Source organism: Flexivirga oryzae (assembly GCF_014190805.1).
GTDB lineage: Bacteria > Actinomycetota > Actinomycetes > Actinomycetales > Dermatophilaceae > Flexivirga > Flexivirga oryzae.
In genome coordinates this window covers 2,393,742-2,506,105 of record NZ_JACHVQ010000001.1, presented here as the reverse complement: position 1 = coordinate 2,506,105, position 112,364 = coordinate 2,393,742, and the positions used below count along the sequence as shown (strand labels likewise).

The following is a 112,364-nucleotide window of genomic DNA, read 5'->3' as shown; positions in this document are numbered from 1 at the left end:
TGCAAGGGCGCTACGCGACCTACCTGGTCTACTCGCTGATGGTCGCGACGTTCCTCGGCACGATGGGCCTGCCGCACGTGGTCGCCCGGTTCTACACCAACATCGACGGCCGTGCCGCGCGGCGCACCACCCTCGGGGTGCTCGGCCTGCTCAGCGTGTTCTACCTGCTGCCGACGATGTATGGCGTGCTCGGCCGCATCTACAGCTTCCGCCTGGTCGAGTCCGGGCGCACCGACGCGGTCGTGCTGGAGTTACCGACCGACGTGCTGCACGGATTCGGCGCCGACCTGCTCACGGGTCTGCTCGGCGCCGGGGCGTTCGCCGCGTTCCTGTCGACCTCCTCCGGCCTGGCGGTGTCGGTGGCCGGCGTGCTCAGTCAGGACGTGCTGCGCGGCCGTTCGGAGTCGGTCCGGGACTTCCGGCTCGCGACGGCACTGGTGGTGTCCCTCACGCTCGCGCTGCTGATGGCCTCCAGCGGGGTGCCGGTCGCGCGGGCCGTCGAGCTCGCCTTCGCGGTGGCGGCCTCGACGTTCTGCCCGCTGCTGCTGCTCGGCATCTGGTGGCGCGGGCTGACCGCACCCGGCGCCATCACCGGTCTGGTCGTCGGCGGCGTGACCTGCACCATCGCCGTGGTCGCGGCGCTCGCCGGCTATCACGCGCCAGGTGTCGCCGGTCCGTTGCTCGCCCAGCCGGCGGCGTGGACGACGCCGCTGGCGCTCGCCGTGATGATCGTGGTCTCCCTCGCCACCGCCGACCGGCGGCCGCCCGGTGTGATGCGCACGATGGTGCGACTGCACACCCCGGAGCACCTCGATCTGGACCGCGGGAGCTTCGACCCGGACCGCTCGTCCCGGCCGACCGTTCAGCCCGGCAGACCGACCGCTCACCGACGCGACGATCGACGCCCGGCGACCATGTGACCCCGCTCACATCATCACCGATCCAACCGCTGACGAAGACTCCGAGGTCCGCACTAGCGTGCGAAACGGCGGCGAACGCCGTCCACTTCCGACGACATCAGGAGTCCTTCCATGTCCGAGTTGACCAAAAGCCCGGCACCGGGCTCGCACCTCGCCGATCCCGCGGCGCTCGGCCTCGGTGGTTTCGCGCTGACCACGTTCGTGCTGAGCGTCGTGAACGCCGGCATCGTGCCCGACAAGGTGGAGCCGGTCGTCTTCGGCCTCGCCTTCGCCTACGGCGGCATCGCCCAGCTCGCTGCGGGTCTGTGGGAATTCGCCAAGGGCAACACCTTCGGTGCCACCGCGTTCTGTTCGTATGGCGCCTTCTGGATCTCCTTCTGGTGGCTGACCGGTCACACCGACCTGTCCGGTGCCGGCGCCGACGTCAACAAGGGCCTCGGCCTCTATCTGCTGGCCTGGGGCATCTTCACCCTCTACATGACGGTTGCGGCCGTCCGGACGAGTGGTGCGGTCCTGGTGGTGTTCATCCTGTTGACCATCACCTACTTCCTGCTGGCCTTCGGTGAGTTCGGCACGAGCAGCGGGCTGACCAAGACCGGCGGCTACGTGGGCATCGTGACGGCGATCGCCGCCTGGTACGCGTCGTTCGCCACGGTCGCGAACTTCACGTTCAAGCGGACGGTGCTGCCGACCTTCCCGCGCTGAGCCACCCGCACGACCGACACCGGGCGGGTTCGGCAACACCGGGCCCGCCCGGTCCGGCGGGTTCGCGAAGGTCGCGACTTCGGCAGCATTCCCGCCCGGTGAGTGATTGAGTGAGAGGTGTCGCCCACGCCCACTCGGTCCACTGACGACTGAACACAAGGAGACAAACGATGGCGCAAGCTAGCGAGAACCAGAACATCGACGCGCTCATGCAGGAGTCGCGCACCTACCCGCCGGACCCCGCCTTCACCGAGCAGGCGAACGCCAAGCCGGGGTTCTACGACCAGGATCCGGACGAGTTCTGGGAGCGTGAGGGCCGTGAGCGGCTGAGCTGGTTCACCGATTTCACCACGTTGAAGGAGTGGGACCGTCCCTACGCCAAGTGGTATCTCGGCGGGAAGTTGAACGCCTGCTACAACTGCGTGGACCGGCATGTGGAGAACGGCCTGGGCGACAAGGTCGCCTACTACTGGGAGGGCGAGCCGGTCGACGACCGGCTGACGATCACCTACGCCGACCTGCAGTCCCGGGTGGTCAAGGCCGCGAACGGCTTCAAGAGCCTGGGGATCGGCAAGGGCACCAAGGTCGCCGTCTACATGGGCATGATCCCCGAGGCCCCGGTGACGTTGCTGGCGCTGGCCCGGCTGGGTGCGCCGTTCACCTTCGTGTTCGGTGGGTTCTCCGCCAACGCGCTCGGCTCCCGGATGGTCGAGATGGGGTGTGAATACCTGATCACCCAGGACGCCGCCAACCGCCGCGGTGCGCCGAGCCCGCTGAAGCCGACCGCCGACGAGGCGATGGCCATGGCACCCACGGTGAAGACGAGCATCACCGTGCGCCGCACCGGCACCGAGGTCCCGATGACCGACGGCCGCGACAAGTGGTGGCACGACGTGGTCGACTCCCAGAGCGACGACCCGGCGTCCTGTCCGTGCGAGCCGATGGATTCGGAGGACCTGTTCTTCCTGATGTTCTCCTCGGGTACGACGGGCAAGCCCAAGGGCATCCTGCACACGACCGCCGGTTACCTGGCCGGCACGTCGACGACCCATCACTACGTGTTCGACATCAAGCCGGAGAGCGTCTACTGGTGTGCCGCCGACATCGGCTGGATCACCGGGCACAGCTACATCGTGTTCGGGCCGCTGGTCAACGCCAGCACGAGCGTGATGTACGAGGGCACACCGGACTTCCCGGACAAGTCACGCTGGTGGCAGATCATCGAGCGCTACAAGGTCACCGTCCTGTACACCGCGCCCACCACGATCCGCACCCACATGAAGTGGGGCACCGACCAGTTGCAGGGCCACGATCTGTCGTCGCTGAAGGTGCTCGGTTCGGTCGGTGAGCCGATCAACCCGGAGGCGTGGGTCTGGTACCGCGACAACGTCGGTGGCGGCAAGTGCCCGGTGGTCGACACCTGGTGGCAGACCGAGAACGGCATGATCCTGGTGACCCCGCTGCCCGGCCTGACCACGCTGAAGCCGGGGTCGGCCACCAAGCCGTTCATCGGTGTCAAGGCCGCGGTGTATGACGAGGAGGGTCACGAGATCGCGCCGGGTGACGGCGCCGGCTACATGGTGGTCAAGGAGCCGTGGCCGGCGATGTTCCGCGGGCTGCTGAACGACGACGACCGCTTCCGGGAGACCTACTGGAGCAAGTTCCCGGACGCCTACCTGGCCGGTGACGGCTCGCGGATCGACGCCGACGGCGACTTCTGGATGATGGGCCGCATCGACGACGTGATGAACGTCTCCGGTCACCGCCTGTCGACGATCGAGGTCGAGTCGGCGCTGGTGAGCCACCCGGACGTCGCCCAGGCGGCCGTGGTGAGCCGCTCGGATCCGACGACCGGGCAGGCGATCGTGGCCTACGTGACGTTGCGCGACGGGGCCGAGGGCAGCACCGAGAAGCTGGCCGAGTTGCGTGAGCACGTCGGCACCGAGATCGGTCCGATCGCCAAGCCCGCCAATGTCGTCTTCGCGGACTCGCTGCCGATGACCCGCTCGGGCAAGATCATGCGCCGCCTGCTCAAGGACGTCGCCGAGAACCGCGAGCTGGGCGACACCACGACGCTGGCGGACCCCTCGGTCGTCAACGAGATCGCGTCCCGCGCCGCATCGGAGAAGGAGCACGAGAAGGAGGGCTGACGCCCGCACCGATCACGAATCCGGCTGTCCCACCTCAGGTTCGGGGCAGCCGGATTCTTCGCGTGTCAGGGGAGTTGAATCCTGGCGGGTATGACGCTGCCGTCGGGCTGCCGGCCGGCAGCGACCCAGGCACGGTGGAATTCGCTTCCAGGAGCGACGGATCCGCGGCTGCGCGGGTGTCGCAGGATGTCGTCCGGTGCAGTCAGGACCGGCCGCGGCGCGGCGGCCGGCCTGGCCTCGCGGGCGCGGGCGATCGCGGCCCGCAGCGCGTCCGCGGCCGGTTTGGCGCGGTGGTCGACCGTGAAGAGGCCGAGGTCGTACTCCCGGTCGGGGAAGTCCAGCTGACGGCGGTCGACGTCGTGCGAGCACCACCAGGTGATGCCGACGAGCTGGGGGAGCGCGGTCACCGATGCCACGGTGCGGCGGACGAATTCGGCTGCGTGCTCGAGCGGCACGTCCGGCAGCGGTGCACCGACCTCCTGCAACCATACCGGCCGGTCCGGGCCGCCGCAGGCCACCGCGAGCTCGGCCAGGTACGCCGCGTGACTCGTCGTCGCGGGACCGAGCGGCCCGTCCACCGCCGACGTCCCGTTGAACACCCACGAGTGCACCGACGACACGTCACCGAGACGCACGACGTCCTGCGGCCCGAAGGGGTGATCGGGTGCGTAGAACGCGTCGTCGAACAGCGAGTGGATCACCTGTTGACCGGTGCGGGCGTGCTCCCGCACGACCTCGACCAGCTCCGCCGCCCAGCCGGTGGACGCATCGACCGACGTCGGGTTCGCCGGCCACAGGTTGTTGACCTCGTTGCCCAGGGTGAACGCGAAAACGCCCGGTTCACCGGCGAGTTCATCGACCATGGCGGTCACATAGGCCCGCAGGCCGTCGCGCACGCGGCGGTCCTCGAAGACGCTCGCCCGGTGCCAGGTCAGCGCCCAGGACGGCACGAAGTCGAAACTGGACAGATGGCCCTGGACCAGGTCGACGCACACGTCGAGGCCCAGCCTCGCCGCGATGCGGACCAGCTGCCGCACGTCGTCCACGGCCGACGAGCGCAGGTGCCCTCGGCCCGGCTGGATCCACGGCCAGACGGGGAAGATCCGCACGTGGTCCATCCCGAGCCCGGCCAGGTCGGTCAGGTCCGCCTCCGCGGCGCCCGGGTCGAAGTCGAGCAGCTGTAGAACCAGCCGTGCGAGGGGACGTAGTTCGCGCCGAAGCGCAGCGGGGGCCGCTCCGCGACGGAGCCCGGGTCGGTGGGGTCCATCAGTCCGTGGGTTCGACCTTGCTCAGGATGTCGGTGTCGTCACCGGCCCGGCTGCGCAGGACCTCGAGCAACCGCTCGTGGCCCGACAGGTACGTCGTGCCGGCGCGCACGCCCCACCAGTAGAGGAACAGGGCACCCACGGCGACGATGACGGAGTCCCACGGGGCGGGGATCGCGCGGGACCCGCCGTACGTGCCCAACGAGGCGACGCCGTAGGTGAAGATCAGGTAGACCACCAGCCAGATGCCGCCGTTGAGGTCGCCGGAGTCGCGCTGGCCGCGGATGAACGAGACGGCGAACCACACCAGCCCGATGCCGATCGGGATGAGCGTCTTGAGCAGGGTGTCCCAGTCGGTCCACAGGATCACCAGCGAGCTGACCATGAACGCGATCGGTGCGACGACCGGCATGCCGCGCAGCCGCTGCGACCGGCCGCCGAGGCCGACGTTGCGGAAGACCAGCAGCGACACCGACCCGATCGAGAACGTCATCGCCACCAGGGCGCTGAGCACCTCGACGATGTCGTGCCAGCTGGGCAGCAGGATCATCATCGCCGCGCCGAGCACGAAGTTGACCAGCATGGCGACGACCGGGACCCCGGTCTTGTCACTGACCTTCATCACCGCGCGCGGGAAGAAGCCGTTCTTGGCCAGCCCGAAGACGTTGCGGGCGTTGGCCGCGGTGTAGACGATGCCGCTGCCGGAGGGCGAGATCGAGGAGTCCGCGATCAGCAGCCAGGACAGCCAGGTGAACCCGAGCATCTTGGCCAGGTCGGCGAACGGGGAGTCCAGGTTGACGCCGTGCCAGCCGGTCGCGCCCGCCAGTTCGCTGCCCGGCAGCGAGCCCAGGTAACCCAACTGCAGGCCCAGGTAGAGCACGATCGTGAAGCCGATGGTGACGACCATCGCGCGGGGGATGTCACGGCGTGCGTTCGCCGCCTCCCCGGACAGCTCGATCACGTTGCGGAAGCCGGTGTAGGCGAACACCAGGCCGCCGGACGCGATCGCGCTGAACGCGGCGCTGATGCCGTAGGGCGCGAAGCCGTGCGCACTGATGTTGTGGCTGAGGCCGCCGGCCTTGTCGTTCGCGCCGAAACCGCTGGCGAGCAACAGGATCACGGTGATGATCGGGATACAGATCTTCACCGCCGTGACGATGTTGTTGGACCGGGCGAACGACTTGACGCCGAAGTAGTTGAGTATGACGAACAGGGCCATCAGGAGCACCGCCACCAGCGTCCCCAGCGCGGTCAGCTTGCCGGCGCCGGAGTCGTAGACGCCGTGCCACCACTTCGAGGCGTACTGCACCACGGCGGCCGCCTCGCTGGGCGGGTTCGCGACGTACGCCAGCCACATCGCCCAGCCGACGATGCTGGCGGCGAGCCGCCCGTTGGAGTAGAGCGGGTACCGCACCAGCCCGCCGGACTCGGGGCGCACCATGCCGAGCTCGGCGAACACCAGCGCGATCATCAGCATCAGCGCACCGGCGATGATCCACGCGATGATGGCGGCCGGACCTGCCGTCTGGGCGGCATACATCGAGGAGAACAGCCAGCCGGAGCCGATCACGCTGCCGACACCGGCCGCCATCAGGGACCAGAGCCCCAGCTCCTTGCGAAGCTTGCGGTCCTCGCTGTCCGCGTCCGCCTGCTTGCTGATGTCGCTCTGTGCCGTACCGGTGCTCCCCATCGGTTCAGTATGTAATGCCGACCCGGGCGCACGGTGGAAAAGCGGTCACCCGCCCGATCCGCGGCGCAGCACTCTGTGGCAGGATCAAACGACCGCTTTTCCGACCACCGGAGGCCGTGCCTATGACCGATCCTTCCGTCCAGCCAGAAACCCCGCAGCGGGTTCTGCTCAAGCTTTCCGGAGAGGTTTTCGGCGGCGGCAAGATCGGACTGGACCCCGATGTGGTGCGCGGCATCGCCGAGCAGATCGCGGTCGCGACCGGGGCCGGTGTCCAGATCGCCGTCGTGGTCGGCGGCGGCAACTTCTTCCGCGGCGCCGAGTTGCAGGAGCGCGGCATGGACCGCACCCGGGCCGACTACATGGGCATGCTGGGCACGGTCATGAACTGCCTGGCCCTGCAGGACTTCCTGGAGAAGGAGGGCATCGACACCCGGGTGCAGACCGCCATCACCATGGGGCAGGTCGCCGAGCCCTACATCCCGCGGCGCGCGATGCGTCACCTCGAGAAGGGCCGCGTGGTCATCTTCGGTGCCGGTGCCGGCATGCCGTTCTTCTCCACCGACACGGTCAGCGCCCAGCGCGCCCTGGAGATCAAGTGCGACATGGTCCTCTACGCCAAGAACGGCGTCGACGGGGTCTACACCGCGGACCCGAAGAAGGACCCCACGGCCACCAAACTCGACACGGTGACCTTCCAGGAGGCGCTGTCCCAGAACCTGCGGATCGTCGACGCCGCGGCGTTCAGCCTGTGCATGGACAACGAGCTGCCGATGCGGGTCTTCGGCATGGAAGGCGCGGGCAACATCGCGCAGGCGTTGCAGGGTGAGAAGATCGGGACACTGGTGAGCGCCTGACGCCGCTGCCGGTCCGCCCGGCCGGACGCGTTTAGACTCACGCGACATACCCCCACGCACCACGAGAAGAAGGTCACGACATCATGGACGGCAGCATCGACGAGAGCCTGTTCGAGGCCGAGGAGAAGATGGAGAAGGCGATCGAGGTCGCCAAGGAGGACTTCGCCTCGATCCGCACCGGCCGCGCCAACGCCGCGATGTTCAACAAGCTGCTGGTCGACTACTACGGTGCGCCGACTCCGCTGCAGCAGCTGGCGTCCTTCCAGACCCCCGAGGCCCGCACTGTGCTCATCCAGCCCTTCGACAAGAGCGCCATGGCCGGCATCGAGAAGACGCTGCGGGAGAGCGACCTGGGCGTCAACCCCAGCAACGACGGCAACGTCATCCGGGTCGTGCTGCCGGCGCTGACCGAGGAGCGTCGTCGTGACTACATCAAACTCGCCCGCACCAAGGGCGAGGACGCGAAGGTGTCCATCCGCAACATCCGCCGCAAGGCCAAGGAGGACATCGACCGCGCGGTGAAGGACGGCGACATCGGCGAGGACGAGGGCACCCGGCACGAGAAGGAGCTGGAGGCCACCACCAAGAAGCACGTCGACCAGGTCGACGAGCTGCTGAAGGGCAAGGAGGCCGAGCTCCTCGAGGTCTGAGGCCGCTCGCGAAGCCACCACGATGTCTGAGCCCAGGTCACGTCGGGCTGCCCGGGAAGCACGCAAGGCGACCACGGGCGGTGCGGCCGCCCACAATCCGACGCCCCGCGCCGGGCGCAACCTCTACGCCGCGATCGGTGTCGGGGTGCTGCTGGGTCTCATCGTCATCCTCAGCCTGTTCCTGAAGAAGGAGATCTTCGTCGGGGTCGCGATGGCGGCGGCGGTCATCGGCTGCGTCGAACTGCTGCGCGCGCTGACCCACGGCGAGCTGCACCCGCCCGCCGTACCGACGCTCGTGTCGGCTGCCGCGATCCCGCTGATCGCCTACGTGTGGGGGGCGTCGGCGCTGGCGTTCGCGGTCGTCGTGGCCGCGCTGCTGACCCTGGTATGGCGCTCGCTGGACCACCCCGACGGCATGCTGCGGGACATGGCCAGCGGATCCCTCATCGTGCTCTACGTGCCGGCACTCGTCGGCTTCGCAATGCTGCTGCTCGCGCAGGACGACGGCCCGCAGCGCATCGTCGTGTTCATCCTGGTCACCATCTGCAGCGACATCGGCGGCTACATCGTCGGGGTCGTCGCCGGCAAGCACCCGATGGCGCCGAGCGTCTCCCCGAAGAAGTCCTGGGAGGGTTTCGCCGGCTCGGTGACCGCGTGTGTCGTCGGCGGCGCGCTCGGGGTCTGGCTCATCCTGGACGGCCGCTGGTGGGTCGGTGCATTGCTGGGCGCTCTCGCGGTCGTGGCGGCCACCGTCGGCGACCTGTGCGAGTCGATGATCAAACGCGACCTCGGCATCAAGGACATGAGCAACCTCATCCCCGGCCACGGCGGCCTGATGGACCGGCTGGACTCGCTGCTGGTCGTCGTACCCGTCGCCTGGGCCGTGCTGACCCCCCTGGTGGCGGTGACCTGACCATGACAGACCTGCCCGATCCCACGACCCGTCGCCCGGTCCCCGGCCAGCTCACCTTCAAAGCGCCACGCCGCGGCAAGCCGCCCCAGCACCTCGCCGACCTCGACGAGGCGGGCCGCAAGGCCGCCGTCGAGGCACTGGGCCACAAGGGCTTTCGTGCCAAGCAGCTGTCGACCCACTACTTCGAGCACTTCGTCGACGAGTCGGCCGAGATGACCGACCTGCCGGCCGCCGGGCGCGCCGAGCTCGTCGAGGCGATGCTGCCCCAGCTGCTGACCCCGGTGCGGGCGCTGCACGCCGACGACGGCCGCACCATCAAACAGGTCTGGCGGCTGTTCGACGGTGCGCTGGTCGAGTCGGTGCTGATGCGCTATCCCGGCCGGGTCACGATGTGCATCTCCAGCCAGGCCGGCTGCGGGATGAACTGCCCGTTCTGTGCCACCGGGCAGGGGGGTCTGACCCGCAACCTGACGACCGCCGAGATCGTCGAGCAGGTGGTCGCCGGTGCGCGCATGCTGCGTGCCGGCGCGCTCGCGGGTGGCGACGACGAGTCGCGGGAGACGCCGCTGCGCGTCTCCAACGTGGTCTTCATGGGGATGGGGGAGGCGCTGGCCAACTACCGCCAGGCCATCAACGCCATCCACCGGCTGGTCGACCCGGCACCCGCGGGGCTGGGTATGTCGGCCCGGCACGTCACCATGTCGACCGTCGGGCTGGTGCCCGCCATCGACAAGCTTGCGGCAGAAGGGATCCCGGTCACGCTCGCGCTGTCGTTGCACGCCCCGGACGACGAACTGCGCAACGAGCTGGTGCCGATCAACACCCGCTGGAGTGTCGACGAGGCGCTGGACGCCGCCTACCGCTACTACGAAACCACCGGCCGGCGGGTCTCCATCGAGTACGCGCTGATCAAGGACATCAACGACCACGCCTGGCGGGCCGACCTGCTCGGGGAGAAACTGCGCGCTCGCGGCAAGGGCTGGGTGCACGTCAACCCCATCCCGCTCAACCCGACGCCCGGGTCGAAGTGGACCGCGTCCCGCAAGGGTGTCGAGCAGCAGTTCGTGGAGCGGTTGCGCGCCCACGGCATACCCACCACCATCCGGGACACCCGCGGCTCCGACATCGACGGAGCCTGCGGGCAGCTCGCCGCCTCGACCGCCTGAGCCACTACTACAGTATCCCGGCCTCCGACCGGGGCCGGGAGTGTGCGAAGGACGCCCTGAGCACCCAGAGCCCGGACGCCACCGCCCACAAGCCCAGCGGCGCGTCGCCGATGAACAGCAGCGAGTCGTGGGAGTTGGGCCACAGTGCCACCGCGGGCCCGGAGCAGCCGAAGACGATCCCGCCGACGACACCGAGGATCGCGATCCACGGGTTGCCCCACCGGCGGGTCGCGCCGCCGCGCAACGCCATCACCGCCACACCCCAACCGAACAGCGGGGTGTAGATCGCCTGCAGGACCACGTGGGTGTCGAACAACGGTGTCGGCCCACCCGTCAGCAGTGCGTGCGCCTCGGAGGTCATCGCGATGTGGAACGCCATCTCCGCCCACGAGATCACCATGCCGACCAGCGCCACGACCGTGGCGGTGTGCAGGATCCGGTCGGTGCGGATGTCCTGGTGCCGCAGCATCAGCACCAGGCCGGCCGTCATCACCACGATCGCCACTGCGAGCACAGCGTGCGTGGAGTCCCAGCGATCACTGTCGGACAGCAGGTTGCCCTCCAGGGTGTGCAAGTTCTCGTCGAGCGGGCCCTTGGGGTGGATCTGTCCACCGATGAAGACCAGCGCACCCGCGCAGGCCATCACGATCGGGGCAGTCTTGGATGCGGGCGGATGGGCGTTCATGCTGTCTCCTCGGTTCGATGCGGCATCGGTCACCCTCGAAACGCTAAGAGTCGCAACATATTCGGCGGAACCCAGCGCACGTCCGACTTCGGGTGCGGGCTGCCTCAGCCGCGCCTGAGGAAAACCTCCGGGCGGTCCGGTGGACTTTCCGATGGACCGGCGGCACGTCCGGGTGCACTCTGAAGAGGTGCGATGGTCCGCGGCGTTGCGGCGCCCATTGGTATGGCTGGCCGTTGCCGGGGCCGCCGGCCTGATCGTCGCTGCGGTCTGGGGCGTGCGGACACCCGGCCCGTTCGGGGTCAAACAGCCGCAGGTGTGGACGCTCGCCGGGCTGCTGCCCGGCTACCTCACCGGCGTGGCGCTCACCTGGCTGCGGGCGGGTGAGCGCATTCCGCGCCTGCTGCTCGCGATGAGCTGCTGCATGGCGGTCGCGACGGCCCTGGGCACCGCGTCCAGCACCTTCCTGGCGGGTCACGAGCCCTGGGCGTGGCTGGCCGTCGTCGCCGAATACGTCTGCGACATCGCCGGACCCGCCGCGATGGGTGCCATGTTCCTGCTGTTCCCGGATGGCGCGGTGCGCCGCGGACACGAGCGTGTGGTGCTGCGCGTGTTCGGCTGGTCCGTCGGTGTGCTGCCGGTGTTGTTGGTCCTGAGCAATGCGACGTTGCCGGCACCGGTGTATGCCGCGAGCCGCGCCGACACGGTGCCCGGTCTGTGGTCGTGGACGCCGCTCGCCTTCGCTGCGCCGGCGGTGATCGTCAGCTACCACGTGGCGACCCAGTTCGGCCTGGTCGGAGCCGCGCTGCTCGTGGTCCGATATCGGCGGTTGCCGCATCGTCAGCAGTTGCAGACGTACTGGTTGTTGCTCGCGGCACTGGCGGTTGGCGCGGACGTGGTGCTCGTGCAACTGCTCACGGCATACGGCCTGTTGCCCCACACGATCCAGGTCACCACCTTCTACGCCGTGTGGGTCCCCGCGTTGGCCTTCGTCCCGGTCGCGATCTGGATCGCGCTGCTGCGCCACCGGTTGCTGGACATCCGCCTGGCCGTGCGGCGTTCGGTGGTCTACGGAGCCGTGAGCGCCCTGATCGGGGTCGGCTGTCTGCTGGTCGCGACCGCGCTCGGGGTGACCGCGGGTCGCCGGCTGCCGTTGCTCGCGACCGTCGTGGTCACGATCGTCGTGGTGCTCGCGCTCGCACCGGTGCGCCGGAGGCTGGACCGGTGGGCCAGTGCCCGCGTCTACGGGCAGCGGCCGTCCGGTCCGCAGCTGCTGGGTGCCTTCGGCGAGGCGCTGGAGCACGCGGCCGACCTGCACGAGCTGGGCCCGCGTGCCGCCGCGATGATCGTCGACGGACTCAGCGTGACCTGGGCCAGGTTGCTGCTCGTCCTGCCCGGCAGCGCCGTGGCGGAGGAGATCGGTGCCGCCGGCGCGGTGGCGGACGGGGACGATGTGGTGGACCTGTCGATCGACCTGGTGGACCGGGACGACGTGGTGGGTCGGATCGAGTGCGGCCCACCGGTCCACGGTGGCTCGCTGAGCGAGGACGACCGCCACCTGTTGGTCACCGTCGCGCGGCAGACCGCCCTCGCCGTCCGCGCAGCGCACTTCGCCGCCGAGCTCGCCGCGCAGCTTGCCGAGACCAGGCGGCAGGCTGAGGAGCTGGTCGAGTCCCGCCGTCGGTTGGTGCACGCCCAGGACACCGAGCGGCGACGGCTGGAACGCGATCTGCACGACGGGATACAGCAAGAGGTCGTCGCGGTCACCGCGCAGTTGCGGCTCGGTCTGAACCAGTTGACCAGGGACGCCGCGGCCGCCCGCCGCACCTTCGAGGAGGCCCGGCTGGCGGCGACCGAGATCCTCACGGGGTTGCGGGAGCTGGTGCAGGGAATCAGGCCGCCCGTGCTCGCCGACCGCGGATTGCTCGCTGCGGTCGAAGCACGGGTGGCGAAACTGCCGATCGGCGTGGTGGTCGAGGCCGGCGAGCGAATGCGCACGACACGCCTGGAAGACCAGATCGAGTCGACGGCGTACTTCGTGGTGGCCGAAGCGCTGACGAACGTGCTCAAACATGCCGGCGCGCACGAGGTGCGCGTGGAACTGCACACCGACGGGGAGCGCCTTCGGCTGCGGGTCAGCGACGACGGGGCCGGCTTCCTGGCCGCGGACACCGTGGGGACCGGCCTTGCTGGGCTGGCGGATCGGGTCGGTGCTGTCGGCGGCGTCCTGCACGTGCAGTCCGCCCCCGGCCGGGGCACCCAGCTGGAGGCACTCCTTCCGATCGGCGCGGCAGCCGATGCCTGAGCCGCTGCGGGTCGTCGTCGCCGAGGACAACTACCTCGTCCGCGAAGGTGTGCGCCGGCTGTTGGAGGAGTCCGGGGAGGTGACGGTCGTGGCCACGGTCGGCGACAAGCTGCAACTCCTCGACGCCGCACGGACCCTGCGACCGGATGTGGTCGTCAGCGACATCCGGATGCCCCCGGACCACGGGATGGAGGGGGTTGACGCTGCGCACGACATCCGCCGCCAGGATCCGCGGACCGGGGTGGTGATCCTGTCGCAACACGCGGACGAGGCCTACGCGTTCGCGCTGTTCGAGTACGGCACCGCCGGGTTGGCCTACCTGCTCAAGGACCGCGTCGGCGAACTGGACGAGCTGATCGGCGCCGTCCGCGCGGTCGCCGCCGGCGGCTCGGTCGTCGACCCGCTCGTCGTGGAGTCGATGGTCGCCAGCCGGGTGCGGCGCAGCCGGTCGCCGCTGCGGCTGCTCACCGCCCGCGAGACCGACGTGCTCCGGCTGATGGCGCAAGGGCGCACCAACCGGGGAATCGCGAGCGACCTGTGCCTGTCGGAATCGGCGGTGGAGAAACACGTCAGCGCCATACTCACCAAACTCGACCTGTCCCGTGAAGCGAGCACCGACCGGCGGGTCAACGCCGTCCTCACCTATCTGCGTGAGCACGCCGACCTGCGTCCGCCGACCGAGCTGCCGTAGCCCGCGCGCTGCCGGGCCGGGCAGCGTTGGCGCGGTCGGCTAGCCTGACCCGGCGACCATGTTCTCCTCGATGCCCAACCTCATGCTGACCTGGCGCCAGGCCCTGGTGCTCGGCCTGGTCCTCGGCGTGCTCTGGCCGGTGCTGCGCAAGCGGTTGCCCGGGCTGGCCACGTTCTGCAGGGAGGCGTCGATCATCGCGTTGCTCTTCTCGTTCTGGCAGATCATTCAGATGGTCACCTCCAGTGACGGCGGGGACGCGATCGGTCGGGCGCACTGGATCGAGCGGGTGCAGTCGGCGATGTTCTTCCCGAACGAGCGCAGCGTGCAGGACCTCATCCTGGGGCACCCCGACGTCGTGAAACTCGCGAACCTCTTCTACGCGAGCATGCACTTCACGGTGATGGGGATCTTCCTGCTGTGGATGTATTTCCGGCACCGTGACCGTTACCCGGCGGTGCGCACCACGATCGCGCTCAGCACCCTGGGCTGTTTCCTCGTGCAGTTCCTCGCGGTTGCCCCGCCGCGGCTGCTGCCGGGGTATGTCGACACCGCCGAGGTCTACGGCCAGTCGGTCTACAACGCCGGCTTCTCCGTGGACAACTTCGGTGCGATGCCGTCCGTGCACGTGCTCTTCGCGGCCGTGGTCGGGTGGTACACGTGGCGGGTGAGCACGTCTCGGTGGCGTTTCGTCGGGCCGTTGCACTTCGTGCTCACGGTGTTCGTCGTGGTCGCCACGGCGAACCACTGGTGGCTGGACGGCGTCGTCGCGATCGCCATACTCATCGCCGCGGCATGGCTGCGGCACGGGGTGCTGGCGGCATGGCACCGCTGGCGGGACGGGCAGGGTGACGCGACGGTGCTGGCGCCGGAGCCGGTCACTGCTCCTTCGGGGACGCTGATGGGTGAATCGCACCGATGACGTACGCGATCGCCGATCGTTGCGCGATCCCCAGCTTGCGCAGGACGTTTCCGACGTGCACCTTGACGGTCTTCTCCGAGATGAACAGGCGTTCTGCCAGCTCGCGATTGGTCAGGCCGTCCACGGCGATCAGCGTGGCGATCTCCAGCTCCCGGGTCGTCAGCCCCGCCGTGTTGTCCTTCAGCGCCGGGTCGTCGGGGTGGGTCGTCGCCAGCGTGTCGGCGAGCCGCATGTGCAGCCGCTCGCCGCATGCCTTGGCGTCCTCGATCAACCGGGTGGCCTCGGCGAGCTTCGGGTCGTCCGGCAGGTCGATAGCGCGCAGCGCCAACCGCAGCCGCTCCAGCTCCCCGGTGAGTGTCCGGAGCATCTCGGTCTCGTCCCTCGGGCGGGTGCTGTCCAGCTCGGGGTAGAGCTCGTAGAGGCCGAGGTCGTCGGCGAAGCTGCGGTCCTGGGTCATCTCCCAGACCAGGGCCTTGGCCAGCCACTGCAGGGCCCGCACGATCTCGTCGTCGTAGGTGCCCGCGACGGTGCTCTCGACACACATCATCCCGAGCACCTCCTCGGTCTCGGAGTGCCGCAACGGCACCACGACGACGTCCATGACGGGGTTCTCCGTGGTTTTCCAGCCCATCCGCGCACGGCGTCCGCCGTCCTGCCCGAAGCGGTAGATCTGCCCGGTCGACCGGATGTACTCCGACAATCCATTGGGGCCGAACTGCTGCACGTCGGCGCTCAGGAACTGTTTGTTGTCAACGCAATAGGGGATCGACAGGGTCGTCTTGCCGATGTAGTGGCCGACGTAGAAGGTGTCCACCCGGGTCAGTGCGCACATCGCCGCGCGGCAGGCCGCGTAGCGGGTCATCATGTCGCCGCGGTCGGAGGAGCGCATCCGCCGGTCGGCGGCGCGCAGCACGGAGACCGCGAACGGCGAGAAGCTCAGGTCGGAGGGCGTCACGGGGTCGTCGGCCACCGGTCCTGGTCACCTCCTGACGGCTGATCGATCGAACGCTGTGTGTCACCTATGCGACCAATTGTGCGGCAAGCGCTGTCCACGTCGTCAACGAGGTGTATGGCGCCCGCCATGACGCGATCCGCTGCCAGGGCCTGCAGCGCGTCCCAGACCGGGACGTTGCGCTGCCAGTGCTCCCTGCCCACCAGCACCAGCGGTGGCAACGGTACCGCCCCGTCAGCGTAGTAGAGCGCCGTCGCGACCTGGAAGATCTCCTGCACCGTCCCGGCGGCGCCCGGCAGCACGATGATCCCGCCGTTGCAGACCTTCAGCAGGACGTCCTCGCGCAGGGCGTTGGAGAAGTACTTCGCCGTCCGGTTGCCGAACGCGTTGGGCGGTTCGTGGCCGTAGAACCAGGTCGGGATGCCCAGGCTGCGCGGGGCCCCGGTGTCCGAGGTGACCCGATCACGCACCTCGAAGGCCACCGTCGCCCACGCGGTGATGTCGGGGCGGAACGACGGCACGGTGGCCAGTTGGGCGAGTGCCGGCTCCAGGAGATCGGGATCGACGCACAGCGCGCCGAGGTTCGCGGCCTCCATCGCGCCCGGCCCGCCGCCGGTCGCCACCAGTGCCCCGGTCGACGCGAGGGAGTGACCGAGGTGCGCGGCCTCCGCGTAGTCGGCCGAGCCGCGCGCCACCGCGTGGCCGCCCATGACCCCGACCACCCTTCTGCCGCGGACGAATTCGGCGAGTGCGTCCCGGACACTGTCGTCGTGGATCGCCCGCAGCAGGGACGAGTAGACGTCCTGTTCGGAGTCAGGGTCGAGTGACCACTGGTAGGTGCGGGCGTCGGGTGTTGCGACATACCCGCCGTCGCGCAGTCCGGCATACAACTCACGGGGCCGGTAGAGGTGGGTGCGCCAGGCGTCGAAGGGCACGCCGGGGTCCGCCGGGAAGACCAGGGCGCCGTGCAACCGCAGGTGGCGGTGCAGCCGGTCGCTCATCCGTCCGCCGAGCACCACCACGCCGGTGAAGTCGTCGATGGCCATCAGTTGCGACTCGACCTCGGTCAGGTCCAGGTCCTGCAGCCGCAGGTCCTGCACGGAGCTGCCGTCGGCGAGCAATCGCCGCAGTTTCGCGAGGGATTCGACTTCGCTGGTGGACATCCGTCGATTCAATCGGATCCCCTCGGAGATCGAGGTCACGATCCGGTCACAGGTGCGAAATCGTGCCAACGGAGTGGGAGACTGAGGCGTCTTCCACACGTGTCGGGCGTGACCGCGCTCGACCGACTCGGGGTACGCGGCGGATGCCGCGGAAAGGAAGGAACGTCACATGAAGCGCACCACGGTCACCGTCACCATCGGAGCACTTCTCATCGCCGGCACCGCAGCGGTTGCGCCGGCCCAGGCGTCGGCGCTCGGGCGGCACGCACCGTCGGTAGTCGTGCCGGTGGCGCACGTTGCGACGACCGCACACCGGGCTGCCGCCACCGACGAGCAACGCATCACCACCGCGATCCTGCACAGCACGCTGCTCGGGGTCGTCAAGCCGAGCAACGTCGCGGTCAGCAAGATCCGTTTCGCCGGCGCCGACCGCAGCTGGGCCGGTGCTCTCGCCACCCCGAAGAACGGTCAGACCGACCCGGCGCAGGTGTTGCTGCAGAAGACCGCCGGCGGATGGGCGGTCCGTGACCTCGGCACCTTCAGCGTCGGCTGCGGCATCGCGCCGGCGTCGGTGCGCACCCAGCTCGGCCTGCACGGCCCCTGCTGAGTTCTTTGCTACGACTCCTCGCCGGCCGGACCCGGTGTGCCGCTCGCACGCTCGCGAACACCGGCTCCGGCCCGGTCGTCCTCGCGGCGCATCCCGTGCGCGCGGCGCATCCCGTGCACGCAGCGCTCTCCATGCCGAGAGGCTCAGTAAACGCTTGAGGGGGCACGAAAACCGGGTCTTCCGGGGCTGGGTTTCGTGTCCTCTGGGCGTTTACTGGGCCTCTCGGTGAGATGGTTGGCCGCGGATCGGGGCGTCGTTGTCACCGGGGGTCAGTAGTTTCGACGCATGATCAGTAGCTTGTCGTCATGATCACCACCCTGGCCGTGAGCGGTTACCGGTCACTGCGGGACGTTGTCGTCCCGCTCGCGCCGCTCACCGTCGTGACCGGGGGCAACGGCAGCGGCAAGTCCTCGCTCTACCGTGCGCTCCGGTTGCTGGCCCGGTGCGGGCAGGGTCAGCTGATCGGCTCCCTCGCGCGGGAGGGCGGCCTGCAGTCCGTGCTCTGGGCCGGGCCCGAGTCGCTGGCCGGTGCCCGTCGCGGCGCACCCGTCGAGGGCACCGTCCGGAAGGGTCCGATCAGTCTCCGAATGGGTTACGCCAGTGATGATTTCGGCTATCTGACCGATCTCGGGCTACCGCAACCGACGGGGCTGCCGACCGCGTTCCAACGCGACCCGGAGCTGAAGCGCGAGCTGGTGTTCGCCGGGCCGGTGATGCGGCCGGCGACGACGTCGGTCCGGCGGCGTCGTGGTCTGGTCGAGGTGCGTGACAGCCGCGGCTGGGTGGAGGTGCGCGACGGGCTCCCGTCATACCGCAGCGTGTTGCGGGAGTATGCCGACCCGCAGGTCGCGCCCGAAGTCTTCGCTGTGCGCGAGCAGATCGGTTCGTGGCGGTTCTACGACGGGTTCCGGGTCGATGCGGACGCTCCCGCCCGGCGGCCGCAGGTCGGCACGCGCACGCCGGTGCTCGCCGGGGACGGCTCGGATCTGGCGGCCGCGGTGCAGACGATCCTGGAGAGCGGCTTCGACGAGCTGGAGCGGACGATCGCCGACGCGTTCGACGGGGCCAGGCCGCAGGTGCTGATCGCGGACGGGCTCTTCGACGTCGCCATCGCCCAGCCGGGCATGCTGCGGCCGCTGCGTGCCGCGGAGCTCTCCGACGGCACGCTGCGTTACCTGCTGCTCGCGACGGCGCTGCTGGCCGTGGATCCGCCGACGCTGATGGTCCTCAACGAGCCGGAGACCTCGCTGCACCCGTCGCTCATCGCACCACTCGCGCGGCTGGTCGCGGCGGCCGCGCAACGTTGCCAACTCGTCGTGGTGACCCACTCGGAGCAGCTCATCGACGAGTTGCGGGCGACGGACGACCGCGTCGGTGAGGTCGTGCTCACCAAGAATCTCGGCGAGACCGTCGTCGAGGGACAGGGCCTGCTGACGAAACCGTCGTGGGAGTGGGGATCGCGCTGAACCATCTTCCGCGCTGAAGCGCTCCCGGTGATGCAGACTGGCTGTATGGCTGAGGAACAGAGCGGGGTGACGGTCGTCGGGGTCGGCGTCGTGCGGGTGCCGACGACCGAGGCCGCGGTGCGGCTGCTGGTCGAGCGCCGGGAGCCGCAACCCGGTGCCGCGATGCGGGAGGCCGCCGCGGTGGTGGCCGCGGCGTTGGAGGTGTTGCGCTCTGCCGGTGTGCCGGACAAGGACGTGCGCACCGCAGCCGTGAGCGTGTCGCCCAACAAGGTGTGGGCCGACGAACACGAGCAGATCCAGGGGTATGACGCCCAGCAGCGCCTGCACGTACGGGTGACCGACCTGGACGTCCTTGACCAGCTGCTAGGCGGGCTGGTGGACCGGTGCGGCACCGCGTTGCAGATCGACGATCTGTCGCTGAGTGGTGAACCGACCGCTGCGGCCAGGTCGCTCGCACGCCGACAGGCGATCGAGGATGCTCGCGAGAAGGCTTCGGACTACGCAGAATTCACCGGCCGCACGCTGGGGCGGGCCGAGTCCGTCGACGAGACACCGGACGCGCAGCGTCCGCTGCCACCCCCGCGCGGCCGGATGGCGATGGCCGCTGCGGCGTCCATGCCGATCGCGCAGGGTGAGGACACGACGACCGTGACGGTCCGGGTGCACTGGCAGTTCGAGTAATCCGCGGATCGAGGCAACCATCCCCGGGGGTCGGGCGTCCTGGAGGTGTGGGGGCATCACAGGGGAGCCCTCCGGACACAGGGGAGAAACACCATGTCATCACACGTGATTCGTCGCGCCTTCGTCACGACCGCGGTCGCCGCCGTCACCGTCACCGGGGTCATGACCGGGGCGAGCGCGCACGCCGAGACCACGGCGCGGGCGCCATACAAGATCCCGAGCGTGCAGCCGAAGACGATCGGCGGCGAGAAGGTGCAGTACGACGGCGGGCAGTACGCCGACATGCCCGCCATGCAGGGCGCGATGTCGTGCGATCCGGGCAACCCGAAGGGGATTCGTCCGGTGGCCGGTCGTGACTGGATGTATTACGACCCGGCCAACGACTTCTCCGGGAAGAGCGCCGATCTGGTGATCACCGGCTGGGAGAGCGGCGCCGCGGCGATGAAGGCGATCTCGAACGACGGCACCCAGTGCGTGCTGCTGGACGGCTGGCGGCAGGTCGCGGCGACGCCCGGCTACAAACTCTTCACGAACGGTGTTGCGTATGACGCGGTGATCCGGGTCGGAAACCTGCTGGTGTCGGTCGAGGCAGAGGCGCCCAGCGGAACCCCCGCGCAAGCCAAGCAGATCGCCATGTCGGGCGCGTCGCGTGCGGCGGTGGACCTCGCGTTCGACTACCCGGCCGGGGCCCGCTGAGCGGTCCGCGAACGCAGGGTGGTGTGTGGCTTACAAGGAAAGCCACACACCACCGTCTCGCCTGCGCAGGCGCCGCCCGCCGTGCCGGTAAGTTCGCGAATCGTGAGCGATGACGATCAGGGCCGTGGGCACGGCGTGGTGCTGGCGACCGATTCCCACGGCAACGAGCTATTGACAGTCGAGTTGGGGCCACCTGCTCATATCGCGGCAGAGGCGCCGCTCACAGGTGCGCTCGTTGTCGTTACGGGAGTTCATGGCGTTCTACTCGTGCACGACGTTTGGCGCGATCAGTGGGAGCTGACCGGCGGAGGGATCGAGGACGGGGAATCGTCGATGCAGGCAGCGCAACGCGAGGTATGGGAGGAATCCGGGCAGCGCGTCAGCAGGCTCGAGCAGGTCGGACGTGCAATGTTCAGGTTGTCAGCAGGGCGGCTCGAGCGCGCGGATCTGTTCACGGGTACGGTGCAGCGCATTCTGCCGTTCACCGGCAATGACGAAACGGACGCCATCCGCTGGTGGGATGGTAGGAGCGAGTTCGATGGCCTGGGACCGATCGACGCGGAACTGGTCCGCCAGGTGCGACGCGACCTGAAGGGAATTTCTCGCCGCCGACCTCAGTCGAACGGGTAGCGCGCCGCGAGCCGTGGGACCGCGCGTTCGGCGCGTCTCGACAACCGGGCGGCGAAGGGCGAGACCTCGACGAGCGGACCGTCCTTGCGGGTGCCGCGACGCCAGGTCGCGACGGCATGGCCGCCGTCGACGACCGTTGCCTTGAACATGCCGTTGCCGCCGGGGACCACCAGGTCCGCGTGCCCACGATCGAGCGTCGGTGTGCGGTCGGCATAGCCGAGCAGCAGCTCGTCGAACGCGGGCATGAGAACCGATCGCAAGGTGACGTCTCGCGAGTCCTCCCACGCCGCAAGGGTTTCCGGCGCCAGGAAGTATGACGTGCCGTCCACGACCAACTCGTCGAGCTCCGCCCGCACCGTGTCCCACACCGGTGCGAGGTCGCGCTGCAGCACTCCGCTCCACCAACGGAAGTCGGCGATCGTCGCCGGCCCGTGTGACCGGAAGTAGCGAAGCGCCCAATCGGCAACGTTCGCAGTGCGATCCACCGGCCGTGAAGTCTCTATCCAGTCGTCGAACAGGACGAAACGCTGCTGCCGGCCGACGACCGGACCCAGCACCAGGTGGGTCTGCAGGCACAGTGTCTGCACCAGGTGCGCGCCGCGTTGGGCGCCGGTCGCGATTCCGTGTTGCTCCCAGAGCGCGAACAACCCGGCGCGATCCAGCCCGCGGCCGCCCTGCAGCGCCGCCGTGGTCACCGACCGGGCTCGGTCGACGTCCCGCGGTGCGATGCCCAGCTGCTCGTGCCGGCGCCGGGCGGCCCGCTGGGTCGGTTCGGCGTTCAACGCCAGCATCCAGCGCAGGTCGGCAGGTTCGACGAGGTGCAACGTGCCGCGCATCGGCCACGAGCGGACGATCCGGCCCGCGTTGATCGCGACGTCCACCTCGGCGACGGTGCAGCCCGCGCGCAGTGCTACGGCGGACCGTGCCGAGCGAAAGTCCTGTGCCTGCAGGCAGGTCAGCCAGCGGACAACCTCAGTGGGAGGCGTCTGCGAGGCGGGCGCGAGCCGTTGCGCGACCAGACGCAGCCGGGAAAGCTGACGTCGCACAACGGGCTTCGCCGATCCGGTGCTGGTCATGACGACAAGCTATGCGCGGCTGCGGACCGAAGCTGTCCGGAAGTCAGACTCGTGACGCCTCGATGGTGAAACCTCGGTCCCGCAGCCGGTCGACCAGCACGGTGCCCAGTGCCGTCGCCGGTGTGAGCACCCCGCCGTTCAGCCCGGGGGGCAGCGGGCACTCGTCGCGCGACACTGCCAGGCACAGCGCGCTCTCGCCGAGCATGACAGCCGTTGCGGCATACCCCGGATCGCCCTGTGCCGCAACGACACTCTGGTATGCCGCACCCGTGCTCGTCGTCGTCCGAAGCGTCGCCCGGAAGTGCCCGGTGTCGCGGGCGTGCTCACTCGGGCCGTCGCCGGGGGAGGGCAGCACGCGCTTCACCACCGGGCGCAGAGGGCGCGCGGACATGGCACCGAACCCCAGGCCGAGCACCCCGGCCACGCCGTACGCCGTCACCCGGCCCTGCCAGCCGCCGCCGGTGCGCTGCACCTCGCGGTAGCGGAACGACGAGCCGTACGCATGCTGCAGCAGTGCGTTGCTGCGCCGCACGATGCGGGTGTTGTACATCGCCATGACGAAGGGCGCCGTCCACGATTTCACCTCGGGCGCGTAACGGACGGCTGCGCTGTCCCGCCACTCGCCACTCGGTTCGTTCGCCCGGTCCGGGCTGAGCGCGAACTTGTCGAGCGCGATCTTCCGCTTCGTGGCATCGGCGCGTACCTGGTCCACCTGTGTCATCGCCGAGGCGACCGTGCCTCCGCTGACGCCGCCCTTCATCGTCATGTAGAGCGTCGTGTCGCCCAGCTCCCCGGCACCCTCGTCGACCACCCGCTGGGAGAGCACAAGTGCCCCGAGATCCGAAGGGATGGAGTCGAATCCGCACGAGTGCACGATGCGGGCGCCGGTGCGAGCCGCTTCGTCCTGGAACCGGTCGATCGACTCGCGCACGAACAGCACCTCACCGGTCAGGTCGACGTAGTCGGTGCCGACGGCGGCGCAGGTGCCGACGAGTGGCAGGCCGTACCTCGCGTAGGGGCCGACGGTGCTGATGACGACCTTCGCGCTCTGCGCCAGGGCTCGCAGCGACTTCTCGTCGGAGGAGTCGGCGACCAGGACCGGCCAGTCCTGCGCCGCACCGGGCAACGTGTCGCGGACCGCCTCGACCTTGGCGCGGCTGCGGCCGGCCAGCGCCACGCGCACTCCCGCCGGGGTATGACGGGCCAGGTGCTCGGCGGTGAGTTTGCCGACGAACCCGGTCGCGCCGTACAGGACGATGTCGTGCTGCCGCTGCAGCACTGTGCCGACGGTCGATGTCATGTCCCGAACTCTAGATCCTCCGAAACCATCGCTCTCCCGCACTCAGGCGAGCGGCAGGTGCGCGTCGGCCGTCCTCGTGGCGCGGTCGTGCAGGTCGATGAGCTGCGCCTCGGCGGGAGCCGCGGGCGGGCCGAACGTGCCGGCCAGCCGACAGGTCGCGTACTGCTCTGTGGCGGCACTGTATTCGGACAGCCACTGGCTCATCTGCTGCCGCTCGTCATCCGACGTCGGCGGCCAACCCCAGGTCGGTGCCGAAAGGCCGCAGCGCCACGGTTTCGGGGTCAGCCGGGCACGACACGTGTTGTACTTCCGGCACAGGTGCACGTAGATCTGGTCCGTCCCGAGTTGCTCGAACAGCGCCACGGCCTCCGCAGACCTGGGCTCCAGCCCCGAGCCGGTCACGATGACCCGGAACCCGGCGAAGGTCTCGTAGGCCCGCACACCCAGGCTCGGGTGGGTCGTCGCGAAGTCCTGGATCAGCCGGAGCGCCCGGGCCTTCGGGCCGTCGTCCTCGGACTTGCCCTTCTTGCCGCCGAACAGCCGGAACAGCGAGCGTGCGACCGGCCGGTCCCGGGGCACGTCGACGTCCGCGATCAGCAGACGGTCGGTGCCGATGACGTCGGCGCCGTACCGGTTGCGGGACACGATCGCCGTGAGGGTCCCGTCGTCGTCACGCAGCTCCCGCAGAGTCTCCTCCCGCGGCGGTGCCCAGCCGTACGAGCCGCGTTTGTCCCGGGGCAGGCCGGCGCGAATAGCCTTCAGGCTGTTGGCAAGACGCTCGTTGGCGACAGCCAGTGCCTCCTCGGTGGACTGCGTCGACCAACCCCAGGCGGTGACCATGCCGGCGCGTGCGGTGCGCCAGAACTGTGGCAGCGGATCCATGAAGCGGAAGCCTACGGCAGCAACCGCCTCTACAGCTGCCGAATGCCGGTTCGGTCAGAGCAGCGACCACGCCTCGGTGAGCACACCGCGCAGCTTCTGCTCGATCTCGTCGAACTCGGTCTGCCCGATGATCACCGGCGGCGCGAGCTGGACCACGGGGTCGCCGCGGTCGTCGGCGCGGCAGTAGAGGCCCGCGTCATACAGCGCCTTGGACAGGAAGCCGTAGAGCACGCGCTCGGACTCGTCGTCCGAGAACGTCTCGCGGGTCTCCTTGTCCTTGACCAGCTCGATGCCGTAGAAGAACCCGTCACCGCGGACGTCACCGACGATCGGCAGGTCCTTGAGCTTCTCCAGGGTGGCCAGGAAGATCGGAGCGTTCTCGTGCACGTGCTGGACCAGGCCCTCCTTCTCGAAGATGTCCAGGTTGGCCATGGCGACCGCTGCCGACACCGGGTGGCCACCGAAGGTGTAACCGTGCGGGAACATCGTGGTGCCGTGCTTGTACGGCTCGAAGAGCTTGTCACTGGCGATCATCGCGCCGATCGGGGAGTAGCCCGACGTCATACCCTTGGCGCAGGTGATGATGTCCGGCTCGTAGCCGAAGTCCTTGCACGCGAAGATCTCGCCGATGCGGCCGAACGCGCAGATCGTCTCGTCCGAGACCAGCAGCACGTCGTACTCGTCGCAGATCTCGCGCACCCGCTCGAAGTAGCCGGGGGGCGGCGGGAAGCAACCGCCGGCGTTCTGCACCGGCTCCAGGAAGACCGCCGCAACGGTGTCGGGACCCTCGAACTCGATCGCCTCGGCGATCCGGTCGGCGGCCCAGCGCCCGAACGCCTTCGGGTCGTCGCGCAGCTCCGGCTGCGCCCGGTAGATGTTGGTGTTGGGCACCTTGAAGGCACCCGGCACCAGCGGCTCGAACATCTCCTTGAGCGGCGGCAGCCCGGTGATCGACAGGGCGCCCTGCGGCGTGCCGTGGTAGGCGACCGCGCGGCTGATCACCTTGTGCTTGCCCGGCTTGCCGGTCAGCTTGAAGTACTGCTTGGCCAGCTTCCACGCCGACTCGACCGCCTCGCCGCCACCGGTGGTGAAGAACACCCGGTTGAGCGAACCCGGGGCGTATGACGCCAGCCGCTCGGCGAGGTCGATCGCCGGACGGTGCGCGTAGGACCAGATCGGGAAGAAGGCCAGCTCCTTGGCCTGCGCGGCGGCCGCCTCGGCCAACTCGGTGCGGCCGTGACCGACCTGCACGGTGAAGAGCCCGGACAATCCGTCGAGGTACTTCTTGCCGTTGGTGTCCCAGATGTAGGCGCCCTCACCCTTGACGATCGTGGGGATCGCCGAGCCCGCGCCGCCCTGGTCCTTCGGTTCGTAGACCGACTGCCGGGTGAAGTGGCCCCACAGGTGGTCGCGGGCAGCCTCGGCGCGAGGAGTGCCAGCGGGTGTGAGATCGTCGGATTGCGTTGTGGGAGTTGTCATCTCGTGCCCCAGTCGTATCGTTGTTTGGCGAGTTTCAGGTAGACGAAGGTTTCGGTCTCGGTGACGCCCCCGATCGTGCGGATCTGCCCGGTGAGCAACTCGAGCAAGTGGTCGTCGTCCGCACACACGACTTCGACCAGCAGGTCGAAGCGGCCGGCCGTGAGGACGACGTAGGCGACCTCGGGCAGCTTGCTGAGTGCGTCCTGCACCGGTGTCAGATCACCTCGGACACTGATGCCGATCATCGCCTGGCGGTCGAATCCGACCTGTGCGGGATCGGTGACGGCGACGATCTGCAGCACCTCCGAGTCCAGCAACCGCTGGACCCGCTGGCGCACCGCCGCTTCGGACAGACCGATGTCGCGAGCGATCGCGGAGTACGCCGCGCGGCCGTCGGTCTGCAGACGCGCGATGATCGCCTTTGAGACATCGTCGAGCGTGGCGCCGGTCACACTGCGATTCGTCTCGGCCATGACTGCATTCTGCCACGCGTTTCGAAGCAGATCAACTTGTTTGCTTCGGATTCCGTCGTCACATGGGCAGGAAGGCTATGATTTGGCCATGGCGCTGAGTGCATTCGACCTCTATTCCGTCGGCATCGGTCCGTCGTCGTCGCACACCGTCGGTCCGATGCGCGCTGCGAAGACCTTCGTCGACGGTCTGACCGAGGCCGGGCAGCTGGATCGCGTGTGCCGCGTCCGGTCCCAGCTGTTCGGCTCGCTCGGCGCGACCGGTCACGGGCACGGCTCGGACAAGGCGGTCGTCCTGGGCCTGCAGGCAGAGGTGCCGGAGACCGTCGACACCGCGACCAGCGACACCCGGGTGGCGGACGCGCGAGAGCGCCATACCCTGATGCTGGCCGGCACCCACCGGATCGACTGGGACCCGGACGACGACCTGATCATGCACCGGCGCAAGTCGCTGCCGGCGCACCCCAACGGCATGCAGTTCGAGGCGTATGACGCCGACGGCGTGCTGCTCGCGTCGCACGTCTACTACTCGGTCGGCGGCGGGTTCGTCGTCGACGAAGCGGCGACCGGCGCGGACCGGGTGGTGCTGGACGACACCAGGATCGAGCTGCCGTTCCTCACCGGCGCCGAGATGCTGGCGGTCTGCGAGCGCGAGCAGTGCTCGGTGTCGGAGCTGATGCTGCGCAACGAGCTCTCCTGGCGATCGGCGGACGAGGTGCGCTCGGGGATGCTGCATCTGTGGTCGGTCATGCGCGACTGCGTGCAGGCCGGGATCGCGCACCAGGGCACGCTGCCCGGCGGGCTGAAGGTGCCGCGGCGCGCGCCGGAGCTGCACCGCGAGCTGACCAAGGGTGCGCTGCGGGACGACCCGCTGCGGGTCATGGACTGGGTCAACCTCTACGCGCTCGCCGTCAACGAGGAGAACGCCTCCGGCGGGCGGATCGTGACGGCACCCACCAATGGTGCTGCCGGCATCATCCCGGCCGTCCTGCACTACTACGTCAACTTCGTGCCCGGCGCCGACGACGACGGCGTCGTGCGATTCCTGTTGGCAGCAGCCGCGATCGGCATCCTCTTCAAGGAGAACGCGTCGATCTCCGGCGCCGAGGTCGGCTGCCAGGGCGAGGTGGGCTCGGCGTGCGCGATGGCAGCCGGTGGGCTCGCCGAGGTGATGGGCGGCACGCCGACGCAGGTGGAGAACGCCGCCGAGATCGGCATCGAGCACAATCTGGGGCTCACCTGCGATCCGGTCGGCGGCCTCGTACAAATACCCTGCATCGAGCGCAATGCGATCGCTAGTGTGAAAGCCATCAATGCCGCACGGCTCGCGGTCAACGGGAGCGGGGTGCACACCGTCAGCCTCGACAAGGCGATCAAGACGATGCGTGACACCGGCCACGACATGTCCGTGAAATACAAGGAGACGGCGCGGGGAGGCCTGGCCGTCAACGTGATCGAGTGCTGACCCGCCTGTCGCGGGTTGAGTAGGGCGGAGGAGCCCGTATCGAAACCCCACCGACGCAGACCGGGAACCGCTGCCAACAAACAACACAAAGGAGTGTCGTCAATGACTGACAGCCCACGCGAGTTGCGCAACTTCATCGGCGGTGAGTATGTCGCCGCCGAAACCGACCGGACGGCCGACGTGGTCGACCCGTCGACCGCGAAAGTTGTTGCCAAAGCACCGGTTTCGACCGAGGCCGACGTGGATGCGGCATACCGCGCAGCGTCGAAGGCGTTCGACGAGTGGGGCCAGACGACCCCGGGCGAGCGCCAGGCCGCACTGCTGAAGTTCGCCGACGCGATCGACGAGCGGGCCGACGACTTCGTCAAGCTGGAGGCGCAGAACACCGGTAAACCGTTCGCGCTGACCGCCACCGAGGAGGTGCCGGTCATGGTCGACCAGCTGCGCTTCTTCGCCGGTGCCGCACGGATGCTGGAGGGCAAGGCGGCGGCCGAATACATGGCCGGTCACACGTCGTTCATCCGGCGGGAACCGATCGGCGTCGTCGGTCAGGTGACGCCGTGGAACTACCCGATGATGATGGCGATGTGGAAGATCGCCCCGGCGCTGGCGGCGGGAAACACCGTGGTGCTCAAGCCGAGCGACACCACTCCGGAGACCACCCTGTTGCTCGCCGAGGTGGCCGCGGAGTTCCTGCCGGCCGGGGCGTTCAACGTCATCACCGGTGACCGGGAGACCGGCCGCGCGCTGGTGGAGCACCCGACGCCGCAGCTGGTGGCGATCACCGGATCGGTGCGCGCCGGGATCCAGGTCGCTGAGTCGGCGGCCAAGGACGTCAAGCGGGTGCACCTGGAGTTGGGTGGCAAGGCGCCGGTCGTCGTCTTCGACGACGCGGACATCGAGGCCGCGGTGGAGGGCATCGCGACCGCCGGCTACTTCAACGCCGGGCAGGACTGCACGGCGGCGACCAGGGTGCTGGCCGCTCCCGGCATACATGACGACTTCGTCGCCGCACTCGCCGAATTCGCCAGGAGCGACGCCAAGTTGGGTATGCCGGACAGCGAGGACGCGCTGCTCGGACCGGTGAACAACGCCAACCAACTGTCGCACGTCACCGGCTTCCTGGACCGGTTGCCCGACAACGCCAACGTGGCGGCGGGTGGCAATCGTGCGGCGGCACTCGGTGACGGCTACTTCATCGAGCCGACCGTCGTGTCGGGTCTGCTGCAGACCGACGAGGCGGTCCAGAACGAGATCTTCGGACCGGTCATCACGGTCCAGCGGTTCACCGACGAGGCCGAGGCGGTCGCGTGGGCGAACGACGTGCAGTACGGCCTGGCGTCCTCGGTGTGGACCAAGGACTTCGGCCGTGCGATGCGGGTGTCCAAGGCGCTCAACTTCGGCTGTGTCTGGATCAACACGCACATCCCGCTGGTGGCCGAGATGCCGCACGGCGGTTTCAAGCACAGCGGCTACGGCAAGGACCTGTCGCTCTACGGCTTCGAGGACTACACGCGCGTGAAGCACGTGATGGCCAACATCGACAGCTGACGACTCGCAAAGATCACGACGACGACCCACCAACCGACAGGCTCACCAACGACCGACAGGCTCACCAACGACCGACAGGCTCACCAATTCAGGCGCGAAAGGCCCTGAATTACTGAGCCTCTCGGTGTTTTGTGGGCCTGTCGGTGATGGGGTGGGGCGCGTTACGCGATGGCGCCGGCGTGGGGCGCGTTACGCGATGGCGCCGGGTGCGGGTCAGGCGCCGGCGTGCGGGTCAGGCGCCGGCGTGCGGGTCAGGCGACCGCAGCGCCCAGGGCGAGGCCGAGGAAGGCCGCGAGCAGCGAGACGACGACGGTCGCCACGGCGTACCGCCCGCTGTCCGCCCTGCCACGGGTCAGCCAGAGCCGCGCGGTCTCCACGGACGCGGTGCTGAAGGTCGTGAAGCCCCCGCAGAAGCCGGTGCCGAGCGCCGCCTTCGCGGTCGGTGAGAGCCAGCCGGCGTGGTGGGTCAGCGCACCGGTGAGGACGCCGAGTAGGAACGAGCCGACCACGTTGATCACGAACGTGCCGGCGGGGAACGAGCCACGCACCCGGCGCCGGACCTCGGCGTCGACCACGAAGCGGCTCACCGCGCCGACTCCGCCGCAGGCCGCGATCAGCAGCGTTGTCATGCGGTTCCGCCGATCGGGACGAACGCCTTCGCGGCCCGGATGCCCGCCCACGCGAGGAGCGCTCCCAGCACGACGGTGGCCACGACATACCCGGTCGCCATCGGCCAGGGCAGGTCCGTGGTTTCCACCATGAACGTGCTGTATGTCGTGTAGCCGCCCATCACACCGGTGCCGACGCCCAGGCGCACCAGCCGGCGACCCCCGGTGTCCTCGCCCGAGCGCACCAGACCCTCGAGCAGTAGCCCGAGCAGGAACGCGCCGGTCAGGTTGATCGACAGCGTGGTCCACGGCCACGTGCCGGAGGGCCCGGCGAAGGCGTCGCCGAGAAGCGATCGGATGGCGGTGCCCACGGCGCCGCCGAGGAAGACGACACCCAGCAGCACCGGGTCGCGGTGCGCGTGGATGGAGGCTCGGCGGCGGGTCGACGTCAATGCCACGGCAGCCCGTCCGACCAGTCGACGACCTGGAGCGGCACCACGATGACCGGGCGGTGCTGGTGGTGGGCCAGCCGGACCGAGACCGACCCGCTGAGGAACTCGCGCATCGGGTGCTTGCTGAGCCGTGTCCCGACCACGAACCCCGCCGCATCCACCGCGCGGGCCAGGTGGGTGAGTGCGCGGTCCGGGCGTCCCGCGAGGTAGTGGAAATGCCACGGGACGCCGTCTTCGCCGAGGGCGTCGCGAATCTGGTCGGTGATGGTTTCGGCGGTGACCTGCCACTGTTCGTCGGCGTCGTCCGGGTCGATCGGTGCGTGTCGCACGTTGCCGTCCGGGTGTTCCTCGACGACGTAGCGGGTCTGGTCGGCATACCCGAAGTGCACCGAGGGCGCGCCGACCGCACGAGCCAGGGTCACCGCCGTGAGGGCGACGAGTGGCGGCTGGTTCGGCATGACGCCGACGACGATCGGGTGGGCGTGGAAGTCGACCAACCGGTCGGGACTGGGCTGGGGAGGCTGTGGCGACATTCGTCTGACTCTCTCCGGACTCCGGTGACGGGCAGCACGACCTACCCGTCGACATCGACGTGGTAGGAACCATCAGCAGGTTGCGGTTCGGACCGCGGAGGTCCGGGCGGGATCCATCGCCCGGCACCACCATAAGGGACACCCGCGCTACCTCGTGGTAACCGGGTGGCCGACCCGCTGCCGTCGGATCGGCGTAGCGTTGCCGTCATGCGCATCGAGCACGTCGGGTTCGACCCGGACTTCGTCGACTACCAGCAAGCGTGGGACCTGCAGCGCGAGGTGCACGCGCGGGTGGTGAGCGGTGAGCAGGAGGACACCACGTTGCTCCTGGAGCATCAGCGGGTCTACACCGCGGGCAAGCGGACCGCCTGGTACGACCGGCCGACCGACGGTTCACCGGTCGTCGACGTGGACCGTGGCGGCCGGATCACCTGGCACGGCCCGGGGCAGCTGACCGGCTACCCGATCGTGCATCTGCCCGTCCCACTGGACGTCGTCGGCCATGTGCGTCGCCTGGAGCAGTTGATGATGGACGTCTGCTCGGACGTCGGGCTGCAAGGAACGGTCCGTGTCGAGGGCCGCAGCGGTGTCTGGCTGCCCGCCGGCGACGGCAAGCCCGAGCGCAAGCTCGGCCAGATCGGGGTCCGGGTGAGTCACGACGTGGCCATGCACGGCTTCGCACTCAACTGCAATTGCGACCTGTCGTGGGCGAATATCATTGTGCCGTGCGGTATTTCGGATGCCGGTGTGACGTCGATCAGCCAAGAGCTGGGCCGCGACGTGACCGTGCAGGAGGTGCTGCCCTACATCGAGAAGCGCCTGCCCGACATCCTGCGTTAGCCGTCGCGCAGCGGGTCGTATGGCGCCAGCTCGATCCCCGGGTCGCGGCCTGCGGCCAGCGCAGCCGCGACGGACCCGACATACGGCCCCATGGTGAGGCCGGACGCGCCCAGGCCGTTCGCGATGACCAGTCCGGGTAGCTCCGTCGTCCCGAGCAACGGCCTGATGTCCGGACCGACCGGCCGGAACCCGATGCGGGCCTCCAGGAAACCGGCATCCGCCAAGCCCGGCGCAACCTTGAGTGCTTCGGTGAACACCTCGTGCAGCCCGGCTGCGGTGAGCCGGTAGTCGAAGCCGGCGCCCGCTTCCCGGGTGGCGCCGACGACGACCCGGTCGTCGAAGCTGAGCAGGTAGTGGTCGGACCTCGGCAGCAGCATCGGCCAGTCCGAGGTGTCGGTGCCGGGCAGGTCGAGGTGCACGATCTGCCCGCGCATCGGCGTCACCGGTGGGTGCAGCCCGAGCGGCTCGAGCAGTCGCGGTGACCAGGCGCCCGACGCGTCGATCACGACGTCGGCGCCGATCGCGGCACCGTCGACCTCGACGCCTTCGACGCTGTCGCCGGCCAGGATGGTCGCGCGTCCGGTGACGATCCGCGCACCGCGTCGACGTGCGGCGGACCAGAGCGCATCCCTGAGCCTGCGTCCGTCGAGGCGGGCGGCGCCGGGTACGTGGATCACCGGGCCGTCGTGGTGCAGCAGCGGATGCAGCGCGCGTGCGGCCGGCCCGTCGAGCACCTCGACCGGGCCCGCGATCGCCGATTCGGCCGCGCGCCGTCGCACCGTCGCGAACGCCGCGTCGACGTCGTCGTCGGTGGTCAGCCGCAGCGCGCCGACCTGTCGGTACCCGAAGTCGGGCTGCCCGTCGTCCTGCAGGTGACGCCGCAACTCGGTGTAGTACTCGGCGCCCGCCGCTGCGATCCGATACCAGTCGGCATCCTCCTCGCGGGACGACCACGGCGAGATGATCCCGGCGCCGGCCGAGGTGGCACGTCCGTCGAATTCTGCGTCGACGAGCGTGACGTCGATGCCGTCCCGGGCGAGCTGATAGGCGGCCGATGCGCCGACCACACCGCCACCGATCACGACGACTGACATAGGCGCTGTTCCTTCCGCGGACGAACGGGTGCTGCGAGGGATTATGGCGCTCGTAGGTCTCCCCTGGGGGGACTCCGGTACGCGGGGAGCCCGGATTCCCGGTCATAGCCCTCCCCAGTGGGGACCCGTGCACGGAAATCGGCGGATACCCGCTCGTAGGTCGCCACTGGGGGGACTCCGGTACGCCCGGGGCCGGGCCGCCCGACACCCGACGCGCCCGCCGGGGCGGGAGCGGCATACACCGTAAGCTGTGGGCTCCGAAGAGAACCTCCCACGAAAGCCAGATTTGTGACGCTGTCCGTCCGCGCATGCACCGCCACCGAGTTCCTCGACACGGTCCACCAGGCAGGCAGGACCGTGCCTGTCGAGCAGTCGCCCGAATGGGCGAGGTATGACGATGTCCTACCCGGCCGGGAGCACTGGCGCTACCTGGTCGTCGACGACGGCGACACCCCGCTGGCCGCGATCAGCCTGACGTCGTTCGCGGGGCGGTTCCTGGAGCAGCTGTGGGCCAAGCACGGGCCGATCTGGCTGGCCGAGGACCGCAGCCCCGAGCGGGAGCGCGCGGTGCGCGACGCCCTGTCGGCATACATCCGCAGTGAGCGGCCGAGCGCCGCCGTGCTGCGGTTGCACACGGTGCACCCGGGAGACGACCTGGTCGACCCGCTGATCGCGATCTTCTACGACCGCACGATCGTGCTCGACCTGACCAAGGACGAGGACCAGCTGCTCGCCGAGATGTCGCAGAGCGGCCGCCGCAACATCCGCAAGGCGATGAAGAACGACGAGCTCGTCTTCACCGACGACACGGCGATCAGCGAGCAGGAGTTCGCCGACGTCATCTACCCGATCTTCGAGGAGACCGGGCGCCGTGGCGACTTCGTGCTGCGACCGCCGGCGTTCTACTACGAGATGCTGCGGCAGCTCGGCCCGGACGTCTGCCGCCTCTACACCGTGCGGCACCGGGGCACGGTCGTGTCCTGGGCGCTGGTGACGGTGTATGACGGCGAGGTCGACTACTACTTCGCGGCGTCGTCCGCCGAGGCACGCAAACTGCTGGCCGCGTACCTGATGGCGTGGGGCACGATGCGCACCACGAAGGCCGAGGGCGCGACCTACTTCGACTTCCTCGGCTGCGGCTCGGACCGCTCGCCCTACCTGGACACCCTCAACGAGTTCAAGCTCGCCTTCGCCAAGAAGGGCATGATCGACGCGCCCGGCCCGTGGGACGTCGTGCTGCGCCCGAACGTGCTGCGTGCCTACCACGCCCAGCGCACCGCGCTCGCGGGCGTCGGTCGTGCCAAGCAGACCGCGCGGGCGATCATCGCCGGTGTGCCGCGGTCGAAGTCGGACGCGGTCGGGCTCGCCGACGTCGCGACCAGCAAGCTCGCCGGCGCCGTCACCCGGGCGCCACAGCCGCCGGCCGCCGCGCCGAATGTGCTGCCGGTCGTGCTCGACTTCACCCTGTCCGGTTACGCACTGGCCCGTGCGTTCCACGAGCGTTACGGCCTGACCAGCGTCGCCGTCGTCCCGTTCACCACGGGTGCGATCGCCGACTCGTCGATCATCCCGCACGTGCGCGAGGTCGGCCCGGACGGCGTGCACAACGTCGACCTCGTGTTGCGCGAGATCCGCAAGGTCGCGACCGAAAACCCTGAGCTGACAGTGATTCCGCTGACCAACCACGACGGGCTGGTCCAGGCGCTGTCGGCCAAGCGGGCCACGCTCGGCAAGAACGTCCTGGTCCCGCACGAGTCACCCGAGATGCTGCACCGGGTCTCCGACAAGAACGTCTTCAACCAGCTGTGCGCGGCAGCGGGAGTGCCGACGCCGCGCACCGTCGTGCTCGACTTCGCGGACGGGCGCCCGAGCTCGGACGTCGCCGACCTGCCGTGGCCGCTGATCGTCAAGCCCGCCGACTCCGGGCACTACGCGTCGCTGCGGATGCCGGGCAAGAAGAAGCTCTACCAGGTCGCCGACCAGACCCAGTTGGACACGCTGCTCGATCAGTTCGAAGCCGCCGGGTATGACGGCCAGCTGCTCGCCCAGGAGTTCATCCCCGGCACCGATCTGATCTCGGTGACGCTCTACCGCGCCGCCGACGGCCGCATCACGCTCGCGCGGGCGTCCCAGGTGCTGATGCAGGATCCACGACCGGCATACCTCGGCATCCCCGACGTGCAGGTCGTGACGCCGATGGACGACGCGATCGCGCTCGGCTCGAAGATCCTGGTGGAGGCCGACTACCACGGCTTCGCCAACCTCGACGGGATCCGTGACCCGCGGGACGGGCGCGTGGTGTTCTTCGAGATCAACCCGCGCTACGGCCGCAACTGCTACTACGCGACCGCATCGGGCGCCAACGTCGCCGAGCAGCTGGTCGCGGACCTGATCGACGAAAAGCCGGTCGTTGCACCCGATCTCGACGGCGAGCTGCTCTACACGACGCTGCCCGCGAAGTTCGTCGAGCAGACCCTCGGAGGTGAGGCCGCGAAGCGGGTCCGTCGCCTCGCCGCGGCCGGCCGGGTCGTCGACCCGCTGCAGTATGCCGGGGAGCGCAACCCGAAGCACCGCGCCTACGCCAAACTCGCCGCCCTGCACCACCGCAAGGCATACCGCGACCAGCCCGTCACGCTCAACGTCGAGGACGTCCGGTAGGGGCCGGCGCCGTCCAATGTGGACGCGATCCACATTGACCCCTGGGTGCGGTAATCGGACGCTGAGCCCATGGACAGCGAAACGACCGCCGCACCCCTGATCGCGCCACCCGGACTCGCCGGGGTGATCGTCGCCGACACCACGATCGGCGACGTCCGCGGCACGGAGGGGTTCTTCCACTACCGCCAGTACGACGCGACCCGGCTCGCCCGTGAGCGCTCGTTCGAGGAGGTCTGGCATCTGCTCATCCGCGGTGAGCTCCCCGACGCCGGGCAACTGCAGGCGTGGCAGGAGCTGACCGCACGAGTTGCGACCGTCCCGGAGGACGTTGCCGCCGCCCTGCTCGCCGTCATGCGGGCATCCGGCGGCGACGACCCACTGGTCACCCTACGGACGGCGCTGTCGGCATACGGCTCCCTCGTCGGCGACAGACCGCTCTGGGACAGCGACGAATCGACGAAGGAAGCGGCTGCGATCGGCAGCGCCGCGGTGGTGCCGTGGCTGGTCGCGACGGCGGACGCGCTCGCGCGCGGTGTGCAGCCGCGCCGGCCCCGCCCGGAGCTCGGTCACGTCGGCAACTACCTGTGGCTGGTCACCGGGGCCGAGCCGGCACCGGAGCAGGTCGCGGCGCTGACCCGCTACCTGATCCTGACCATCGACCACGGCTTCAACAACTCGACATTCACGGCACGGACGGTCGCGTCGACCGGCGCCGACCTCACCGCGTGCCTCGTCGCGGGCATCGGCTCGCTGTCCGGGCCGTTGCACGGCGGCGCGCCCAGCCGGGCGCTGGACGCGCTCGACCAGATCGGCAGTGCCGACCGGGCGGCGCAGTGGGCGCGTGACCAGCTGGCCTCCGGCAATCGCGTCATGGGTTTCGGTCACGCGGTCTACCGGGGGACCGACCCGCGCTCGGAACTGTTGAAGGAGACCGCGATCGGCCTGGGCGGGCCGACCGCCGAACTCGCGGTGCGGGTGGAGGAGGAGGTCGTCCGGGTGCTCACCGAGACCAAACCGGATCGGGTGCTGCGAGCCAACGTCGAGTACTACGCGGGTGTGGTCATGCAGGCATGCGGCATACCTCGGGAGATGTTCACCCCGACCTTCGCATGCAGCAGGGTGGTCGGCTGGACGGCGCACGTGCTGGAGCAGAGCGGCGACCGCAAGATCATCCGTCCGTCGTCCCGCTACGTCGGGCCGGAAGTCGACCGCGACGCGGCGCCGGTGTAGGTCGCCCGGGCGCGGAAGCGCAACGGGTGGCCCTGCTCCTCGATGCCGTGTGCGACGAAGCCGGCCAGCCTCGCGATGGTGAAGACCACCTCCCCGGTATGGCGGGGCAGGTCGCACGCCAGGCTGAGCGCCGCCAGCCCGAGGTCGACGTTGGGTGCCAGGCCCGACAGGCGACGCAGGTGGAGCGCGAGCCGGTCCGTCGCGGCGGCGACCCCGTCGTCGATCCCGGCGACCCGGTCGAGCAGCACGATCGCTCGCGGGTCGGTGTCGGCGTACACGGTGTGGCCGAAGCCGGCGACGACCTCCGCCGGCAACGTTCCACCCTCGAGCACCGTGCGCAGCACGTCGTATGCCGCACCCGATGCGCTGCCGTGCCGCACACCGCCGAGCGCAGCGACCCCGGCGGTCAGCACGGCGTACGGGTCGGCGCCGGTGCTGGCAGCGGCCCGTGCGGCGAGGGTCGACGTGGCCAGTTCGTGGTCGGCGAGGAGTCCGAGCGCGACATCGAGGGCGTCCACCGTGGCCCCGGCCGGCGCGCGAGCGGCGAGTGCACCGCCGACGATCTCGGCGATCCGGCCGATTGTCGAGCCCCGGTTCACCGAGGCCAGGGATGCAGCCGCGGCACGGATGCTGCGCCGACCCGCGTCGCGAAAATGTCCGGATGACAGGTCGTTCCGTGCGTGGTCGGTCACGGCCGTTTCGGCGATCGCCCAGAGGATGAGGTCACGCGGGGTCCGGCCGGGCGGAGGAGGCGCGAGCTCGGGCGTCGGCCAGTCGCACCCGTCGTCGGCACCGCCCCACACGATCTCGGCGACTTCCTCGAACGGGTGGGTGGTCGCGAGTTCGGCGACGTCCAGACCTCGGTAGAGCAGGACACCGGACGGCTCGACGCTGGTGACTGCCGTTTCGATGGTCATCTCGAAATGACCGCGTCGCGGGCGACGGCGCGCTTCGACCAGGGCGATGACGTCGCCGCGCGGGAAGACCGAACCGTCGTGCCGGCTGCGTGCGACGTCGGCCGGGTGCAGCAACCCCCGGCTGACGTACGAATAGATCGTCGGGATCCGGACGCCGAGCAGATCGGCCGCCTGCGCCGTCGTGATCAGGTCGCCGTCCATGACCGCCACGGTAGCGAGGTCGTCTCAGCCGCGGCCGGTGGCGCGTGCCAGCAGTCCGCGTCCGAGCAGCTTCAGCATCGGCCAGGGCGGGTTGCCGACGTACAAGGTCATCGGGTCACCGGGGTGAACGCCCTTGCCGGCCGCCCGGTCGACGTGGTCTCGTAGCGCCCGCAGCTGCTCCAGGGTGAGAGCGAACGGCACCTCTTCGGGGTGGAACCGCGCTCGCAGCGGTATGTCGCCACCGTCGGCGGCGCGTTCGACGTGGCAGCCGAGCACCGTGTGCACGCCGTGCGCCTCCGCCAGGTCGACCATCGACCGCAGCGAGACCTTGGCTGCGGCCAGGTCGTCGACGTAGAGACGCCCCGGGTATGCCGTGTCGCCGCTGACCAGCAACCCGGCCGCCGGGTCGACGGTGGCGATCGACCGCGCGTCGTGACCGGGGATGGCGGTGATCAGCAATAGGCGTCCGCCGAGATCGAATTCGGTTGTCGCGCCGGGTGTTCCGTCGAGCCCGAAGAACGCGTGGACGGCGTCGACGTCCTTGGCGACGATCGTGGTGTCCGGCCGGCCCGCGAACTGTGGGTCGCCCTTCACATGGTCGTAGTGGCCATGGGTGTGCGCGACGACCAGTGGCGGGCGGGAGACGTCCTGCGAAGCGGCCCACTCGTCGAGCAGCGCGTCGACCGTCTCCCGGAGCGGGCAGTCAGCGGTCTCCTTCGCGTCACCGGTGTCCAGCAGCAGGGCGCGCTCGGTCCCGCAGAGCAGATAACCGATCGGCGCCTCGGTCGACACACGCGTCGACTGGCGCAGCGCGAACGTCGCATCGTCGACCGCCCGGACCTCGAGCTTCCAGCGTTTCGACGCGTCCTTGCTCACGCAGTCCCACGGGGCGTCCAGGGGGCCGGTGTCCCGCAGGACCCCGCCGGGTAACACGGTCATCCCTGCATCCTCGCAAACGATGCGCCCGTGCGCGCGCCCGAGCCTGTGGACAACTTCTGCGCGCCGACCACGGATCGTGCCACGGTGCTGAGCGTGAACACATCGTCCGACGAAGGCCCGCGACGGCCCGAACTGCCCGGGTACGACGTGCTCGAGCTGCTCGGTCGCGGCGCCACCGGCGCGGTGTGGTCCGTCCGCGGCGCGGACGGAGTGCGTTTGGCGGCAAAGGTTTTCGACGCTGACGCCGGTCAGCTCGACTACGAGGTGACCGTCCTGGAGTCACTGCGCCACGAGCACGTCGTGAGACTGCAGAACGTCGTCGTCGACCTGTCCACCGAGCCGGCCGGCACCGCACTGGTCATGGAGCTGGCCGAAGGAGGCTCGTTGGCCGACGCGCTCGCCCTGCGCGAGATCCTCACACCCGGCGAGTTGGTCACCGTGCTGTGCCCGGTCGCGAGAGCACTGCACGACCTGCACGGGCTGGGTCTCGTGCACGGAGACCTCAGCCCGGGCAACATCCTGCTGACCGGCCAGGGCAAGCCGCTGATCGCCGACCTCGGGATGTCGCGGCTCGCGGGACACTCCGGTGACGAGACCTGGGCGACCGAGTCGTGGGCCGCCCCGGAGGTGCTCGCCGGCGGCAGCCCGGTCCCCGCCTCGGACGTCTACTCGCTCGGTGCCATCGCCTGGCGGGCCCTGACCGGCGTGCCACCCGAGCCGGCGGTGCTGCGTCCTGACCTGTCGGAGCTCGCACCCGACATCTGCGACGAGCTGCGCGACCTGGTCAATTCGGCGCTGGCCCACACGGATTCGGCGCGGCCGCTGCCCGGCGAGTTCGCCATCTCGCTGTGGCAGTGCGCGAAGCCGGAGCCGGCGCCGGTGCAGGGATCACCCGCCCGTCGGGTCGCCGTCGCCACACCGGCGACCGCGGAGTCCGATGCGCTCACCCGCCGGATCCGGGAGCAGGCCGCGGCCGCGGGCTCTGCCGAGGAGGTGCTTCCCATGGAGCGCTCGAGCCTGCGTCGGGTCCCCGCGCGCGCCCGAGTGCTGCTGGGTATGGCGGCAGTGACCGGCGGCGTGATTGCGTTCGCCGCCAACGGGTTCGGGGCTGGTGGCGGTCCCGAACACGTCCATGCCGCCACCCGCCCGTCGACCCTCGCGACGTCCGCGCCGAGCAGCTCGACCCCGGGCCCGGCCCCGCACACCACTGAGCAGCGCACCGCATCCCGACCGCCGGCCGCGGCGTCGCTCGGCGCACATCCGGTGGACGTCGTGCAGCGCCTGGCCGCAGCGCGAGCCGCGGCCTGGGTGAGCGGGGACAGCAGCCGGCTGTCCGCCGCGGAAGTCGAGGGTTCCCCGGCATACCGCCGGGACAGCGCCGACCTGCGAACGGCGACCGACCAGCAGCTGCGATACCGCGGTTTGACGTTCACCGTCCGATCCGCCGAGGTCCGGCAGACCGTGACGTCGGGTGTCGTGCGCGTGTCGACGGTCATCGACAACTCGGCATACACGGTGGTCGGTGCAGGGCGCAGCCGCAGCGTGCCGGCGACCCGCGGTCAGCGCACCGAACTGTCCGTGCGGTGGACGAATCACGGCTGGCGAGTGGTGGATTGGGCCGCTAAGGCCTGAGTGAAGTGATTCGGCATACGCTGAGGGTCCGATCACGTGGGAGGCACCTGTGGAAATCGTCCGGTACGACGTCGACAAGGAGGCCGACCCGGCCACCCTGGTCTACACCTTCGGTGGAGCCGAGGCGGTCGCGTCGATCCGCCCGGGCACCGTGGTCTCGACCTGGACCGCTGACTGCTACGGCGGCCGGGTGCGCAGCGAGAGCGACATGGCCACACAGGTCACCGACACCCGCTACATCAATCCGCAGACCGGCCCGTTCCACATCGAGGGCGCCGAGCCCGGTGACACGATCGCGGTGCACTTCTGCTCGATCACCCCGAGCGTCGACTGGGGCGTGTCCACGACCATCCCGCTGTTCGGTGCGCTGACGGCAACGCCCTACACGGCGATGCTGCACGAGCCCCTGCCGGAGCGCACCTGGATCTACGACCTGGACGTGTCTGCCCGGGTCGTGCGCTATCGGGCTCTCGACTCGGATCTGACGATCGACCTGCCGATGGAGCCGATGCACGGCACCGTCGGTGTCGCACCACCCCTGGGAGAGGCACGGTCGTCGCTGACTCCGGGCTCGTGGGGCGGCAACATGGACACTCCCGAGATGCGTGCCGGCACAACGTGTTACCTCGGTGTCAACGTGCCGGGAGCGCTGCTCAGCCTGGGTGACGGGCACGCGAGACAGGGCGAGGGCGAGACCTGCGGAGTCGCGGTGGAGACGGCGATGGACACGGTGTTCGCCGTCGAGCTGATCAAGGGCGTGCCGACTCCGTGGCCGCGGCTCGAGGACGACACCTTCATCATGTCGACCGGGTCGGCCCGCCCCCTGGAGGACGCCTTCCGCATCAGCCACGCCGACCTGGTGCAGTGGATCTGCGACGGGCTCGGGCTGTCACCCATGGACGCCTACCAACTCGTGTCCCAGACGGCGCTCACCCCGGTCGCGAACGTGTGCGACTCCAACTACACCGTCGTGGGCAAGGTCGCCAAGTCGCACCTGCCCGGCTTCACCGGGTATGCCGGCGTGCACGACCGGCTGCGGACGCTCGCAGCCAGCATCCGCTGAAGCGAGTGTCCCGGGTCGTCAGACTGCGAAGAGTTGCGACGGATCGCGGAATGCCTTGAATTCCAACGCGTTTCCCGAGGGGTCGAGGAAGAACATGGTCCACTGCTCACCCGGCTCGCCCTCGAACCGGGCGTACGGCTCGATGACGAAGTCGATGCCCGCTTCGACGAGCCGTGCCGCGAGCTGCCGGAAGCGCTCGACGGTCAGGACCAGGCCGAAGTGCGGCACCGGAACCTCATGGCCGTCGACCGGGTTGGTCCCGGCGACGGCGCGTCGGTGCCCGTCGACCTGGTGTCCGTCGACGTTCCAGTCGGTCCAGCGCTCATCCGACCGCCCCCGCGGGAAACCCAACACGTCCCCGTAGAAGTGCCGCGCCGCGTCGATGTCGGCCACGGGGATGGCGAGATGGAACGGCGGGAGGCTCGGCTGTTCAGTCATGCGTGCAACCTACTGCGCAGCGTCACGCGTCGTGGCCGGCGGCATACCGCATCGCGGCCGCGATGTCGGCGTGTTGCCAGGCGAAACCGGTGCGCTGGAGCACCGTGGGCGCCATCCGGGTGCTGGCGAGGGCGTCGCCCGCCAGCTCGCCCAGCACGACCCGGAGCGCCGGCCCCGGGGCGGGCACGAAGGCGGGCCGATGGAGCTCCCGGCCGAGCGCACGCATCGCGTCCCGCTGCCGGACCGCCGCGGCATCGGGGACGCAGAGGTTCACCGGGCCGGTGATCTCGGGGTGATCGATCAGATGGACCAGGGCTCGCACCTCGTCGGTGAGTGAGATCCAGGACCACCACTGCCGTCCGCTGCCCAGCGGTCCGGCCAGGCCCAGCTTGGCGAGGGGGAGCACCCGCGCCATCAGGCCGCCGTGCGGGGCGATCACCAGGCCGGTGCGGGCGAGGGCGACGGGTGCACCGGCGGCTGCCGCCGGCGCGGTCGCCGCCTCCCACGCGGCCACCAGATCGACGAGGAACCCGTGACCGGGCGTGGAGTCCTCGTCGACGAGCTCCTCGCCGCGGTCGCCGTAGTAGCCCATCGCCGAGGCGTTGACCAGGCGCACTGGGGTGTCGAGCTGCTCGACGGCGCGCGCGAGCGTGCCGGTGCTGTCGAGCCGGGAGTCGAGCAGTTCCTGCTTGTATGCCGCCGTCCACCGCTTGTCACCGATGCCCGAGCCGGACAGGTTCACGATCGCCGAAACACCCTGCAGGTCGGCCGGATCCAGCCGGCCGGACGCGGGATCCCACCGGACCTGGCCCGGACCGTCCGGTGGGCGGCGCACCAGGCGCACCACCTCGTCGCCGCGTTCCCGCAGAGCTGCGGTCAGCGTCGTGCCGATGAGACCCGACGAACCGGTGATCGCGATGCGCATGGCGTGCTCCTGATGATCTGCTCCGGTTATGCCAAACGCGCGCCATACACCGCGTTCGGCATAACCGGAGCGACGGCTCAGACCTCGAAAGCACCCTCTTCGAGGCGCGCCTTCATCGCGACGAGGAACCGAGCGGCGTCCGCGCCGTCCACGATCCGGTGGTCGTAGGACAGCGCCAGGTAGACCATCGACCGGATCGCGATCGTCTCGCCGCCGTCACCGTCGGTCACGACGACCGGACGCTTCACGACGCCGCCGGTGCCGAGGATGCCGACCTGCGGCTGGTTGATGATCGGGGTGTCGAACAGCGCACCGCGGCTACCGGTGTTGGTCAGCGTGAACGTGCCGCCGCCGAGCTCGTCCGGGGTGACCTTGTTGGTGCGTGTCCGCTCGGCGATATCGGCGATCTTGCGCGACAGCCCGGCGATGTTCAGGTCGCCCGCGTCGCGGATGACCGGCACCATCAGCCCGCGCTCGGTGTCCACCGCGATGCCGAGGTTCTCCTGCGGGTGGTAGACGATCGAGTCCTCTTCGACGCTGGCGTTCAGCTGCGGGTAGGCCTTGAGGGCCTCCACCGCCGCCAGCGCGAAGAACGGCATGAAGCTCAGCTTCACACCCTCGCGCTGCTCGAACGCCGCCTTGGAGCGTGCACGCAGTCGGGCGATCTTGGTGACGTCGACCTCGACAACGGTCGTCAGCTGGGCCGAGACCTGCAGCGACTCCACCATGCGCGCCGCGATCAGCTTCCGCATGCGGGTCATCTTTTCGGTGGTGCCGCGCTTCGCCGACACCTCGGGGACGGCGCTCGGAGCTGCCGGGCTCGCCGCCGGTGCGGCAGCGGCCGGTGCCGGAGCCGCCGCGGGTGCGGGCTCGGCCGGCTTCGCCGCGTCGAGCACGTCCTGCTTGCGGATGCGGCCACCCACCCCGGTGCCGGTGACCGAGGCGAGGTCGACGCCGTGCTCGGCCGCGAGTTTGCGGACCAGGGGAGTGACGTATGACGCCGGCTCACGGTCACCCGAAGCCGCAGCAGCCGGAGCGGCCGGCGCCGGAGCGGCGGCTGCCGGGGCAGCGGCTGCCGGGGCAGGGGCTGCGGGTGCCGGGGCTGCGGGCGCGGCCGGAGCAGGTGCGGCCGCAGGAGCCGGGGCAGCGGCTGCCGGAGCGGGCGCAGCCGGAGCGGCCTCGGCGGGCTTCGCCTCGGCAGCAGGAGCCGACCCGCCCGAGCTCTCGCCGCCGATGATCGCCAGGTCGGCGCCGACCGGAACGGTCTCGTCCTCCTGGACCAGGATCTTGGTCAGCTTGCCGGCCACCGGGGACGGCACCTCGGTGTCGACCTTGTCGGTGGAGACCTCCAGCAACGGTTCGTCGACCTCGACGTCCTCGCCCTCGGCCTTGAGCCAGCGGGTGATGGTGCCCTCGGTGACCGACTCGCCGAGCGCCGGCATGGTGATCTTCTCGCCACCGGTCACTTCGCCGCCGGAGGATGCCGGAGCCTCGGCCGCCGGTGCTGCAGCTGGCTCCGCTGCAGCAGCAGGTGCTTCGGCCTGAGCGGGCTCGGGTGCGGACTCCTGCTGGCCGCCGGACCCGGAGTCGCCGGCGGGCGCTGCCGCACCGTCGCCGATGACGGCGAGGTCGGCGCCGACCGGCACGGTCTCGTCCTCCTCGACGAGCACCTCCTGCAAGGTACCGGCGACGGGGGAGGGGATCTCGGTGTCGACCTTGTCGGTCGAGACTTCGAGCAGCGGCTCGTCGACCGCAACCTCCTCACCGACCTGCTTGAGCCATCGAGTCACGGTGCCCTCGGTCACCGACTCGCCGAGTGCGGGCATTGTCACGCGTTCAGACATGAACTCAAGTCTCCTAGATCTGATGGCTGGTGTGCAGGGTTATCTCACGCCCGGGCGTTTCTGTCTCACGCATGGGCGTGCAAGGGCTTCCCGGCGAGGGCGAGGTGTGCCTCGCCGAGAGCTTCGTTCTGGGTCGGGTGAGCGTGGATCATGCTCGCGACGTCCTCGGGCACGGCCTCCCAGCCGACGATCAGTTGCGCCTCGCCGACCTGCTCGCCCATCCGGGCGCCGATCATGTGCACGCCCACGACGGCGCCGCCCTCGGCGCGCACGACCTTGACGAACCCCTGGGTCTGCAGGATCTGGCTCTTGCCGTTGCCGCCGAGGTTGTGTTCGGCGGTCGACACCTCGCCGTACTTCTCGCGAGCGGCCGCCTCGGTGAGGCCGACCGACGCGATCTCCGGGTCGCAGTAGGTGACGCGCGGTATGCCGGACTCCTCGATCGCGATCGGCGCCTGGCCGGCGATGTCCTCGGCCACGAAGATGCCCTGGGCGAAGCCGCGGTGCGCGAGCTGCAGACCCGGCACGATGTCGCCGACGGCATACACGCCCGGGACCCCGGTCCGGCACCGCTCGTCGGTGACCACGTAACCGCGGTCGAGGGTGATGCCGGCCTCGGCATACCCGAGGTCGTCGGTGACCGGGCCGCGACCGACAGCGACGAGCAGCAGGTCGGCGGTGAGCGTGTCGCCCGACTCCAGGGTCACGGTGACCTCGTCACCGGTCTGGGTCGCCGACGCCAGTTTCGCACCGGTGAGTGCCTTGATCTTGCGCTTCCGGAAGGCCCGCTCGAGCTGCTTGGAGATCGCCTCGTCCTCGGCGGCGACCAGCCGCGGCAGCGCCTCCACGATCGTCACCTCGGATCCGAATGACGAAAAGACAGAGGCGAATTCGACGCCTATGACGCCGCCGCCGAGGACGATCACCCGGGACGGCACCTCATCGAGGGTGAGTGCCTCGTCGCTGGTGACGATGCGCCCGCCGATCTCCACCCCGGGCAGCGTCTTGGCGTAGGAGCCGGTCGCCAGCACGATGTTCTTGCCGGTCAGCACACGGTCGCCCACCGTGACCGTGGTCGGCGAGGTGAGTCGGCCGGCGCCCTCGACGAAGGTGATGTCGTGCGCCTTCACCAGGCCCTGCAGCCCCTTGTAGAGGCGGCCGATGACGCCGTCCTTGTAGGCGTGCACGCCGCCCATGTCGACCGACTCGAAGGTGGTCTTGACACCGAACCTGGCACCGTCGCGTGCGCTGTCGGCGATCTCCGCCGCATGCAGCAGGGCCTTGGTCGGGATGCAGCCGCGGTGCAGGCAGGTGCCGCCGACCTTGTCCTTCTCGACCAGTGCGACCCGCATCCCGAGCTCCGCCGCGCGGAAGGCGCAGGCGTAGCCGCCGCTGCCGCCGCCGAGGATCACGAGGTCGAAGTTGTCGGCAGTTGCCGTCATGCCCGGAACGCTCCCTTGCGTCTCGACGCTGCTGTCCTCGCCAATCTTGGCACTAGCCGACCCGCCAGGTGCGGGCGGTATGACGACAGGTTGGACACGAGGGGAATTGTGGTGGTCACCGGCGCCGTGACGTGCGAGAGTGATCCGATCAGCCCACAGTGCTAAGGAGGCCACTGCATGACCGACAAGCACGGACCCAGTGACGAGGTCAAGCGCAAGTTCCGTGAGGCGCTGGACAAGAAGCACGCGCACGGCGGCACGGACGTGTCGGACCACTCGGAGCACTCCAAGGTCGCCGGCGCGCACAACGCCGAGACCAGCGGTGCCCAGCAGATGTTCCGTCGCAAGTCCGGGTGAGCCAGGCCCGAAAACCGTTCAACAACAAGGAACCCCGCACCGGTCGACGGTGCGGGGTTCCTTGTTGTGCTGGGCTGCGGTCAGCTGCGGGCCCGGGCCAGCTGGACGAGAGTGCGCACGCCGTAGCCCGAGGCGCCCTTGTCGACATACCCGTAGGACTCGTCGCTGGAGTATGCCGGTCCGGCGATGTCGAGGTGCACCCACGGCAGCTGCTCGCCGGCCGCGTCGTCGCCGACGAAGTCCTGCAGGAAGAGCGCGGCGATGATCATGCCGCCCTGGCGGGTGCCGGTGTGCTTGGTGTCGGCGACCAGCGACTTCATCCCCGAGCGCAGGTGCTGCAGCAGCGGGATCGGCCACAGGTCCTCCCCGGCGGCGCCGGCGGCGTCGAGCACCTCCTCGCGCACGGTGTCGTCGTTGCTCAGCGCGGCGGCCGTGCGGGTGCCGAGCGACAGCACGGCGGCACCGGTCAGGGTCGCGACGTCGACGACCAGGTCCGGTTCGTCCCGGGACGCGAGCGCCAGGCCGTCGGCCATCACCAGGCGGCCCTCGGCGTCGGTGTTGATGATCTCGACGGTGCGGCCGTTCGGCATGGTGACCACGTCACCGGGACGCTGGGCGTCCGCGCCGGTGAGGTTCTCGGCGAGGCACAGGTAGGTGGTGACGGCGACCGGCAGACCGAGGTCGGCGATGGCGGCGGTGGCCGCCGCGACAGCAGCCGCACCGGCCATGTCGCACTTCATGGTGATCATGCCCTCCGGCGGCTTGATGCACAGTCCGCCGGAGTCGAAGGTGATGCCCTTGCCGACGAACGCGATGTGCGACTTGGCGCGGGTCGGACGGTAGGTCAGCACAGCCATCCGCGGCGGGCGGGCCGAGCCGCGACCGACGCCGATAAGACCCCCGCAGGACTCCTTGGCCAGGGCCTTCTCGTCGAGCACCTTGACCTTCACCTTGGACCCGGTGAAGTGCTCCTTGACGGCGGTCGCGAACGAATCGGGGTACAGATCGAGCGGGGGAGTGTTGACCAGGTCCTGTGCCCAGGCGCGGTGTTCGGCGACCACCTGGGCCTGCTTCACCCCGGCCCGCACCGTGCTGTCCTTGGCCAGTGGTGAGAGCACGGTGATCTTCGCGATCGGTTTGCGCTGTTTGCCGTCGGATTTGTATGACGTGAACTCGTACGCCCCGAAGAGCGCACCCTCGCAGGTCGCGACGACGTCGGACGGCGACCCGCTCGGGAACGCGACGGTGACCGAGGTCGCCTTGCCGCGCAGCGCGCGAACCGCGGCCCCGGCGGCACGGCGCAGCGCCTCGGCGTCGTCGGCGGACGGCATACCCTCGACGCCGCAGCCGGTGATCACGACCGTGCCGTCGACGCCGGGTACGCCTGCCAACCGGATGATTTCGTCGGCTGCCGCGGTGGCTCCCAGCGTGAGCAGGTTGGCGTCGACGTGTTCGCGCGCTTCCGCCGGGAGTGCGGGAGTTGCGGCGACCTGGGAGGCGTCACCGTCCTTGACGGCGAGCACGACCAGCGCGTCGCTCTTGCTCTTGCCGACCACCTGGTCGACGACGTTCAGCCTCGGCACGGGCTTTTCTCCTTCACTCCGTGAGAGCGGACGGGACTCCGGCGACGATACGCCCTCCCGGAAGCGCTACCGTGCCCGTCATGAGCGAGCAGCTGAAGACCTCCCCGTTGCACGACCGTCACGTGGCACTCGGCGCGAAGCTGGCCGATTTCGGCGGCTGGGAGATGCCGATCGAATATCCGGGCGGCGGGGTGCTGCGGGAGCACACCGCGGTGCGGGAACGTGTCGGCATCTTCGACGTCTCGCACCTGGGCAAGGCACTGGTGAAGGGGCCGGGTGCGGCCGACTTCGTCAACAGCTGTTTCACCAACGACCTGCGCAAGGTCGCGCCTCCGAAGGCGCAGTACACGATGTGCCTGGACGACGCGACGGCCGGCGTCGTGGACGACCTGATCCAGTACTTCCGTGCCGAGGACGAGGTGTTCCTCGTGCCCAACGCCGCGAACACCGCCGAGGTGGTCCGGCGGATGCAGGAGAAGGCCCCCGCCGGCCTCGAGATCACCGATCAGCACAGCGATTACGGCATCATCGCGGTGCAGGGCCCGAAGGCACCGGAGGTCGTCGCGGCGCTCGGCCTGCCCACCGACCTGGACTACATGTCGTTCGGCACCGCCCAGTGGCAGGGCCGCGAGGTGATCGTGCTGCGGTCGGGCTACACCGGGGAGAAGGGCTTCGAGCTGGTGCCGCGCTGGGACGACGCGCCGGCGCTGTGGGACGCTCTGGTCGAGGCGATGGCACCCTACGAGGGTCTGCCGTGCGGCCTCGGGGCGCGGGACACGTTGCGGACCGAGATGGGTTACCCGTTGCACGGTCACGAACTGTCGATGGACATCACGCCGAACATGGCACGCGCCGGCTGGGCCGTCGGGCGCGCGAAGGACGCCTTCTGGGGCAAGGACGCGCTCGCGGCGCAGAAGGACGCCGGCGGCTACCGGTTGACCTGGGGCCTGAAGGCGACCGGGCGCGGCATCCCGCGTCCCGGCTGCGAGGTGAAGAACGCCGACGGCGCGGTGGTCGGCACCGTGACGTCCGGCACGATGTCACCGACGCTGAAGGTGGGCATCGCCATCGCCCTGCTGGATCGCGGGACCAAGGAGGGTGACGAGCTCGTCGTCGACGTGCGCGGTCGTGCGCTGCCCGCGGTCGTGGTGAAGCCGCCGTTCGTGCAGACCGAGGTCGACTGACCGGCCGCCGCGGCAACCGGCGGGTCAGGCCTTCCGGCCGCCGCCGAGCAGCCCGCCGAGGATCTCGCCCAGCCCGCCCGGCAGGCCGACTCCGCTACCGGGCGCGGCACCACCGGCCTGCGTGCCGCCACCGAGGGCGCCACCGCCCAGGATGCTGCCGAGGATGTTGCCCAGCCCGCCGGCGGTTGCGCCGCCCTGCGCGGTGCCCGCGGTGGCGGTGAAACCACCGAGCACCTTCCCGGCGAGGTACTGCAGCACGATCGGCGCGAGGATCGGCAACAGCTTCTTGATCAGGTCGTTGCCGCCGCCGAGCCCACCGAGCTGAGAGACGACCTGCGGTTCGTTGGCGCCGAAGATGTGGCTGACCATCTTGTCGGCCTCCGCGCCCGAGACCGACGCCGGATCGCGGTCCTGGTGCTGGCTGAGTGCCTCGGTGAGGGACGCCGCCCCATCGGGATCCGCGGCGTTCGCCTGGAGCCCGCCGAGCAGCGTCGGCACGGCCTGCTGCACCGCCGACTGAACCTGCGCCGGGTCGGCGCCGACCTGTGCCGCGATCTGATCGATCGGCAACTGACTGATGATGTCCTCTGACGCGCCCATGAGGTGTCCCTTCGCGTGGTCGATCGTGACGGATGCTGCGGCCGATGGGGCCGGATCGGTGCAGCGTACCCGCGCGCTGCGGGTCCGCAACGGATCTGCGTCAGTCGGCGCCGGCGTCGTGGACGACGATCGCCACCTGCACGCGGTTGTCCGCGCCGAGCTTGGCGAGCACCCGGGACACGTGCGCCTTCACGGTGGGCACACCCATGTACAGCTGTCGTGCGATGTCGGCGTTGGACAGCCCCTGACCGATGAGTTGAGCGACATCCAGCTCTCGGCCGGTGAGCGTGGCCAGGCGCTCGCGGGCGGCATCGCGGCCGTCGTCGTGGGTGGCGGTGACCCGTTCGACGAGTTGCCGGGTCACGCTCGGGGACAGGATCGGATCGCCGGCGACCACCGAGCGCACGGCGTCGACGAGGCGTTCCGGTGGGGTGTCCTTGAGCAGGAAACCGCTCGCGCCGGCACGCAGCGCCTGGACGATCAGGTCGTCGGAGTCGAACGTCGTCAGCACGATGATGTATGGCGGATCCGGTTGTGCGGCTATCGTTCTCGTCGCTTCGATGCCGTCGACACGCGGCATCCGGATGTCCATCAGGATGACGTCCGGCCGGTGTGCGCGGGCCGCGGCCACCGCTGCGGCACCGTCCGCCGGGTCTTCAGCCAGCACCTCCATGTCGGGGGCGCCGCGCAGGATCAGCCGCAACCCGGCACGGACCAGTGCGTCGTCGTCGACCAGGAGGACGCGGATCGGCTGCCCGTCGTCAGGAGTCATCACGCCGCCACGGTAGCCGTGCGCGCACGACGAAGTCGCCGGCGCGGTCACGCCCGGACGTGAGCTCGCCGCCGACGAGCACCGCACGCTCGGTCGCACCGACCAGACCCAGCCCGGAGTCGGGCAGTTCCCGCGGGTCACCGGCCGCCTGGGCCGGCGGGTTCGCGTTACGCATGACGATGTGCAGGTCGGACGCGTCGTGGGAGATGCCGATCGAGATCGGCCTGCCCGGCGCATGCTTGCGCCGGTTCGTCAGGCCCTCCTGCGCGATCCGGTAAGCGTTGCGCGACACCAGCTCGCTGAGCCCGGTGAGGTCGTCCGGCAGGTCGAGTTCGACCGGCCCGTCGGTGGATTCGACGTTCGCGACGAGTGCGGGCAGGTCCGCCAGGGTCGGTTGTGGTGCGTCGGGGACGGTGCTGACGGTGGTCGGGTCACGCAGCACACCGAGCACCTCGCGCAACTCGGTCAGGGCGGCGTGCGCGTTGTCCCGGATGATCGTCATCGACTCGCGCAGCTCCTGTTCGGACAGGTCGGTGCGGTAGCTCAGCGCCCCGGAATGCATGGCCACCAATGAGATCCGGTGTGCCAGCACGTCGTGCATCTCCCGGGCGATCCGGGCCCGCTCGGCCACACGCGCCTGCTCGACCCGCAGGTGCTGCCGGTCCTCGGCGACCATGAGCTGGGTCCGCAGGTTGGCGACGAGGAGCCGGCGCGCACCGATGGCGGATCCGATCGCGATGCACAACGCGATCGCGAGCAGGCCGATCACGACGCTCGAGATCCAGTCGCTGACGGTGGGGTGCGGGGTGGGGAAGAAGAACTGGAAGATCCACCCGGCGACGACCCCGCCGATCGAACAGATCACCACCGGTCGCCACTTGCGGTGCGTGGTCAAGGAGATGAGCGCGATGGCCGATGGCGCGGCCGAACTCGCCGACACCGCCGAGAACGCCGTCAGGACCAGGCAGATCCAGAACGGAAACCGCCGCCGCCACAACAACAGCACCAGGGAGACGAGCCCGATGCCGGCGTCGACCCACACCCAGTGGTGCGGCGGACCGTAACCCTTCGCCCGGCCGGCGATCTCCGCGGCGAGCAGCCCGCTGCCGACGAGGGCGGCGGCGGCTTCCCGCCATACCTCTCCCCACAGGTGGCGTCGGCGGCTGATGCCGGGCAGCGCAAAGGTCACGCGGACAGCGTAGGGCGCCGTGCGATGGATCCGGCACCGTCGGGAGTTGGCGAAATGCCATACCAAAGTAGGAGGTCGTTTCCATCGTGCGGCCGATGTGCCGGACCCGGTCGACCCGGCAGGGTGAGTGCCATGATCGAAGTCGAAAACCTCACTCGCCGCTACGGACCGTACGTTGCGGTCGACGATGTCTCGTTCCGGGTGCACCCGGGGACGGTCACCGGATTCCTCGGCCCGAACGGGGCCGGGAAGTCGACCTGCATGCGGATGATCACCGGCCTCACCCCGCCGACGTCCGGCACCGCGACGGTGCTGGGCAAGCCGTATGCCGCCCTCGGCAACCCCGGCCGGCACGCGGGTGTGCTGCTGGACGCGTCCGCCCAGCACAACGGCCGCACCGGCCGGGAGATCCTCACCCTCGGCGCGATCATGATGGGCCTGGACCGGCGCCGCGTCGACGAGATGCTGGAGCTGGTGGGTCTCACCCCTGCGGAGTCCCGGCGCCGGCTGCGCAACTACTCGCTCGGGATGCGCCAGCGCCTGGGCATCGCGCACGCCCTCCTCGGAGACCCGCAGGTGCTGATCCTGGACGAGCCGGCCAACGGGCTCGACCCGGCCGGTATCCGGTGGATGCGCAGCCTGCTGCGCGGGTTCGCCGACGAGGGCGGCACCGTGCTGCTGTCCTCGCACCTGCTGCACGAGATCGAGGTCGTCGCGGACGACCTGGTCGTGATCGGCCGCGGCAAGATCGTCGCGAACGGCTCGAAGGCGGAGCTGATGTCCGCGGCCGGCACGACGGTCCGTAGCACCGATGACGCCCGTCTGGCGAACGCCTTGGAGGTCGGCGGTTTTCAGGCGGGACCCCTTGCCGGCGGCGGTGTGCACACGGACGCCGAACCCCGGATGGTGGGCCAACTCGCGCTGGAGCAGCAGATCGCGCTCGTGGAGTTGCGCGAGGCCGGCACCGCCGGCCTGGAGGAGATGTTCCTGCAGCTGACCGCTGCCGACGCGCGTGAAGGAGTCGCAGCATGACCGCCACGACACAGGTGCCCGAGAAGCGCACTCCGATGCCACCGCGCATCGACGAGCAGACCGGGTCCGGCATACCGTTCACGCGGCTGGTGTCGCTGGAGTTGCGCAAACTGACCGACACCCGCGCCGGCCGGGTACTGATCCTGGTCACGATCGCCCTGGTCATCGGGGTCGGCCTGATCGGCACGTTCAGCGGAAAGGCCACGCAGGACAAGGATCTCAATGATTTCCTGGCGCTGGGCTCGCTGCCGTTGCAGATGCTGCTGCCGCTGCTCGGCGTGCTGGCCGTCACCTCCGAGTGGTCGCAGCGCACCGGGCTGGTCACCTTCACGCTCGAGCCGCGGCGCAGCCGCGTGGCATTCGGCAAGTGGGCGGCGGCGCTGGTGCTCGGCCTGGCGGGTGTCGTGCTCGCGGCCGTCTCGTCGCTCGCCTTCACCGCACTGGCCGATGCGCTGCGCGACAGCAACCCGTCGTGGGACCTGTCCTGGCAGGTGCTGCTCGGCACCGTCCTCGGGCAGCTGCTCTACATGTCGATCGGTGTCGCGTTCGGCATGCTCATCCAGAACACCCCCGGTGCGGTCGTGGCGTTCCTCATCCTGCCGACGCTGTGGTCGATCCTGGGCAGCTTCTCCTGGGCGGAGAGCGTGGCGCACTGGGCGGACACCAACCGCACCCTCAGCCCGCTGTACGACGGGACGATGCAGGGTGACGACTGGGCGAAACTCCTTGTGTCCCTGCTGATCTGGCTGGCGTTGCCGATGATCGTCGGCATCTGGCGGATGACGCACAGCGAGGTCAAATCGGCCTGAAGCCCGCCGTACGGAGCCGCACGGGACCCATCGGGGGAGTTCCGTGCGGCTTTCGTATGTCGGCGCCGGTCTCTAGGTTTGTCCCCATGACCGACGGCTGGAGTTGGAGCTACGAGGACGCGCACGGAGCGCCGGTCACCTCCGCACAGGTGGTGACGACGGGGTTCCCGACGCAGGGCGATGCGGAGAGCTGGCTGGGGGAGCACTGGCGCACCCTGTTCGCCGGCGGCGTCGCCGCGGTGACCCTGCACCACGCGGATCGGACCGTCTACGGCCCGATGCTGCTCAGCGCCGGCGGTTAGCCGACGCGCCGGACGGGGCGAAGCCACCGCGGCTGAGTCTGACGGTCCGATTCACGAGTGACGGCCGAATTCGGCCGTCAACGGTGATTCCGGCCGTCAGACTCTCGCCGGACGCGCAGTTCGATGCACTGGTCGCAGCGCTGGACACGCCCGACCACACTCCGGCGCTGGCACGTGAGGTCGCTCGCGGGCGCCGATTTGTCCAGCGTTGAATCCCGAATACCGGTCCGTCGCGCTGTCTGAGGCGCACGACGTCTCCGGATTCGATTGCGGTGTCTCGTCGCTCAACGACTGGCTGGCTGCGCATGCGCTCCGCGCGCAGCACGCCGGCGCCGCCCGGACCTTTGTCAGGGTGGACGATGATGCGCCGGGGCGTGTGGGCCTACTTCTCGCTCGCACCGACCGAACTCGGCCGCGCCGTGCTCTCTCGTGGACCGTCATCGGGGTACAGCACGGTCCCCGGTTACCTGCTGGCGAGGTTGGCGGTCCACACCGATCTCCGCGGGCGGGGACACGGCGGCCAGGTCCTGGTGGATGCGCTGACGCGCGTCGCCCGCGCAGCGGACACCGGAGGTGGTCGGCTGGTGGTCATGGACGCCATCGATGACGCGACGGCAGGCTTCTACCGCCACTTCGACTCCATCCCGGTCAAGGACGATCCCCGCCGCCTCGTGATGAAGATGGCGAGTATCCGTCGTCTCCTCGTCTAGCCGACGCACCGGACGGGGCGAAGCCCCCGCAGCGGACCCTGACGGTCCGAATCACGAGTGACGGCCGAATTCGGCCGTCAACGGTGAATTCGGCCGTCAGACTCGCGCTGTACGGCGGCTCACGGCTCACGCCGCTCGTCAGCGACCACGACCTTGAGCAGGGACAGTGCGTCGGCGCCGCGCCAGGCATCGAGCGGGGGTGCCGGGACCCACTCGATTCCGACCAGTCGCGGGCAGTCGCACTCGATCTCCGGGTCGAACCCGAGAACTGGGTCACCGTCGGCCACGGACGCCGAGAAGAGGGCAGTGTTGCCGCCTCTGTGATCAAGACGCGTGACGAACGTCGTGGAGACGACGTCGAGGCCGACCTCTTCCTTGACCTCCCTGACCACCGCGTCCTGCAGGGTCTCGTGTGCTTCGACGCCACCCCCTGGAGGTGTGAGGTACGGCGGCCCGTCGTGGCGACCCGACTGTCCGCGGGAGCGCTGCCGGACGACCAGCAGACGCCCATGTCGCTGGATCAGAGCTGCTACTCGTTGCCGCATGAAGGCAAGTTTTCCAGGGGCTAGGGCTTTCGAGCGCGGAGGGCGACCCGGCGCACCCGGGTGCTGGATGTTCTCCCAGCGCCGGCCCTCGTTCGCCAGGTCGGTGACCGCGTCGTCGGCTGTGCCGGCGTGACGAGCTCGAGCATCGGCCCCGACTTCAAAGCAACAAGTCTCGGGCGCGGGGTCTGGTGTCCCGAGGTGCCGACGGTCGGTGGGTGGGGACGGGGTTTGGCGCCAAAGGTGTCCCGAAGTGCCGACGGTCGGTGGGTGGGGTCGGGGTTTGGCGCCAAAGGTGTCCCGAAGTGCCGACGGTCGGTGGGTGGGGTCGGGGTTTGGCGTCAAGGGTGTCCCGAAGTGCCGACGGTCGGTGGGTGGGGACGGGGTGTGGCGCCAAGGGTGTCCCGAAGTGCCGACGGTCGGTGGGTGGGGACGGGGTATGGCGTCAAGGGTGTCCCGAAGTGCCGACGGTCGGTGGGTGGGGACGGGGTGTGGCGCCGGTGAGGGCGAGCGGCTCAGATCTTGTCGCCGCGCTTGACGCGGGGCATGGGCCGGCGGCCGCTGCGCAGCTGGAATGCGCGCATGACGGCATACGACGCGGTGCCCCGGGGCGGCTCGGTGTGGAAGCGCTCGCGGATCTGCGCCTTGATCCGGCGCACCATCAAGAACGCGTCGACGACGCCGACGACCACGACCAGCCAGACCAGGAAGAACGCGATCATCTGCAGCATGTGGTTGGGCAGCACGGTGAGCACCAGCACGATGAGCATCAGCGGCAGCAGGATCTCGCCGAAGTTGCGTCGGGAGTCGACGTAGTCGCGGATGAACCCCTTGACCGGACCCTTGTCACGCGGCGGCAGCGCCTTCTCGTCGCCGCGGGCGAACGCCTCACGCTGCTCAACCCGCTGGCGGCGGGCGTCGTCTCGCGACTGGCGCTTGGCGGCCTTGCGGTCGGTGGGCACCAGCGGCTTGCGACGGGCGGCCTCCTGCTCCTTGCGGGTCGGCGTCGGCCGACCCTTCTTCGGGGTCTGTCCCGCAGGTGCCGACGAAGCATCCTCCGCTTGCTGCTCTGCAGCGTCGGAGGTGGCTTTGCCATCGGAAGGGGTTTTGTTGCGGCCGAACACGTCCGACAGTGTACGTGTCAGGTGGCAGTGCCCATCGACCGCCGCGGCCCGGTCGGTCGCACCCGCTAGCGTGGCGTTGTGACCGACAACACCGTTGCACCGAATCCGTCCGACCTGTCCGCCACCGTGCACGAGTTGATGCCCGCGATCCGGGCCGATCTCGAAGCACTCACCCGCATCCCGAGCGTTTCCCTCGACTCCTTCGACCAGTCGCACGTCGACGAGAGTGCAGCGGCGGTCGCCGGGTTGTTGCGTGCCGAGGGCCTCGACGTCGAGATCGTCCGCGAAGGAGGCCGCCCGGCCGTCATCGGACGGCTCGCCGCACCGGAGGGTGCACCGACGATCACCCTCTACGCGCATCACGACGTGCAGCCGCCGGGGGAGGACACGGACTGGGACACCCCGCCGTTCGAGCCGACCGAACGCGACGGTCGGCTCTACGGTCGCGGCGCCGCCGACGACAAGGCCGGGGTGATGGCGCACATCGCGGCGCTGCGGGCACACGGCGGTCGGCCGCCGGTCGGCGTCAACGTCTTCGTCGAGGGCGAGGAGGAGGTCGGCTCCGACTCGCTCGCCACCATCCTGCAGCGGCACGGCGACAAGCTGGCGGCAGACGCGATCGTGCTGGCCGACTCGTCCAACTGGACGATCGGCGTGCCCGCCCTGACCACGTCGCTGCGCGGCATGATCCGCGTCGTGGTGACGGTGCGCACGCTCGACCACAGCGTGCACTCCGGCATGTTCGGTGGCCCGGTGCCCGACGCGCTCACCGCGCTGGTGCGGTTGCTCGCATCGCTGCACGACGACAAGGGCGACGTGGCGGTCGCCGGGCTGGTCAGTGGTGATGCGGCCGACCTGGACTTCGACGAGGCCCGGCTGCGCGAGGAGAGCGGGCTGTTGGACGGCGTGCAGGTGATGGGCACCGGGCCGTTCCTGTCGCAACTGTGGACCCGCCCGGCCATCACCACCATCGGCATCGACGCTCCGGCGGTCGACGTCGCGTCCAACACACTGGTGCCGAGCGCCCGGGCGAAGGTGTCGATGCGCATCGCACCGTCGGAGGACCCGCGCGCGGCATACGACCTGCTGCGCACCCACCTGCTCGAGCACGCACCGTGGGGAGCGCAGGTCGAGGTGACCCTCGACGACGAGGGCGCGGGCTTCGACGCGGACGCTGACGGCCCCATCTACACGGCGGCACGCGCCTCGTTCTCCGACGCCTGGGACGGCACCGAGCCGGTCGACATGGGTGTCGGCGGATCGATCCCGTTCGTGGCCGCGTTCGCCGAGAAGTTCCCGGACGCGGCCATCCTGGTGACGGGCGTCGAGGACCCCGACACCCGCGCCCACGGAGCCAACGAGAGCCTGCACCTCGGCGAGTTCGAGCGGGTCTGCCTGGCCGAGGCGCTGCTGCTGGCTCGACTGCCCGGGGCCGTCGGATGACTTTTGCCCCGGCGGTCGGCGACGCGATCGCGCCGCTGCCCGGTGGGTATGCCGACGTCCTCGACCGGGTCGTCACGGCGCTCGAGGCCGACCCTCGCGTGGTCGCGCTGTGGCTCAGCGGGTCGATCGGTCGCGGCGTGGCTGATGCCGGCAGTGACCTCGACCTGATCGTCACGGTCGCGGACCGGGAGGCCGACGACGTCGTCGCTGCCGGCGCTGCGACCTGGGCGTTCCTCGCTCCGGTGGTCAGTCTCGAGATGCGTGGACTGCCAGGGAGTTTCGCGCTGACCACGCCCGAGGGCCTGCGCGTCGACGTCGTGCTGGAGCGGGAGCTGGAGGTCGCGGAGACGCCCTACCGGCACCGGGTGCCCGTCTTCGACCGGCGCCGCACGCCGACGCCTGTTCCGGCCGCGGACGAGGAGCACCGTGGTCCGCAGGTCGCGACGATGGAGGCGGTCGCGACCGAGTTCGCCCGGCAGCTGGCGATCTTCCCGGACGCCGTCGTCGCACGCGGCGACTGGTTGCTCGGTCAGGAGGCGGTGCACAACTACCGCACGTTCCTCTACCAGCTGTATGTCGAGTCCAACCAGCCGTTACCGCCCATGGGTGTCAAGCAGTGGTCGGCGAAATTGACTGCGGCACAACGTGATCGGCTCGCGGCGCTCCCATCGCCCGCTGCCGAGAAGACGTCCGTGATCGACGCCATGCGGCAGGTGACCCGGGTGCTGCGGACCGAGGGGCGTGCGCTGGTGGAGGGTGCTGGCGGCGCGTGGCCGCAGGCCGCGGTCGACGCGGGGCTGGCCCGCTGGCGGGCCTGGGGCCTGGACTGACGCGGGCGGCCGACCGGCCGCGCGCACGCAGCCCGCGCCCTGTGTACCGTCGAAACCATGGCAGAGGGCAGCTACGTCGAAGCGAGCTACGAGCGGGACACGCGCTACATCAACGACCGCATCACCCGCGACGGCGCGGACGGCTGGCCGGTGGAGCCGGGGCGTTACCGCCTGGTCGCCGCCCGTGCCTGCCCCTGGGCGAGCCGGGCGATCATGGTGCGCCGGTTGCTCGGGTTGGAGGATGCGATCTCGCTCGGGCTGTGCGGGCCGACGCACGACTCCGACAGCTGGACGTTCGATCTCGACGACGGCGGGCTGGACCCGGTCCTTGGGATCCCGCGGCTGAAGGACGCCTACGAGAAGCGGTTCCCGGCATATCCGCGCGGCATCACCGTCCCGGCGATCGTCGACGTCCCGTCCGGCGGGGTCGTGACCAACGACTTCGCGCAGCTCACCCTGGATTTCGTCACCGAGTGGACCGACCACCAGCGCGACGGCGCACCCGACCTGTGGCCGGTCGCGTTGCGCGAGGAGATGGCGCCGGTGATGCACCGCATCTACACCGAGGTCAACAACGGTGTCTACCGGTGCGGTTTCGCCGGCACCCAGGACGCGTACGACGCGGCATACGAACGGCTCTTCACCGCGCTCGACTGGCTGGAGGAGCGGCTCGCCGGGCAGCGTTACCTGATGGGGGAGCACCTCACTTGCGCCGACGTGCGGTTGTTCACCACCCTGGTGCGGTTCGACCCCGTCTATCACGGCCACTTCAAGTGCAACCGGCAGAAGCTCGACCAGTTCCCGGCGCTGTGGGCGTATGCGCGAGACCTGTTCCAGACACCGGGATTCGGCGACACGGTCGACTTCGTGCAGATCAAACAGCACTACTACCGGGTGCACCGCGACGTGAACCCGACCGGCATCGTGCCGCTCGGGCCGGACCTGACGAACTGGCTGGAGCCGCACGACCGCGCATCGCTCGGCGGGTCACCGTTCGGTGACGGCACCGCGCCGGGTGCGATCGCGCCGGCCGAGCGCGTGCCGGAGGCGAACAACCCTGCGGTCGGCCCGGACGGACAGCTGCGCGCCTGATCAGGCGGTGACGGGCGTTGCGCGGCGGCGGATCACGAAGGTGGCGACACCACCGGCAACGGCCCCGAGCAGGATGACCAGCAGCACGGCGATGTCACCGGGGATCAGGTAGTCGTCGGTGTAGTAGTAGCTGACCACCGGGGTGTCGTGCGCGGCGCTGGTGAAGGTGAAGTCGCTGCGCACCTGCGCCCCGGGGTCGTCGAACACCTGCGACATCTCGGTCAACCAGGGTTCCCCGACGGCGAGCTGTTGGAGGGTCGGCGAGGTCAGCTTCGAGGTGTCCACCCGGTCGGCGTACGTGGTGCGCAGGTCGCCCTGCCGGGCCGTCGGGTCGGTGCGCGCGACCCGATGGTCCGCGAGCACGTAGGTGGTGACCCGCTGCGTCTCCTTGGCGCCACGCGACATCCGCATCGGGTACACCAGCTTGTCGCTGGCAAAACGCAGACTGACCGGAGGCAGGTCGCCGGACAAGGACTTGCCCTTCGGGGTCAGCGTCATGGCCGTGAACGCCCAGCCCTTGTCGAGGTATGGCGTGACCAGCGCCTCGAACCGCCGTGACATCACGAAACCGTGCTTGTCCAACCAGGTGTGCAGATCGCCGGCGTTGCCGGCCGTCAGGCTGACCGCACGGAGCGGTCCGAGGTCGACCGCCGAGAGGACGTGCACACCAGTGGGTGCCGCGCTCTGCGGCGCGGCGCCGTTCGCGGAGCTGTCGTCGGTCCCACCGAAGAGCACCGGCGGTCCGAACAGGTGGTGCCGGGTGCGTTGACGGGGTGTCGTCTGCTCGGAGAGGTCGGTGAACACACTTCGGTCGGCCAGCGCCGGCGTCGCCGGCTTCGGGGTGGGGACCAACAACCCCGCCTTGGTCGCGTCGGACCGGGCGGACAACGACATCACGATGGTCTCCTGGCCACCGTGCCGGGTGATCAGCGCAGTCTCCTGCGTCACCGCGGTCGTCTCGCCGGGCGGGTTGACGACCCCGCCGCAGGCGCACGCGCTCGCCGGTGGCGTGACCGCGATCAGTCCGATCGTCGCGAGGAACGCGGTCACCACGAACTGCGCCGCCCGCCGCACACACCACTTGCCCATCCGACCTCCCCAGTCTCCGACCTCCGATGCCGTGGCGCCGGTGATGGTTCCCTTCGCCGGCGGTGGCCACCACCGGCACGCCCCGCGGCGCTACGGTCGACCCATGCAGAGCATCCCGGTGGTGATGGACGTCGACACGGGTGTCGACGACGCGTGCGCGTTGTTGCTGGCCGCGCTGCACCCGCAGCTGCGGCTCGTCGCGGTCAGCTGCGTCGGTGGCAACACCGACGTCGACCAGGTCACCCGGAACACGTTGGCAGTGTTGGAGATCGCGGGGCGCACGGATGTGCCGGTGGCCCGCGGCGCCCAACGCCCGCTCATCGAGCATGCCGTCCATGCGCGGCACGTGCACGGCGACGACGGGATGGGCGACCTCGGGTGGGCGCGCACCGATCGCGAACCCGACGCCCGGCACGCGGTCGAGCTGTTGCGTGACGTGCTCACCACGGCGGAGGAGCCGATCACCCTGGTGCCGACGGCACCGATGACCAACATCGCGCTGCTGGTCCGCACCTACCCCGAGGCGTTGCGCGGCATCGGCCGGATCGTCTTCATGGGTGGCGCTGCACGTCAGGGCAACGCTACGGCGTCCGCGGAGTTCAACGTGTTCCACGATCCGGAGGCGACGGCGATCGTGCTGGACGCGGCCGCTGAGCAGGGCATACCCGTGACGATGTACGGGCTCGACGTCTTCTACGGGCCGGCGGTGACCCGCGCCGAGGCCGCGGCCCTCGCCGCAAGCGGTCAGGGCGACGCCGCGCGACTGGCCGGGGAACTCGTCGGGTTCCAGTGCGAGCGCTTCGGATCCGAGCAGGCGACGATCGGGGACGCGGGCGCGGTGTGCGCCGTCATCGACCCCGACGGGATCTCCACGACGCCCCTGCCGGTGCGTGTCGAACTCGCCGGGTCGTGGTCGCGCGGGCGGACGATCGTCGACACCCGCGACTGGAGCGGTGACCGCGAGCACGACCCGGCCGGCCGCGCGGACGCCGTCGTCGACGTCGCGCTCGAGGTCGACGCCCGCCGGTACGCCGACCTGTGGCTGCGCACGGTGGGCGGCACCCCGGCGTGATTTCCTGACCCCGGTCGTTCACCGGTACATGGAGCAGTGGTGGGAGCGGGTGACGGCGACGACGCCCGCGCCGGACGAGCGGGTCACCGCGTTGCTCGCGCTGGTCGCGCTCGGCTGCATCGCCTGGGCCCCGGTATGGCGCGTGACGCGTCACGTGGTCACGGTCGTCCACGAGGGCGGCCACGGCGTGGTGGCGCTGCTGGTGGGGCGGCGGTTGTCCGGCATACGACTGCACTCGGACAGCTCCGGGTTGACCGTCTCGCGGGGCAGGCCGACCGGTCCCGGGATGGTGCTGACCCTCCTCGCCGGTTATCTCGGCCCGTCAGTGCTCGGGCTGCTCGTCGCGGCCGGCATACACAGCGGCCATGCCGTCGGCACGCTCTGGCTGTTGCTGATCGCGCTGGCGTTGCTGCTGCTGCAGATCCGCAACCTCTACGGGCTGTGGGTCGTCCTGGTGAGCGGCGCCGCGCTGTTCGCGGTGACCCGTTGGCTGGACCCGACCACCCAGACCGCCGTCGCGCAGACGATGTGCAGTTTCCTGCTGCTGGCGGGGCCGTGGTCGCTGGTCGACCTGCAACGCAGCAGGCGTGCCGGGGTCGCGCGGCGCTCCGATCCCGACCAACTCGCGCGGATCACCCGGGTGCCGGGCACCGCCTGGTGGGTGCTGATGCTGCTGGTCTCACTGGTCTGCCTGGCCGGCGGCGGCATGCTGCTCATCCGCGCCTGAGTAGAAGCACCCAGCGGATAGGCGCAGGTTCGCGGATCCCGGCCGCCCGCAACCGGGCGATGGTCGATAGATGATCACTCCAGGCACCCGGGAAATGACGTACGACACCGACGGCTCGTTCGGCTCCGAACCGCGCGTCCTGGCCGCGCTCCTCGCCTGGATGGCGTGGGCGGCGGCCGTGTTGGTGGGACTCGGTGTGCTGGGCGACCCGGCGGTGGCCCAGGACTTCGAGACCGGCAGCCACACCCGTTCGACCGGTGGAGCCCTGCTCGCCATACCACTGCTCTACCTGGCGGCACTCGTGCTGGGTTGCGTGTCCGTCACCAAACCGAGCACCGGACGCACGATCTCGTTCGTCGTGCTGCTCTGTGTCGGCGCTCTCCGTGCCACTGACCCTGTTCGCCATGGCCCTGGCTTGACACCGCCTCGTCGCCCCCGACGCGCATCGCACACACTGGTTGCCGTGACGATGCGCGTTCTCCTGTGCAGTGACCGTTGGGGACCACTACCCGCGACCGACGTCACGTCCGCGATCGCCGCGGGCTGGCATGACCGGCAGCCGGGCGCCGAGGTGCTCCCGCTGCCGTTCTCCTCCGGAGGCACCGGGTTCGTCGACTGCCTGGCGGCGTCCCTGCCGGCCACCCCGGACGAGGTATGGCGGCTGCGCGCCGACACCACCGACTACCTCGACGGTGGACTGCTGACCCCGGACGGCGACTCGGGTCCCCTCGGGTCCGCGATCGCCACGTCGATCGACGACGGTGCCCGCCGCATCGTGATCGGCATCGGCGAGGCGGACGGTGTGGACGGCGGCGCCGGACTGATCCACTCCCTCGGCGGCAGCGCGGACCTGCGGGAGGCGTTGCCGCGCGCCGCCGAGCGCACCCGCGGCGTGCGACTCGTCGCGGCATACCGGGGGGACACCCCGCTGCTGGGACTCAAAGGAGCCTCCGCGTCGGCGGTCGGAACCCTCGGCTGGACCAGGCAGCAGGCCCAGGACCACGAGCGCCGCATCGGCGAGTTCGCCGACAACGTCCGTCGGATCCTGCCCCCGCGCACCGACCTGCTGAGCGGCAGGACGCCACGACTCGACCTCGAACCGGGCAGCGGCGCCGGCGGGGGAGCCGGGTTCGCACTGGCCGCCATCGGTGCCCGGCTGCTGCCCGGTGCGGACGTCTTCGCCGACGCCGTCGGACTCCGGGACCGGGTCGCCGGCGCGGATCTGGTCGTCGTCGGGACCCAGGTCTTCGACTGGCGCAGCCTCGGCTACGACACGGTGGCCACCGTCGTCGAGGCCGCCGTCGACGACGCGACCCCCGCCATCCTGCTCGCCCACGAGGTCGAGGTCGGCCGCCGCGAAACCATGTCACTCGGCGCGTCCGCGGCATACGGCATCGTCGACCCGCGCAGCCTGCGCAGCCGCGAGGACACCGACCTGCTCACCGGTCTGACCGCACTGGCGCGCCGCGTGGCGGGCACCTGGTCGGCGGTATGACGAAGAGGACGTACCCTGGAAGCACACCACGGGGAACAAGAACGGGCAGCACCGTGTTGCCACTGCTGACCGAATCCCGTTCGACCGCCACGAGAAGGACTTGATGCAATGAGCGTCGACACCAATGCTGCTTCGACCACCGACACCCACGGCGTCACCCTGACCGACGTCGCCGCGTCCAAGGTCAAGAGCCTGCTCGAACAGGAGGGCCGCGACGATCTGCGGCTGCGCGTGGGCGTCCAGCCCGGCGGCTGCTCGGGCCTGGTCTACCAGCTCTACTTCGACGAGCGTTCGCTCGACGGTGACCTGGTCCGCGACTTCGACGGTGTCGAGGTCGTCGTCGACCGGATGAGCGCCCCCTACCTCGAGGGCGCCACGATCGACTTCGCCGACACCATCGAGAAGCAGGGCTTCACGATCGACAACCCCAACGCCGGCAGCTCCTGCGCCTGCGGCGACAGCTTCAGCTGAGTTTTCTGCTCCAGCTCCTCGCACGACAAGAGGCGAGCTCACCCGAACAAGTTCGGTGAGCTCGCCTCTTGTCGTGGTCGTCGCTTCCGCGGCCGTCGGCTTGTCGTCCCGGTGAGTTCTCGTGGGCTGTTGCCCAGGAGAACCGCATTGCCGCGTTCGGCCGCGGGCCGCGGCCGTTCGGTTACGGGACCGTCACACCCTCCACCGCGACAGGGCCGTGCTCCGGGTCGAGCTCGGCGGCCTGGTCCGTCCCGGACGGGGCGATGACGTCCATCACCTTGGGCACCGTGTTCGGGTCGGCCGAGCAGATCGGGACGGTGTCGCCCGACGCGCACACCCCGAAGGAGTACCCGCCCGGGGTGGCGGTGAACGCACGCGCCTGGTCGGCGCTGTAGCCGTCCTGACCGGCCAGCGCGACCGAGAAGACCCAGCCCGACGTCGGCGTGCCGAACTGGGCGGCCGGCAGCGCGATGGTGATCGTCTTGTTCGCCTGGGACGCGACCACCGCGGAGACGGAGCCGACGGTGTTGCCACCGGCATCCACCCACACCGGGGAGGCGAAGCCCTGCACCTCGAGCCGCTCGTTCCATGCGCTGCCGGTGGTCAGCGAGTAGTTCCGGCTCGCGTACGCCGCCGACGTGGAGGTCGGCGTGACGCCCGGCCGCTGCACGTAGACGTCGAGCAGTTGCGCACCCATCAGGCTGCCGAACGTCGGCGTCAGGTCACGCAGGGTGGTCCGCAGATAGACCGTGTCGCCCTGGGTGAGCACCTGGAACCGGGTGATGTCGTACGAGCCCGCGACGAAGTCGGAGGCGGTCGGGTACTGGTAGGTGCCCGGCCCGTTGTCGTCCCCGGTCGGGTCGGTCACGTCGAGCACCGACGTGCCGCCGACCAGGTCACCGGTCACCGACACCTGTGCGTACCCGGTGCCCGCAGCCGTTCTCGACGTCACCGTGATGACATCGGTGCCGAAGCCCACCGGCACCGAGAGGCTGTAGGAGCCGTCCGCACCCGCGGTGGTCGAGACCGGCGCCGCATACGTCCCCGTGTCGGTGCCGGCCGTGGCGGCGACGACCTTCGCGCCGGGGGTGGTGGTGCCGGTCACGGTGACCGTGCCGCTCACCGTCGAACCGGCCGTCGGTGACGTGATCGTCACCGGCACGTTGCCGGGTGCGCCGTGTGCGACATACCGCCGGGTGGTGATGGCCGGCCGGTCGGTGATCGAGTTGCTCCACACGTCGGTCATCAGCCGCAGCAACTGCGCCTGCGCCCAGGTCAGCGGTGCCGCGGACCCGGTCGCGTGCCCGTTGCGGAAGCCGATCGACGCCGTCGTCGGGTCAGTGCCGTACGGTGACGCTGCCAGGTCGCCCGCGGTCCACACCTGCTCCGGCACCAGCCCGACCCCGCTGGCCGAGTCGAGCATGAAGTCCAGCTGCGAGGTCGCCAATGACCGGTCGCCGGTCGCCAGCGCGGACTCGGCGCGCTCGCCGGACAGCACCGGCCAGACGCCGCCGCTGCCCGTGTCGGTGGTCGGCCACGGCTCGCCCGGGGTGCTGCACGAGGTCTGGGACGGTTTAGCGCAGTCGCCGTACCCGTCCGCGGTGCCCAGTGACGCGTCGTTGCCGTACCGGTAGTAGCCGGTCCCGGTCGCGGTGGACTGCGAGATCTGCTTGTCGAGCACCTTCAACGAGTTGCGGACGTCGGCGTCGGTCGGGCTCAACACGCCCAGCCGCACCAGGTCCTGGAAGCCGCCGTCGACGACCGCCCGCTGGTCGAGGTCGGGCCCGCCGTTGCCGAGGTTGTAGGTGTATGCCGAGTCCGGGTCACCGTTCTTGGAGAGCCGGATGAAGTACGGGCTGTCGCTGTAGGGGCCGTTCGTGGTGACCGTCAGGTCCTTCACGGTCCGCTCGAAGTGGTCGGCGGTCGCCTGCCACAGCTGGGCGTCCGCCGTGTCGCCCTGGCGCTGGGCGATGGTCGCGGCGGCGGTGAGCCCGGCGATCTCCGCGGCGATGGTCGACGGGGAGTAGCCCGACTGCTCCTCCCAGCGCTCACCGGAGGTCCACGGCCCGTGCGCCACCAGGTAGTTCGCGGCCGGCTTGATGTGGTCGGTGAACAGCGACCGGTCCGACCCGAGCCCGGTCAGGTAGGCCATCAGGATCGGGTAGGCGGTCTCGTCCAACTGGTCGCCGCCGGTGTCCGGAGCGGACTTGCCGTTGAGCAACGAGTTGCGCGGCATGTTGCCGGCGGCCTGCTGCTGCTTGTCGAAGAGGAAGCGCGTCGCCGCCCGCGCCGACGCGACGTCGCCGTCGGCGAGGAAACCGGTGGTCGTCTCGTAGAGGTCCCGCGCGAACACCTCGCGGTAGGACCCGAAGTAGACCGGTTCGCCGCCCACCAGGTCGCCGGCGCTGACGGCTTGCCCCCACGGGCTGGCCAGGGAGGCGACCGTCGCACCTGCGAACGTCTTGTCCTCGCTCGCCTTCAGCACGTTGGCGGACAGCCAGTACGCCGCGCGCTGCTTCGCGGTGGCCGACCGCGCGGGCTGCTTCAGCCGCCGGTCGTAGGCGCGCCAGGTGTTGGTGTATGCAGCCGCCACGGCGGGGAAGGCCCGCGACACCGACCGGCGCGCGGTGTCGACCGCGCCCTGCTGGGTGCGGCCGAAGCCGAGGGAGAGCGTGATGTCCTGCCCGTGCCGCGGGGTGACGTCCTCGGTCGCGACGACGTGCCCGTCCGGTGCGCTGGAGTACGTCGTGCCGAGCCGGTGCGTGGAGTCGAGACCGGTCAGCCCGTCGGAGCCGGTGCCGGCATACCCGACGGATGCCGCACCCGGGTGTGCCGTGGTCAGCGCCATGAAGGTCGGCACGGCATACGTCCGGTTGACCGCCTGACTGACGGTGCCCGTGTCCTGGACGACCGGGACCCCGCCGGCGACGGTTCCGGTGTCCGCTCCGCCGTTGGCCGTGCCGCCACCGCCGTTGCCGTTCACGTGCGCGTCGAGACGGGCGTACACCGACAGCCTGCCGACATCGAGTCGTGAACCACGTGTCGCCGAGAGCCGCGTGTGCATCACCACCGAGTCGCGGGCCGGGTCGGTCACGTACGTCGTGGTGAGCCGGTAACCGCGTGTGCTCGTCGCGGTGACCGTGCACGTCATACCCGTCGGGTCGGCGGAGACCGTGTAGGTCAGGTCGCGGCTCTGCAGGTCGGTGAACGTCCTGCCGTCGGTCACGACGTACTGCAACGACTGCACGTTCGAGTTGTCGATGGTGGGCTCGTAGACGTCCGACAGCACTCCGTTCGCGACGGTGTACCAGACCTTCGAGCCGCCGGCCGAGGTGCCGACGCAGTCCTTGCGTGCCAGGTCGAACCGGCTGAGGGTGCCGGGGCCACCCGGTGCCGCGGTGGTCTCCGCGTGCGCCGGCGTGTACGGCGCCAGGAGACCGAGCGCAGCAACGACGGCCGTGCCGAAGCCGAGCGCGAGACGTGCGGTACGAGACATGGATCACCTGCTGATTTGTTGGAGAGGGGGGTTGAAAGACCGAATCCGGGCCTGTCTGGCGAGGACGCTACTCCGCTTTCGACCCCTGTGGGGGTTTGCGAGCAACGGCAGATTCCGCCGAATCGGTCGAGCGGGCCCGGCGCCGGTGGGGCCCTGATTGCCGTGGGCTCCCTCGACGACCTGGTGCACGGCACCGTATGGCGACCCGGTGATCACGGGTACGCCGATCAGACCACCGGCTTCAACCTGGCGGTCACGCATTCACCGGCCGTGGTCGTCGCGGCGGCCGACGCCCAGGACGTCGTGACCGCGGTGCGCTTCGCGGCGCAGGAGGGTCTGCCGGTCGCGGTCCAGACCACCGGGCACGGCTGCCACAGCAGTTTCGCCGGCGGCGTGCTGATCACCATGCGAGCCATGGACCAGGTCCGGATCGATCCGGCGACCCGCACCGCGACCGTCGGCGGCGGTGCCCGGTGGCGTGCGGTGCTGGACGCGGCGGCGCCCTTCGAGCTCGGCGGGCTCTGCGGGTCCACCAGCGACGTGGGGGTCGTCGGTTACACGCTCGGTGGCGGGCTGCCGGTCCTCGGGCGGGCCCTCGGATTCGCCGCGGACCGGCTCCGGTCGGTGGACCTGGTCAGCGCCGACGGGCGACTGCGGACGGTGGACGCCGACAGCGATCCCGACCTGTTCTGGGGGCTGCGCGGGGGAGGCGGCAGCCTGGGCGTCGTCACCTCGATGACCTTCGGGCTGGTCGAACTGTCGCGTATCGCGGCGGGCGGCGTCATCTTCGACGGCGCGCACGCACAGGAGGTGCTTGCGGCATACACCGCCTGGGTGCAAGGGGTGCCGGACGACCTGTGCAGCTCGCTGGCGTTCCTGCGGTTGCCGCCGCTGCCGGAGATCCCGGAGCCGCTACGCGGCCGGTTCACGATGCACCTGCGGGTCGCGTCGACCGGCACCGTCGCGGACCTCGACCGGATCCTGGCACCCATGCGGGCGTGCGCGCCGGTGCTGATCGACACGGTCGGCGACCTGCCCTACCAGCAGCTCGACACCATCCACCAGGACCCCGACCACCCGGTGCCGTTCGCCGAACGCGGTGTCCTGCTGGACGACGTGACCCCCGCGTTTCAGGACGCCATCCTCGACCACGTCGGTCCCGACGCGGACTGCCCGTTGCTGCTGGTCGAGCTACGGCACCTCGGCGGTGCCCTGCGCACCGCCCCCGACGGTGGCGACGCGATCGGCGCACGGGACGCCGCCTTCAACTTCCTCGGCATCGGCGTGCCGGCCGGACCCGCCGCGGCCGCGGTCGGGGCCGCGCTCGACGCACTCGACGCGGCCGTCCGCCCGCACAGCACCGGCCGCACCTTCGTCAACCTGCACGGCGCTCCGGGCGGCACGGGTGACCGCGCCCGCGCGTGGCACCCCGAGCAGCACGACCGGCTGTCGCGGCTCAAGGCGCGCCTGGACCCGGCGGTGCTGTTCGGTCACGAGCACGCGCTCACGCCGGCTCCCGCTCTGTGACGCCCACCTCGCCGGTGCGCACCACCAGCAGCAACAACCCGCCGAGCAGGGCCGTGGCCCCGCAGATGACCCACACCGTCAGGTAGCCGTGCAGCGGCGCGTGGTTCTGTGCCGCGTCGGAGTCGATCGACCCGGTCGTCGCCAGCGCGATCGCGAACAGGCTGCTCGCGATCGCACCGCCGACCGTCTTGGTCATGTTCGTCATACCCGTGACGACGCCGGTATGACGTGCCGGGGCCGCCGCTGCCGCGGCCGCGGGCAGCCCGGCCACCAGCATTCCCGAGCCGACACCGGCGATCGCCAGGTTGACCATCAACGCGCCGGTGCTGCCGTGCCGGGGCACGAACAACAGGTAACCGACGGCGACCAGCAGCGACCCCACGGCGAGTGCCCCGCGTGCGGTCAGCCGCCGCGCCACCGCGGGGAGCAACACGGCGCCGACCGCGAGGGTCGCGACATACAGCCCGATCAGGGTGGACACCCGCGCCGCGGTCACGCCCAACCCGTATCCGGTCACCGCGGGGTCGGTGCGGGCGAACGTGGACAACGGGATCTGCGCACCGAGCACGGAGAAGCCGAAGAAGAACGACGCGAGCTGGATCGGCGCCTGACCCCGGCCGAACAACAGCCGGGTGTCGATCAGCGGCTGGGCCTGCTCCCGCTCGAACCGCACGAACCAGCCGAGCACCGCGAGACCGGCCAGCAGGGTGACGATCGCCACCGGGCTGCCGGGGCCGTCCACCCGGACCAGGATCAACCCCGCCATCAGGCCGATCAACCCGACACCGATCAGCACGGCGCCGCCGACGTCCAGCCGCTCCCGGGACTGCACGGGTACGCCGGGCACGCCGAACCAGATCGCCGGCAGCGCGAGCGTGACGATCACCGCGGGAACGCACAGGACCAGGTGCATGGACCACCGGTCGGCGAGCGCACCGGACAGCAGGGCCGTGGCGATCACCGCCACCTCGAGCGTGCAGACGAGGACGGCAGCGGCCAACCGGGTCATCCGCTCGTCGCCGGCGGCGCGACGGTGCACGATCGCGATCTCCAGCGGCAGCCAGATCGTGTAGCAACCGGCGAACGCCCAGAAGACCAGGAACGTCCAGAAGTCCGGCGCGAGCGCGACGCCCCAGGTCGCGACCGCCGTCACCGCCGTCGACCCGATCAGCACCTGCCGGTGACCGACCAGGTCGGCGACGCGGGCGAGCACGGCAACCACGATCGCGGACAGCGCGAGTTGCGCCGCCTCGAACCAGTTGACGTCGGCGTCCGCGATGCCCAGCTCACGGGCGATGTCGGTGTAGAGCGGGGTGTAGAACCCCTGCAGTGCGCCGCTGGCGATCTCGACGCACACCAGGAAACCGACGACCGCGCCGACACCGGCCAGCGGGCGCGTTCGGGTGGCCGTCACAGCGCCCGCAGCAGCGCGCGGTACCAGGCGATGCCCTCCAGGTAGGACTGCACCTCCAGATGTTCGTCGACGTTGTGCAGGCTCTGCCGTTGGGCCTCGCTCATCCGGAACGGGTTGAAGCGGTAGCAGTTCGGCCAGACCCGCTGGAAGTGGCGCGCGTCGGTGCCGGCCAGCACGACATACGGGACCGGGACCACGTCGGGCATCACCTCGCGGGTGATGCGCTCCAGCAGCTGGAAGGCGTCGCCGAGGTCGGCGACCGGGCTCGGGTCGTAGCAGCTGTGCACGACCACCTCGACGTCGTCTCCGACGACCGTGCGCACCCGCTCGATCGCGTCCTCGGCGCTCTCGTCGATCGCGACGCGCATGTTCACCCCGGCGGTCGCCGTCGTCGCCAGCACGTTGTTCGCCGGGGCGCCGCTCAGCTGGGTGATCGCGTACGTGGTGCGGGCCATCGCCGCCGTCGCCGGTCCGAGCCGGGCGAAGACCTCGGCCAGCGGGCGGCGCAACGCCGCGGCACGGCCGACGACCATGCCGAGCGGCCCGCTGGTGTGCGGTGCGAGCCGCCGCAGCATCTCGACGGTCGGCTCGGACAACCGGGCAGGTGCCGGGTGCTTCTCCAGTGCCAGGATCGCGCGGGCCAGCCGGGCCGGCGCGCTGCGCTTCGGCGGCATCGAGGCGTGACCGCCTTCCGCGCGTGCGACGAGTTCGAGATTCGCCACGCCCTTCTCGGTCAGTCCGATGACGGCGAGCGGCGCCGAAACACCGGGGAAGGCGCCGCTGACCGCCATACCGCCCTCGTCCAAGACCAGCCAGGGCTGCACGCCGCGCTCCTGCAGCGCCGCCACGGCGGCGGGGGCGGTGTGGCCGAACACCTCCTCGTCCGACCCGAACGACAGCCACACGTCCTGTGCGGGCTGCACGCCGTCGGCGATGAGTTCCTCGACCGCGGCGCAGATCGCGACCAGTGACCCCTTGCAGTCCAGCGTTCCGCGGCCCCAGAGCACGCCGTCCACCACGTCGCCGGCATACGCCGGGTGCGTCCAGTCGTCCCGTGGGTTGACCGGCACCACGTCCTGGTGGGCCATCAGCACCAGCGGCCGCTCGTCGGCCGCGCCCGGCCAGCGCAGCAGCAACGCGTGATCGGGCAGGTCGACCTGCTCACACGTGGCGAACAGCCGGGGGAACTGCTCGCGCAGGTCCGCGTGCAGCCCGTCGAACTCCGCGTCGTCCTTGGCGTTCCCGGCGACCGTGCGGCGTCGGACGGCGGCTTGCAGTGCGGCGACGGCGTCTGGCATGGCCAGAGTGTATGGCGACAGCGCTACCGGTCGGTAGCGGTTCGGTGGACCGCGGGTCGGCGCACACCGTCAGCGCTGGATAGGTTGACGTCATGAAGATCGCCGTGACCGGATCCATAGCCACCGATCATCTGATGACGTTCCAGGGGCGGTTCGCCGACTCCCTCGTCGTCGACCAGCTGGACAAGATCTCCCTGTCGTTCCTCGCCGACGACCTGCAGATCCGGCGCGGGGGAGTGGCGGCCAACATCTGCTTCGGGATGGCGAACCTCGGCCTGCACCCGATCCTGGTCGACGCGGTCGGCGAGGACTTCGCCGACTACCGGTCCTGGCTGGAACGCCACGGCGTCGACTGCGAGTCGGTCTACGTCTCCGAGACCCGGCACACGGCCCGCTTCGTGTGCACCACCGACGAGGACATGGCGCAGATCGCGACCTTCTACGCGGGTGCGATGAGCGAGGCACGCGAGATCGAGCTCGAACCCGTGGCACAGCGGGTCGGCGGACTCGACCTGGTCATGGTGGGTCCCTCCGACCCCGAGGGGATGCGCCGGCACACCGTCGAGTGCCGCCAGCGCGGCATACCCTTCATCGCCGACCCGAGCCAGCAGCTGGCGTTCGCCGACGGCCCGTTCATCCGCGAACTGATCAGCGGCGCCCAGTACCTGTTCACCAACGAGTACGAAGCGCACATGACCGAGCAGAAGACCGGCTGGAGCGCCGAGGAGATCCTGCAGGAGGTCGGCACCCGGGTCATCACCAGGGGCAAGGAGGGTGCGCAGATCCTGCGGCACGGCGAGGACCCGATCGAGGTGCCGGTCGCGGGGGAGGTCGCCCGCGTCGATCCCACCGGCGTCGGCGACGCGTTCCGGGCCGGCTTCCTCGCCGGGCTGACCTGGGAGCTGGACCTGCGCACCTGCGCCGAGATCGGCTCGATGCTCGCGACCTACGTGCTGGAAACGGTCGGCACCCAGGAGTACGTGCTGCGCCAGCACGACTTCCTCACCCGCCTCGGGCAGGCATACGGCGAGCAGACGGTCGCCGCGGTCCAGCCGCACCTCGCCTGCCGGCGGGACTGACCGGGTCCCGCCGCCGTGCCCGTCGAACCACCGCCCAGCAGATGGAACCTCGACGAGCAGCGCCAGGACGACGTCGCGCAGGACCTGATCGCGGTGGGCGCGGACCTGGAGCCCGGCACCCTGCTGGCGGCATACCGCTCCGGAATGTTCCCGATGGGGATCGGCGATGACGGACGCCGGCCGATCGGCTGGTGGTCGCCGGTCCGCCGCGGGGTGTTCCTGCGCGGCGACTTCCACGTGGCGCGCTCGCTGCGGCGCTCCCGGCACCGCTACCGGGTGACGACCGACGAGGCCTTCGAGCAGGTGGTCGACGCCTGCGCGGACCCGTCGCGGACCGGGCGGTGGATCACCCCGGACATCAAGGCCGCCTACCGGCAGCTGCATCGCCTCGGCTGGGCCCACTCGGTGGAGGCGTGGGACACCGACGGAGCCCTCGCCGGCGGGCTGTACGGCGTGTGCACCGGCGGGCTCTTCGCGGCCGAGTCGATGTTCCACCGCGCGACCGACGCCGGAAAGGTCGCGGTCTGGGCGTTGACCCGGCTGGTGTTCGCCGACGACGACGACCGGCGCCTCATCGACGTGCAGTGGCAGACCGATCACCTGGCCACGCTCGGGGTCCGGGAGATCCCGCGCAGCGACTATTTACGACGCGTTGTAGGAGCCCGTGAGCTGCCGCTGCCGGAGGTCTGGCGGGACTGATTCGGCCGGTGACCTGCGCCGTCCTGCGGCTTTTGCGGGTGGTCCGGGCACGATTACGCCGAGATGCGCGTTGGGACAGTCGAATTGAGACTCCTTCTATGCCTGCCCTGACGACGGGTTCCAATGTGGCTGGGATAGGGTTTACCCGTGCCCGGATCTGACAACCACCCCGTGGAATCCGCGCCCCGCTCCCAGGCGACTGGGCGGCGGCGGCGCAGCAAGGTCGCCTTCGGAGGCCTCATCGCGGTCAGCTCATTGCTGCTGACCGGCTGCACCCCCGTCGAGAAGCGCGGCTACCTGCCCAAGGGCGTCACCAGCCTGAGCCACGAAATCACCGATTTCTGGGTGTCGGCGTGGGTCTGGGCGCTCGCCGTGGGTGTCATCACCTGGGGCATGATGATCTACTGCTGGATCCGTTTCCGGCGCAAGAAGACCGACGTCGGTCTGCCGCCGCAGGTGGCCTACCACGTGCCGATCGAGATCCTGTTCACCGTCGTGCCGATCTTCATGGTGGCCGTCTTCTTCGGCAAGACCGTGCAGATGGAAAACAAGATGCTCGACACGAGCGGGACGCCGGACGTCATGGTCAACGTCGTCGCCAAGCAGTGGTCCTGGGACTTCAACTACGTCAACTCGGATGTCTACGAGGCGGGCCAGCAGGCCGACATGTCCGCACCGGACCCGGAGACGACCATCCCGACCCTCTATCTGCCGGTCAACAAGCGGGTCGAGTTCGTCCTCACCTCGCGGGACGTCATCCACTCCTTCTGGGTGATCCAGTTCCTGCAGAAGATGGACGTCATCCCCGGCAAGGTCAACAAGTTCGACGTGACTCCGACCGAGATCGGCACCTACCAGGGCAAGTGCGCCGAGCTGTGCGGTGCCTACCACTCGCAGATGTTGTTCAACGTCAAGGTGGTCAGCGAGGCCGACTACCAGAAGAAGATGAACCAGTTGAAGGCGCGGGGCAACGTCGGATTCCTGTCCAACGCGCTGAACAGGGACGGATCGATCCTGGAGGCCCAGGACGCGACGAAGTTCCAACAGTGGCTCCCCAAGGGAGTCAAGGGCTCTGACATCGTCGTCGAAGGAGCGAAGTAATGGCTAGCATCGTCACGCCACGCGTCGGGGACACCGGCGACACCGGCGACGCGCGCGCAGCCGCTCGGGTCCGCACGCGCCATCCCGGGCGGACCTTCGTCAAGTGGATCACCGCCACCGACCACAAGGTCATCGGCAACCTCTACTTCATCACCTCGTTCGCGTTCTTCCTGGTCGGTGGTGTGCTCGCGCTGCTGATCCGTGCCGAGCTGGTCGCGCCGGGCCTGCAGATCGTGGACAACCCGGAGCAGTTCAACCAGCTGTTCACCATGCACGGCACGATCATGCTGTTGCTGTTCGCGACACCGTTGTTCGCCGGTTTCGCCAATGCGATCATGCCGCTGCAGATCGGCTCGCCCGATGTGGCGTTCCCGCGGCTGAACATGTTCGCCTACTGGCTCTACCTGTTCGGCGGCCTGATCGCCAGCGCCGGGTTCCTGACCCCGCAGGGCGCGGCCTCGTTCGGCTGGTTCGCCTACGCCCCGCTGTCCAACGCGACCTACAGCCCCGGTCTCGGCGGCAACCTGTGGGTGTTCGGTCTGGCGCTCGCCGGTTTCGGCACCATCCTCGGCTCGGTCAACTTCATCACCACGATCGTGTGCATGCGCGCACCCGGCATGACGATGTTCCGGATGCCGATCTTCACCTGGGGCATCCTGATCACCTCGATCCTGGTGCTGGTGGTCTTCCCGGTGCTCGCGGCCGCGCTGTTCGGCCTGGGCCTGGACCGCATCATGGGTGCGCACGTCTTCGACCCGCAGACCGCCGGTGCGATGCTCTGGGAGCACATGTTCTGGTTCTTCGGGCACCCGGAGGTCTACATCATCGCGTTGCCGTTCTTCGGCATCATCTCCGAGGTCATCCCGGTCTTCTCCCGCAAGCCGGTGTTCGGGTACAAGACACTGGTGTTCGCCACCATCTCGATCGCCGCGCTGTCGGTGAGCGTGTGGGCGCACCACATGTACGCCACCGGACAGGTGCTGCTGCCGTTCTTCGCGATCATGACGATGCTGATCGCGGTCCCGACGGGTGTGAAGTTCGTCAACTGGGTCGGCACGATGTATGGCGGATCCATCACCTTCGAGACACCCATGCTCTGGGCGATCGGCTTCCTGGTCACCTTCCTGTTCGGTGGTCTGACCGGCGTCATCCTGGCCAGCCCCGCCCTGGACTTCAACCTGACCGACTCCTACTTCGTGGTGGCGCACTTCCACTACGTGGTGTTCGGCACCGTGGTGTTCGCGATGTTCGCGGGCTGGTACTTCTGGTGGCCCAAGCTGACCGGCCGGATGATGGACGAGAGGCTCGGCAAGCTGCACTTCTGGCTGCTGTTCATCGGCTTCCACACCACGTTCCTGATCCAGCACTGGCTGGGTGTGAAGGGCATGCCCCGTCGTTACGCGGACTACCTGCCGTCGGACGACTTCCAGTGGATGAACGACATCTCCTCGGTCGGCGCGCTGATCCTGGGCATCTCGATGCTGCCGTTCCTCTACAACGTCTGGAAGACCTGGCGCACTGCGCCGATGGTCGAGGTCGACGACCCGTGGGGTTACGGCGCGTCGCTGGAGTGGGCGACCTCCTGCCCGCCGCCGCGGCACAACTTCGACTCCATCCCGCGGATCCGCTCGGAGCGTCCCGCGTTCGACCTGCACCACCCGCAGGCAGCCAAGTGGTCGGTCAAACCGGCCGACGAGACCCTGGCGCAGCTGTCCGGCGCCGGTGCTGCGCGATCGACCGACACTGCCGGAAAGGGCGAGTGAGGCCCCAGCATGAAGATCGAATACAAGATGTTCGCCATCATCGGCGTCTTCTTCGCCTTCGCCGGGACGCTCTACGGCGTCTGGAGCAAGTGGGAGGAGCCGGTCGGCTCCGTCGGTCTCTACCTGTCCGCGGCGTTGTGTGCGCTGATCGGCGGCTTCCTGTGGTGGACCGGTCGCAAGATCGACCTGCGCCCGGACGACGACCCGTTCGGGGAGCAGGAGGACGTCGAGGGTGACTACGGCTTCTTCAGCCCGCACTCCTGGTGGCCGCTGTTCCTCGGCGCAGCGCTGGCCATCGTGGCCCTCGGTCTCGCGGTCGGCTGGTGGCTGGTGATGCTTGCCGTGCCGTTCGTCGCGCTCGCCTCGATCGGCTGGGTCTTCGAGTACTTCCACGGAGAGCACTCCATCTAGTCACCTCACGCCGGGCGCCGCGCGGTCGCGAAGTCTCCCTCGATCCACCGGAGCACGGTGCGCAGCAACGCGGTCGGGACGTAAGTGCTGTTCCGGTATGACGTGAGCATCTCGACGCCGTGACCGTCGGGCGCGGGCACGAAACGGTGCGTTCCCGGACTGGCCAGCACCGCCGCGCGTAACGCCGCCGGATCGCTGTCGGGATCGCCCTTGGACGCGGCACCCAGCAGCGGCACGCGCAGCGTGTGCGCCGCTCGCGCGGAGCCCAGGACACCGTCCCACTCCATCGGGCCGGACAGGTCCACCACGGCGTCGGGACGGACCGTGCCGGCCGTCCCCAGGGCGACCGAGCCGCCCATGGACGCGCCGACGACGGTCACCCGCCGGGCTCCGTGGGCGCGGGCCCAGTCCACTGCCGCACCCACCTGCTGTGCGGGCGGCGGCGCCTGGGTGGGGCACACCGCGGCGCCGTAGCCGCACAGGTCGAACGCGATGACCCGCACCCCGTGGGACGCCATCATGCCGGCGACCGGGAACCAGCCGCACGCACCGTCGCCGTCGGTCTGGTGCAACAGCACGGCCACGTCCTTCCCGGTGCCGATCGCGGCGGCCGGCAGCTTCGCCCCGCCGACCCGGAGCGTGAACGAACGTGGTGCCACGCCGGCGTCGACCCCGCACCGGGCGACGCCGACGGCCGTCGGCGCCGGGCTCGGCGCGTCCGGCGGGTGCGTGGAGGTGCCTGCCACCGACGCTGGTCGCGACGTGTTCGCGGACTCCGACGCCGTCGAGCACGCTCCGAGCACCAGCGCGGATCCCAAAGCCAGGTATGTCAAAACCTTCATATGTCGAGTTTGACATGAATTGGCTAGGGTTGTCGGGTGGTTTCCGTGCTGGGGTATGCGTTGCTCGGTCTGCTCGCCCGTGCGCCGTCGACCGGGTACGACCTCACCCGGGTGCTGGATCGCGACCTGTCGTACTTCTGGTCGGCGCGGCACAGCCAGATCTACCCGGAGCTGGCGCGGCTGGAGCGCGGCGACCACGTGCGGCACACGGTGATCAGCGGTGCCGGCCCACGACCCACCAAACGCTACGAGATCACCGCGCGAGGCCGGGACGCGCTCACCGCGTGGCTCGTCGGCGAACCGGAGGAGAGCATCGAGCGGAATCCCACCATGCTGCGCATCTCGTCGCTCTGGCTGATCGACCGGGCGGCGGCGCGCCAGTTGCTGGACGGGGTGCGGCGCCGCAGCACCGACCGGCTCAGCCTCTACCGGCGCTTCGCGGCCGAGTTCGACGCCGAGCCGGGGTCGGCCGACCCCTCGCAGCCGGCCTTCGCGACCAGGGCGACCCTCGAGGCGGGCATCCGCAGCCAGGAGGCCCGGTTGGCCTGGTGCGACTGGTTGCAGGAGCGGCTGGAGGGCTCCGGGAGGTGAGCTCGCCGGCTAGCCCCAGCCCAGCTCGTGCAGCCGCTCGTCGCTGATGCCGAAGTGGTGGCCGATCTCGTGCAGGACGGTCACCCGGATCTGCTGCAGGAGCTCCTCCCGGGAACGGCAGTAGCGGGTGAGCGGGCCACGGAAGATGTAGATGTGGTCCGGCAGGTTGCCCAGCCCGTACCCGGAGTCGCGCGCGGTGAGCGGCACGCCGACGTACAACCCGAGCAGACCCGGTGCACTGCCCGGCGCCGGCTCGTCCTCGACGGTGATGGCAACGTTGTCCAGTCGGTCGAGCAGCTCCTGCGGGATGGTGTCCAGCGCGTCGCCGACGGCGTCCTCGAACTCCTCGCGGCTCATGGCGATGGGCATCTGCCGGGCTCCGTTCGTCGGGTGGGGTTCCAGGCTAGGCCGCAGCAGGTCGGTGGTCAGCCGACGGGTGCCGGTGCGGGTGCCGCCACCTTGGCGGTGCGGGTCGCCAGCACCGAGCCCGCGATGATCAGCGGGAACGCGACGGCCATCGCCGCCGTGAACGGCTCGTGCAGCAGCAGCATGCCGGCCACGACGGCCACGGCCGGGTTGACGTAGGTGAACACCATGGCGCGGCTCGGGCCCACCTCGGCGATCAGCCCGAAGAACGCGACGAAGGCGGTCGCCGTGCACACGATCGCGAGCGCACCGAGCGAGGCCCACGCGGCCGCGCTCGGCTGCCGGTGCGGCCAGGTGGCGATCGCCCAGGGCAGGTAGACGACGCCGGCGATCGTCAGCGACGCGGCCGACAGGGTCAGACCGGGCACGGTGGTCAGGTGCCGGGCCGCCAGCCGGGGGGCGAGCGCGTAGCCGACCACGACCAGTGCCATCTCACCCATCGCGAGCCAGTCGCCGCCGCGCAGGGCGGGCGCCGCCAGGGCGAACACCCCGAGCAGGCCGAGCAGCAGCCCGGCCCAGCGGACGGCCCCCAGGCGTTCGCGATCGCCGATGGCCCGCCCGACGAAGATGCCGACGATCGGGACGCCCGCGATGAGCAGCCCGGCCAGGCCGCTGTCGATCCGCTGCTCGGCCGAGGACAGCAGGAACCAGGGTCCGATCATCTCCGCGGCCGAGAACGCCACGATCCACCGCCAGTGGGTGCGGATGTCGGACACGGCGCGCGACAGGCCGGTGCGCGCCACCAGGGGGAGCAGGACCAGGGCACCGCCGCCGGTCCGGAGGAACACCAGGAACGGCACGGACACCTCGTCGACGGCCACCTTGATGAACAGGTAGGAGATGCCCCACAGGACGCACATCACCGCGAACAGGAGCCAGCCACGACGCGTCACCGGCCCAGCGTGCCCTAGATGAGTAATTCCCGGGGTCAGTGGTCGTATGCGGTTAGGGAGCGTAGGACTGGTGCGCCGATGCGGTCGTTGTGCCAGATGGCTGCGGTCATGGCCAGGAGGCGTTGCCAGATGCGGACGATGACGCCGCTGGTGGAGCGTGCGCCGTGGTCTTCCAGGTTGAGTTGGCCTTTGAGGGTGTCGAAGATGGACTCGATGACTTGACGTAACGGTTTGAAGAATTGGCTGCCGGGGCGGTCGGGTTCTCCCTTGCGGGCCGGCCTGAGCAGTTCGATCCCGGCCCGGGTCAAGTGGTCTTCGAAGTCGGCGCCGAAGTAGTTCTTGTCCCCGATCACGGTGTTTCCGACCGCCAGGTCGGCCAGGGCAGGGTCTGCCAGGATGCCCTGCAAAGCGTGGCGTTCGTCGGCTTTGGCGCCGGTCAAGGCGAACCCGATCGGCAGGCCATGTACGGTGGCCAGCAGATGCAACCGCAAACCCCAGAAGAACCTGGAATGGCTTGCACAGTAACCGTATTCGGCGAATCCGGCCAGGTCGGACCGTTTGGCGGTCTCCCGGGACCGGCCACATTCCACCGGGGTGGAGTCAACCACCCATACGTCATCAGACCAGATGCTGGTGTCGCGGCCCAGGACGCGGATCAGCCACCCGATGGTGGCGCTCAGCTTGCGCAGCCGCTTGTTGTACCCCGGCTGTAACGGCAGGTAGGGGAACAGGTGCCGCAAGTGTGTGGTGGCGAACCGCAGCCAGCGTGCTTCACTGGTGAAACCCAGCAGTGCTTGCATCACCGACAACGTCACCAGCTCGGCATCCGTCAGGTGCACCGGGAACCCTGTGCGGGGCCGTGCCGGAAGCCGATCGGGCGCGTCTTTGAAGAGATCGTCAACGCGCGCATAGAGTGCGGTTGCGAGGGTGTCCAGATCGGCGTCCACGGCGGACCTCCAGGTTCGGTGTTGGTTTACGCAACGCCGAGTCTGGGCACCCTCCACCCGAAACATCACACGCCACACCGAAAACACCAGCCACAGCCAGGAATTACTCATCTAGCGGCGGCGACCACCGCGCACCGGGTCGTCACGCAACGGCGGAGGCCCACCCGGACCGTGGTCCGGGTGGGCCTCCCTGGCCGATCGGGTGCCCCGATCAGTCCTGCTTGTCGTGCGGTGTCGGGTGACCGTAGGCGTGGGCCGCCCCGATCTCCTCGGCGCCACCGTGCATGTGACCCGACTCCGCCTCGTCCGGGTGCGACTCGATCGCCTCGGCGGCGTGGCCGTCGTGGTGCGCCGCGGCCAGCTCCATCGGGGTGACCGGCTCGACACGGTCCTTGAAGTAGTAGTGCGACAACCGGGCGCGCAGGCGGTCCTTGCGGGCACCCTTGCGACGCACGCCGTGCTCGTCGGTGGCCGGCGGCAGCCCGACGGGCTCGGGGGAGTCGTAGGACACCAGCCGCCAGCGGTCGTAGTCGCCCAGCGCCTCGTGCGCCTCGAAGAACCGGCCCTTGCTGGTGCGCACCAGTCGCCCGCTCTCCCTACCGTGCAGGACCAGGTCGCGGTCGTAGCGCTGCAACGACAGACACAGCCGTTTGACGACCCAGAAGACGATGATCGGTGCCACGATCAGCCCGACCCGGAAGGATTCGGTGATGTCGTTGATCGACAGGTGGAACTTGATCGCGATGATGTCGTTGCCGCAGGCGGCGAACAGGATGCCGTAGAAGGTGATGGCAGCCATGCCGAGACCGGTGCGGGTGGGCCGGTTGCGCGGCCGGTCGAGCAGGTGGTGCTCCTCGTTGTCGCCGGTGACCCACTTCTCGATGAACGGGTAGAGGCCCATGACGGTCCACAGGATCGGGATCATCAGGATGGCGCCGATCATCACGTTGAAGCTCCACGTCTTCCCGAAGAGGTCGAACTCCAGGAAGCCGGGCAACAATCGCAGCGCACCGTCGGCGAAGCCCATGTACCAGTCCGGCTGCGAGCCGGCGGTGATCATGGTGGGTTCGTACGGTCCGTACATCCAGATCGGGTTGATCGAGACCAGACCCGCGATCAGGGCGGTGATGCCGAAGACGATGAAGAAGAAGCCACCCGCCTTGGCCGCGTAGACCGGCATCATCGGGAAGCCGACGACGTTCTTGTTGGTCCGGCCGGGCCCGGGGTACTGCGTGTGCTTGTGGACCATCACCAGGATGATGTGCGCTGTGAACAGGCCGACCAGGATCGCCGGCAGCAACAGCACGTGGATGGTGAAGAACCGGGGAATGATGTCCTGGCCGGGGAACCCGCCGCCGAACAGGATGTAGCTGATGTAGGTGCCCACGATCGGGATGGAGAGGATGAAGCCCTGCATCGCGCGGATACCGGTGCCGGACAGCAGGTCGTCGGGCAGCGAGTAACCGATGAAGCCCTCGACCATGGCCAGCATGGCCAGCAGCAGACCGATGATCCAGTTGATCTCACGCGGCTTGCGGAACGCACCGGTGAAGAACACCCGGAACATGTGCAACGCGATGGAGACCACGAAGATCAGCGCCGACCAGTGGTGGATCTGCCGGATCAGCAGACCGCCCTTGACGTCCATCGAGATCTTCACGGTCGAGGCGAACGCCTCGCTCATGTCCACGCCCTTGAGGGGCACGTAGGAACCGGTGTAGGTCGTCTCGCCCATGCTCGGGACGAACCAGAAGGTGAGGAACGTGCCGCTGATCAGCAGGATGACCAGCGAGTACATCGCGATCTCACCCAGCATGAACGACCAGTGGTCGGGGAAGACCTTCTTCAGCAGGAAGCGGACACCCTTGGCGGCACCGGTCCGCTCGTCGACCCAGTTGGCGATGGCGCCGACCGGGCCGCCGTCGCCGGCCGGTGCGTCGGTCTTGTCGTCGTCGCGCAGCGCGTCCGCGGTGCTGCGGGCCTTGGTCTGCTCGCTCATCAGCCACGCTCCCAGAAGCTCGGGCCGACCGGCTCGTCGAAGCCGTGCGGCGCGTAGAGGTATCCGTCGTCGTCCACTTCGATCTTAAGCTGCGGAAGCGGCCGCTTCGCGGGTCCGAAGATGACCTTGCAGTCCTCGGTCACGTCGAAGGTCGACTGGTGGCACGGGCACAGCAGGTGATGGGTGGTCTGCTCGTAGAGGCCGACCGAGCACCCGACGTGCGTGCAGATCTTGGAGAAGGCGACGACGCCGTCCAAGCCCCAGTCGCGTTCGCGGGCGCTCTTGATCTTGTTCTCCTGCAGCGAGATGAGGATGACGGCCGCCTTGACCTTCTCGTTGCTGGGTTCGGCGGTGTCGTTGATGCCCTCGGGCAGCACGTGGAAGACCGAGCCGAGCGTGACGTCCGACAGCCGGATGGCGGTGCCCTCCGGGTCCCGCATCAGGCGGCGGGGACGGGTGACGACCTTGCCGTTCTTCATCTCGGGTTTGCCGTTGGCGCCCAGCACCGGCACACCGGTGTCCCACATCGTCGTACGCAGGTCGTTGACGTCGTTCTTGAACGGGCCGAGGCCGCCGACCAGCTGCAGGCCGAGCGGGATCGCGAACAGCCCGAGCGCACCGCCCAGCGTGTACTTGATGAGCGGCCGGCGGTTGATCTGCGCCGACTCCGCACCGTCGGTCAGCACCTTGATGGCGCCCGCACGGGCCTCGTCGTCGGAACGCAGCGTGTGGCGCTCCTCGACGACCTCCTCGTCGGACATCAGCGTCTTGGCCCAGTGGACCGCGCCCAGGCCGATGCCGAGCAGCGAGAACGCCAGGGTCACGCCGAGCGCGACGTTGAGCGCGTGCACCTTGCCCAGGATCGGCAGCGTGACGTTGTCGTCCTTGCCGATCATCGCGTAGGCGACGACGAACAGGACGGTCGCGAGCATCGAGATGGTGAACAGCGCGGCGACCTGACGCTCGCTGCGCTTGGCGGCGGCCTCGTCGTGGTCACCCAGGCGGTGCACGTGCGGCGGCAGTCCGGGGTTCTCGAAGCGCTCGGGGAGTGCGTGCTCGCCGTCGCGGGTTGCGACGGCTCGGCCCGACTCGTCGTGGCTCACAGCCGGCTCCTTCGGGATCGAAGCGTCGTTGTCGTCAGTCATCAGGCGGCCTTCTTACCGAGCCAGACCGCGATGAAGATCAGCAGGCCGATGCCGATGGTCCAGGCGAACAGACCCTCGGTCACCGGGCCCAGGTTGCCCATGCTCCAGCCACCCGGGCTGGACTCCGTCTTGACGTTCTGCAGGAAGGAGATGATGTCCTTCTTGTCCTGCGGGGACAGGTTGCTGTTGTTGAACACCGGCATGGACTGCGGGCCGGTCAGCATCGCCTCGTAGATGTGGCGGCCGGAGACGTCCATGAGGTTCGGGGCGAACTTGCCGCGGGTCAGGGCGCCGCCCGAGCCGGCGAAGTTGTGGCACATCGCGCAGTTGACGCGGAACAGCTCGCCGCCCTTGGCGATGTCGCCGCCACCGCTGGTCAGGCTCGAGGACGGGATCGAGGGGCCGGTGCCCAGCGAGGCGACGTATGCCGACAGCTGGGAGACCTCGTCGCCGGTGAACTGCACCTTGCCGCGCTCGGCCTGCACACCCGGGTTGGCCAGCGGCATACGGCCGGTGCCGACCTGGAAGTCGACGGCGGCGGCGCCGACGCCGACCAGGGACGGCGCGTCGTCGGTGCCGGTGGCGTTGACCCCGTGGCAGGACGCGCAGTTGGACAGGAAGAGCTTGTGTCCGGCCGCAATCGTCTGGGTGCTGCTGGTGGCGGCGTCGGCGTCCTTGGGCGCGAACGCTGCGTAGAGGCCGCCGGTGAGGATGAGGCCGAGTAGCAAAACGATCGCTATCGCTGCCGGGTGCCGGCGGCGGGCAACGAGTGAACTCACGGAGCCGTCCTGTCGTCGTTGAAGGGGTGGGTGAGCAACATCGGCGCGGGGCCTGTCACTGGAGGAGGTAGATGGTTGCGAACAGCGCGATCCACACGACGTCGACGAAGTGCCAGTAATAGGACACGACGATCGCGCCGGTGACTTGGTGGTGGGTGAACTTCCGGGCGGTGAAGGTACGGCCGATGATCATCAGGAAGGCCATCAGGCCACCGGTGACGTGCAGGGCGTGGAAGCCGGTCGTCATGTAGAACATCGAGCCGTAGGCGTCGGAGTCCAGGGAGATGCCCTCGCCGAACATGTTGGAGTACTCCAGCACCTGGCCGGAGACGAAGACCGCACCGAAGAGGAACGCCAGGACGTACCACTCGCGCATCCCCCACGTGGTCACCTGCCACAGCTTGCCGTCGCGGTGCGGCTTGCCGGCCTCGGCCTTGAAGACGCCGAACTGGCACCAGATCGAGGAGATGACCAGCACCAGCGTGTTGCCGAAGGCGTAACCGACCTCGAGATGGCTGGTGCGCTCGGTCCACAGCGGCCCGGCGACCGAGCGGATGGTGAAGTACATCGCGAACAATCCCGCGAAGAACATCAGCTCGCTGGCCAGCCACACCATGGTCCCGACTGCCGTCAGGTTTGGCCGACTGACAGGTCCATGACCTGCCGGGATCCGGGAATCGCTCGTATGAGCCGTCGTTGCGGTCGCCACGTTGGCCATTATGGCCCCATCGGCGCGGGCGCGCGCGGGCGACCCCCTGGCGAGTTCCTTTTCGTGACAGCCGAACTGCGAGATCGTGCGAAAGTGGACGACGCGGGCACGGCGGGAGACGGCCCTTTCCGGCCCGCCTCACCCCTTGCAACGCCCGGCTGCCGTCGTTCGTTCCCTCGTGAACCAGTAGCATCCGGGGTTATGACTTCCTCCTCCGCAGTGGTTCCGGCAGGCACGGCGAGCGATGGCGTGCACCAGTTGACCGTCCTGCTCTACAGCGACGACATCGCGACCCGCGACGCCGTCCGGCTGGGGGTCGGTCGCCGGCCCGCGAAGGATGTCGAGATCGTCAGCTGGCGCGAGTGCGCCACGCCCGCCGCGGTGATCGAGGCGGTCGACAAGGAGCGTTACGACCTGCTCATCCTCGACGGTGAGGCGGCCAAGTTCGGCGGCCTCGGGCTGTGCCGTCAGCTGAAGAACGAGGTGTTCGACTGCCCGCCGGTGCTCGTGCTGACCGGTCGCCCCTCGGACGGCTGGCTCGCGGTGTGGTCGCAGTGCGACGCGGCCGTCCCGCACCCGATCGACCCGCTGACGATCGGTTCGGCCATCGCCGACCTGGTGCGTCGCGGCGCCGACGACTGAGGGCACCCGGGATGGCAGACGTCACCTGGCCGCGGCTGCTGAACACGCTGTTGGACGGCCAGCACCTCACCACCGCCGAGGCCGAGTGGGCCATGAACCAGATCATGTCCGGTGAGGCCACCGGCTCCCAGATCGCCGGATTCCTGGTGGCCCTGCGGGCCAAGGGCGAGACCGTCGACGAGTTCCGCGGCCTGGCCGACGAGATGATCCGGCACGCCGTGCCGATCGAGGTGCCCGGGCCGACGCTCGACATCGTGGGCACCGGCGGCGACGGCGCCCACACCGTCAACATCTCCACCATGTCGGCGGTGGTGTGTGCCGGCGCCGGCGTCACCCTGGTCAAGCACGGCAACCGGGCGGCGTCCTCCAAGTCGGGCGCGGCGGACGTGCTCGAGTCGCTCGGCGTGCGGCTGGACCTGACGGCCGAGCAGGTCGCCCGGGTGGCCCAGGAGGCCGGCATCACCTTCTGTTTCGCGCAGACCTTCCACCCGTCGTTCCGTTTCACCGCCCCGACCCGCAGCGAACTCGGCATCCGCACGGCGTTCAACGTGCTCGGTCCGCTGACCAACCCGGCCGGCACGCGGTACGCGTCGATCGGTGCGGCCGACCCGCGAATGCTGCCCCTGATGGCCGGCGTGTTCGCGGAGCGGGGGCGTCACGCCGCCGTCTCGCGCGGGGACGACGGACTGGACGAGGTGACGGTGACCACCACCTCGACCGTGCACTGGGTCAGCGACGGCGAAACGAGCGTCCACACGATCGATCCGACGGCGCACGGTGTCGAGCCGGCGCCGATCGACGCGCTCCGCGGCGGCGACGCGGCATACAACGCGGGCATCGCACGCGAGGTGTTCGGCGGCGCGAGCGGCGCCGTGCGGGACGCCGTGGTGCTCAACTCCGGCCTGGCGCTCGCGGTGGTGTCGGCCGGCGAGCACGACGGCGGCCGGTTCGGTGCTCACGACGACCTGGACGCGGCGCTGGACGCCGGTATGGCGCAGGCGCGTGACGCGATCGACTCCGGGGCGGCCACCGCGGTGATCGAGCGGTGGGCGGCCGCCACCGAGAAGATCCGCAACGCCGCGGGCTGAGGAACCCTCAGTCGTCCAGGCCGATGGCGAAGGCCGCGCCGAGGTCCTGGCTGGAGTAGGTGCGGAACGCGATGTGGGTCTGCGAGTCGCGGACCCCCTCGACCTTGTTGAGGCGGTCGGCGATCACGTCGGCGAAGTCCTCGTGCCGGGCGACCCTCGCGACGGCGATGAGGTCGACGTCGCCGGTGACGCTGTAGACCTCGGCGATGCCGTCGATCTCGGAGATCTCCTGGGCAACCTCCGGGATGCGGTTCACGTCCGCCTTGATCATCACGATCGCAGAAATCATGCGGCCAGCTTACGGGCTGGACGGCGATGGGTGCGCGCTGCTGCCGGTCGCCGGCCGGCGGGTCACATCGCGCGCAGACCGGGGTCGGACCCCACTCGGACGGGTCGGCGCCCGCGCCAGGTGGTCGACTCCTCGAAGCCGGGAACGTCGGAACGGTCGAACGTGGCGTCGAGCGCGGCCTGGGCGCCGACGGCCCCGCCGACCGGGCAGACCCACACCCCGTCGATGTCGACGACGCGCACGCCCGGTTGCTCGAGCCACCGCAGGATCTTCTCGGTCTCCTCGGGTGTCGCGGCCGGGACGGGCGCGTCGGGGCGTGCCACGTGCTCGGCGCTGTCCCGCAGTGCCGCGAGGTAGGTCCGGGTGTCCGCGCGGGGCGGGCAGACCGTCGCGCCCGCGAACCGGCCGTACCGGACACAGGTGAACTCCCAGCCCCCGGCGGGTGTCGGTGCCGCCGCGACGATCTCCGGGCTGGCCGCGAGCGGCGCCATCCGTTGGGCGCGGGCCGCGGCACGCACGAGGGACAGCATGCGGTCGCGCACGACGGCGGCGTCCTCGAACCGCTCGTCGGTCGCGAGCCGGTCGAGACGCTCGGCCAGGGCTTCGAGCACCTCGTGGCAGTCGCCGCGGAGCGCGTCGGCGACCCGCTGCGCGACGGTGGCGTAGTCGTCGGGGGACTGGCGGCCCTCGCACGGTGCGCCGCAGCGGCCCATCTCGGCCAGCGCGCAGGCGGTGCCGGTGCCCTTGGTCGACAGTCGTTTGGTGCACTGGCGCAGCGGCACGACCTCGTGCACGGCCGCGACCGCCTGCTCGGCGATGGCACGGGAGCCGAACGGCCCGGCGTAGGTGGCGCCGTCGTCCATGACCCGGCGCACGATCGACAGTCGCGGGAACGGCTCGGCGGTGAGCTTCACCCACAGGGCACGCTCCGGGTGACGGGAGCGGCGGTTGTAGCGCGGCTTGTGCTGCGCGATCAGCCGCAGCTCACGCACCTGCGCCTCCAGTGTCGTGCGGCAGACGATCGGGGTCACCGACGTGGCGAGGCCGACCATCTCGGCCATCCGGGTGCGGTGCTCGCTCGCCGTGAAGTAGTTGCGCACGCGCCGCTTGATGTCGATCGACGTGCCGACGTAGAGCGGCTCGCCGCGCTCGTCCTTGAACACGTAGACACCCGGCGCCGACGGCAGGTTGTCGGCGAGGAAGCGCTTGCGTCGCTGCCCGGGTGTCACCCGGGAGGTGTAGGAGCGCAACTCCTCCACGGTGTGCACCCCGAGGTTGCCGACCCGCTCGATCAGCCCGTGCAGCACGTCGACCGTCGCCTGCGCGTCGTGCAGGGCCCGGTGATCGGGGGTGACGCGGGTGCTGAACACCCGGGCCAGCGAGGACAGCTTGTGGTTGGGTGCTTCGTCGCGCGTCACCAGCTGTCGCGCCAGGTGAACGGTGTCGAGCACGGCGTTGCCCGGCCACGGCAACTGCAACCGCTCGCAGTTGACCTTCAGGAAGGTGATGTCGAAGCGGGCGTTGTGCGCGACGAGCACGGCGTCGCCGATGAACTCCAGGAACGCCGGCAGGGCCGACCCGATGTGCGGCGCGGACGCGACCATCGGGTCGGTGATGCCGGTCAGCACGGAGATGAACGCCGGGATGGGCTCACCCGGGTTGACCAGGGTCTGGAACTCGCCCAGCACTTCGCCACCGCGCACCTTCACGGCGCCGATCTCGGTGATCTGGCACTCGGTGGCGCTGCCCCCGGTGGTCTCCAGGTCGAGCACGACGAACGTCACCTCGGCAAGGGGTGTGCCGAGGTCGTCGAAGGTCGACTGGATCGGGGCCGGCGTCGTCATGACGGCCTCATCCTGCGTCGGATGCCGTCATCGACCTGAGCCCGCTGTCGCTTGCTGCGCTCGCTCATACCGACGAACGTAGGTGCGGGGTATGACAATCCGGCCGCGGCGCGCCGTCAGCCGACGACCAGCAGTACCGCGACGGTGAGCATGGTGCAGCCGATCAGCACGTCCAGCACCCGCCAGGTCGAGGTTCGGCTCATCAGCGGAGCGGCCAGGCGGGCGCCGTACCCGATGGTCGTGAACCAGGTGATGCTGGCCAGGCAGGCGCCGAGCGCGAACCACCAACGACCGGACACCCCTTGCTGGTTGGCGACGTTGCCGAGCATCAGCACGGTGTCGAGGTAGACGTGCGGGTTGAGGAAGGTGATCGCCAGCGCGGCTGCGATCACCGAGCCGCGGGTGGCGACCTTCTCGGACGTCAGGGTGCGTGCGTGCCGGGCGGCGAGGAATGAGCGGACCGCGAACCACAGCAGGTATGCCGCGCCACCCCAGCGGCACAGGTCCAGCACCGTCGGATGGCTGCGGATGACCGCGCCGACACCCGCGACACCGGCGTTGATGAGCAGGACGTCCCCGGCGATGCAGACCAGCACGACGGCGCCGATGTGCTGCAGGGTGAGGCCCTGCCGGAGCACGAAGGCGTTCTGGGCGCCGATCGCGGTGATCAGGGAGAGGCCGGTGAACAGGCCTGTGAGCAGTGCGGGGAGCATGATGCGCTCCACGCTACGGGTCGCACCCCGTTCAGACCAACGAAAGATTTTGAAGGACCATTAGCATTTCTTCATGCAGGACGATCAGTTGCAGACCCTTGTCGCGGTGGCCGACGAGGGCACGTTCGAGGCGGCCGCCCGGCGGCTGCGCATCACGCCCTCCGCGGTGAGCCAGCGGATCCGGGCGCTGGAGCGGGCGGCGGGTGCCGTTGTGGTGCAACGGAGTTCACCGGTGCGTCCGACTGCTGCCGGCGAGATCCTGCTGCGGCTGGGCAGGCAGCGAGCGGTGCTGGAGAACGAGGCCATGGACCAGCTCGGGCTGCGCGACGGGGGTGTGGAGGAGCTGACCGTCGCGATCAACGCCGACTCGCTCGCGACCTGGTTCAGCGCGGTGCTGGCGGAGGTCGCGTCGTGGCCGGACGTTGCGCTGCGGCTGCGTGTCGAGGACCAGGCGCACAGCAGCACCCTGCTGCGATCCGGTGCGGTGGTCGCCGCGGTGACCGCGGATCCCGTTGCGGTGCAGGGGTGTTCGGTGACGCCACTGGTGCGGATGCGGTACCTGCCGGTGTGCACGCCGGAGCTGCGTGAGCGGCATCGCCACGGACGCGGCGTCGACCTGGCGGCGATGCCGTCGGTGCGGTTCAACGACCGTGACGACCTGCAGGTCGCGTTGCTGCGGGCCCGCGGGATCGACCGATCCGCGGTGGTGCACGAGGTGCCGTCGTCGGAGTCGTTCGTCGCCGCGGTCGCCACGGGGCTCGGGTGGGGGATGGTTCCGGTGGCGCAGGCCCGTCAACTGCTCGACAGCGGAGCGCTCGTGCCGGTGCTGCGCGATCACCTCGACGTGCAGTTGTACTGGCAGGCGTGGCGGCTGCGCACGGAGCGGCTCGACCGGCTGACGCGGGCCGTCTCGGAAGCGAGCGCGGGGAGGCTGTCATAGGTGCGCCCTAGCGTGAATCGCGAAGGTCGAGCAGCGGCCACGGACGAAGAGGTGATGACATGCGGATCGACTGCGAAACGTGCCCAGCACGCGACAGGCACTGTGCCGAGTGCATGGTGACCGCCCTGCTGCAGCTCGCGCCGCTGGAGCAGCGCCTGGACGACGACGAGCGGCGCGCGGTCGACGTCCTCGCATCGGCCGGCCTGATCACGGCGCAGGAGGCGGTCTCGGCGACCGCGCGGATCGAGCCCTGGGAACCATTACGGTCGACCGGGTGAGAGCAGCGCTGCGGCCACCCGTCAGCCGCCGCACCGCGTGCTGCGCGGGTATGGCGGCAGTGGCGGCGCTGCTCGGCGCGTGTTCGTCGCTCCGTGCTCCGGCGACGTCCGGCTCCGGTTCGGATGCCGGTTCCGGCTCGGCCTGGGCAGGCGCCCGGGTGGTGCGCGACGGCCGGCTCGTGGTGCGGGGGACCGTCGGCACCGACCGGTTGCGCACCGTCGCGGCCGAGACCCGGGCCGCGATCGCGCGGGTCCGGGAGGTCTGGGGGACCTCTGTGTTGTCCGGCCGCGTGGTGATCGAGGTGCCGCGGGACCGGGCCGAGTTCCGGGCCCGCGGTGGATCGGCCGAGGGCGGCGCACAGATCGCCGCGACGACCACACCCGACGACCGGGTGGTGCTTGCGCCCGCCGTGTTCAGCGCGGTCACCGCGCAGGGACGGGTCGTGGTCCTCACCCACGAATTGACCCACCTCGCCCTGCACCAGGCGACGCTCACCGGGGTCGCGCGCTGGATCATCGAAGGCTCCGCCGAGTACACCGCCTACCACGCGAGCAGGCTGGGTCTGGCGCAGCTGGCACCCGAGGTCGCCACCGCGGTCCGGGCGGGCCGGGCACCGACCGGGCCGCCGGCCGACTCCGACTTCACCGCGCGACCGGCGGCGGCCTACCAGGAGGCGTTCGTCTGGTGCCGCTTCCTGGCCCACCGTTTCGGGCAGGCCCGGTTCGTCGCGTTCGTGCGGGCGGCCGATGCCAGGGCACCGGCCGCCTTCGCCACCACCTTCGGTGTCGGTCCGGGCGCGCTGCGGGCGGCATACACGCAGTTTCTGCGCACGCGGCTCGGCTCGGCGGGTACGGACGGCAGGTAGGCTCCCCCCATGGCTGACAGCACCAAGTCCTCCGTCACGATCAAAGCTGCGCCCGCCGAGGTGCTCGACGTGATCGCCGACTTCGACGGCTATCCGGAGTGGACCGGGCAGATCAGGAAGGCCGAGGTCCTCACCGAGGACGAACAGGGCTGGCCCGACCAGGTCCAGATGACGCTCGACGCCGGGGTCATCAAGGACACCTACACGCTGGCCTACACGTGGGACGTCGACGAGGACGGCACCGGCGTGGTGTCGTGGCAACTGGTGAAGTCCAGCATCCTGAAGGCGCTGGACGGTGTCTACCGGCTCAGCAGCGACGGCAAGGGCACCGAGGTCGTCTACGAGCTGAGTGTCGACCTGAGCATCCCGGTGATCGGGATGATCCGGCGCAAGGCCGAGAAGACGATCATCGACACCGCGCTGAAGGGTCTGAAGAAGCGCGTCGAGAGCTGACCGTGGCTGCTGAGAAGGAGACCCCCGACGGAACAGGCACCTCGTCGGTGGCGGACGAGGCTGCCCGGCTGGCGCAGGCGTTCTCGACCTGGGCGCAGAACGGCCGGGGCACGTCCTTCGGGCCGTCCGCCACGCACGAGTCCGTGACCGGTGAGGCCGCTGCCTGCGGATGCACGCACGGCGACTCGGTCGAGGCCGTGTGCCGGATGTGCCCGGTGTGCCGGGCGGCCGGCCTGCTGCAGGCCGTGCAGCCCGAGCTGCTCGACCGCGTCGCCGACCTGCTGAGCATGGTGGCCGGTGGCCTGCGCTCGGCGGCCGAGGAACGCCGGACCGGCGACGCGACCCACGACGACGCCGACTGACCGCGGTGGGTCACGACACGAAAGGACCGGCACGGTGACCGATCCGCAGGACGCACTTGCCATCGGCATCGACATCGGTGGCACCAAGGTCGCCGGTGGGCTGATCGACCCGTCGGGCGCGGTCGTCGACCAGGTGCGCCGCGACACCCCGCACCGCACCACCGAGCCGAAGGTCGTCGAGGACCTCATCGTCGAGGTCGTCGAGGACCTGCGCGGGCGCGCCGCGTCCGAGGTGACCGCGGTGGGCATCGGCGCTGCCGGGTTCGTGGCAGCCGACCGGGCAACCGTCGTCTTCGCGCCCCACCTGTCCTGGCGTCACGAGCCGCTGCGCGAGACGCTGGTGCAGCGTCTCGGCACCCCGGTCTTCGTCGACAACGACGCCAACGCGGCGTGCTGGGCCGAGTACCGATTCGGCAACGTGCAGGACGAGTCCCACGTGCTCATGGTCAACCTCGGCACCGGTATCGGTGGCGCCATCCTGGTCGACGGCCGGATCGAGCGCGGCCGGTTCGGCATCGCCGGCGAGTTCGGGCACATGCAGGTCGTGCCCGGCGGGCATCGGTGCGAATGCGGCAACCGCGGTTGCTGGGAGCAGTACGCCAGCGGCAACGCCCTGGTCCGCGAGGCCCGGTCGCTGGTGGTGTCCGGGTCACCGCTCGCGCACGACCTGGCCGACGCCGTCGGCGGTGACCCGCTGCAGCTGACCGGCCCGATGATCACCGAGGCGGCCCGTGCCGGTGACCCCACCGCGGCGGAGCTGCTGAGTGAGGTCGGCACCTGGCTGGGCACCGGACTGGCCAACCTGGCGAACGCCTTCGACCCGAGCGCGTTCGTCATCGGCGGCGGGGTGAGCGCCGCCGGGCCGCTGCTGCTGGACCCGGCCCGGGACTCCTTCCGGCGGCACCTGGCCGGTCGCGGTTACCGCCCGGAGGCCCGGATCGTGCAGGCCGCGCTGGGGAACGAGGCCGGTTTCGTCGGCGCGGCCGACCTGGCGCGCAGCGCGGTCGCCGGGACGGAGCAGCCATGACAGAGGAGGCACGGGCGCACAGCGTCCGCGTGGCGTCATACAACGTGCGGGGGCTGAAGGACGACCGTGCCGCACTGGTGGAGATCATCACCACGATCGCGCCCGACGTGCTGTTGCTGCAGGAGGTGCCGCGGCACCCCGTGTCCGGGCACCGGATCGCGGGCTTCGCCGACGAGGTCGGGCTCACCTGGTTCGGTGGCAGGCGCTACCGGATGAGCACCACGGTGATGACCAGCCTGCGACTGGACCTGCTCGACGCGCGGCACGGACCGCTGCCGGTGCGCCGGTTCGACGAGCCCCGCGGCTTCGGTATGGCTACGGTGCGGCTGCCGGGCCACCGTCCACTGGTGGCCTGCAGTGTGCATCTGTCGCTGCGTGCGACGGACCGGGGGGCCGAGGTCAAGGCCCTGCTCGGTGAGGTCGGGCCGCGGCTACCGGTGGTGGTCGGCGGCGACCTCAACGAGGAACCGTCCGGGCCCACCTGGCGACGCCTGGCGGGTGAGCTGCACGAGGTGTCGGCGTCGGCGCCGACGTTCTCCGCGCGGGACCCGCACAAGCAGATCGACGGGATCTTCGCCACCGAGGGGCTGCCCGGCGTCATACCCGAACTCGACCTGGACGCAAGGCTGCTCGCCGCCGCGACCGATCACCTGCCGGTGGTCGTCGACCTGGACGTCAGCACGTTGGCGTCATAGCACCGCGCCGTCGTCGTCCGGGTCGTCGTCGTGGTTCTTCGGCGAGCGCATGATCAGCTGGACCACTCCGGCGACGAACACCGCGCACGCGAGCACCCACCACAACGACTGCGCGTAGCGGTCGAAGAACAACAGGTAGAGCAGCCACAACGGCCCGCCGACCAGGCAGCCCATCATCGTCCAGAAGCCGATGTCCTCCTCGCTGCTGGGCAGCGGGCGGGGCGGCGCGGGCACGAAGGTCTCGTCCTCGTCGTCCAGCAACGACGCCGACCCGCTCGGCGGCATCCGCCACTGTGCCGGCAGCTCCGCGAGCGGTGCGGCCGGCGTGTCGTCGTCGACGTCGTCGTTGTCGCCGGGCTCGGTCTCGGCCACCGGGTGCTCGCGGCCGCCGTCGGTGGTGTTCTCCGGCGTGTCCCAGTCGGCCTCGTCGGCCCCGAACTGGGCCACGATCTCGGCGAACCGGCGGTCTATCTCCGTCTGGTTCTCCGGCTCCTCGCGACCCTCGAGGCTCATGACGAGGCCGCCGTCACGCGCTGGATGAACTGCACGGTTTCATCCTCGATCAGCTGGGCATCGTTGTCGAGGGTCGCGACGTGATAGCTGTCGTGCAGCAGGACCTCGGTCTTGTCGGCGCTGGAGACCCGGGCCAGGAGCAGCGCCGAGCACTCCGGTGGCACGACGTGGTCGTCGGGGGAGTGCAGCAGCAACACCGGCTGGGTGATCTGCGGCAGGTCCCGGGTGACCTGCTCCCACATCCGTCGCTGGGACTGCAGCGCCCGTAGCGGGGTGCGCTCGTAGGCCAGCTCGGAGACGCCGGGCTTCTTGATGTCGCCTGCGATCGAGGCGATGGACGGTACGACGTGCTGCAGCACGGGCAACGCCTTGAGCCGGATGTCGCGCATGACGTACGCGGGGTTGATCAACACCAGTCCGCCGATGCCGTGCGGATGCTGCTGTGCCGCGAGCGTGGCGAGGGTGCCACCCATCGACATACCGACCGCGACGATGTGATCGCAGCGCTGGGCGAGCTCGGTGTATGCGTCGTCGACGGCGGACCACCAATCGGTCCAGCGGGTCCGGTTGAGGTCCTTCCAGTGCGTGCCGTGTCCGGGCAGCCGCGGCAGCCGGACGGTGAATCCTTCGGCGGCGCACCGCTTGGCCAGCGGCAGCATGCTCTGCGGCGAACCCGTGAATCCGTGACACACGAGGACGCCCGTGCGTGTCCCGTCGTGGGCGAAGGGTTCGGCTCCCGGCAGCACGTTCATCGTCGTTCCTTCGTGCGGGTCACAGCGTGGTCGACTTCATCCTTTCACCTCCGGGGCGGATGCGGGGTGGCTGCCGTATCCTGCACGGACCAGTGAGAAGGAGACGTGGGTGTTCTATTGGCTGCTCAAGTGGGTGCTCCTCGGCCCGTTGCTCAAGGGCGTGTTCCGTCCGACGGTCGAGGGAGCCCAGAACGTCCCGGAGCACGGACCCGCGATCCTGGCCAGTAATCACCTGTCGATCGCCGACTGGCTCTTCATGCCACTGGTCATCCCGCGCCGGGTGACGTTCGTCGCCAAGGCCGAGTACTTCAACACCCCGGGTCTGAAGGGGCGCCTGCAGAAGGCGTTCTTCTCCGGGGCGGGACAGGTGCCGATCGACCGGTCGAGCGGCACTGCCGCCGCGGGCGCGTTGGAGACCGGGCTGCGGATCCTGCGCAGGGGTGAGCTGTTCGGCATCTACCCGGAGGGCACGCGCTCGCCGGACGGACGTCTCTACAAGGGCAAGACCGGCATTGCCCGTATCGCCCTGGAGTCCGGTGCGCCGGTGATCCCGGTGGGAGTCATCGGCACCGACGTGATCGCACCGCAGGGCAAGCTGTTCGGCCGGATCATCCGGCCGCACGTGCGCTTCGGTGAACCGATCGACTTCGACCGCTACGAGGGGATGCAGGACGACCGCTTCGTGCTGCGCTCGATCACCGACGAGGTGATGTACGAGATCATGCTGCTGAGCGGTCAGGAGTATGTCGACGTCTACGGCTCGTCGGTGAAGAAGGGCCTGACCCAGAAGGCCAAGGAGATCGGCGGCGGCGCCGCGGCGCTCGCCACGCACGCCAAGGACCGGCTGCAGCATCACAAGGATGAGGCGGCACCGCAGGGCGACGCCGCACCAAAGGGCGACACGGACGGTTCCACCGAAGCACCGGACGAGACCGGCTCGGACACTCCCGCGGCGGACGGGGCACGGTCCCAGTAGGCAATACCGCTGGAGTCACGCTCCGGCGACGCCCGTACCCTTGACGGGTGAGCACGACAGCACCCGATTCCTCCACCATGCACCGACTGCTGACCGAACAGGTCGAGTGGGCCGATCTGCCCGCCCTGCAGCAGCCGCGGTGGCCGGACGCCGGAGCTGTCCGTGCGGTGCGCGGCGAGCTCGCCGCAGCGCCCCCGCTGGTCTTCGCCGGCGAGTGCGACGTGCTGCGTTCCCGGCTCGCTGCGGCGGCGCTCGGTGAGGCGTTCGTGTTGCAGGGCGGTGACTGCGCGGAGCGTTTCTCCGAGGCGACCGCCGACAACATCCGCGACCGGGTCAAGACCATCCTGCAGATGGCGGCGGTGCTCACCTACGGTGCGAGCACGCCGGTGGTCAAGATCGGCCGGCTCGCCGGCCAGTACGCCAAGCCGCGCAGCAAGGACACCGAGACCCGCGGTGACGTGACATTGCCCGCGTTCCGCGGCGACATCATCAACGACTTCGAGTTCGACGCCGATGCCCGCACACCCGACCCGCAGCGGCTGCTGCGCGCCTACCACACTGCGTCGTCGACACTGAACCTCGTACGCGCTTTCACCACAGGCGGTTTCGCCGATCTGCGGCAGGTGCACGAATGGAACCGCGGCTTCATCGCCAACGCCGCCTACTCACGCTACGAGTCGATCGCCCGGGAGATCGACCGGGCGATGAAGTTCATGCTCGCGTGCGGCGTCGACTTCGACTCGACCCCGCTGTCCGGTGTGGAGTTCTTCGCCAGCCACGAGGCGCTGCTGCTGGACTACGAGCAGCCGCTGACCCGCATCGACTCCCGCACCGGCAACCCCTACGCCGTGTCCGGCCACTTCGTGTGGGTGGGGGAGCGGACCCGCCAGCTGGACCACGCCCACGTGGATTTCGCCGCCCGGATCCACAACCCGATCGGCGTCAAGCTCGGCCCGACGGCCGACCCGGACGACGTCGTGCAGTTGATCGACCGCCTGGACCCCGAGCGCACGCCGGGTCGCCTCACCTTCATCACCCGGATGGGCGCGGGCAACGTCCGGGACAAGCTTCCCGCGATCGTGCGCCGCGTCACCGAGACCGGTGCGAAGGTCGTGTGGATCTGCGACCCGATGCACGGCAACACCTTCGAGTCCTCGACCGGCTACAAGACCCGCGAGTTCGACGACATCATCGAGGAGGTGCGTGGCTTCTTCGAGGTCCACCGCGACCTGGGGACCGTGCCCGGTGGCCTGCACGTCGAGCTGACCGGCAACGACGTCACCGAGTGCCTCGGCGGCAGCGAGAAGATCATCGACGCCGACCTCGAGAAGCGCTACGAGACGGCGTGCGACCCGCGGCTGAACCACCAGCAGAGCCTCGAACTGGCCTTCCTCGTCGCGGAGATGCTCTCCAAGCGCTGACGGGCCCGGCGCCTCCCCGGGACCGGCTTCCCCCGTCACTGACGGCTTCCTCACCGAGTGATCTCGCGGTCGCTCGGGATCGCGCCTTCATGCGCGATCCCGAGTTGCGTGGACCTGTCGTCGCCTGCTCGTTGCCTGGTACTGGGTGCCGTGCATCCACATCCCCCTGTCGTGACCTGTGGACGATGAGCCGGTTTTGCAGGGGATGTGGATAACAATACTCAGCGAAAAGCATTGTGCTGCAGGAGTATTCGTGACATACTCGAACACATGGACGAGGAACCGCGGGACAACGGACCAGGCGCCGGCGGCGTACTGGACGTGACCGCGGTGCGCGCCTTCCACGACCGCCTCGACACGCCCCTGACCGCCGGTGACGGCGCCGATGTGGAAGCCCTGGTGGAAGAGTTACGGGTCCTGGACGAGTTACGCAACGCGATCACCGCCCGGCAGGCGCGGGCGGTCGTGGCAGTGCACGACGCCCAAACCGCCCGCGACATCCCGCGCGGGATCACCGCGGCGGACACGACCCGGGTGGTCGGCTCGCAGGTCGGGTTCGCCCGCCGGTGCACCCCACACCAAGGTGCCGCGTTCGTGGGGTTGTGCCACGTGCTGGTGGGGCACATGCCGCACACGCTGGCCGCGCTCGCCGCCGGCGTCATCTCCGAGTGGGACGCGACCCGGATCGTGCGGGAAACCACCGGCCTGACCGGTGACCAACAATCCGGCGTCGACGCCGGGATCCGCGACCACCTCGGCACCGCCTCCGGTGCCCGGCTCGCCGCACTGGCGAAAGAGCAAGCGATGCTGGTGGCCGCCGAGGCGGTCGCGGCACGCCGCCGCGCCGCTCACGCCCGGCGTGGGGTGAGCCTGCGACCCGCCGGTGACACCATGGCCTACCTGACCGCGCTGTTACCGGTCAAGGACGCCCTGGCGTGCATGGCCGCCCTGGAAGACGCCGTCACCACAGCGCGTGAAGCCGCCGCCGACGCCGGGGCAGACCCGGGCAGTGTGCACCGGGGGCAGGTGATGGCCGACACCCTGGTGGAACGCGTCACCGGCAGGGCGAAAGCGCACGAGGTGTTCGGGGTGACGGTGAACCTGCTCATGCCCCTGGACACGCTGTTGGGTGACACGCCCGCCCGCGTGCCCGGGTACGGGCCGGTGCCGGCGGACCTGGTGCGTGAATGGGTGGCCACCGGGGACCCGACCGGTCCGCGGCTACGCCGGTTGTTCACCCACCCCGGCACCGGCGACATCATCGGGATGGAGTCCCGTGCCCGCCGCTACCCGGGGTTGCTGGCCCGCCTGATCCTGTTCCGCGACCAGACCTGCCGCACGCCCTGGTGCAGCGCGCCGGTGCGGCACACCGACCACATCACCAGGCACACCGACGGCGGCGCCACGTCCGAACGCAACGGGCAAGGACTGTGCGCCCGGTGCAACTACGCCAAAGAACACCCCGACTACCACGTCACCGGCCACGCCGGACACACGAGCACCACGATCGGCGGGCTCACCGCAGCCAGCAGGCCACCCGCACCACCCGGCATGCCACCACCCACCGACTCCCACCCCGAACACACCCTGATGACCATCATCTGGGACCACAACCTGTCCCAACGCGACCAGCAGACCCGGCACCATGAACACGACAAAGAACAACACGACTTCGAAGGACAACCCGACCCCTACCAGGAGCCCGACGACACCTGGACGCCCGACGACGACTAGCGTCCGTCAGCCCGGCTGGGCGGGCACCGAGTCGAGGGCACGCACCTGTAGGTCCGCCGCGTCGGCGAAGGCCGCCATCGACTCGTCCAGCAGGCAGACGTCGCGCAGCAGCAACTGGGCCGGGGTGATGAGTTCGGCGTCGGCGCGGTGGGTCGCGATCGAGTCGAACAGTGACGCGGTCCGCGTGTAGGTGTGCTCCGCGGCGCGCCGGTCCTCGGTCAGACCGTCGACGATCGCCTGGACGGAGCAGCTGAGTGCGGTCCGTGCCTGGTCCAGCGCGCCCGCGTCGGCGCCCAGGTCGTTCGCTGCGATGGAGCCGCTCTCGCGCAGCAGCATCCTCGCCCGGTGCACCGACGCGTCCGCCGCCGAGCGCAGCTTGCGGTGCACGTCGCTGCCAGGGCCGGGCAGGCCGCGCAACGGCTTCAGCGACGCGACCAGTGTCTGGTGGGTGAGGTCGAGCTCCCTTGCGGCGGAACGGAGTTCGGTGTCGGCGCAGTCGCCGGTGACTCTGCGCAGCGTGCCGTCGACGAGCGTGCGCACGGCCGCGGCATGATCGCGCGCGGCGACCCGGACCACCTGCCACGAACGCAACGGGAAGACCAGCAGCACGGTCAGGATCGCGACGGCGGCGCCGATCGCCGTTTCCTCCAGCCGCAGCTGCAACAGGCCGTCGGAGAACTCACCCAGCTCGACATACAGCAACGAGACCATGACCGTGATGCCCACGACCATGAAGGCATAACTGATCCGCAGGAAGTAGATGCCCAGTCCGATGGAGAGGAGCACCACGAGCACCGCGAGATTCGCATCGCCGCCGACGACGTGCGCGAGCCAGGAGCCGAGGAAGACGCCGATCAGCGTGCCGATCACCCGCAGCAGCCCCTTGCGGACCTGCTCCGTCGCGTTGTTCGCGCCCATGAACGTCACGAACGCAGCGATGACCGCCCAGTAGAACCGGCGCTCGGACAGCACACTGCCCAGGAGTATGGCGCCGGTGACGGCGACGCCGATCTGGATGGCGACCCGGACGTTGGAAGCCATCCGGACACGGTCGGCCAGCCGAGGACCGCTCTCGGTCGACGCGCTCGCGCTGACCATCGACGAGCCCGGCAGCCAGCCGCCCACGAGAGTGACCGACGGGGTGAATGCGGGGTCGTCGTCCGGAGCGGCGTTCGGCGTCCGGGGCGACAGGGTCGCGATCCGCGACCAGTCCCGCACGCTCGTCGCGAACCGGTGCAGGATGATCCGGCGCCGCGCCGAGGCGTCGTCGACGGGTGGACGCGCCGCCACTTCCTGCAGTCGCTCGTAGAGGCGGGCGGCGGTGATCCGTGCCGTGGCGGGGTCGTGCCGGCCGACCGCCAGCAGGGCGGTGCGGACCAGCGCCCGGTCACCGCGCCGCATGCCGTGACGGCCCAGCCCTGCCGCGAACCGGGCCATGTTGACCAGGGACTGCTCCGCGTCGAAGACGGCCTGGTGCAGTTGGCGTGCGGTCAGTCCGTCCGGAACCGCACCCGGCGCGCCGAGCGCGGCGTCGATCATCAGCGCGGTCTCGTTGAGCCGTTCCGCGCGACGCTGCAGGCGTTCGACGGTCCGGCGGTCCTCGGGATGGTCCAGCACCTCCAGCGCCGTGTCGACCAGCGCGCGCGCACGACTGCCGAAGGTCCGGCGGACCCGTGCGAGCGTGCGCCGGCGACTGGGATGGAACAGTGCGAGCTGGGCGAGAGCGGCGACCAGTGCCCCGAGGACGACCTCGGGTGCGAACCATTTCAGGGTGGCGAAGCCGACCTCCTCACCGAGGAAGAAGCCCATGAAGTCGCCCATGAACATCAGTTGCCCGCCGAAGAAGCCCCACGGGCCGAAGCGGCGCAGGTAGGCGCCGCCGGCGAGGATGAGGGTCAGCAGGGTGAGCGCCAGGGGCCGGTGGTGGCTGGTGGCCAGCCCGATCGCCAGGCCGGCGACCATCGGCACCGGCATCAGCAGGATCGCCAGGTAGAGGGTCCGCACGGTCGGGAGCATCGGCGCGGCGAAGGTCGCCATCATGCAGACCATCGCGCCGATCATCATGGCGATCACCAGCATCGCGTGGTTGGCCGCGGTGACCTGCGCCAGCGGCGCACCCGACAACCCCGTGGTCGGCGCCTGCAGCGCGCCGGTCAGCCGGACGAAGAGGCGCTCGGCCAGCAGCGCGGCGCCGATGCTGACGACCACCTGGAGCGCCATCCGGAGCCGGTTGAGTCCCGGGTCATGGGTGAGCAGCCGATCGAGCCACTCGGCCCGCGGGCGGCGGCGCGAGGCTGCGGCGTCGGGTGCGGGCTGCTGGAGGTCCGACGAGTGGGAAGGTGCGGCGATCCCCGTCATACGACGTACGAGGCGAGGGATCGGAAAATCACTTAGCCATCCTATCGGATGGACCCTCCGTTTCCCAATGTCCCGCCGGGGGTCAGACGACGTCGATGGTGATGGTGCTGCCCTCGGGTGCCTGGCTGAGCGGCTTGACCGACTGCCCCTGCACCTGGAACAGCACCGGCACGAGCAGCGGGTAATTGGTCTTGACGTGGAAGCCCAATGCCTCGAGCTTGTCCTTGGCCGCACCCGACGACATGCCGATCACCTTGGGCACCGTGACCATCACCGGGCCCTTGGACACGACCAGCTGGATCCGGTCGCCCTTGTGGCCGGTGCCGCTGGACGGGTCCTGGCGGATGACGTCGCCGGCGGGGACGGTGGCGCTGTTCTGCCCGGCACCGAACGTGACCGTGAAGCCGGCGTCGGTGAGCTGCTGCTTCGCGTCGTCCTTGGGCTGGCCGGTCACGTCGGGGATGTCGATCGGCTGCTTGCCCTTGCTGACCACCAGGTCGATCTTGGTGTCGCGCTTCTGGGCCGTGCCGCCGTCGGGGTCGACCGACACGACCCGGCCGGCGTGCACCTGCTCGTCATACGCCGTGGTGACGGTGCCGACCGTGAGGTGCGAGCGGTGGATCGCGGCCCGGGCGGCCGCCTCCGTCTTGCCGACGAGCGACGGCACGGTGAACCGCTCCGGCCCCTTGGACACGGTCAACGTGACCGTGGAGTTCTTGCGGGCCTCGCCGCCGGATCGCGGATCGCTCGACACGACAACGCCTTTGGCGATCTTCTCGGAGAAGACCTGGCGCACCTTCGCGTGCAGCCCGGCATGTTGTACGGCGCTCACGGCGCGTCCCTGGGCGACGCCTGCCACGGTGGGCACGGCGACCCGGCCGAGCGGCCCTGCGGTCAACGCCCAGCCGCCCACGCCGCCGACCACGACCAGGAGCGCTACCAGGATGCCGGCGATCCACGGCCAGCGACGCCGCCGCGCGCGGCCGGTGGAGGGAAGCCCGTCCCGGTCGAAGTGCTGGGTGCGGCTCGCGGCGAGCGGACCGGTCTCGTGCGACCCGGCGGTGGCGAGCTGCTCCGTCTGCGGCACCTCGGCAAGGACGTCGTTGCTCAGCCGGGCGCGGGTGGCCAGCAGCTCCTGCAGCAACTCGCCGGCGTTGGCCGGGCGGTCGTCGGGGTCCTTCGCCGCCGCCCGCAGCACCAACTCGTCGATCTCGGTCGGCACCGACGGCACCGCGTCCGACGGTCGCGGCATGGTGCCGTGCACGTGCTGGTAGGCGACATTGATCGGGGAGTCACCGGGGAACGCCTTCTCGCCGGTGAGCATCTCGAAGAGCAGCAGACCGGCGGCGTAGACGTCGCTGCGTTCATCGGCGCGGCCGTACTCCACCTGCTCGGGGGACAGGTACGCGGCGGTGCCGAGCAGCACCTCGCTGTCGCCGGTGACGGTGTCGGTCGTCACCGCCCGGGCGAGGCCGAAGTCGGCGACCTTGACGGCGTGCTGCCCGATCAGGACGTTCTCCGGTTTGACGTCGCGGTGCACCAGGCCGGCACGGTGCGCTGCGTCGAGCGCGCGCAGGATGCCCTCGCCGACCTCGAGCGCCTGACCGACCGGCAGCGGCGCGTCGCGGCGGATCAGCTGCCGCAGCGTCTGGCCCCGGACCAGCTCCATCGCCAGGAAGACGAAGTCCTCGTCGGCGCCCTGGTCGGTGACCGCGACCACGTTGGGGTGCGTCAGTCGGGCCGCCGACCGCGCCTCGCGCCGGAACCGCAGCACGAAGTTGTCGTCCCGCGCCAGGTCGGGGCGCATGATCTTCAGGGCGACCTCGCGGTCGAGGCGCTGATCGAGGGCGACATACACCGAACCCATGCCGCCGTCCGCGAGGTGCTCGCGGATGACGTATCGCTTGTCGATCGTGCGACCGACAAGCGATGGGGCGGATACTGACACGCTCAAAGTCTACGAACCTCGTGCTTCAGGCGCCTGCCACGGCGCGCCATGGGGCGAATCGTCTCCTACTAGAGACGGTGCATCAGGGCACGTACGTTCCGTATGTATTGCCGCGTGTCCGTGTAGGGGCCGTACTCCCGCATGGCGCCGAGGCCCTGGTAGTAGCCGCCGATGGCCTGATCCAGGTCCTTGGAGTTGCTGGTCAGGTAGCGCAGGATCGTGACGCCGGCGGTGACGTTGTCATGGGCGTCGAGCAGATCGAGCCGGCGGCCCACCATCGTCGAGGCCCACTCGCCGGACTGTGGCATGACCTGCATGGTGCCGATCGCGTTGACCGGTGACACCGCCCGCTGGTTCCAGCCGGACTCCTGCCAGCCGATGCCCAGGGCCAGCCGGGGGTTGACGCCGTAGTGTCGCGCGGTCCGCTCGATCAGCTTCTTGGTCTCGGTGCGGGTCGGGACCGTGCGCTTGGCCAGCGCGGCCCGGGTGGCGTCCGCCTTGGACCTCGGCTTGTGCGCCGTGGGTGCGTGCTTGCGCGCCGTGGTGTGTCTGGTGGTCGCCGGCTTGCGCCGGCTGCTGCGGCTGGTCGTCGTGGCCTTCTTCGGTGCCGTCGCCTTCTTCGGTGCCGTCGCCGGCTTCGGCGCCGCGGCAGGGTGTGCGGTCGCACTGTGCGGTATCCGGATCGTCGCGCCGCGCAGGATGATGTTCGGGTCGCCGATGTGGTTCGCCTTGACCAGCGCCGCGAGGGACACGCCGTGCCGGACGGCGATCGTGCTCAGGTTGTCACCGGGTCGCACGCGGTACGGCGACGCGCTGCGCACGACGCGCTTGGCGACCGTCGTGCTGCGCCGCGGGTGCAGCTTCGGCGCCGTGGACTTCTTCGGCGCTGTGTGCTTGGCGGCCTTCTTCTTGTCGGCGTGCGTGTTGGCCTTGGCGTGGATGGCGTGCGCGGTGACGAGCGGCGCGCCGGTCGTGAGCGGTGCCATGGGGGTCTCCTTCGCCATCCGGCACGCGCGAGGTGCATGTGCCGGGTGTGGCAGCTGGGGCAGGTGTGACGCGTCGTCAAAGTAGCCGCTCACCGCTGCGCGGTGGCCGACCCGCAGGTGACAGGCGTGTCGAGGGCGCTGATCGCGGACCGGGCGACCCTTCTAGACTCGCCTGCGTGACTGATGCGGCGAGTGATCTGGAGACCCTGGTCGGCGAGTGGCTGTCGATCCCCGAGCTCGGGGACGCGATCGGGCTGACCCAGCGCCAGGCCCGCCGGCTGGTGGACGACAAGGTCGTGCTGGCGCACCGCGTCGGTCCCAACAACGCGCTGTGCGTCCCGGCCGCGTTCGTCGAGGACGACCACCTGCTCACCGGCATCGAGGGCACGATCACCGTGCTGCTCGACGCCCGCCTGTCACCGGACGAGGCGTTGGAGTGGCTGTTCACCGTGGACCCGACCCTGCCGATCGAGGGTTCCCCGATGACCATGCTGCGGGCGCACCGCAAGGCAGAGGTGCGCAAGCGCGCGTCCGAGCTCGCCTTCTGAGCCCGTGCGCCACCTGGCGTATGCCGCGGCACTCGTCGCGTGCCTGGCGGTGACCGTGCCGCTGGTGCCCGCGTTCGGGCTGCAACGGGTCCGGCGGGTCCGGGTGCTGGCGGTCGCGATCTGCTGTGCCGCAGCACCCTTCGTGGTGTGGGACGTGTGCGCGACGCGAGCCGGTCAGTGGCACTTCGACGTCGGACAGGTCCTCGGCGTGCGGCTGCTGGGCCTGCCCGTGGAGGAGTGGGCGTTCTTCGTCGTCATACCCTTCGCCGCGATTGCCTGCTACGAGGCGGTCGGTGCCCTGCTGGGGCGGCGCGGACGATGAGTTACACCCTGCTGTCGGCCGTCGCCGTCGTCGTGGCGCTGCTGCTCGACCTGGTCGTCGTCCGCACCCGTGTCGTGCTCACCCGGCAGTGGTGGATCTCGTACGCGATCTGCTTCGTCGGGCAGCTCGCGGTCAACGGCTGGCTGACCGGCCGCCGCATCGTGACGTATGACGACGCGGCCATTCTCGGCGGCAATCACGAGCAGTTCGTGGGGGACTGGCGTTTCTGCTACGCGCCCGTGGAGGATGTCGGGTTCGGGTTCGCGCTGGTGCTGCTCACGATCGTCTCGTGGCGGTGGTGGTGCGCGCGGGATGGCGGGCACTCAGCGAGCGGGTGACGACGAACGCGCGGTGCCGGGTCGGTACGACGGTCCGGCCGCGGCAGACCTCGAAGTCGGCCCGCTCGATCGTGTCGAGGATCGCGCTGTAGAGACCGAACGCCGCACGCAGGCACGGCCGGACGACCGGGTCGACCTCGAGAAGACCCGGCTCGGCGGCGGCATACAACCCGCGAGCACGGTCGACCTCCTGCGCGATCACGCGGCGGAGCGCGGCACTGCTCGTGCCGGTGGCGACACAGCTGCCCAGCTCGTCGACGGTCAGACCGCAGGCGCGGAAATCCTCCAGCGGCAGGTAGATCCGGCCGCGTTGCCAATCCTCGGCAACGTCCCGGATGAAGTTGGTCAACTGGAACGCCTCACCGAGCGCCGCCGCGAAGCGCAGGCTCGACGCGTCGCCGCCGAGGATCGGCGCCGTCATCTTCCCGATCGCTGCGGCGCTGCCGCTCATGTAGGCGCGCAGGTCCTGCCACCGGTCGTAGCGGGTCGTGGTCAGGTCGCTTCGCATGGACGCGAAGAACTGCTCGAAAAGCGTTGTGGGTATGTCGAACTCGCGCACCGTGTGCTGCAGTGCCAGCAGCACGGGGTCGGCGGGCCGGACCGACTTCGACACCGCATCGAGCACCTGGATCTCCCACTGCCGCAAGGTGATCGACGGATCGGTGCCGAACTGCGGGTGGTCGACCAGATCGTCGCTGTGACGCGCCACGGCATACAGGGCCCACACGTGCGGGCGGCGGGCCGGCGGCAGCAGGCTGGTCGCCCGGTAGAACGATCTGCCGTGCCGGGCGTTGATCTCGCGGCACCTGCGGTAGGCCGCCCGAAGCTCAGCCATGCTGCGACAGCACCCGGTCCGCCGCGAGGCGACCGCTGATCAGGACCATCGGCACGCCGATGCCCGGTGTGGTGCCCGACCCGGCGAGGGCGAGCCGCGGACCGAGCCGGTTCGGCTGGCGGAACGGTCCGCTCTGCCGGAACGTGTGCGCCGCGGAGAACGGTGTGCCCCAGGGAAGCCCGCGCGCCGTCCAGTCCGCGGGCGTCAGCAGGTGTTCGCCCACCAGGTCGTCGACGGCATAACCGGCCGTGCTGAGCCGCCGGAGCATGTGGTCGCGGTACGGGGCACGCAGCGCAGCCCAGTCGAGTGCGGCGCCGGGTCCGTGCTGCGCCGGTGTCGGGAAGAGCGCGTAGAGCACGTCGCCGCCCGCCGGCGCCAGGGACGGGTCGGTCCGGGTGGGCACGGACACCAGGAAGCTGGGGTCGCGCATCGGGCGGCCCGCGGTGAGGTCGTCCAGCGCTCCCTGCAGGGACCGGCCGAAGTGCACGTGATGGTGCCCGGTGCCGGCGAGTCCGGACGGCACGCCCGCGGCCAGCAGGACACAACTCGGCGACGGCGTCGACACCGGTCGTGCCGCCGTCGGGTCGGCGAGAAGCGTTGCAGCGCAGGATGGTTCGCAGGTGAGCACGACCGCGTCGACGTGCATGCTGCGGGATGTGGTCGACACGTCGTAACCGCCGTGAGCCGGTCGGACCGCCGTCACCCGTTCGCCCAGGCGCAGCTCGACGCCGTGCTGCTGTGCCACCCGGACCAGGGCGCGCACGATCGCGTGCATGCCGCCCAGTGGGTAGCGGACGCCGTGCACCAGGTCCATGGCGCTGACGACGGCGAACATCCCTCGCGCTCGATCGGGTGGCACCCCGACATACAACGACTGGAAGCTGAACGCCTGCCGGAGGCGCTCGTCGCGGAAGTGCGAGCCGATCAGCCGGTCGAGGCGGCCGAAGCCGCGCAGCGCGGCCAACCGCCCGAGCGACGGCCGGACCAGTGAGGGGACACCGTCGAGGTTGCGGTCGATGAAGTGCGGCATCTCGACGTCGTACATCCGCTGCACCCGGCGCACGAACCGGTCGTAGCCGGCCGCCTCCCGCTCGCCCGCGAAGTCGGCGACGGCCCGGTGCATGCGGTCCGGGTCGGTGTGCATCGGCAGGACCTCGCCGCCCGGGAAGTGCGCGACGTACGCAGGATCGAGATCGACCAGCGTCAGCCGGTCCGCCATCGACTCGCCGACCGCCGCGAACACCGACTCCAGCAGGTGGGTCTCGGTGAGCACCGTCGGACCGAGCTCCAGCCGGTATCCGTCGGCGGCCACGTCCGGGCAGCGCCCGCCGGCGGCGTCCTCGGCCTCGAGGAGCGTCACGTCGACACCCGCGCCGCACAGGTGCAGGGCCGCGGACAGTCCCGCCAGCCCGGCACCGACGACGACCGCGGTCCGGGGCCCGCCGGGCCCCGGGGTCACGACGAGCGGGCCGTGGAGACGTCGATGAGTTCGAGCAGTGCGGCCCGGCCGTGGTCGGTGAGCCCCGCCCCGTCCAGTGCCCGGCGGGCGGCGTCGGCCTGCGCGGTGATGAGCTTCTCGGTCTGGTCGACCGCGCCCGAGCGCACGCACTGCTCGCGCAGCCAGGCGAGGTCGGCGGCGGACAGGTCCGCGGTGCCGAACACCGCCCGGAAGCGGCGCAGGTCCGCCGGGTCCATGCCCTCCAGGGTGAAGGCGATCAGGACCGTCCGCTTGCCCTCCCGCAGATCGTCGCCGGCCGGCTTGCCGGTCCGTTCGGGGTCACCGAACACGCCGAGCAGGTCGTCACGCAACTGGAACGCCTCGCCGAGCGCGAGGCCGTAGTCGGACAGGGCGGCCAGCGTCCCGTGGTCGGCCCCGGCGCAGGACGCCCCGATCAGCAAGGGGTGCTCGATGGTGTATTTCGCGCTCTTGTAGCGGATCACCCGGCGCGCCCGGGCGACGCGTTCCTCGGTGGGCAGGTCGTCCCACGTCTGACCGGCCTCCACGACGTCGAGGTACTGCCCGCCCATCAACTGGGTGCGCATGGTGTCCAGCACCCGGCGGCCGCGCACGAGTTCCTCGCTCGCCAGCCCGCTCGTGGAGTAGATCTCGTCGGTCCAGTTCAGGCAGAGGTCGCCGGCGAGGATGGCGCCGGCCACCCCGAAGCGGTCGGCGTCACCGGCCAGGCCGCGCTCGCGGTGGACGGCCGCCAGCCGGCGATGCGCTGACGGCATACCCCTGCGGACGTCGGAGTCGTCCATCACGTCGTCGTGCAGCAGCGCCGCCGCCTGGAAGACCTCGAGCGACATCGCCGCCCGCACCAACGCGTCCGAGTCGGGACCGCCGGCGGCCCGGTAACCCCAGTAGAAGAAGCCGGCGCGCAGCCGTTTGCCGCCCTTGAGCAGAGCGAACACCGCGTCGAGCAGATCGGTCATCTCCGGACCGAGCGGCGCGAGGATGGCCTCCTGGGTGCGGCGCTCCTGGTCGAGTGCGTGCTGGATCCGGGAGCGCAGGTCCTCAAGGTCCGCGGTGGGCACGACGGTTGTCCCTTCCACTGGTGATCGCGCGAGCGCAGTCGATGTACCGGATGGTGATCGCATCGAGCGTAGTCGGCGTACCGGTCCGTAAGCTGAGTGGCATGACGACGCGCCCCATCCCGGAGCTGCTGGCGGAGGAAGGCCCGTCCTTCAGCTTCGAGTTCATGCCGCCGCGAAGCGAGCGCGCGGAGGCCGTGCTCTGGAACTCCGTGCGGCGATTGGAGCAGTTGCACCCGACCTTCGTGTCGGTGACGTACGGCGCGGGCGGTTCGACGCGCGACCGCACGGTGCGCATCACCGGGCGGATCGAGCAGGAGACGACCCTGCGCACCATGGCGCACCTGACCTGCGTCGGCTCGTCGGTGTCGGAGCTGCGCCGGGTCGTGGGGGAGTATGCCGCCGTCGGCATCCGCAACGTCCTGGCCCTGCGCGGCGACCCGCCCGGTGGCCCGTCGTCGGTGTGGGAGGCGCACCCGGAGGGCCTCGACCACGCGGACCAGCTGGTGGCGCTCGTGCGATCGCTCGGCGACTTCACGGTGGGCGTGGCGGCGTTCCCGGACAAGCACCCGGAGTCCACCTCCCTCGAGCAGGACGCCGACAGCCTGGTGCGCAAGGCGGAGGCGGGTGCGGCGTTCGCGATCACCCAGATGATCACCGACGTGGACGCCTATCTGCGGTTGCGGGACCTGCTGGACCGGCGCGGCTGCACCATGCCCGTGATCCCGGGGTTGCTGCCGGTCACCGCGCCGGGGCAGCTGCAACGGCTCACCGAGCTCAACGGGCAGCCGCTGGCGCAGGACGTGGTCCGGCGCATCGCGGACGCCGGTGACGACCCCGTGGCTGTGCGCCGGGAGGGCATCGCCATCTGCACCGAGCACTCGCAGCGGCTGCTGCGGGAGGGTGCTCCCGGACTGCACTTCATGACGATGAACAAGTCGACGGCGACCCTGGAGGTCTTCGCCAACCTCCGGCAGGTGAGCCTGGTCTGACCGGCGCGGCGTTGTCGGTGGAGACCGGTAACCTCGAGGAACGAATCGAACACAGTTTCGATCTTCTGTCACTCGAGGAGGACCGCATGTCAGCTCACCCCGTCTCGCCCGCGCCGGTCGCGGCCACCGTGCTCGACCTGGTCGACCGCACGCGGATCGGCCTGCTGCAGGCCTGTCATGCCGAGACGGCCGAGGAGCGCTACCGGCTCGCGCACCTCGCCGCGCTGCGGGCCGCTGCCGCGGTCCTCGCGGCAGACGCGCGACGCACTCCCCGCTCCGGGCCACGCAACGTGTGGGCCGTGCTGCCCGGTGTCGCTCCCGAGCTCGCCGAGTGGGCGGACTTCTTCGCCGGCACCGCGCGACGGCGCGGCCAGGTGGAGACCGGTGCGCTGCTGCTGTCCACGCGGGAGGCCGACGACCTGGTCCGGCAGGTGGAGGCGTTCCTCGAGCTGGTGCTGGCGCACCTCGGGCTGCCGATGGTCGAGTCGTTCACCGCCTGTGTCGCACCGACCAACGCCGGGTGAACAGGTCGGTCCGTTCGGCACCACACCCCGAGGGAGACGTTTAAGCTGACGCGAGACAATGGGATCCGGTCGGGGGCTGGTCTCGTCCCAGGAGTGGTGTCGACCTCGGTGACGGCGGTTGTTTTGGCCGTCTGATCGGTGGGCACCTACCGTCACGTAGAGTGGCGAACTATCCTGGTATCGAGATCAGTCGGCGATCAGCTGGCGGACCGGTCGCCGCGTGGTGGCGACCGACGGACTTTGGGAGGTCAACGTGCCGCTTTCGGAGCACGAGCAGCGCCTACTCGACCAGATGGAGCAGGCGCTCAAGGTGGAGGACCCCAAGTTTGCGTCGCACATGGTCGCCCATCCGGGTCGAAGCCGCCTGCGGCGTCGTATCGCGGTCGGCGTGTGTGGCCTCGTCGTAGGCCTCGGACTCGTCATCGTCGGCATGGCGATCACGCAGATCTGGTTGGGCGTGGTGGGCTTCGTGGTGATGGTCGCCGGTGCGGCCTACGCCTTCAAACCCGCGAGCCTGCGCGACTTCGGCACGGTTCAGGACGACGGGTCGGTCAGCGCGGCACACCCGAAGCGGCAGTCACGCAACAACGGCAGCTTCATGCAGCGCCTCGAGGAGCGCTGGGACCGCCGCCGCGGCCAGGGTTGGTGAGTCCGCGCCCCGCCGCCCGCTGCGCGCGCGTCAGCTGAGCACGACCCCCACGA

General features: G+C 69.9%; 110 protein-coding genes and 1 riboswitch (2 of these 111 cut by a window edge). Of the genes, 60 read left to right on the top strand and 50 right to left on the bottom strand.

Annotated elements, in window-relative coordinates; genetic code table 11:
- From FHU39_RS11825 to acs, 3 genes are all read left to right on the top strand, one after another.
- Positions 1-920, top strand: partial view of a sodium/solute symporter gene (locus tag FHU39_RS11825; protein WP_183320551.1) — the 3' portion only. The gene continues 661 nt to the left of window position 1, outside the view; only the last 920 of its 1,581 coding nucleotides appear in the window; its start codon lies off the left edge, out of view; its stop codon occupies positions 918-920.
- A gap of 111 nt (positions 921-1,031) precedes the next feature.
- A complete protein-coding gene (locus FHU39_RS11820) occupies positions 1,032-1,625 on the top strand; it encodes an acetate uptake transporter (protein ID WP_183320550.1) in 594 nt (197 codons plus the stop codon).
- Between the two features lie 170 nt (positions 1,626-1,795).
- Complete coding sequence (gene acs, locus FHU39_RS11815; protein WP_183320549.1) at positions 1,796-3,775, top strand: acetate--CoA ligase; 1,980 nt, start codon at positions 1,796-1,798, stop codon at positions 3,773-3,775.
- Positions 3,776-3,840: 65 nt separating this feature from the next.
- On the opposite strand, the gene FHU39_RS11810 is transcribed toward acs, so the two are convergent.
- Together FHU39_RS11810 and FHU39_RS11805 are read right to left on the bottom strand one after the other, a co-directional pair.
- Positions 3,841-4,884 carry a glycoside hydrolase 5 family protein gene (locus FHU39_RS11810; RefSeq protein ID WP_343065838.1) on the bottom strand — a complete coding sequence of 348 codons (1,044 nt, stop codon included), beginning with the start codon at positions 4,882-4,884 and terminating at the stop codon, positions 3,841-3,843.
- A 157-nt stretch (positions 4,885-5,041) separates the two neighbouring features.
- The gene (locus tag FHU39_RS11805; RefSeq protein ID WP_183320547.1) at positions 5,042-6,730 is read right to left on the bottom strand and encodes an APC family permease; all 1,689 of its coding nucleotides are present in this window, start codon (positions 6,728-6,730) and stop codon (positions 5,042-5,044) included.
- Between the two features lie 122 nt (positions 6,731-6,852).
- On the opposite strand from FHU39_RS11805, the gene pyrH reads away from it, so the two are divergent.
- The 4 genes from pyrH (at position 6,853) to rlmN (ending at position 10,313) form a co-directional block, all read left to right on the top strand.
- A complete protein-coding gene (pyrH, locus tag FHU39_RS11800) occupies positions 6,853-7,584 on the top strand; it encodes a UMP kinase (protein ID WP_183320546.1) in 732 nt (243 codons plus the stop codon).
- Positions 7,585-7,667: 83 nt separating this feature from the next.
- Positions 7,668-8,234 carry a ribosome recycling factor gene (gene frr / locus FHU39_RS11795; RefSeq protein WP_183320544.1) on the top strand — a complete coding sequence of 189 codons (567 nt, stop codon included), beginning with the start codon at positions 7,668-7,670 and terminating at the stop codon, positions 8,232-8,234.
- Between the two features lie 22 nt (positions 8,235-8,256).
- Entirely contained in the window at positions 8,257-9,147 is an 891-nt protein-coding gene (locus FHU39_RS11790; RefSeq protein ID WP_183320542.1) for a phosphatidate cytidylyltransferase, read from the top strand.
- Positions 9,148-9,149: 2 nt separating this feature from the next.
- Positions 9,150-10,313 (top strand): dual-specificity RNA methyltransferase RlmN, encoded by a 1,164-nt coding sequence (rlmN, locus tag FHU39_RS11785; protein WP_183320540.1) that lies wholly within the window; start codon positions 9,150-9,152, stop codon positions 10,311-10,313.
- Between the two features lie 7 nt (positions 10,314-10,320).
- On the opposite strand, the gene FHU39_RS11780 is transcribed toward rlmN, so the two are convergent.
- Complete coding sequence (locus FHU39_RS11780; RefSeq protein WP_183320538.1) at positions 10,321-10,998, bottom strand: hypothetical protein; 678 nt, start codon at positions 10,996-10,998, stop codon at positions 10,321-10,323.
- 151 nt (positions 10,999-11,149) lie between these two features.
- Between FHU39_RS11780 and FHU39_RS11775 the strand changes: the two genes are divergently transcribed.
- The 3 genes from FHU39_RS11775 to FHU39_RS11765 all read left to right on the top strand — a co-directional run bounded on the left by FHU39_RS11775 (position 11,150) and on the right by FHU39_RS11765 (position 14,910).
- Complete coding sequence (locus FHU39_RS11775) at positions 11,150-13,300, top strand: sensor histidine kinase (protein ID WP_183320536.1); 2,151 nt, start codon at positions 11,150-11,152, stop codon at positions 13,298-13,300.
- Positions 13,293-13,991, top strand: coding sequence for a response regulator transcription factor (locus FHU39_RS11770; RefSeq protein ID WP_183320534.1), 699 nt, complete (start codon positions 13,293-13,295; stop codon positions 13,989-13,991). The genes FHU39_RS11775 and FHU39_RS11770 overlap by 8 nt, the downstream gene beginning before the upstream one ends.
- Before the next feature lie 70 nt (positions 13,992-14,061).
- Complete coding sequence (locus FHU39_RS11765; protein WP_183320533.1) at positions 14,062-14,910, top strand: phosphatase PAP2 family protein; 849 nt, start codon at positions 14,062-14,064, stop codon at positions 14,908-14,910.
- Here the strand turns inward: FHU39_RS11765 and FHU39_RS11760 are convergent.
- Both FHU39_RS11760 and FHU39_RS11755 read right to left on the bottom strand, forming a co-directional pair.
- Complete coding sequence (locus tag FHU39_RS11760) at positions 14,867-15,880, bottom strand: helix-turn-helix transcriptional regulator (protein WP_343065837.1); 1,014 nt, start codon at positions 15,878-15,880, stop codon at positions 14,867-14,869. The two genes, FHU39_RS11765 and FHU39_RS11760, sit on opposite strands and share 44 nt — an antisense overlap.
- Positions 15,862-17,025, bottom strand: coding sequence for an LOG family protein (locus FHU39_RS11755; RefSeq protein ID WP_183320531.1), 1,164 nt, complete (start codon positions 17,023-17,025; stop codon positions 15,862-15,864). Before FHU39_RS11755 ends, FHU39_RS11760 begins: the two co-directional genes overlap by 19 nt.
- A gap of 169 nt (positions 17,026-17,194) precedes the next feature.
- On the opposite strand from FHU39_RS11755, the gene FHU39_RS11750 reads away from it, so the two are divergent.
- The 5 genes from FHU39_RS11750 to FHU39_RS11730 all read left to right on the top strand — a co-directional run bounded on the left by FHU39_RS11750 (position 17,195) and on the right by FHU39_RS11730 (position 21,105).
- On the top strand, positions 17,195-17,632 hold the full coding sequence (locus tag FHU39_RS11750; RefSeq protein ID WP_183320530.1) for a hypothetical protein: 438 nt from the start codon (positions 17,195-17,197) through the stop codon (positions 17,630-17,632).
- A gap of 305 nt (positions 17,633-17,937) precedes the next feature.
- The gene (locus tag FHU39_RS11745; RefSeq protein ID WP_183320528.1) at positions 17,938-19,098 is read left to right on the top strand and encodes an AAA family ATPase; all 1,161 of its coding nucleotides are present in this window, start codon (positions 17,938-17,940) and stop codon (positions 19,096-19,098) included.
- Between the two features lie 45 nt (positions 19,099-19,143).
- On the top strand, positions 19,144-19,779 hold the full coding sequence (locus tag FHU39_RS11740) for an SIMPL domain-containing protein (protein ID WP_183320526.1): 636 nt from the start codon (positions 19,144-19,146) through the stop codon (positions 19,777-19,779).
- A 93-nt stretch (positions 19,780-19,872) separates the two neighbouring features.
- Entirely contained in the window at positions 19,873-20,475 is a 603-nt protein-coding gene (locus FHU39_RS11735) for a hypothetical protein (protein ID WP_183320524.1), read from the top strand.
- Between the two features lie 102 nt (positions 20,476-20,577).
- Positions 20,578-21,105 carry an NUDIX domain-containing protein gene (locus FHU39_RS11730; protein WP_183320522.1) on the top strand — a complete coding sequence of 176 codons (528 nt, stop codon included), beginning with the start codon at positions 20,578-20,580 and terminating at the stop codon, positions 21,103-21,105.
- On the opposite strand, the gene FHU39_RS11725 is transcribed toward FHU39_RS11730, so the two are convergent.
- Genes FHU39_RS11725 through FHU39_RS11705 form a run of 5 tightly spaced genes read right to left on the bottom strand, consistent with a single transcriptional unit; the run spans position 21,090 to position 26,315 of the window.
- Complete coding sequence (locus FHU39_RS11725; RefSeq protein WP_183320520.1) at positions 21,090-22,181, bottom strand: winged helix DNA-binding domain-containing protein; 1,092 nt, start codon at positions 22,179-22,181, stop codon at positions 21,090-21,092. The genes FHU39_RS11730 and FHU39_RS11725 overlap by 16 nt on opposite strands.
- 43 nt (positions 22,182-22,224) lie before the next feature.
- A complete protein-coding gene (locus FHU39_RS11720; RefSeq protein ID WP_183320519.1) occupies positions 22,225-23,481 on the bottom strand; it encodes a saccharopine dehydrogenase family protein in 1,257 nt (418 codons plus the stop codon).
- A gap of 42 nt (positions 23,482-23,523) precedes the next feature.
- Entirely contained in the window at positions 23,524-24,363 is an 840-nt protein-coding gene (locus tag FHU39_RS11715; RefSeq protein ID WP_183320518.1) for a hypothetical protein, read from the bottom strand.
- A 54-nt stretch (positions 24,364-24,417) separates the two neighbouring features.
- The gene (locus tag FHU39_RS11710; protein ID WP_183320516.1) at positions 24,418-25,842 is read right to left on the bottom strand and encodes an aspartate aminotransferase family protein; all 1,425 of its coding nucleotides are present in this window, start codon (positions 25,840-25,842) and stop codon (positions 24,418-24,420) included.
- Positions 25,839-26,315: an Lrp/AsnC family transcriptional regulator gene (locus FHU39_RS11705; protein WP_183320515.1), complete on the bottom strand. Its 477-nt coding sequence runs from the start codon at positions 26,313-26,315 to the stop codon at positions 25,839-25,841. The genes FHU39_RS11710 and FHU39_RS11705 overlap by 4 nt, the downstream gene beginning before the upstream one ends.
- Before the next feature lie 88 nt (positions 26,316-26,403).
- Here FHU39_RS11705 and FHU39_RS11700 point away from each other — a divergent pair, with 88 nt between their 5' ends.
- Entirely contained in the window at positions 26,404-27,777 is a 1,374-nt protein-coding gene (locus tag FHU39_RS11700) for an L-serine ammonia-lyase (RefSeq protein ID WP_183320513.1), read from the top strand.
- A gap of 102 nt (positions 27,778-27,879) precedes the next feature.
- On the top strand, positions 27,880-29,328 hold the full coding sequence (locus tag FHU39_RS11695; protein ID WP_183320512.1) for a gamma-aminobutyraldehyde dehydrogenase: 1,449 nt from the start codon (positions 27,880-27,882) through the stop codon (positions 29,326-29,328).
- A 251-nt stretch (positions 29,329-29,579) separates the two neighbouring features.
- Here the strand turns inward: FHU39_RS11695 and FHU39_RS11690 are convergent, their stop codons facing one another.
- From FHU39_RS11690 to FHU39_RS11680, 3 genes are read right to left on the bottom strand one after another with little or no spacing between them, the layout of a single operon-like run.
- Positions 29,580-29,957, bottom strand: coding sequence for a fluoride efflux transporter FluC (locus tag FHU39_RS11690; RefSeq protein WP_183320510.1), 378 nt, complete (start codon positions 29,955-29,957; stop codon positions 29,580-29,582).
- Positions 29,954-30,394 (bottom strand): fluoride efflux transporter FluC, encoded by a 441-nt coding sequence (locus FHU39_RS11685; RefSeq protein ID WP_343065836.1) that lies wholly within the window; start codon positions 30,392-30,394, stop codon positions 29,954-29,956. Before FHU39_RS11685 ends, FHU39_RS11690 begins: the two co-directional genes overlap by 4 nt.
- A complete protein-coding gene (locus tag FHU39_RS11680; protein ID WP_183320507.1) occupies positions 30,385-30,921 on the bottom strand; it encodes a universal stress protein in 537 nt (178 codons plus the stop codon). The genes FHU39_RS11685 and FHU39_RS11680 overlap by 10 nt, the downstream gene beginning before the upstream one ends.
- A 56-nt stretch (positions 30,922-30,977) precedes the next feature.
- Positions 30,978-31,051: riboswitch (Fluoride riboswitch) on the bottom strand.
- 47 nt (positions 31,052-31,098) lie between these two features.
- Between FHU39_RS11680 and lipB the strand changes: the two genes are divergently transcribed.
- Positions 31,099-31,761, top strand: a complete 663-nt coding sequence (lipB, locus tag FHU39_RS11675) for a lipoyl(octanoyl) transferase LipB (RefSeq protein WP_281379717.1) — start codon at positions 31,099-31,101, stop codon at positions 31,759-31,761.
- Here lipB and FHU39_RS11670 read toward each other — a convergent pair.
- Complete coding sequence (locus FHU39_RS11670) at positions 31,758-32,855, bottom strand: NAD(P)/FAD-dependent oxidoreductase (RefSeq protein ID WP_183320505.1); 1,098 nt, start codon at positions 32,853-32,855, stop codon at positions 31,758-31,760. The two genes, lipB and FHU39_RS11670, sit on opposite strands and share 4 nt — an antisense overlap.
- Before the next feature lie 288 nt (positions 32,856-33,143).
- Between FHU39_RS11670 and FHU39_RS11665 the strand changes: the two genes are divergently transcribed.
- On the top strand, positions 33,144-35,513 hold the full coding sequence (locus tag FHU39_RS11665; protein WP_183320503.1) for a GNAT family N-acetyltransferase: 2,370 nt from the start codon (positions 33,144-33,146) through the stop codon (positions 35,511-35,513).
- A 69-nt stretch (positions 35,514-35,582) separates the two neighbouring features.
- Complete coding sequence (locus tag FHU39_RS11660) at positions 35,583-36,743, top strand: citrate/2-methylcitrate synthase (protein ID WP_183320502.1); 1,161 nt, start codon at positions 35,583-35,585, stop codon at positions 36,741-36,743.
- Here FHU39_RS11660 and FHU39_RS11655 read toward each other — a convergent pair.
- Positions 36,701-37,861 carry a citrate synthase gene (locus FHU39_RS11655; protein WP_183320500.1) on the bottom strand — a complete coding sequence of 387 codons (1,161 nt, stop codon included), beginning with the start codon at positions 37,859-37,861 and terminating at the stop codon, positions 36,701-36,703. The genes FHU39_RS11660 and FHU39_RS11655 overlap by 43 nt on opposite strands.
- Positions 37,862-37,885: 24 nt before the next feature.
- On the bottom strand, positions 37,886-38,800 hold the full coding sequence (locus tag FHU39_RS11650) for an MBL fold metallo-hydrolase (protein WP_183320499.1): 915 nt from the start codon (positions 38,798-38,800) through the stop codon (positions 37,886-37,888).
- A 93-nt stretch (positions 38,801-38,893) separates the two neighbouring features.
- On the opposite strand from FHU39_RS11650, the gene FHU39_RS11645 reads away from it, so the two are divergent.
- Both FHU39_RS11645 and FHU39_RS11640 read left to right on the top strand, forming a co-directional pair.
- Positions 38,894-40,432 (top strand): protein kinase domain-containing protein, encoded by a 1,539-nt coding sequence (locus tag FHU39_RS11645; protein WP_183320498.1) that lies wholly within the window; start codon positions 38,894-38,896, stop codon positions 40,430-40,432.
- Positions 40,433-40,481: 49 nt separating this feature from the next.
- Complete coding sequence (locus FHU39_RS11640; RefSeq protein ID WP_343065835.1) at positions 40,482-41,495, top strand: acetamidase/formamidase family protein; 1,014 nt, start codon at positions 40,482-40,484, stop codon at positions 41,493-41,495.
- A gap of 18 nt (positions 41,496-41,513) precedes the next feature.
- Here FHU39_RS11640 and FHU39_RS11635 read toward each other — a convergent pair whose 3' ends face one another.
- The 4 genes from FHU39_RS11635 to lpdA all read right to left on the bottom strand — a co-directional run bounded on the left by FHU39_RS11635 (position 41,514) and on the right by lpdA (position 46,144).
- A complete protein-coding gene (locus tag FHU39_RS11635; RefSeq protein ID WP_183320497.1) occupies positions 41,514-41,933 on the bottom strand; it encodes a VOC family protein in 420 nt (139 codons plus the stop codon).
- A 22-nt stretch (positions 41,934-41,955) separates the two neighbouring features.
- Positions 41,956-42,858, bottom strand: coding sequence for a TIGR01777 family oxidoreductase (locus tag FHU39_RS11630; protein ID WP_183320495.1), 903 nt, complete (start codon positions 42,856-42,858; stop codon positions 41,956-41,958).
- A gap of 77 nt (positions 42,859-42,935) precedes the next feature.
- Positions 42,936-44,702 (bottom strand): 2-oxoglutarate dehydrogenase, E2 component, dihydrolipoamide succinyltransferase, encoded by a 1,767-nt coding sequence (gene sucB, locus FHU39_RS11625; RefSeq protein ID WP_183320493.1) that lies wholly within the window; start codon positions 44,700-44,702, stop codon positions 42,936-42,938.
- A gap of 65 nt (positions 44,703-44,767) precedes the next feature.
- A complete protein-coding gene (gene lpdA, locus FHU39_RS11620) occupies positions 44,768-46,144 on the bottom strand; it encodes a dihydrolipoyl dehydrogenase (RefSeq protein ID WP_183320491.1) in 1,377 nt (458 codons plus the stop codon).
- Between the two features lie 177 nt (positions 46,145-46,321).
- Here lpdA and FHU39_RS11615 point away from each other — a divergent pair, with 177 nt between their 5' ends.
- Positions 46,322-46,501 (top strand): DUF5302 domain-containing protein, encoded by a 180-nt coding sequence (locus FHU39_RS11615; protein WP_183320489.1) that lies wholly within the window; start codon positions 46,322-46,324, stop codon positions 46,499-46,501.
- Positions 46,502-46,581: 80 nt separating this feature from the next.
- On the opposite strand, the gene FHU39_RS11610 is transcribed toward FHU39_RS11615, so the two are convergent.
- A complete protein-coding gene (locus FHU39_RS11610) occupies positions 46,582-48,084 on the bottom strand; it encodes a leucyl aminopeptidase (RefSeq protein WP_183320488.1) in 1,503 nt (500 codons plus the stop codon).
- 80 nt (positions 48,085-48,164) lie between these two features.
- Here FHU39_RS11610 and gcvT point away from each other — a divergent pair, with 80 nt between their 5' ends.
- Positions 48,165-49,268: a glycine cleavage system aminomethyltransferase GcvT gene (gene gcvT, locus FHU39_RS11605; RefSeq protein WP_183320486.1), complete on the top strand. Its 1,104-nt coding sequence runs from the start codon at positions 48,165-48,167 to the stop codon at positions 49,266-49,268.
- Positions 49,269-49,292: 24 nt separating this feature from the next.
- On the opposite strand, the gene FHU39_RS24705 is transcribed toward gcvT, so the two are convergent.
- The 3 genes from FHU39_RS24705 to FHU39_RS24985 form a co-directional block, all read right to left on the bottom strand.
- Positions 49,293-49,868 (bottom strand): DUF937 domain-containing protein, encoded by a 576-nt coding sequence (locus tag FHU39_RS24705; RefSeq protein WP_183320484.1) that lies wholly within the window; start codon positions 49,866-49,868, stop codon positions 49,293-49,295.
- A 100-nt stretch (positions 49,869-49,968) separates the two neighbouring features.
- Entirely contained in the window at positions 49,969-50,640 is a 672-nt protein-coding gene (locus FHU39_RS11595; protein ID WP_183321021.1) for a response regulator, read from the bottom strand.
- A complete protein-coding gene (locus tag FHU39_RS24985; RefSeq protein WP_183320483.1) occupies positions 50,630-51,829 on the bottom strand; it encodes a histidine kinase in 1,200 nt (399 codons plus the stop codon). Before FHU39_RS24985 ends, FHU39_RS11595 begins: the two co-directional genes overlap by 11 nt.
- A 132-nt stretch (positions 51,830-51,961) precedes the next feature.
- On the opposite strand from FHU39_RS24985, the gene FHU39_RS11585 reads away from it, so the two are divergent.
- The 4 genes from FHU39_RS11585 to FHU39_RS11570 all read left to right on the top strand — a co-directional run bounded on the left by FHU39_RS11585 (position 51,962) and on the right by FHU39_RS11570 (position 54,682).
- Positions 51,962-52,861 (top strand): ABC transporter ATP-binding protein, encoded by a 900-nt coding sequence (locus FHU39_RS11585; protein ID WP_183320482.1) that lies wholly within the window; start codon positions 51,962-51,964, stop codon positions 52,859-52,861.
- Positions 52,858-53,670, top strand: a complete 813-nt coding sequence (locus FHU39_RS11580) for an ABC-2 transporter permease (protein WP_183320480.1) — start codon at positions 52,858-52,860, stop codon at positions 53,668-53,670. Before FHU39_RS11585 ends, FHU39_RS11580 begins: the two co-directional genes overlap by 4 nt.
- Before the next feature lie 86 nt (positions 53,671-53,756).
- Entirely contained in the window at positions 53,757-53,972 is a 216-nt protein-coding gene (locus FHU39_RS11575; RefSeq protein ID WP_183320479.1) for a hypothetical protein, read from the top strand.
- A gap of 359 nt (positions 53,973-54,331) precedes the next feature.
- Entirely contained in the window at positions 54,332-54,682 is a 351-nt protein-coding gene (locus FHU39_RS11570) for a GNAT family N-acetyltransferase (RefSeq protein WP_221185241.1), read from the top strand.
- A 119-nt stretch (positions 54,683-54,801) separates the two neighbouring features.
- Here the strand turns inward: FHU39_RS11570 and FHU39_RS11565 are convergent, their stop codons facing one another.
- Both FHU39_RS11565 and FHU39_RS11560 read right to left on the bottom strand, forming a co-directional pair.
- Positions 54,802-55,227 (bottom strand): NUDIX domain-containing protein, encoded by a 426-nt coding sequence (locus FHU39_RS11565; RefSeq protein WP_183320478.1) that lies wholly within the window; start codon positions 55,225-55,227, stop codon positions 54,802-54,804.
- Positions 55,228-55,739: 512 nt separating this feature from the next.
- Positions 55,740-56,348 carry a DUF3043 domain-containing protein gene (locus FHU39_RS11560; protein WP_183320476.1) on the bottom strand — a complete coding sequence of 203 codons (609 nt, stop codon included), beginning with the start codon at positions 56,346-56,348 and terminating at the stop codon, positions 55,740-55,742.
- A 78-nt stretch (positions 56,349-56,426) separates the two neighbouring features.
- On the opposite strand from FHU39_RS11560, the gene FHU39_RS11555 reads away from it, so the two are divergent.
- The 3 genes from FHU39_RS11555 to FHU39_RS11545 are packed head-to-tail and all read left to right on the top strand — an operon-like array spanning position 56,427 to position 59,713.
- Positions 56,427-57,791 (top strand): M20/M25/M40 family metallo-hydrolase, encoded by a 1,365-nt coding sequence (locus FHU39_RS11555; RefSeq protein ID WP_183320475.1) that lies wholly within the window; start codon positions 56,427-56,429, stop codon positions 57,789-57,791.
- On the top strand, positions 57,788-58,621 hold the full coding sequence (locus FHU39_RS11550) for a nucleotidyltransferase domain-containing protein (protein ID WP_183320474.1): 834 nt from the start codon (positions 57,788-57,790) through the stop codon (positions 58,619-58,621). The genes FHU39_RS11555 and FHU39_RS11550 overlap by 4 nt, the downstream gene beginning before the upstream one ends.
- Before the next feature lie 57 nt (positions 58,622-58,678).
- Positions 58,679-59,713 carry a glutathione S-transferase family protein gene (locus FHU39_RS11545; protein ID WP_183320472.1) on the top strand — a complete coding sequence of 345 codons (1,035 nt, stop codon included), beginning with the start codon at positions 58,679-58,681 and terminating at the stop codon, positions 59,711-59,713.
- Here FHU39_RS11545 and FHU39_RS11540 read toward each other — a convergent pair whose 3' ends face one another.
- Positions 59,714-60,802: a DUF2330 domain-containing protein gene (locus FHU39_RS11540; protein ID WP_183320470.1), complete on the bottom strand. Its 1,089-nt coding sequence runs from the start codon at positions 60,800-60,802 to the stop codon at positions 59,714-59,716.
- A 103-nt stretch (positions 60,803-60,905) separates the two neighbouring features.
- Here FHU39_RS11540 and FHU39_RS11535 point away from each other — a divergent pair, with 103 nt between their 5' ends.
- From FHU39_RS11535 to erpA, 4 genes are all read left to right on the top strand, one after another.
- Positions 60,906-61,874 (top strand): nucleoside hydrolase, encoded by a 969-nt coding sequence (locus tag FHU39_RS11535; protein WP_183320468.1) that lies wholly within the window; start codon positions 60,906-60,908, stop codon positions 61,872-61,874.
- Positions 61,875-61,923: 49 nt separating this feature from the next.
- Positions 61,924-62,601, top strand: a complete 678-nt coding sequence (locus FHU39_RS11530; protein ID WP_343065834.1) for a M50 family metallopeptidase — start codon at positions 61,924-61,926, stop codon at positions 62,599-62,601.
- Between the two features lie 70 nt (positions 62,602-62,671).
- Positions 62,672-64,096 carry a glycerate kinase gene (locus FHU39_RS11525; RefSeq protein ID WP_183320465.1) on the top strand — a complete coding sequence of 475 codons (1,425 nt, stop codon included), beginning with the start codon at positions 62,672-62,674 and terminating at the stop codon, positions 64,094-64,096.
- A 108-nt stretch (positions 64,097-64,204) separates the two neighbouring features.
- Positions 64,205-64,567 (top strand): iron-sulfur cluster insertion protein ErpA, encoded by a 363-nt coding sequence (gene erpA, locus FHU39_RS11520; protein ID WP_183320463.1) that lies wholly within the window; start codon positions 64,205-64,207, stop codon positions 64,565-64,567.
- Between the two features lie 181 nt (positions 64,568-64,748).
- Here erpA and FHU39_RS11515 read toward each other — a convergent pair whose 3' ends face one another.
- Positions 64,749-68,063: a glucodextranase DOMON-like domain-containing protein gene (locus FHU39_RS11515; RefSeq protein ID WP_183320462.1), complete on the bottom strand. Its 3,315-nt coding sequence runs from the start codon at positions 68,061-68,063 to the stop codon at positions 64,749-64,751.
- Between the two features lie 162 nt (positions 68,064-68,225).
- On the opposite strand from FHU39_RS11515, the gene FHU39_RS11510 reads away from it, so the two are divergent.
- Positions 68,226-69,590 (top strand): FAD-binding protein, encoded by a 1,365-nt coding sequence (locus FHU39_RS11510; protein ID WP_221185240.1) that lies wholly within the window; start codon positions 68,226-68,228, stop codon positions 69,588-69,590.
- Here the strand turns inward: FHU39_RS11510 and FHU39_RS11505 are convergent.
- Positions 69,568-71,004, bottom strand: coding sequence for an MFS transporter (locus tag FHU39_RS11505; RefSeq protein WP_183320461.1), 1,437 nt, complete (start codon positions 71,002-71,004; stop codon positions 69,568-69,570). The two genes, FHU39_RS11510 and FHU39_RS11505, sit on opposite strands and share 23 nt — an antisense overlap.
- On the bottom strand, positions 71,001-72,302 hold the full coding sequence (locus FHU39_RS11500; RefSeq protein WP_183320460.1) for a M20/M25/M40 family metallo-hydrolase: 1,302 nt from the start codon (positions 72,300-72,302) through the stop codon (positions 71,001-71,003). The genes FHU39_RS11505 and FHU39_RS11500 overlap by 4 nt, the downstream gene beginning before the upstream one ends.
- Positions 72,303-72,394: 92 nt before the next feature.
- On the opposite strand from FHU39_RS11500, the gene FHU39_RS11495 reads away from it, so the two are divergent.
- The 5 genes from FHU39_RS11495 to FHU39_RS11475 all read left to right on the top strand — a co-directional run bounded on the left by FHU39_RS11495 (position 72,395) and on the right by FHU39_RS11475 (position 77,355).
- Positions 72,395-73,381 carry a carbohydrate kinase family protein gene (locus FHU39_RS11495; protein ID WP_183320459.1) on the top strand — a complete coding sequence of 329 codons (987 nt, stop codon included), beginning with the start codon at positions 72,395-72,397 and terminating at the stop codon, positions 73,379-73,381.
- Between the two features lie 15 nt (positions 73,382-73,396).
- Positions 73,397-74,080: a leucyl/phenylalanyl-tRNA--protein transferase gene (gene aat / locus FHU39_RS11490; RefSeq protein WP_183320458.1), complete on the top strand. Its 684-nt coding sequence runs from the start codon at positions 73,397-73,399 to the stop codon at positions 74,078-74,080.
- A 147-nt stretch (positions 74,081-74,227) separates the two neighbouring features.
- On the top strand, positions 74,228-75,181 hold the full coding sequence (gene ctaC / locus FHU39_RS11485; protein ID WP_183320457.1) for an aa3-type cytochrome oxidase subunit II: 954 nt from the start codon (positions 74,228-74,230) through the stop codon (positions 75,179-75,181).
- Positions 75,181-76,944, top strand: a complete 1,764-nt coding sequence (ctaD, locus tag FHU39_RS11480) for an aa3-type cytochrome oxidase subunit I (RefSeq protein WP_183320456.1) — start codon at positions 75,181-75,183, stop codon at positions 76,942-76,944. Before ctaC ends, ctaD begins: the two co-directional genes overlap by 1 nt.
- A 9-nt stretch (positions 76,945-76,953) precedes the next feature.
- Positions 76,954-77,355 (top strand): cytochrome c oxidase subunit 4, encoded by a 402-nt coding sequence (locus FHU39_RS11475; RefSeq protein WP_183320454.1) that lies wholly within the window; start codon positions 76,954-76,956, stop codon positions 77,353-77,355.
- A 5-nt stretch (positions 77,356-77,360) separates the two neighbouring features.
- Here FHU39_RS11475 and FHU39_RS11470 read toward each other — a convergent pair whose 3' ends face one another.
- A complete protein-coding gene (locus tag FHU39_RS11470) occupies positions 77,361-78,197 on the bottom strand; it encodes an alpha/beta fold hydrolase (protein ID WP_221185239.1) in 837 nt (278 codons plus the stop codon).
- A gap of 36 nt (positions 78,198-78,233) precedes the next feature.
- On the opposite strand from FHU39_RS11470, the gene FHU39_RS11465 reads away from it, so the two are divergent.
- Positions 78,234-78,788: a helix-turn-helix transcriptional regulator gene (locus FHU39_RS11465; protein ID WP_183320453.1), complete on the top strand. Its 555-nt coding sequence runs from the start codon at positions 78,234-78,236 to the stop codon at positions 78,786-78,788.
- Between the two features lie 9 nt (positions 78,789-78,797).
- On the opposite strand, the gene FHU39_RS11460 is transcribed toward FHU39_RS11465, so the two are convergent.
- The 7 genes from FHU39_RS11460 to ctaE form a co-directional block, all read right to left on the bottom strand.
- The gene (locus FHU39_RS11460; protein WP_183320452.1) at positions 78,798-79,157 is read right to left on the bottom strand and encodes a metallopeptidase family protein; all 360 of its coding nucleotides are present in this window, start codon (positions 79,155-79,157) and stop codon (positions 78,798-78,800) included.
- A 56-nt stretch (positions 79,158-79,213) separates the two neighbouring features.
- Complete coding sequence (locus FHU39_RS11455) at positions 79,214-80,107, bottom strand: EamA family transporter (RefSeq protein WP_183320451.1); 894 nt, start codon at positions 80,105-80,107, stop codon at positions 79,214-79,216.
- 35 nt (positions 80,108-80,142) lie between these two features.
- Positions 80,143-81,054 carry an IS982 family transposase gene (locus FHU39_RS11450; RefSeq protein ID WP_183320450.1) on the bottom strand — a complete coding sequence of 304 codons (912 nt, stop codon included), beginning with the start codon at positions 81,052-81,054 and terminating at the stop codon, positions 80,143-80,145.
- Between the two features lie 211 nt (positions 81,055-81,265).
- Positions 81,266-83,053 carry a cytochrome bc1 complex cytochrome b subunit gene (gene qcrB / locus FHU39_RS11445; RefSeq protein ID WP_183320449.1) on the bottom strand — a complete coding sequence of 596 codons (1,788 nt, stop codon included), beginning with the start codon at positions 83,051-83,053 and terminating at the stop codon, positions 81,266-81,268.
- A complete protein-coding gene (gene qcrA / locus FHU39_RS11440; RefSeq protein ID WP_183320448.1) occupies positions 83,053-84,198 on the bottom strand; it encodes a cytochrome bc1 complex Rieske iron-sulfur subunit in 1,146 nt (381 codons plus the stop codon). The genes qcrB and qcrA overlap by 1 nt, the downstream gene beginning before the upstream one ends.
- A complete protein-coding gene (gene qcrC / locus FHU39_RS11435) occupies positions 84,198-84,977 on the bottom strand; it encodes a cytochrome bc1 complex diheme cytochrome c subunit (protein ID WP_183320447.1) in 780 nt (259 codons plus the stop codon). The genes qcrA and qcrC overlap by 1 nt, the downstream gene beginning before the upstream one ends.
- Before the next feature lie 55 nt (positions 84,978-85,032).
- Positions 85,033-85,695, bottom strand: a complete 663-nt coding sequence (ctaE, locus tag FHU39_RS11430; protein ID WP_183320446.1) for an aa3-type cytochrome oxidase subunit III — start codon at positions 85,693-85,695, stop codon at positions 85,033-85,035.
- 192 nt (positions 85,696-85,887) lie between these two features.
- On the opposite strand from ctaE, the gene FHU39_RS11425 reads away from it, so the two are divergent.
- Together FHU39_RS11425 and trpD are read left to right on the top strand one after the other, a co-directional pair.
- Positions 85,888-86,328, top strand: a complete 441-nt coding sequence (locus FHU39_RS11425; protein ID WP_183320445.1) for a response regulator transcription factor — start codon at positions 85,888-85,890, stop codon at positions 86,326-86,328.
- 11 nt (positions 86,329-86,339) lie between these two features.
- Positions 86,340-87,416 (top strand): anthranilate phosphoribosyltransferase, encoded by a 1,077-nt coding sequence (gene trpD, locus FHU39_RS11420; RefSeq protein ID WP_183320444.1) that lies wholly within the window; start codon positions 86,340-86,342, stop codon positions 87,414-87,416.
- Positions 87,417-87,423: 7 nt separating this feature from the next.
- Here trpD and FHU39_RS11415 read toward each other — a convergent pair whose 3' ends face one another.
- The 3 genes from FHU39_RS11415 to FHU39_RS11405 form a co-directional block, all read right to left on the bottom strand.
- On the bottom strand, positions 87,424-87,705 hold the full coding sequence (locus FHU39_RS11415; RefSeq protein ID WP_183320443.1) for an Lrp/AsnC family transcriptional regulator: 282 nt from the start codon (positions 87,703-87,705) through the stop codon (positions 87,424-87,426).
- Between the two features lie 62 nt (positions 87,706-87,767).
- The gene (locus FHU39_RS11410; RefSeq protein ID WP_183320442.1) at positions 87,768-89,549 is read right to left on the bottom strand and encodes a DEDD exonuclease domain-containing protein; all 1,782 of its coding nucleotides are present in this window, start codon (positions 89,547-89,549) and stop codon (positions 87,768-87,770) included.
- 116 nt (positions 89,550-89,665) lie between these two features.
- Positions 89,666-90,262, bottom strand: coding sequence for a LysE/ArgO family amino acid transporter (locus FHU39_RS11405; protein ID WP_183320441.1), 597 nt, complete (start codon positions 90,260-90,262; stop codon positions 89,666-89,668).
- 73 nt (positions 90,263-90,335) lie between these two features.
- On the opposite strand from FHU39_RS11405, the gene FHU39_RS11400 reads away from it, so the two are divergent.
- From FHU39_RS11400 to FHU39_RS11370, 7 genes are all read left to right on the top strand, one after another.
- Complete coding sequence (locus tag FHU39_RS11400) at positions 90,336-91,202, top strand: LysR family transcriptional regulator ArgP (protein ID WP_183320440.1); 867 nt, start codon at positions 90,336-90,338, stop codon at positions 91,200-91,202.
- A 113-nt stretch (positions 91,203-91,315) separates the two neighbouring features.
- Positions 91,316-91,480: a hypothetical protein gene (locus FHU39_RS11395; RefSeq protein ID WP_246336214.1), complete on the top strand. Its 165-nt coding sequence runs from the start codon at positions 91,316-91,318 to the stop codon at positions 91,478-91,480.
- Entirely contained in the window at positions 91,477-92,346 is an 870-nt protein-coding gene (locus tag FHU39_RS11390) for a hypothetical protein (RefSeq protein ID WP_183320438.1), read from the top strand. Before FHU39_RS11395 ends, FHU39_RS11390 begins: the two co-directional genes overlap by 4 nt.
- 9 nt (positions 92,347-92,355) lie before the next feature.
- A complete protein-coding gene (locus tag FHU39_RS11385) occupies positions 92,356-92,799 on the top strand; it encodes an SRPBCC family protein (RefSeq protein WP_183320437.1) in 444 nt (147 codons plus the stop codon).
- Between the two features lie 2 nt (positions 92,800-92,801).
- The gene (locus FHU39_RS11380; RefSeq protein WP_183320436.1) at positions 92,802-93,161 is read left to right on the top strand and encodes a hypothetical protein; all 360 of its coding nucleotides are present in this window, start codon (positions 92,802-92,804) and stop codon (positions 93,159-93,161) included.
- Between the two features lie 34 nt (positions 93,162-93,195).
- Positions 93,196-94,188, top strand: a complete 993-nt coding sequence (locus tag FHU39_RS11375) for an ROK family glucokinase (protein ID WP_183320435.1) — start codon at positions 93,196-93,198, stop codon at positions 94,186-94,188.
- A complete protein-coding gene (locus FHU39_RS11370; RefSeq protein ID WP_183320434.1) occupies positions 94,185-94,883 on the top strand; it encodes an endonuclease/exonuclease/phosphatase family protein in 699 nt (232 codons plus the stop codon). Before FHU39_RS11375 ends, FHU39_RS11370 begins: the two co-directional genes overlap by 4 nt.
- Here FHU39_RS11370 and FHU39_RS11365 read toward each other — a convergent pair.
- A complete protein-coding gene (locus FHU39_RS11365; RefSeq protein WP_183320433.1) occupies positions 94,878-95,396 on the bottom strand; it encodes a hypothetical protein in 519 nt (172 codons plus the stop codon). The two genes, FHU39_RS11370 and FHU39_RS11365, sit on opposite strands and share 6 nt — an antisense overlap.
- Positions 95,393-96,148, bottom strand: coding sequence for an alpha/beta hydrolase (locus tag FHU39_RS11360; RefSeq protein WP_183320432.1), 756 nt, complete (start codon positions 96,146-96,148; stop codon positions 95,393-95,395). Before FHU39_RS11360 ends, FHU39_RS11365 begins: the two co-directional genes overlap by 4 nt.
- A gap of 109 nt (positions 96,149-96,257) precedes the next feature.
- On the opposite strand from FHU39_RS11360, the gene FHU39_RS11355 reads away from it, so the two are divergent.
- The 3 genes from FHU39_RS11355 to FHU39_RS11345 all read left to right on the top strand — a co-directional run bounded on the left by FHU39_RS11355 (position 96,258) and on the right by FHU39_RS11345 (position 100,279).
- Positions 96,258-97,124, top strand: a complete 867-nt coding sequence (locus tag FHU39_RS11355; RefSeq protein ID WP_183320431.1) for a 1-acyl-sn-glycerol-3-phosphate acyltransferase — start codon at positions 96,258-96,260, stop codon at positions 97,122-97,124.
- Between the two features lie 77 nt (positions 97,125-97,201).
- Positions 97,202-98,545 carry a class II 3-deoxy-7-phosphoheptulonate synthase gene (locus FHU39_RS11350; RefSeq protein ID WP_183321018.1) on the top strand — a complete coding sequence of 448 codons (1,344 nt, stop codon included), beginning with the start codon at positions 97,202-97,204 and terminating at the stop codon, positions 98,543-98,545.
- A 270-nt stretch (positions 98,546-98,815) separates the two neighbouring features.
- Complete coding sequence (locus FHU39_RS11345) at positions 98,816-100,279, top strand: HNH endonuclease (RefSeq protein WP_183320430.1); 1,464 nt, start codon at positions 98,816-98,818, stop codon at positions 100,277-100,279.
- A gap of 6 nt (positions 100,280-100,285) precedes the next feature.
- On the opposite strand, the gene FHU39_RS11340 is transcribed toward FHU39_RS11345, so the two are convergent.
- The 3 genes from FHU39_RS11340 to FHU39_RS11330 all read right to left on the bottom strand — a co-directional run bounded on the left by FHU39_RS11340 (position 100,286) and on the right by FHU39_RS11330 (position 105,571).
- Positions 100,286-102,637 (bottom strand): FUSC family protein, encoded by a 2,352-nt coding sequence (locus FHU39_RS11340; RefSeq protein ID WP_183320429.1) that lies wholly within the window; start codon positions 102,635-102,637, stop codon positions 100,286-100,288.
- Between the two features lie 82 nt (positions 102,638-102,719).
- Positions 102,720-104,585: a Stk1 family PASTA domain-containing Ser/Thr kinase gene (gene pknB, locus FHU39_RS11335; protein ID WP_343065833.1), complete on the bottom strand. Its 1,866-nt coding sequence runs from the start codon at positions 104,583-104,585 to the stop codon at positions 102,720-102,722.
- Between the two features lie 68 nt (positions 104,586-104,653).
- Positions 104,654-105,571 (bottom strand): lytic transglycosylase, encoded by a 918-nt coding sequence (locus FHU39_RS11330; protein WP_183320428.1) that lies wholly within the window; start codon positions 105,569-105,571, stop codon positions 104,654-104,656.
- A gap of 176 nt (positions 105,572-105,747) precedes the next feature.
- Here FHU39_RS11330 and FHU39_RS11325 point away from each other — a divergent pair, with 176 nt between their 5' ends.
- From FHU39_RS11325 to FHU39_RS11315, 3 genes are read left to right on the top strand one after another with little or no spacing between them, the layout of a single operon-like run.
- A complete protein-coding gene (locus tag FHU39_RS11325) occupies positions 105,748-106,119 on the top strand; it encodes an Rv2175c family DNA-binding protein (RefSeq protein WP_183320427.1) in 372 nt (123 codons plus the stop codon).
- Between the two features lie 4 nt (positions 106,120-106,123).
- A complete protein-coding gene (locus tag FHU39_RS11320; RefSeq protein WP_183320426.1) occupies positions 106,124-106,441 on the top strand; it encodes a lycopene cyclase domain-containing protein in 318 nt (105 codons plus the stop codon).
- Positions 106,438-106,779 (top strand): lycopene cyclase domain-containing protein, encoded by a 342-nt coding sequence (locus tag FHU39_RS11315; RefSeq protein WP_183320425.1) that lies wholly within the window; start codon positions 106,438-106,440, stop codon positions 106,777-106,779. Before FHU39_RS11320 ends, FHU39_RS11315 begins: the two co-directional genes overlap by 4 nt.
- Here the strand turns inward: FHU39_RS11315 and FHU39_RS11310 are convergent.
- The 3 genes from FHU39_RS11310 to FHU39_RS11300 are packed head-to-tail and all read right to left on the bottom strand — an operon-like array spanning position 106,718 to position 110,149.
- Positions 106,718-107,614 carry a phytoene/squalene synthase family protein gene (locus tag FHU39_RS11310; protein ID WP_183320424.1) on the bottom strand — a complete coding sequence of 299 codons (897 nt, stop codon included), beginning with the start codon at positions 107,612-107,614 and terminating at the stop codon, positions 106,718-106,720. The genes FHU39_RS11315 and FHU39_RS11310 overlap by 62 nt on opposite strands.
- The gene (locus tag FHU39_RS11305) at positions 107,607-109,073 is read right to left on the bottom strand and encodes a phytoene desaturase family protein (protein WP_183320423.1); all 1,467 of its coding nucleotides are present in this window, start codon (positions 109,071-109,073) and stop codon (positions 107,607-107,609) included. The genes FHU39_RS11310 and FHU39_RS11305 overlap by 8 nt, the downstream gene beginning before the upstream one ends.
- Positions 109,070-110,149: a polyprenyl synthetase family protein gene (locus tag FHU39_RS11300; protein ID WP_343065831.1), complete on the bottom strand. Its 1,080-nt coding sequence runs from the start codon at positions 110,147-110,149 to the stop codon at positions 109,070-109,072. Before FHU39_RS11300 ends, FHU39_RS11305 begins: the two co-directional genes overlap by 4 nt.
- Before the next feature lie 101 nt (positions 110,150-110,250).
- On the opposite strand from FHU39_RS11300, the gene FHU39_RS11295 reads away from it, so the two are divergent.
- The 3 genes from FHU39_RS11295 to FHU39_RS11285 all read left to right on the top strand — a co-directional run bounded on the left by FHU39_RS11295 (position 110,251) and on the right by FHU39_RS11285 (position 112,311).
- Positions 110,251-111,138, top strand: a complete 888-nt coding sequence (locus tag FHU39_RS11295; protein WP_183320421.1) for a methylenetetrahydrofolate reductase — start codon at positions 110,251-110,253, stop codon at positions 111,136-111,138.
- An 86-nt stretch (positions 111,139-111,224) separates the two neighbouring features.
- The gene (locus FHU39_RS11290; protein WP_183320420.1) at positions 111,225-111,662 is read left to right on the top strand and encodes an SAV_6107 family HEPN domain-containing protein; all 438 of its coding nucleotides are present in this window, start codon (positions 111,225-111,227) and stop codon (positions 111,660-111,662) included.
- Between the two features lie 253 nt (positions 111,663-111,915).
- Positions 111,916-112,311, top strand: a complete 396-nt coding sequence (locus FHU39_RS11285) for a DUF3040 domain-containing protein (RefSeq protein ID WP_183320419.1) — start codon at positions 111,916-111,918, stop codon at positions 112,309-112,311.
- 30 nt (positions 112,312-112,341) lie between these two features.
- On the opposite strand, the gene FHU39_RS11280 is transcribed toward FHU39_RS11285, so the two are convergent.
- On the bottom strand, positions 112,342-112,364 hold the end of the coding sequence (locus tag FHU39_RS11280) for a DUF456 domain-containing protein (RefSeq protein WP_343065830.1). Its footprint extends 457 nt past the window's final position; 23 of the gene's 480 nt are visible here — the last part of the coding sequence; its start codon lies off the right edge, out of view; the stop codon is at positions 112,342-112,344.

What these genes read in the sequence shown, in the direction of transcription:
- FHU39_RS11820 (WP_183320550.1), top strand. Translation starts at nt 1,032, where the DNA reads ATGTCCGAGTTGACCAAAAGCCCGGCACCGGGCTCGCACCTCGCCGAT.
- acs (WP_183320549.1), top strand. Translation starts at nt 1,796, where the DNA reads ATGGCGCAAGCTAGCGAGAACCAGAACATCGACGCGCTCATGCAGGAG.
- FHU39_RS11805 (WP_183320547.1), bottom strand. Translation starts at nt 6,730, where the DNA reads ATGGGGAGCACCGGTACGGCACAGAGCGACATCAGCAAGCAGGCGGAC.
- pyrH (WP_183320546.1), top strand. Translation starts at nt 6,853, where the DNA reads ATGACCGATCCTTCCGTCCAGCCAGAAACCCCGCAGCGGGTTCTGCTC.
- frr (WP_183320544.1), top strand. Translation starts at nt 7,668, where the DNA reads ATGGACGGCAGCATCGACGAGAGCCTGTTCGAGGCCGAGGAGAAGATG.
- FHU39_RS11790 (WP_183320542.1), top strand. Translation starts at nt 8,257, where the DNA reads ATGTCTGAGCCCAGGTCACGTCGGGCTGCCCGGGAAGCACGCAAGGCG.
- rlmN (WP_183320540.1), top strand. Translation starts at nt 9,150, where the DNA reads ATGACAGACCTGCCCGATCCCACGACCCGTCGCCCGGTCCCCGGCCAG.
- FHU39_RS11780 (WP_183320538.1), bottom strand. Translation starts at nt 10,998, where the DNA reads ATGAACGCCCATCCGCCCGCATCCAAGACTGCCCCGATCGTGATGGCC.
- FHU39_RS11775 (WP_183320536.1), top strand. Translation starts at nt 11,150, where the DNA reads ATGGACCGGCGGCACGTCCGGGTGCACTCTGAAGAGGTGCGATGGTCC.
- FHU39_RS11770 (WP_183320534.1), top strand. Translation starts at nt 13,293, where the DNA reads ATGCCTGAGCCGCTGCGGGTCGTCGTCGCCGAGGACAACTACCTCGTC.
- FHU39_RS11765 (WP_183320533.1), top strand. Translation starts at nt 14,062, where the DNA reads ATGCCCAACCTCATGCTGACCTGGCGCCAGGCCCTGGTGCTCGGCCTG.
- FHU39_RS11755 (WP_183320531.1), bottom strand. Translation starts at nt 17,025, where the DNA reads ATGTCCACCAGCGAAGTCGAATCCCTCGCGAAACTGCGGCGATTGCTC.
- FHU39_RS11750 (WP_183320530.1), top strand. Translation starts at nt 17,195, where the DNA reads ATGAAGCGCACCACGGTCACCGTCACCATCGGAGCACTTCTCATCGCC.
- FHU39_RS11745 (WP_183320528.1), top strand. Translation starts at nt 17,938, where the DNA reads ATGATCACCACCCTGGCCGTGAGCGGTTACCGGTCACTGCGGGACGTT.
- FHU39_RS11740 (WP_183320526.1), top strand. Translation starts at nt 19,144, where the DNA reads ATGGCTGAGGAACAGAGCGGGGTGACGGTCGTCGGGGTCGGCGTCGTG.
- FHU39_RS11735 (WP_183320524.1), top strand. Translation starts at nt 19,873, where the DNA reads ATGTCATCACACGTGATTCGTCGCGCCTTCGTCACGACCGCGGTCGCC.
- FHU39_RS11725 (WP_183320520.1), bottom strand. Translation starts at nt 22,181, where the DNA reads ATGACCAGCACCGGATCGGCGAAGCCCGTTGTGCGACGTCAGCTTTCC.
- FHU39_RS11720 (WP_183320519.1), bottom strand. Translation starts at nt 23,481, where the DNA reads ATGACATCGACCGTCGGCACAGTGCTGCAGCGGCAGCACGACATCGTC.
- FHU39_RS11715 (WP_183320518.1), bottom strand. Translation starts at nt 24,363, where the DNA reads ATGGATCCGCTGCCACAGTTCTGGCGCACCGCACGCGCCGGCATGGTC.
- FHU39_RS11710 (WP_183320516.1), bottom strand. Translation starts at nt 25,842, where the DNA reads ATGACAACTCCCACAACGCAATCCGACGATCTCACACCCGCTGGCACT.
- FHU39_RS11705 (WP_183320515.1), bottom strand. Translation starts at nt 26,315, where the DNA reads ATGGCCGAGACGAATCGCAGTGTGACCGGCGCCACGCTCGACGATGTC.
- FHU39_RS11700 (WP_183320513.1), top strand. Translation starts at nt 26,404, where the DNA reads ATGGCGCTGAGTGCATTCGACCTCTATTCCGTCGGCATCGGTCCGTCG.
- FHU39_RS11695 (WP_183320512.1), top strand. Translation starts at nt 27,880, where the DNA reads ATGACTGACAGCCCACGCGAGTTGCGCAACTTCATCGGCGGTGAGTAT.
- FHU39_RS11690 (WP_183320510.1), bottom strand. Translation starts at nt 29,957, where the DNA reads ATGACAACGCTGCTGATCGCGGCCTGCGGCGGAGTCGGCGCGGTGAGC.
- FHU39_RS11680 (WP_183320507.1), bottom strand. Translation starts at nt 30,921, where the DNA reads ATGTCGCCACAGCCTCCCCAGCCCAGTCCCGACCGGTTGGTCGACTTC.
- FHU39_RS11670 (WP_183320505.1), bottom strand. Translation starts at nt 32,855, where the DNA reads ATGTCAGTCGTCGTGATCGGTGGCGGTGTGGTCGGCGCATCGGCCGCC.
- FHU39_RS11660 (WP_183320502.1), top strand. Translation starts at nt 35,583, where the DNA reads ATGGACAGCGAAACGACCGCCGCACCCCTGATCGCGCCACCCGGACTC.
- FHU39_RS11655 (WP_183320500.1), bottom strand. Translation starts at nt 37,861, where the DNA reads ATGGACGGCGACCTGATCACGACGGCGCAGGCGGCCGATCTGCTCGGC.
- FHU39_RS11650 (WP_183320499.1), bottom strand. Translation starts at nt 38,800, where the DNA reads ATGACCGTGTTACCCGGCGGGGTCCTGCGGGACACCGGCCCCCTGGAC.
- FHU39_RS11635 (WP_183320497.1), bottom strand. Translation starts at nt 41,933, where the DNA reads ATGACTGAACAGCCGAGCCTCCCGCCGTTCCATCTCGCCATCCCCGTG.
- FHU39_RS11630 (WP_183320495.1), bottom strand. Translation starts at nt 42,858, where the DNA reads ATGCGCATCGCGATCACCGGTTCGTCGGGTCTCATCGGCACGACGCTG.
- sucB (WP_183320493.1), bottom strand. Translation starts at nt 44,702, where the DNA reads ATGTCTGAACGCGTGACAATGCCCGCACTCGGCGAGTCGGTGACCGAG.
- lpdA (WP_183320491.1), bottom strand. Translation starts at nt 46,144, where the DNA reads ATGACGGCAACTGCCGACAACTTCGACCTCGTGATCCTCGGCGGCGGC.
- FHU39_RS11615 (WP_183320489.1), top strand. Translation starts at nt 46,322, where the DNA reads ATGACCGACAAGCACGGACCCAGTGACGAGGTCAAGCGCAAGTTCCGT.
- gcvT (WP_183320486.1), top strand. Translation starts at nt 48,165, where the DNA reads ATGAGCGAGCAGCTGAAGACCTCCCCGTTGCACGACCGTCACGTGGCA.
- FHU39_RS24705 (WP_183320484.1), bottom strand. Translation starts at nt 49,868, where the DNA reads ATGGGCGCGTCAGAGGACATCATCAGTCAGTTGCCGATCGATCAGATC.
- FHU39_RS11595 (WP_183321021.1), bottom strand. Translation starts at nt 50,640, where the DNA reads ATGACTCCTGACGACGGGCAGCCGATCCGCGTCCTCCTGGTCGACGAC.
- FHU39_RS11585 (WP_183320482.1), top strand. Translation starts at nt 51,962, where the DNA reads ATGATCGAAGTCGAAAACCTCACTCGCCGCTACGGACCGTACGTTGCG.
- FHU39_RS11580 (WP_183320480.1), top strand. Translation starts at nt 52,858, where the DNA reads ATGACCGCCACGACACAGGTGCCCGAGAAGCGCACTCCGATGCCACCG.
- FHU39_RS11575 (WP_183320479.1), top strand. Translation starts at nt 53,757, where the DNA reads ATGACCGACGGCTGGAGTTGGAGCTACGAGGACGCGCACGGAGCGCCG.
- FHU39_RS11570 (WP_221185241.1), top strand. Translation starts at nt 54,332, where the DNA reads ATGATGCGCCGGGGCGTGTGGGCCTACTTCTCGCTCGCACCGACCGAA.
- FHU39_RS11565 (WP_183320478.1), bottom strand. Translation starts at nt 55,227, where the DNA reads ATGCGGCAACGAGTAGCAGCTCTGATCCAGCGACATGGGCGTCTGCTG.
- FHU39_RS11550 (WP_183320474.1), top strand. Translation starts at nt 57,788, where the DNA reads ATGACTTTTGCCCCGGCGGTCGGCGACGCGATCGCGCCGCTGCCCGGT.
- FHU39_RS11545 (WP_183320472.1), top strand. Translation starts at nt 58,679, where the DNA reads ATGGCAGAGGGCAGCTACGTCGAAGCGAGCTACGAGCGGGACACGCGC.
- FHU39_RS11540 (WP_183320470.1), bottom strand. Translation starts at nt 60,802, where the DNA reads ATGGGCAAGTGGTGTGTGCGGCGGGCGGCGCAGTTCGTGGTGACCGCG.
- FHU39_RS11535 (WP_183320468.1), top strand. Translation starts at nt 60,906, where the DNA reads ATGCAGAGCATCCCGGTGGTGATGGACGTCGACACGGGTGTCGACGAC.
- FHU39_RS11525 (WP_183320465.1), top strand. Translation starts at nt 62,672, where the DNA reads ATGATCACTCCAGGCACCCGGGAAATGACGTACGACACCGACGGCTCG.
- erpA (WP_183320463.1), top strand. Translation starts at nt 64,205, where the DNA reads ATGAGCGTCGACACCAATGCTGCTTCGACCACCGACACCCACGGCGTC.
- FHU39_RS11515 (WP_183320462.1), bottom strand. Translation starts at nt 68,063, where the DNA reads ATGTCTCGTACCGCACGTCTCGCGCTCGGCTTCGGCACGGCCGTCGTT.
- FHU39_RS11500 (WP_183320460.1), bottom strand. Translation starts at nt 72,302, where the DNA reads ATGCCAGACGCCGTCGCCGCACTGCAAGCCGCCGTCCGACGCCGCACG.
- FHU39_RS11495 (WP_183320459.1), top strand. Translation starts at nt 72,395, where the DNA reads ATGAAGATCGCCGTGACCGGATCCATAGCCACCGATCATCTGATGACG.
- ctaD (WP_183320456.1), top strand. Translation starts at nt 75,181, where the DNA reads ATGGCTAGCATCGTCACGCCACGCGTCGGGGACACCGGCGACACCGGC.
- FHU39_RS11475 (WP_183320454.1), top strand. Translation starts at nt 76,954, where the DNA reads ATGAAGATCGAATACAAGATGTTCGCCATCATCGGCGTCTTCTTCGCC.
- FHU39_RS11470 (WP_221185239.1), bottom strand. Translation starts at nt 78,197, where the DNA reads ATGAAGGTTTTGACATACCTGGCTTTGGGATCCGCGCTGGTGCTCGGA.
- FHU39_RS11460 (WP_183320452.1), bottom strand. Translation starts at nt 79,157, where the DNA reads ATGCCCATCGCCATGAGCCGCGAGGAGTTCGAGGACGCCGTCGGCGAC.
- qcrB (WP_183320449.1), bottom strand. Translation starts at nt 83,053, where the DNA reads ATGAGCGAGCAGACCAAGGCCCGCAGCACCGCGGACGCGCTGCGCGAC.
- qcrA (WP_183320448.1), bottom strand. Translation starts at nt 84,198, where the DNA reads ATGACTGACGACAACGACGCTTCGATCCCGAAGGAGCCGGCTGTGAGC.
- ctaE (WP_183320446.1), bottom strand. Translation starts at nt 85,695, where the DNA reads ATGGCCAACGTGGCGACCGCAACGACGGCTCATACGAGCGATTCCCGG.
- FHU39_RS11425 (WP_183320445.1), top strand. Translation starts at nt 85,888, where the DNA reads ATGACTTCCTCCTCCGCAGTGGTTCCGGCAGGCACGGCGAGCGATGGC.
- trpD (WP_183320444.1), top strand. Translation starts at nt 86,340, where the DNA reads ATGGCAGACGTCACCTGGCCGCGGCTGCTGAACACGCTGTTGGACGGC.
- FHU39_RS11415 (WP_183320443.1), bottom strand. Translation starts at nt 87,705, where the DNA reads ATGATTTCTGCGATCGTGATGATCAAGGCGGACGTGAACCGCATCCCG.
- FHU39_RS11410 (WP_183320442.1), bottom strand. Translation starts at nt 89,549, where the DNA reads ATGACGACGCCGGCCCCGATCCAGTCGACCTTCGACGACCTCGGCACA.
- FHU39_RS11405 (WP_183320441.1), bottom strand. Translation starts at nt 90,262, where the DNA reads ATGCTCCCCGCACTGCTCACAGGCCTGTTCACCGGCCTCTCCCTGATC.
- FHU39_RS11400 (WP_183320440.1), top strand. Translation starts at nt 90,336, where the DNA reads ATGCAGGACGATCAGTTGCAGACCCTTGTCGCGGTGGCCGACGAGGGC.
- FHU39_RS11395 (WP_246336214.1), top strand. Translation starts at nt 91,316, where the DNA reads ATGGTGACCGCCCTGCTGCAGCTCGCGCCGCTGGAGCAGCGCCTGGAC.
- FHU39_RS11385 (WP_183320437.1), top strand. Translation starts at nt 92,356, where the DNA reads ATGGCTGACAGCACCAAGTCCTCCGTCACGATCAAAGCTGCGCCCGCC.
- FHU39_RS11370 (WP_183320434.1), top strand. Translation starts at nt 94,185, where the DNA reads ATGACAGAGGAGGCACGGGCGCACAGCGTCCGCGTGGCGTCATACAAC.
- FHU39_RS11365 (WP_183320433.1), bottom strand. Translation starts at nt 95,396, where the DNA reads ATGAGCCTCGAGGGTCGCGAGGAGCCGGAGAACCAGACGGAGATAGAC.
- FHU39_RS11360 (WP_183320432.1), bottom strand. Translation starts at nt 96,148, where the DNA reads ATGAACGTGCTGCCGGGAGCCGAACCCTTCGCCCACGACGGGACACGC.
- FHU39_RS11350 (WP_183321018.1), top strand. Translation starts at nt 97,202, where the DNA reads ATGCACCGACTGCTGACCGAACAGGTCGAGTGGGCCGATCTGCCCGCC.
- FHU39_RS11345 (WP_183320430.1), top strand. Translation starts at nt 98,816, where the DNA reads ATGGACGAGGAACCGCGGGACAACGGACCAGGCGCCGGCGGCGTACTG.
- FHU39_RS11340 (WP_183320429.1), bottom strand. Translation starts at nt 102,637, where the DNA reads ATGACGGGGATCGCCGCACCTTCCCACTCGTCGGACCTCCAGCAGCCC.
- FHU39_RS11330 (WP_183320428.1), bottom strand. Translation starts at nt 105,571, where the DNA reads ATGGCACCGCTCACGACCGGCGCGCCGCTCGTCACCGCGCACGCCATC.
- FHU39_RS11315 (WP_183320425.1), top strand. Translation starts at nt 106,438, where the DNA reads ATGAGTTACACCCTGCTGTCGGCCGTCGCCGTCGTCGTGGCGCTGCTG.
- FHU39_RS11310 (WP_183320424.1), bottom strand. Translation starts at nt 107,614, where the DNA reads ATGGCTGAGCTTCGGGCGGCCTACCGCAGGTGCCGCGAGATCAACGCC.
- FHU39_RS11295 (WP_183320421.1), top strand. Translation starts at nt 110,251, where the DNA reads ATGACGACGCGCCCCATCCCGGAGCTGCTGGCGGAGGAAGGCCCGTCC.
- FHU39_RS11290 (WP_183320420.1), top strand. Translation starts at nt 111,225, where the DNA reads ATGTCAGCTCACCCCGTCTCGCCCGCGCCGGTCGCGGCCACCGTGCTC.